Source organism: Niveispirillum sp. (genome assembly GCF_052437035.1).
Lineage (GTDB): Bacteria > Pseudomonadota > Alphaproteobacteria > Azospirillales > Azospirillaceae > Niveispirillum.
In genome coordinates this window covers 574,466-685,002 of record NZ_JBQVOH010000002.1, presented here as the reverse complement: position 1 = coordinate 685,002, position 110,537 = coordinate 574,466, and the positions used below count along the sequence as shown (strand labels likewise).

The window sequence follows — 110,537 nt, the reverse complement described above, 5'->3', positions numbered from 1 at the left end:
AAGGTGATAAAAGGCTGAGCGTGGTGGAGGTGATGGCGCTCGACGCGCGCCGCCGGCTGGTGCTGGTGCGGCGCGACGGGGTGGAACATCTGCTGCTGCTGGGCATCGGGGAGGACCGGGTGGTGGAGACGGGGATCATTCCGCCGGGGGATTTCAAGGCGGCGCTGAACCGCCAGGAACAGGCGGGGTCCGCACCATGATGGCGCCTATGCTGTTGCTTTGCCGCCGCCTTGCGCTGCCGTTGCTGGGCCTGATGCTGCTGTCGGCGGGGCCGGCAGCGGCGCAAAGCCTGTCATTGGACCTCGGTGACCAGGGGGCCAGCGGCACGGGCCGTATCATCCAGTTCGTGATGCTGCTGACGGTGCTGTCGCTGGCGCCCAGCATCCTGATCATGATGACCTGCTTTGTCCGCATCACCATCGTGCTCAGCTTCCTGCGGTCAGCACTGGGCACCATGCAGGTGCCGCCCAATCAGGTGCTGGTCAGCCTGGCGATGTTCCTGACCTTCTTCATCATGGCGCCGACGCTCCAGGCCTCTTACGACCGGGGCCTGCGCCCGCTGATCAATGAAGAGATCGACGAGATCACGGCCTTCAAGCGGGCGGTGGAGCCGTTTCATGCCTTCATGACCCGGCATGTGCGCGAACGCGATTTGCAGCTGTTCATGGATATGTCGAAGACGGCACCCGTGGCCAAGCCGGAAGATGTGCCGATCCACGTCCTGATCCCGGCCTTCATGCTGTCGGAACTGAAGCGCAGCTTTGAGATCGGGTTCCTGGTTTTCGTGCCGTTCCTGGTTATCGACATGGTGGTGTCATCGGTGCTGATGGCGATGGGCATGATGATGCTACCACCAGCGATGATCTCACTGCCGTTCAAACTGATCTTCTTCGTGCTGATTGACGGCTGGTACCTGATTGTCGGATCGCTGGTCCAGAGCTTCGGGGAGCTGTAGCGCTCCCCCCCGCCCTCAGCCGTTGTTCCGCCGCGCCAGGAAGGCCAGACGTTCGAACAGGTGGACATCCTGTTCGTTCTTCAGCAACGCGCCGTGCAGCGGCGGGATCAGCTTCTTCGGGTCGCGCTGACGCAGCGTTTCCGGCGACACATCCTCCACCAGCAGCAGGCGGATCCAGTCCAGCAGTTCTGACGTGCTGGGCTTCTTTTTCAGGCCGGGCACATCGCGCACCTCATAGAACAGGGTCAGCGCGTCGCGCAGCAGTTCGGCCTTCAGGTCAGGAAAATGCACCTCCACGATGCGGGCCATCGTGTCGGCATCGGGGAAGCGGATATAATGGAAGAAGCAGCGGCGCAGGAACGCATCGGGCAGTTCCTTCTCGTTGTTGGACGTGATGATAACCACGGGCCGCTTGGCCGCCTTGATGGTCTCCCCCGTCTCGTAAACGAAGAATTCCATACGGTCGAGTTCCTGGAGAAGATCGTTCGGGAACTCGATATCGGCCTTGTCGATCTCATCGATCAGCAGGACGGGCGGCTCGTCAGCCTCGAACGCGGTCCACAGGGGACCTTTGCGGATATAGTTCTTGATGTCCTTGACGCGCGGGTCGCCCAGTTGGCTGTCGCGCAACCTGCTGACCGCGTCATATTCGTAAAGGCCCTGCTGCGCCTTGGTCGTGGATTTGACATGCCAGGACAGAAGCGGTCGGCCAAGCGCCTTTGCCACCTCCTGCGCCAGCACCGTCTTGCCGGTGCCGGGTTCGCCCTTCACCAGCAGCGGACGCTGCAACGTGATGGCGGCATTCACGGCGACGCGAAGGTCATCGGTGGCGACGTAATTCTGGGTGCCTTGGAAACGGGTCATGGTCTCTGCTGCGCTCGGGCCATTGGGTTAGCGCGGCATCATTGCCGGAACGGCCCGGAATGGCTACCCTGAAAACATCGTCACGCGGAGGCCCCGGACATGCGGCAGGTTCTGAACGACGTCACGCCCGAACAATTATCAGAGATTTTCCAACGGCTGGGCATCGTGCCGGGCCAACGCCTGCGCATAACGCTGGAGACGCTGGACGAGGATGTAACCCTGCCGGGCGATGAGGAAGAAGAGGCGGCGGCCTTTGACTGGGCGCTGGAAGAGGTGGAACGGGCTTAAGGTCAGGCCGCCACAGGCCAAGGCACAAGCGGGGCAGATTAAGGTGGGGCGTCATCAATCGCCCCACCTTAATTCGACAAACTCTACCCCCGCTTCCAGGTCGTTCCCTTCGGCCCGTCCTCCAGAATGACGCCCTGGGCGGCCAGATCGTTGCGGATGCGGTCAGCCTCGGCAAAGTTCTTGGCCTTGCGGGCGGCCAGACGGGAGGATATGGCCTGTTCAATGGCGGCATCATCCAGGCCGCACGCGCCCGCCGGCTGCCACTTGAACCAGGCTTCCGGGGCTTGCGTCAGGAAACCCAACAGGTTGGTAGCAGCCTTCAGTGCGGACGCGGCGGCCACACGCCCGGCATCGTCACCCGCCTTGTGATAGGCATTGGCCAGTTCATGCAGGACGGAAATAGCCAGCGGCGTGTTCAGATCGTCCATCAGGGCGGACATGAATTCCGCCGGAATATCCCCCGCCGGCACATCGCCCGCCGTGCGCAGCACACCGTACCAGCGATCCAGCGTATGACGGGCCTGGGCCACCTTCTCCTTGGTGAAATCCAGCGGCTGCCGGTAATGGGCCGACAGGATGGCCAGACGCAGCGCCTCACCCGGAAACTCGTCCAGCAGCTCGCGCACCGTGTAGAAGTTGCCCAGGGACTTGGACATCTTGTCGCCGGCGATGGTCAAAAAGCCGGAATGCAGCCAGACATTGGCCATCACGGCGGTGCCATGGGCGCAACGGCTCTGCGCGATCTCGTTCTCATGGTGCGGGAAGATCAGGTCCAGCCCGCCGCCATGGATATCGAACACATCGCCAAAATGCGCCGCCGTCATGGCCGAGCATTCGATATGCCAGCCGGGGCGACCCTTGCCCCAGGGGCTGTCCCAGCCGGGTTCGCCATCTTTGGCCGGCTTCCACAGTACGAAATCGGCGGGCGACTTCTTGTAGGGAGCCACCTCCACCCGCGCGCCGGCGATCAGCTCATCCTGGCTGCGGCGTGACAGTTGGCCATAATCGGACATGGAAGGCACATGGAACAGGGCGTGACCTTCGGCGGCATAGGCAAAGCCCTTGGCGATCAGCGCCTCGATCATGGCGATCATGTCACCGATATGCCGCGTGGCACGCGGTTCGATATCGGGGCGCAGGAGGCCCAGATCATCCATATCGGCATGGAACTGCGCCGTGGTCCGCGCCGTCACGCTATCGATGGGCTCGCCCGACTGGTTCGACCGTTCAATGATCTTGTCATCCACGTCCGTGATGTTCCGGGCGTAGGTGACCTTCGGGTACAGGTGCTTCAGCAGGCGTGCCAGCAGGTCAAAGGCGCTGAAAGTCCTGGCATTGCCGATATGGGCATAGTCGTAAACGGTGGGGCCGCAGACATAGAGCTTCACATGAGCCGGGTCGATGGGCGCGAACGCTTCCTTGGTCCGCAGCAGCGTGTTGTAAAGCGACAGGGTCATGGGAGCAGGCTTTCCGTCAGCAGAAAGGTCATGGTTAGAGATAGCGGGCAAGCGTCAGGCCGTACAGCCCGACAGCCGCGCCAGGGCGCGGTCCCGCCCGATCAGCGGCAGCAGGGTCTTCAGCTCCGGCCCATGATCATGGGCGGTCAGCGCCCGGCGCAGCGGCAGGAACAGGGCCTTGCCCTTGGCCCCCGTGGCCGCCGCAACGGCCTTGGTCCACACACCCCAGGTCGTATCATCCCAGGCACCCTCGGGCAGCAGTTCGGCGGCCTTGGCCAGAAACGCGGCATCATCGACCAGCGGCGTCACCGCCTGCTTGGTCACGGCCCACCATTCCTTCGCGTCCGACAGGCGGGACAGGTTGGGCCGCACGGCCAACCAGAACGCCTCATCCACACCCTCCATACCCAGCGCGACCAGACGGTTGGCGACGGCACTGAATGGGGCGGCATGCAGGACCTGGGCGTTCAGCCGCATCAGCTCATCAGCGTCGAACTTCGGCGTTCCGCGCCCGAACTTGGCGAAGTCGAAACCTTCGGCCAGTTCGGACAGGCTGCCGGCAGCGGCGATGGCGTCAGACGTGCCCAGCCGTGCGAGATAGGCGGTCAGGGCCAGCGGTTCCACCCCCTCTTCGGTGCGCAGCGACCGCACGGACAGGGAGCCCAAGCGCTTGGACAGCCCCTCCCCCTCCGACCCTGCGACCAGGGGCAGGTGGGCGAAACTGGGGACAGACCCCTTGCCCTCGACGCCGATCATGGCCTCGAACAGCTGCACCTGCACCGCCGTGTTGGTGACATGGTCCTCACCGCGCACGATATGGGTGATGGCGAAATCCAGATCATCGACGACGGAGGTCAGGGTATAGAGCGGGCGGCCATCCTCCCGGATCAGCACGGGGTCCGACAGGTCGGCACCCCGGAAATGCTTGTGCCCCTGCACCAGATCGTCCCAGATGATATCGGCATGGTTCAGCTTGAACCGCCAATGCGGACGCCGTCCTTCGCCTTCCAGCCGCGCGCGGTCAGCCTCGCTCAGGCGCAGGGCGGAGCGGTCATAGATGGGCGGGCGATGTTGCGCCAGCATGGCCTTGCGCTTCAGGCCCAGTTCCTCCGGCGTCTCATAGCAGGGGTAAAGACGCCCGGCGGCCTTCAACGCTTCCGCCGCCTCAGCATAGCGACCATACCGGTCGGACTCGCGGGCAAAGCGGTCCCAGGTAAGGCCCAGCCAGGTCAGATCCTCGGCAATCGCATCGGCGAAGGCCTGGGTGGACCGTTCCTCGTCGGTATCATCCAGACGGAACATGAAGCTGCCGCCATGCCGGGCCGCGAACAGCCAGTTCATGATGGCGGTGCGGACATTGCCGATATGCAGATGGCCGGTCGGGCTGGGCGCGAAGCGGACGGCGACGTTCATGGCTCGGGATCAGGCTGGTCAGGGGAAAAGATGGGCGTGCAGCGATAGCATGGGCGCCATCAACAGGGCACGAAAATCTCTTCCGGCTGATCCAATCCCCGCACCTCATGCACGCCGACCGACCGCATCGTGCGACCGGAGCATCCGGCAAAGGCGGTGGAGACCACGAAATGGCTGTCCAGTTCCTTTGCCACCTCCAGCAGACGGCTGGCAAGATTGACGGCGGGGCCGACAACCGTGAAATCCAGCCGGCGCTTGCCGCCGATATTGCCAAAGGCGACATGGCCCAGATGCAGCGACAGGCCATAATCGATCCGGGTCTGCCCATTGGGGCAGGCCTCATTCCAGGCGGTGACAGCATTATCCAGGGTCGCGGCGGCGGCCAGCGCGTGGCCGCATGCTTCCCGCGGGTTCATCATGTCGGCGGGAAAGATGGCCAGCATGCCATCGCCCATGAATTTCAGCACCTCGCCGCCATGCGCCTCCACCGCGTCCACGGACAGATCGAACCAGTGGTTCAGCCGTTCCAGGACGGTGGTGGACAGGTTATCAGCGGTGAAGCGGGTGAAGCCGCGCAGGTCAGCGAACAGGATGGCGGCAAAGATATGGTCGGCATCGCCGCGCGAAATCTGCCCCGCATAGACCCGGTCACCGGCCCCGGCCCCCAGATATGTGGCCAGCAGGTCGCGCGCGATATTGCGCACCACGCGGGCCTCCAGAATGGGCGACACGGCGGCCACAATATGGGTCAGGTCGATGATATCCTGATCGCTGAAGGCTACGCGCTTAGCGGCAAACGACATGGCCGCCGACCGGTGCTTGTCCTGCACCTGGATGGGCGCGATGAAATAATCCTGGAACCCTTCCCGCTTTAACCGGGCCAGCAGCGGCAACGCCGTCTCTTCCAGTGCAAGGCGGACACGATACGGCTCCCCCGTTTCATCCACGCGGTGGACGGGAGAGTTCAGATATTCCGACATGTCGGTATCGACACGGTTCAGCCGGTGCGTGCCAGTTGCCTGACCACACAGCCAGACACGCCCCTCCCCCACCACTTCGGGGTGGAGAAGCTCCAGGTTCAACGAAACGCGACCGATGGGAATGCCGGACGTGGCAATCCGGTCGACCAGTTGTGCGAACAGCAGGTCGATGTCGAACAGCTGGTTGCCTTCAAGCAGCAACCAGTCGGCGATGGAACGGACGCGGTCGGACAGGAAGGCGTTCAAGGGGCGGGCTCTCTGGCATCGGGCGCCCTAAGATTGGGGCGGCAACCCATTCGGCGCAAGTACCGGTTAACGCAGGCGTGGCCTGACCAAATCAGATGTAACCCGCCCGATACACACGGAAATTCCGCACCCGCAGATGGCTCTGCGTCGTGCGCAGTGCGAAATGGCCGCTGGCCAGCGGGGCCGGGTCCTCAAAATCAAACAGCAGCCGGTCATCCCGCCAATAAAGGATGCGCGACCCGACGGCGGCCAGGGTCACCGTCTGCCAGACATTGCCGACCAGCATATCCGCCGGCAGCCGACGGTCATTCTCCGGCAGCAGGGGCCGATCACCCGCCCGCCCCGTATAACGGCGAAAGCGCGTGGTGCTGTTGGAATTGCCGCCCTGGCCCACATAATAAAGGACCAGATCGTCATAATCTTCGAACTTGCCCGTTCGGTCCTTGGCCATCGCATCGCCATCCGGTACCACAGGATCGTTGGCCATCCAGAAGGCGTTCAGGTCCGACAACCGGTCATTAGGGCCCCCTTCCGCCACCATCAACGCCTCATACCGGATGGCGATGGGCCCGGACAGGCGGGGCTTGAACCACAGCGACGTTCCCGCCGGCACATCGATATCCAGGACACCATCGGCAGCGGTTACGGTGCCGGGCCGGTGGGCCTGCAACAGCCACTGGCCCAGACCGTCACGGAAGTCATCTTCATGCAGGACCTCCCCCAGCGACAGGCCGGAGGGTGCAGCGATGGCCGGGCGCAGGGCGGACAGGGCGGCGGCGGAAAGGAGGAAGGTGCGGCGGTGCATCAGATCAATCACCCGCTACCACCGATGCCACCATCTCCGGCGATTTCTCAATAACCTGTAACAGAATGCGGGCCGCCGGATCGGGCTTTCGGCGCCCCTGTTCCCAATTGTTCATCGTGGCCGCAGGGATTCCGAAACGCCGCTCGAACTCGCGTGTGGATTTGGCGACCGCATGGCGGATCGCGCGCACCCGCTCCGGTGGCATGGCATCAACGTCAACAACCTCAAGCGCCATCTCGCCTTTCTTCCAGGCTACAACCTCGGCCAAACTCTCCAGCAGAGCCTCGCCGAATCCCTGCTTTTCCGCTGTCATCGCTTCAACTCCTGCAAAAGCGCCAGGGCCATGCGGCGCTGATCCTCGGTCAAATCGGTCTGGCTGGCCTTTTCATAAGCGAAAAGCATGACGGCCAGTTCATCCGTAACCATGAGGAAGTAAATGGCGCGGCCACCGCCCCGCTTACCCTTGTTGCCCAGTCTGAAACGCACCTTACGGATGCCGCCCAGGCCGGGAATGACATCGCCAACTGTCGGGTTGGATGCCACCATCAGTTCCAGCCGATCAATATGGCCTGGGTCGCACCAATCCGTTTGAGATCGCGCTGATAGCGCTGGGTTCTTACGATCTTCACAAGGGGACACTAGCATAAATTGCGCCAATGGCGCAATCACCCCCCACCCTTCTCCGCCCGGAGCCGCGCCCAGTAATCCTGGCGTTTCTTGATCTCCCGCTCGAACCCACGTTCGACGGGGCGATAGAATTCGCGCCGTCCCATCTCGTCTGGGAAATAGTTCTGGCCGCTGAACCCCTCTGCCGTGTCATGGTCGTAATTGTAGCCGTGACCATAGCCCAATTGCTTCATCAGCTTGGTCGGTGCGTTCAGGATATGTTTGGGCGGGGACAGGCTGCCTGTCTCCTTGGCCGCCCGCACGGCATCCTTATAGGCGGTATAGGCGGCGTTGGATTTGGGCGCCGTACCCAGATAGATGACAAGCTGCGCGATGGCCAGCTCACCCTCCGGGCTGCCTAGCCGTTCATAGGCTTCCCACGCCGCCGTCGCCTGGGTCAGGGCTGCCGGGTCGGCCATGCCGATATCCTCGACCGCAAAGCGGGTCAGGCGCCGCGCGATGTAGCGCGGGTCCTCGCCCCCGGCCAGCATGCGGGCGTACCAGTACAAGGCCGCATCCGTGTCCGACCCGCGCAGGGATTTATGCAGGGCGGAGATCAGGTTGTAATGCCCCTCCTGCGCCTTGTCATAAAGCGGCATGCGCCGCTGCACCGCCGCAGCCAGGGCGTTGGTGTCCAGAACTTTGTCTGCCGGAAGGGCGAACAGTTCCTCGCACAGGTTCAGGCAATAACGCCCGTCACCATCGGCCAGCGCCTTGACCGACGCCCTTGCATCCGCGTCCAGCGGCAGGGGCCGCCCCTCCTCCGCCTCCGCCCGGGCCAACAGATTTTCCAGGGCGGCATCGTCCAGACGGTTCAGGACGAATACCTGTGCCCGCGACAGCAAGGCGGCGTTCAGTTCGAAACTAGGATTCTCCGTCGTGGCCCCCACCAGCGTGACGGTCCCATCCTCCACATAAGGCAGGAACCCGTCCTGCTGCGACCGGTTGAACCGGTGGATTTCGTCGATGAACAGCAGGGTGCCCTGGCCCGCCTGCCGGCGCGACTTCGCCGCCTCGAACACTTTGCGCAGGTCGGCCACACCGCTGAAAATCGCCGATAGCGGTTCGAAATGCAGGTCCGTGGTCTGGGCCAGCAGGCGGGCCAGCGTGGTCTTGCCGCATCCGGGTGGCCCCCAGAGGATCATGGAAACCAGCCGGCGCGCGCAGATCATGCGGCCAATGGGGCCGTCAGGGCGCAACAGGTGATCCTGCCCCACCATCTGATCCAGGCTTTGTGGCCGCAACCGGTCGGCCAGCGGCCTTGGTGCCTGTGCTTCAAACAAACCCGACACGTGGCAAATCCCTGATCAGCCGATCCCGCTATGGCCCCACTATTTCAGATGGGCGGCGGCAGAAGCAATGTCCATGGGTTTACGATGGCGGCGTCGCCGGTGGTGTGGCCGGGGCCGCCGCTGGCGGCGGGGTGGCGGCTTCCTGGCGCACGGTGCGATAATTGTCAAGGAAGCTGCGGAACAGGTCGATTTCGGTGATGCGCTGGCGGATGGTATTGGCATCGGCCAGACCCGCCGATTCCTCCGGCCTGGTCAGCAGGCGGAAGAAGGTCGCGTCCTTCGACTTTTCCATGGCCGGCCCGAAATCACGGCGGAGAGCGTCCAGCCCGGCATTGTCGCCGGCCAGCGACAGGGCCGTGGCCCGGTTGACGACAAGGCTGGAGACTTGCGGGTCCAGGGTGGCACCGGCGGCGGGCGGCGGGCCGATGACATCGGCCAGGGCCTGGGCAGCCGCCTTCCACTGCTTGTCGCGCATGGCGATGTCGATACGCAGCAGATTGGCATTGTGCGACTGGTCGGCGGCCAGCAGCTGAACCGCCTCCGTGCCCTTGTTGATCTGCGACAGGGCACGGGCGCGCAGCAGCTTGCGTTCCTCCGCCAGCTCCGGCGTGATCTCCGGCACCTCGCTCTTGTCCAGTGCCGCCACCGCCAGTTCCGGCGTGCCATCCAGGAGACGGATGCCGGCCAGCCGCGTGCCGACCTGCGCCTTTTCCAGGCCCTGCAACCGATACTGCACCTGATGGTCCAGCAGTTGGCCGGCACGGTCCAGAAGGTCGATCTCGACCAGCCGTTCGGCCAGCTTGCGGATGATGCGGTCACCATCGGGGCCGGGGGGCGTCAGCTCGCGGTATTGCTCATAAAGCCCCATCGCCTCCAGCGGCGACATCTTCGCAGCCCCGTCCGTGGCGAACAGGTCCGTGAAGGTCCGGGTCATGTCCGCCGCAATCTCCTTGGCCTCCGGCGTGTCCGGGAAGGCGGAGATGGTGTGGCGCATGCTGTCGAAGGCCTGGGGATAGTTGCCGGCAATGGCATGCACCTCCCCTATACGGCGCAGGTTGGACAGTTCCAGCGCATCGCCACGCCAGGCAAAGCGCATCTCCTCCATCTTCTTGGCCGCCTCCTTGGGCGGCATCTTGCCGGCGGCAAGGGCCGTGTCGATATAGTCGCGCTTGGCCCGCATGGAATAAAGCCGGTCACGCCCGCCCTGCGCCTGCTTGAAATAGGACAGGGCCTTGTCATTGTCGCCCAGGGCGCGGAACACGGCACCGCGGAAATACTGTACCGCGGGTGCCTGGTCGCCGCTTTCGCCGCCACGCTTGGCGACACGGTCCATGATCAGGGCCGCCGCTTCCGGCTGTCCGGCGCGCAAGGATGCATCGGCGGCAGAAAGGGCCAGACCGGTGTAGAAAGGTTCCGGATAGCGGTCCAGCAGGTCCTTGGAGGCCTGGAAGGCGGCATGCGCCCCGGCATAATCGCCCTGCCCCGCCAGAGCCGCCGCCCGCCACAGGGCCGCGTCGGGTTCATTGGCCAGCTGCCGGTTCGACAGGTCGGCCATGCCGCCCGCAAAATCACCGGTCAACACCCGGCCAATACCGCGCACGGCCAGGAATTCAGGCCGGCGGTCCACATCGGGCTGCAAGGATTGCACGCGGCTCAGCATGCCCAGCGCCTCATACCCCATGCCATTGGCCAGATAGAAGCGGGCGATATCCAGGCGGCCACGCGTCTTTTCCGCATCCGGCAGGGCCGTCAGACGGTCCCATTTCGCCTGCCGCGTCTTGTTGTAATCGCGCGCCGCCACCTGGCCCCAGCGCTTGAAATCGAATAGCTTATCCTGCTCCACGGGTGGCGGGGGCGGCGGAATGGCAACCTGGACATCTGCTGGCGGCGACAGACGCAGGCCGCCCGGCACCGTCACCTCCACCCCCTCACGCACTGGCTGTACCGCCAGCCGGTCATCCAGGGGGCGCATGACAAGGCCCTGCAGGGTGGGCAGGAACTGCACCTCGGTATAACGCAGCGGCGCGTCCACATGCTGGCCCGGCAGCGGCAGCGGCACCACGGACAGGGTGTCGCCCACCACAGGGTCCTTGAAGGCGATGACCTTTTCCGCCTCTGCCGCCGGCACAACCAGCCGGGGCCCCAGCGCGAAATCCGGGTCCGGTCGGGGTATGATGGAACTGTTGGTGGCCTTGACGCCCGTGGCCGGTGCCAGGGTCACCTGCCAGACGGTGCCGTCACGCCCGACGGATGCCTGCATCAGAGCCGGCATGGACAGGCGGAAGCCGGCCCCGCCCTGAACGGCCACCGGTTCGATGACCGATTGCAGACCGGCAGGCACCGGCGGCGCCGTCTCGGGCGGCACCGTATCATCGAACAGAATATAGAGATAGCCGGCCCGTTCGAAAATCGCTGCCGCCCGCGCCGCCTTGGGATCAAAGGGCAGGGTCACGGGCGCAATGGCAATCTCCCCTGCCGGCGCGTCTGACGTGCTGGCAGCAGGCGTGGCCGCCGGAGGCGGCGCTGCTGCCGTCGATGCGGGGGGCGGTGGCGGCGCAACCGCCGTGGGTGCCGCCGTGGCTGTCACGGCTGGGGCCGGCGTCGGCGCAGGCGCAGCGGCGGCAGGGGCCGGATTGGTCGCCGCAGGCGGTGGTGGCGGGCTGACGGTCAGCGGGGTCGGGGCACCGGATGCGGTGGCGGCGCCATTGGGTGCGGCATTGCCACGTAACTGATAAAGCGGTGCCCCCTCACGCGGTGCGCGGGGATCGGCGGGACGGGGTGTCGCCTGTGCGGTGGCCGTCTGGGCGGGCGTTGCTGGCGCCGGGGTGGGCGCCGCCGCTGCCTGCTGCTGCTGCGCTGCCGGGGGTGGTGGCGGACTGGCGGGGGCGGGGGTGCTGCCGGGCGGCGGCTTGTCCAGCACATCGACGATAATGCGGGCGCCGGCCCGGCTATGCTTGATGCCGGCCCCGGCGGGAATATCGAACCGCACCGTCACTGACCCGTCCGCCGCCGCCTGGGTCAGGCCGTTGATGCGCGAGGGCCGGGCGCGCAGAACACCGGCCAGATCGACCTGTGCCGCGACGGGAAAGCGGATGCTGACCCCTGCCCCGTTCTGTTCAACGGTATAGGGAACCTCGCGCGGCCAGTCGAAGACCAGACGGCTGTAATCGGGATGCACGCCGCTGCGCACCGGCACACGCGGTGCCGTATTGCTGCTGGCGGCGGCAGGGGCCGGTGGCTGCTGTGCACGGACGGGGGCCGGCAGCAACGCGGTGGCGGCCACCGACAGGGCCAGGGTCCCGGCCAGGATGCGGGCCGCCCTCATGGCGTCACCCCATGTTCACGCACCACCAGGTCGACGCGGCGCGCATCGGTCTTCACCTCGCCCCCCGATTGACCATCGCCATGGCCACGCACGGTGATGTCCCGCAAATATCCCGCCTCCCGCAGGGCATGCGCCACCGCCTGCGCACGGGCCAGCGACAATTCCCAATTGCTGGGCCAACGGCGGCCCGTGGGTGAGGCATCGGCATGGCCCACGACATCCACAGCATTGCCGATATTGGCCGCCACGCCACCCATCACGAACAGGGCCTTCTTGCCCCCCTCCGACAGGGTGGCGTCACCGGGAGAGAACAGCAGGTCGGACGGCAGCGACAGGATCAAGGTGCCGTCGATACGGTTGATACGCACATCGGCCAGTTCCGGGTTGCGCGCCATCTGGCTTTCGAACACCCGGCCCAGATAACCAAGGTCAATGGCCTTGCCCCGGTCCAGGCTGGCGGCGGAAAAGGCGGCTTCGGGCCGTTCTTCGCCCACTTGGACGGGTTTCGCCCCCGGCACACCCGCCGCCAGCGCCTTGTAACGGGCAGGATCGGGATCGGACATGGCATAGAGCATGACGAAAAAGGTCAGCAGCAGGCAGATCAGGTCGGTGAAGGTGACCAGCCAGGCTTTGCCCGCCGGCGTATCCGGCTTTGCGAAGCTGAAGGGGGAGAAATGGGCCTGCGGGCGCATCAGGCACCCTCCTCATGCACGCGGAACAGCAGGCGCAGTTGCCCCGCCTCCGCCCCCTTTTCCAGCCCGACCGACAGCCAGGCCGGATTGGCACCCAGCGCCGATACGGCACGGGCCAGGGCACCGGCACGCGCCACCAGCGGCGCCGTATCCTCCACACCCTTCGTGGCGAACAGAAACTCCGCCCGTACCGAGACGCCGCGCGGCCGGTTCTCCAGCGCGCGGGCGATGCGGTCCATCATTCCCTGCTGGCTGGGCCGGATCGCCAGACCATCGCCCGCAAACAGGTTGGAGGCCGGCATGGTGACGTGCAGGGTACCCGTCTCGGTTCCCGCCTCCACCTTGGCCAGCGGCAGTTCGGCGCGGATCAGATCGCCCAGATCCTGGACGGCACGCGCCGCCTCGCGCCGGGCCTGCTGCCGGTCGCCGGGGGAGCCTGTCAGCAGCGCCTGGGTGGAAAAGGCGTCATCCACGCTACGGATGACGGCGCCCACCTTCTCGTCATGAAAATGAGAGATGCTGTTCAACAGGATGAAAAAGGCCAGCAGCAGGATGAAGACGCCGAGATAAAGAAGCGTCGCCCCTTCCCCGCCCTCGCCACGGTCACCGGACGCGCCGAACCGCAGGGGAACCGCCATATCAGGTTCGGTGCTGCCGGATGTGTGCGTCTCGGGCATTCAACCTCAATCAAACAGGCTGTCGATGAAGGCCTGGTCGATGCCGGCGCCCGGCATCGACGGACCGTTCAGCAGCTTGGCATCAGACGGCGCCTCGGGGGCGGCTTTCTCCATGGTGGGATGGCGGCGCTGCACTTCCTCACCCAGGGCGACCAGCAGGACTTCCACCTTCTGTTCGATATGTTTCAGGGCGCGGACCACCTTGGTGATGCGCTGGCCGGTAATGTCCTGGAAGTTGCAGGCCTCATAGATGCCGGTGGTGATGTCCATAAGCTTGTTGGACACTTCCGCCGGCACGTCACCGGCCAGGGCCATCATCTGGTCACAGGCATCCATGATGCGGTTCGTGGCATCTTCCGTGGCGCCGACAACGGCGTCCAACTCGTCGGTAGCCAGCGGAATATGCTCTGAATGGATGTCCGCCGGCTGAATGCTGGCGATTTCCTTCTTGGCGTTATTGATGAACCGGGCCAGCCCCTCCAGTTCTGCATAGAGATGCAGGTCATGCTGGCCCATGTCGCCGCCCATGGAGGACAGGACGGATGCGACGATGGTCGCCACTTCTTCGCGCGACAGCGGCTGCCGCGCCTCAGCGCGGGCATTATCCAGCCGTTCCTGGAGCACGGGATCGGCGGCGGTGGCGGTGCGGAACATCAGGACACCTTCAAAGCGCGAGTACTTCGGGGCCGGCAAGGGCCGGGGTCAGACGGGGGATGGGCTCCCCTGGGGGCCTTCATACAATCATTCGGGCACTGTTGGCAGCCTCTTCCGTGCAGCCAGAAGGATGGTGACCTCTTGCGCCCGTTTCTCGTCCATGGCGGCGAATACAGGGGCAACCTTGGCTTCCTTCATGCGGCTGATCACGTTCAACAGCACGTCGTTTTCCAGATTGTTGAAAATCTTGGCGGCGTCGGCGGGCTTCATCGTCTCGTAAATCTTCACAAGACTGTCCAGCTGCGCCTGCTGTTCGGCGTTGGCCTGGGTCAGAAGACCCTGGATTTCCTTCTTCAGGTTCTGAAGCTCGGTGATTTTCTGGTCGAATCGCGTCTCGGCGGCGGTCAGCATCGCCTCGCGCTGATCCAGTTCCCGTCCACGGCTATCCAGTTGCTCCCGCCGTTCCTGCAGCCGTTGCAGGATTTCAACCTCGGTGGGGGTGAAGCCCTGGCCGGGCGCGCCGGACGGGGCCGGGCTGTTGGGATCGGCGGCGGGCGCTGTGGCGGGGGTCTTCTGGGCATGATCACCCGCCGCTGCCGGCTGCGCATGTTCCCCCCCGGCGGCGGGCGGGGTCTGGGCCTGCTGCTGCTCCGCCTCCGCCACTTGAACCGGTGCTGCCGGCCCCCCTGCGGGGGCGACAGCGGGCTTGGCGGGTGCCACAGCGACGGCATTGGCCTGCTTGGTTTCCGGCAAACCCTGTGGTGCTGCCTCTTCTGCAATCGAAGTGGGGATCAGCGACAGGCCCTTGCCCGTCGTTACCGTCAGCCAGATATCCCCAACCTTGAAGCCCAGAACCAGCGTCGCAACAAAGATCGTGGCCGGCAGCAGACCGGGCCGCATCAGGGCGCGGCGCGCCTTGGGCGGCTTGGGTGCCGGCTTGCCCCGTGCGGCGGGGCGCGCGCCGGGTTTCGCAGCGGGCTTGGCACCGGCCTTCACGGCTTGTTTGGCCGCCGGTTTGGCGGGGCCGGGGGCGGCCCCGGCGGCTGGCGTGGGAGCGTCGGTCATTGCCGCAGATTCTCCAGCGCCTGCAACAATTCCTTCTCCGCCCGCGACCGGGGCTCAGCGCCACCGGGGGTCGGGGCCGCAGCCTGCTGCTGGGGCGGCGGTGCTGCTGCGGGTGCGGGGCGCGGCGATGGGGCGGCAGCCGGGCGCGGGGCGGCGGGTGATGCGGTCAGGGGGGCACCCCCGCCCTGGCCCGGCATCACGGCGGCACGCGCCTTGCCCGACGCGGCTTCCAGCCGGTTGGCCAACCCATCGGCGGCCTGCACGATCAACTCCATCTCCTCTTTCAGGGTCTGGGCGCGGTTGATCAGGTTGGAAAGGGTTTCGCCAGACTCATGCGCTGCCCTGCGCATGCCCTTCACGGAACTGTCGGCCTGGGCCGTGGCCTCGGCGAAGCCCTTGACCAGTTCCTCCAGCTCCGCGCGGCTTTCCTTGACCGCCGACAGCTGCTTGTTCAGGCGCAGGGCGTAAATGATGGTGGCCACCAGCAGGCCGACAATGGCCACGTCCAGCAACAGGGACAGGATGGAGGCGATCATGGCTGCGACTCCGGCTTGGGGGCTTCCTTGTCGATACGCACCGCGATATTGCCGCCCTTGCGGCCCATGCGGCCCAGGAACATCGGCACGTCGCCGCACCGAAGCTCAATCGTTTCATCCGGCGCGACATTCAGCAGAACACGGCTGCCCACGCGCCAGGAAAGGACCTCGTTCAGCGGCAGGACAATCTCGTCCAACACCGCCGACAGATGCACATCCGTCTGCCACAGCTCCGACGCCAGGTGGGTTTCCCAGATACTGTCGCGACCGAACTTTTCACCCATGAACATCTGCAACAGCAGTTCGCGCACAGGTTCCAGGGTGGCGTAGGGGATCAGCAGTTCCAGGCGCCCGCCACGGTCTTCCATGTCGATGCGCAGCTTGACCAGCACGGCGGCATTGGCCTGGCGCGCTATGGTGGCAAAACGCGGATTTGTTTCCAGACGGTCGAAGCGGAAGGTCACGGGCGACAGCGGATCGAACGCCGCCGACAGGTCCGACAGGACCACATGCACCATACGTTCCACGAGGTTGCGTTCGATGGTCGTATAGGGGCGGCCTTCGATACGCATGGCCGCCGTACCACGGCGGCCACCCAGCAGCACGTCCACGATGGAGTAGATCAGCGCCGAATCGATGACCATCAGGCCGTAATTGTCCCATTCCTCCGCCTTGAACACGGCCAGCATGGCGGGCAGCGGGATGGAGTTCAGGTAATCACCGAACCGGACCGAGCTGATCTGATCCAGCGAGACTTCGACGTTGTCGGAGGTGAAGTTACGCAACGATGTCGACATCATGCGGACGAGGCGGTCAAACACCACCTCCAGCATCGGCAGACGTTCGTAATTAACCAGCGCCGAGTTCACCAGCGCCATAACGCCGGTATTGTCGCCGTCGCCGGCCCCGTCCTTGTCGAAGCCCAGCAGGCTGTCGATTTCGTCCTGGTTCAGAACGCGCGTGGCACCGCCGCCACCGCCGCCGCCCATGTCGCCAAAGGCGTCGCCAGCCCCTTCATCCGCCATGGCGGCCCATTCGGCCGCCATGCGTTCTTCTTCACTAAGCTCCTCGGGCCCGGCCATCACGCATCCTCTCGCATCATTGCTGGACCAGGAATTCCTTGATCAACACGTCCTTCACCTTCACCGGTGCCGCCGCGGCATTCACCCGCATCAGCAATTCCTCCCGCAGGCGATACATGCCCGCCGACCCGCGCAGGTCATCGACCTTCAATTCGCGCAGGTAAACCTGGAACGCGTCCGTGATGCGGGGCATGGCCTGATCGATGGCCGGCACCTCCTGCGGGTGCCCGATCTCCAGCGTGATGCCCAGCTTCAAAAGCGTCGCCCGCCGCTCACCCGTATTCAGGTTGACCAGCATGTCGGGCATGTCCTTGAAAATCGGCGGCCCCTTATATTCGGGCAGTTCGGGCTCCTTATGCTCTTCCTCCACATGCTCCTCGCCCTCGGCCGGAGGCTTCTTGCCCAAAAGCCCGTCAAGAGCGCCCATGAAGTATGCGCCCGCCGCACCCGCCACGATCAGAAGGATGGGCAGAACAATGAACAGCACGATTTTCTTGCCGCTCAGTTTCTTGCGCGGCAAATCGGCTTCGGTCGAACCGCCGCCATCGGTCTCCATCGACGTCATACTGTACCACCCCTGACCCCGGCCAGCATCCGGCCCCAAGCCCCCCGGGCACACCCAAGGGATTCCGGCATCGCTGTCGAACCGGAATGATACCAAGCCGATTCAACGCTTTCCACGCATTTACGGTGGTTCAGGAAGAAATTGCGTATAATTCGATGCATCGCCGCCGCTCTGGCCCTCGCGCCCCGCATCCATTGCCGGACATGCCTTGTCCTTTTCCGTCCGTTCCTGGTCCGGCGCGTGCCTTTCGGCTACACTGACAGCCACGTATTGTGCCGGTCATCGCAACCCGGAACCGGAGCATGAAATGTCCGCCCGTGATACTGCCCTGCTGGTCATCGATGTACAGGAAAGCTTCCGTCAGCGCCCCTACTGGCAGGAAGCGGAGGCAGCCCCCTTCTTTGACCGTGTGCAGTCCCTGATCGATGGTGCCAGGGCCGCCGGCATCCCCATCGCCCAGATTTTCCACGTCGATCCCGATGGCCCGTTTTCCAAGGCGTCCGGCCATGTGAAGTTGCTGGCGCCGGTGCGGATCACCCCCGACGCGGTGTTCGAAAAGCCGCGCCACAGCGCCCTGGTGGGCAGCGGGCTGGATGTCTGGCTGGTGGCAAAGGGCGTGCGCCGGGTCATCATCTGCGGCATCCGTACCGAACAATGCTGTGAGACGACGACGCGCCACGCATCCGACCTGGGGTACGAGGTCGATTACGTGACGGAGGCCACCCTGACCTTCGCCATGACCGACACCAAGGGCCGCACATGGTCCGCCGATGACATCCGGGCACGCACCGAACTGGTGCTGGCGGGTCGTTTCGCGACCATCACCAGCGTGGAACAGGCGCTGGCCCGCGCTTTGGATGATACCGGGAAACGGGAGGCGGCCTGACCATGAACGAGGGGGCGAACCAGAACCGGCAGATCATTCCCGTTCATGTCGTGCTGCCGCCGCGCGCCATGCTGCTGGACGTGGCCGGCCCGACAGAGGTACTGCGCCGCGCCGGGGTGGAGCAGGACCGGCTGCGGTTCGAGTTGAACTTCGTCGGTCCCGACCCGGAAATGTCCAGTTCGGTTGGCCTCGTCCTCTCCCACATCGCGCCCCTGCCCGACCGGTTGCCCGACGACGCCATCATCATGCTATCGGGCAATATCGATCCGCTGCCGGGACAGGATGTACGGGCCGATAATGTGCAGGAACAGGTGATCGTCGATTGGTTGCGCCGTATGGTGCGGCCCGGCCATCTGATCCTGTGCATCTGTTCAGGTGCCGTGCTTGCCGCCCGCGCCGGTCTGATGGAGGGCCGGGCCTGCACCACACATCATAGTTCGTATGAGGAGCTGCGGCAGGCGGCACCCAGTTGCCGCGTCATGGAAAACCGGCTGTTCGTGGAGGATGGCAATTGCTGGAGCAGTGCCGGCATCACCGCAGGCATTGATCTGGCCCTGCATTTCATCGGGCAGCGCTGCGGCCCCGGCGTGGCGGCGGCGGTCGCCCGTTATCTGGTCGTCTATATGCGCCGCGCCGGGGCCGATCCGCAGCTTTCACCCTGGCTGGAGGGGCGCAACCATCTACATCCCGCCATCCACCGGGTTCAGGATGCCATTTCCGCCGATCCGGCGCGGGAATGGTCGCTGGCCACCCTGGCCGACATCGCCCATGCCAGCCCCCGACACCTGTCCCGCCTGTTCCGCGAACATGCCGGCATGACGGTGCCGGATTATGTGAACCGGCTGCGTGTCGGCCTGGCCCGCCGCATGATCGAGAATTCGCGCCTGGATATGGAGGCGGTGGCCGAACGGGCAGGCTTTGGCTCCACCCGACAGCTGCGCCGCGCCTGGGGCCGCCTGCATGACGCCCCACCCAGCGCGGCACGGCGGATAGGGTAAGGGGTTGCCATCGGGCACCCGCCCGCTTCACCATGGTGGCAACCCGCAACAGGACGCCACCATCATGACGCATCTGGGAAATTCCGCCGGCAGCCGTGACATCGCCTATCACCTGCACCCCTATACCAACCTGAAGGCCCATGAAACGACGGGGCCGCTGGTGATCGCGTCGGGCAAGGGCGTGACCGTTACGGATGAGGCGGGCAAGGAATATATCGAGGGCGTGGCCGGCCTCTGGTGCACCAGCCTGGGCTTTGACGAACCGCGCCTTGTCGACGCCGCCATCCGCCAGATGCGCACCCTGCCCTTCTACCATGCCTTCGCTCATAAATCGCATGAACCGGCGATTGATCTTGCCGAACGGCTGATTGCCCTGGCTCCTGTGCCGATGAGCAAGGTGTTCTTCGCCTGCTCCGGGTCAGAGGCCAATGACACGGCGGTAAAGCTGGTCTGGTACTATAACAACGCCCTGGGCCGGCCCCAGAAAAAGAAGATCATCGCGCGACAGAAGGCCTATCACGGCGTCACCGTTGCGGCGGCCAGCCTGACGGGCCTGCCGAACTGCCACCGCGATTTCGACCTGCCGATCCAGGGCATCCTGCATACCGACTGCCCGCATTACTACCGTTTCGGGCAGGAGGGGGAGAGCGAGACGGATTTCGCCACCCGGCTGGCCGACAATCTGGAGGCGCTGATCCTGCGCGAAGGACCCGACACGGTGGCCGCCTTCTTCGCCGAACCCGTCATGGGGGCCGGCGGCGTCATCCTGCCGCCCGCCACATATTTTGAGAAAATCCAGGCCGTCCTCAAAAAGTATGACGTGCTGCTGGTCGCGGATGAGGTGATCTGTGGTTATGGCCGCACCGGCAACATGTGGGGCAGCCAGACCTATGGCATGAAGCCGGATATCCTGACCTCGGCCAAGGCGCTGACCTCGGCCTATCTGCCCCTGTCCGCCGTGCTGGTGTCGGACGCCATCTACCAGGCCTGCGTGGCCGAAAGCGCCAAGATCGGGACCTTCGGCCATGGCTACACCTATTCCGGCCACCCGGTCAGCTGTGCCGTGGCCCTGGAAACCCTCAAGATTTATGAAGAGCGGGACATAATCGGCCATGTCCGCGCCATGGCGCCGCGGCTGCAACAGGGGCTGCGCGCCTTCCGCGACCACCCGCTGGTGGGGGAGGTGCGGGGCATCGGCCTGATCGGCGGCGTGGAACTGGTGGCCGACAAGGCCACGAAGCGACCCTTCGATCCAGCCCTGGCCGTGGGTGCCAAACTCGTCTCTTTCAGCCACCAACACGGGGCCATCCTGCGCCCCATCGGCGACAGCATCGGCTTTTCTCCGCCCCTGATCATCAATCAGGAAGAGATCGAAACGCTGCTGTTCAGGTTTGAAAAGTCGCTGGCGGATACGGCGGACTGGCTGGTGCGGGAGGGGGTGAGGCTGGGATAAGGGCGGCGGCATGATCATCGCCGGACGTCCGGCATTGCCCGTCATTGCTGACTTTCTGCCCAGCTCGTGTTACATTTTCGTCCATTAGCGCACCTCTATATCCACCCGAATTCGCCGCTTTCGGCTTTCGAAGAGGGATCGCCGCGAACTCTGAAACATAGGCGTATTTTGTGTTTCACAGCGTTGCGCAGGACGGCGCGCCGGTGGATGTGAGAGAGGCACGACTTCTGAAACATCGGCCCGTTCCGTGTTTCACAGCGTTACGCAGGGCAGCATGCCTGTCGGATCGACTTAGCTCGCCCTGCGCCTGCGGCAAGCCGTCATATCCAGTTTACCACGTCGCGCATCAGCACCCGAGCCATGCGCAGAAAGCCTCTTGGACAGAATGATGAATTGACCGAAATCAAAGCGGAGATGTCCAATCGCGACCATGCTGCGGGCCTGTCGCCCGTCCGCATTGTCGGGAGCCGGCGCGACAAGCCGTCGCGCGGGGTTTTGCTGGCGATACCTTTGCAGTAATAAACAAGGGTAGACAAAAGGCACGGTCGGCGTGACATTCCTTTAAGTGGTGCAGACGGGACAGCGGCCCATGGATTACGAGAATTTTTTCAAGAGCCAGATTGACGGTCTGAAGCGTGAAGGCCGTTACCGCGTGTTTGCCGATCTGGAACGCCGCGTGGGCGAATTCCCGACCGCCACGTTCCATGGGGAAGATGCGCCGCCCAAGGATGTCACCGTCTGGTGCTCCAACGATTATCTGGGAATGGGGCAGCATCCCGTCGTCATCGGCTCCATGGTCGACAGCCTGCACAAGTGCGGGGCCGGCGCCGGCGGGACCCGCAACATCTCCGGCACCAATCACTATCATGTGATGCTGGAGAAGGAGCTGGCCGACCTGCACGGTAAGGAAGCGTCCTTGCTCTTCACCTCAGGCTATATCAGCAACGAGGCCACGCTTTCGACCCTGCCGCGCATCCTGCCCAACTGCGTCGTCTTCTCCGACGCGCTGAACCACAATTCGATGATTGAGGGCATCCGTCACTCCGGCGCTGAAAAGCATATTTTCCGCCATAATGACGTGGCCCACCTGGACGCCCTGCTGTCCCGCTATCCGAAGAACCAGCCCAAGCTGGTGGCGTTTGAAAGCGTCTATTCCATGGATGGCGACATCGCCCCGATCAAGGAACTGTGCGACGTCGCCGACAAGCATGGCGCCATGACCTATCTGGACGAAGTGCATGCCGTCGGTATGTACGGCGTGCGCGGTGCCGGCGTGGCGGAACGCGAAGGCGTGATGGACCGCCTGACCGTGATCGAAGGCACGCTGGGCAAGGCCTTCGGTGTCATGGGTGGCTATATCACCGGCTCCACGGCCCTGGTCGATTGCGTGCGCAGCTTCGCGCCGTCCTTCATCTTCACCACCTCGCTGGCCCCGGTGCTGGCCGCCGGTGCCCTGGCGTCGGTCATGTTCCTGAAGGAACATAACGAAATCCGCATCCGCCATCAGGAGCGTGCGGCGACGCTGAAGCGCCGGCTGGCCCAGGCCAGCCTGCCCGTCATGCCGTCAGTCAGCCATATCGTGCCGCTGTTGGTGGGCGACGCGCATCTGTGCAAGCAGGCCAGCGACGACCTGCTGCGCTATCACGACATCTATGTACAGCCGATCAACTACCCGACCGTGCCGCGCGGTACCGAACGGCTGCGTCTGACCCCCACCCCCTTCCATGATGACCGCAAGATGGACCATCTGGTCGATGCCCTGCTGTCGGTCTGGAAGAACCTGGAACTGAAGCGCGCGGCCTGATCCGGTCGTTTGGCACCGTCGTTTCATGAAGGCCCGGATGCAGCCCGCATCCGGGCCTTCGGCTTTTCCGGCATGGCGGCTGTAACCCATCGGTTACCCCGCCGCACTTGATGCGGACAGGCCCGACAGGGTACAGGGATATGTCTTGCGGATAGAAGGAATAACAGGATGGCCGAAGTCGATATGGATGAGTTGCTTGAGCAGCTCAAGTCAGAGTTCAGCGACTATATCAGCGACCGGTTGTCCTCCATCTACGCCACGCTGGATCAGGCGAAAACAGGCGAGGTCAAGGGCGGTGACGCGCTGCGCGAACTGCGCCGCGAAATCCACTCGCTGAAGGGCTCCGGCTCCACCTTCGGCTATCCCATCGTCTCCCTGATCGCACAGCGTCTGGAGACCTATTGCTCCGATCTGAAGGATCTGGACGAGAAGCAGATTGCCGCCATCCAGACCTTCGCCGACCGCATCGCGGAGATGGCGGAGCTGGAAGAACAGCCGGACATCGCGGCGACCAATCAGATCATCCGCCGCCTGCCCACCCGATTTGAATTCGACATCACCGATGTCGAGGTGCGCGACGTCGAAATCATGCTGGTCACACCCAATAAGCTGGTGGCACGCAAGGCAGCGGGCGAGCTGGCGGCCTGTGGCTTCCGCGTGAACATCGTGTCTGACCCGATTGAGGCCATTTCCATCGCGGTACGCATGCCGCCCGATATGATCATCGCATCTGCCGTCATGGACGGTCTGGGCGGCATCGACCTGATCCGCGGTCTGCGCGCCATGTCGGTGACAAGCCATGTGCCCGCCGCCCTGATGACCAGCATGGGTGCCGATCAGTTGAAGGGCGTGCCCGCCGATGCCGGCGTCATCCGACTGGGCGCGACATTTGGTGACGACATTGCTGCGACGATTACCCGTTTCAATCTGGGATGAAGAACCCCATATCCCGCGTTGGTATGATGAAGGGGACATTGCGATGCAATGCCTCTTCATATTCCGGTAACCCGCGCGGGGTATAGAGGGCCGGCGGACAGGCTGTTCCGTCGGCATAAAGGTTGATCCGTGGATACACAATTGCCGCCCGAACCCGATGGTCTGGAACAGGTCAGCCGCTTTCAGAACGCAGGTCCCGACAAGCCGGAACCGAAGCGCACGACGGATGTGCTTCTTGAAACAATTGAAAAGGTTGAGGGCGAGCGGGTCAGCATCGGTCAGTTGATCGACGGCCTGGGGGAACGCGCCTATGGCATCCTGATGCTGTTGTTCGCCCTGCCCACCATCCTGCCGGCCCCGCCCGGCATGTCGGCTGTGACCGGCATGCCCATCGTCGTCTTCTCCATGCAATTGATGATCGGGCACCCGCATCCCTGGCTGCCGGCCTTCCTGCGCCGCCGCAGCATTCTGCGCACCGACCTGATGGCCGTCCTGACCAAGGCCGAACCCTGGCTGCGCCGGGTGGAGCGGGTGACGCGACCGCGCCTGACCCATCTGGTCGACGGACAGATGGAGCGGCTGGCCGGTGTCGTGGTCTTCTTCCTGTCCATCGTGCTGATCCTACCCATCTTCATGGGCAATATCTTTCCCTCCATCGCCATCGCCCTGATCGCGTTGGCGCTGATGGAGCGGGACGGTGTGGCGCTGATTGCCGGCTACATTTCCGCCGTGGCCAGCACGGTCATCGCCTTCGGCTTCATCGTATTGACATTCAAGATCATGCTGTACGCCATCCATCAGTTCCTGGGGCTGTAGGCCGCAGGGGTTACTGTTGCCGCCAGGGGCCGGGCGGGCGTAGCATCGGCGCGTCCTTATCCGAACAGGTCAGACGATGCAGAACTTCCCCCGCACCCGCCCGCGCCGCAACCGTGTCGATGGCTGGACCCGCCGGCTGGTGGCGGAAAACCATCTGACGGTCAATGACCTGATCTGGCCGATCTTCGCGGTTGAGGGGGAGAACCAGCGCCAGCCCATCGCCAGCATGCCGGGGGTGGAGCGTCTGTCGCTGGATCTGTTGGTCCCCGCCGTCGCGGCGGCGCGCGATCTGGGCATCCCCTGCGTCGCCCTGTTCCCCGTCCTGCCCTTTGACAAGAAGGACCCGGAGGGGCGCCTGTCTGGCAATCCCGACAATCTGATGTGTCGCGCCATCCGCGCCATCAAGCGGGAGGTGCCGGATATCGGCATCCTGGGCGATGTCGCGCTCGACCCTTATACCAGCCACGGCCATGACGGCATCGTGAAGGATGGCTATGTCCTGAATGAGGAGACGGTGCAGGCGCTGGTCTGCCAGGCGCTGGTCCAGGCCGATGCCGGCTGCGATATCGTGGCCCCGTCGGACATGATGGATGGCCGCATCGGCGCCATCCGCGACGCGCTGGAGGAACGGGGCCATACGCTGACCCGCATCTGTTCCTACGCCGCCAAATACGCGTCTGCCTTCTACGGTCCCTTCCGCGATGCCGTGCAGACGGGTGGCCTGCTGAAGGGTGACAAGAAGACCTATCAGATGGACCCGGCCAACAGCGACGAGGCCCTGCGCGAGGTCGGCATGGACATTGCCGAAGGTGCGGACATGGTGATGGTGAAGCCGGGCCTGCCCTATCTGGACATCATCCGCCGCGTGAAGGATCAGTTCAGCGTGCCCACCTTCGCCTATCATGTCAGCGGGGAGTACGCGATGCTGAAGGCGGCGGCGGCCAATGGCTGGCTGAACTATGACGCGGCCTTGCTGGAAACCCTGCTGGGCTTCAAGCGCGCGGGCACCGATGCCATCCTGACCTATGGCGCTATCGATGCCGCCCGGCTGCTGCGGGAGCGGGGTTGAGCCTTATCCCGGCGGGCGCCAGGGCGGCACCGCCGCCGCTTCCTCCTGATCCAGGCGACCTGCACAGGTGATCTTGGGCGGGCCGTTGCCGAAGGCGTCGGCCTCGGGCACACGCAGGGTCACCTCCAGCAGGACCATGTTGGTCAGCATCTCTGCGAACGGTTCCGGCCTGCCCCCGCCGGGGCCGCGCGTGTCGGACCCGAAGATGCGCTGCAGGTACCAGCCCGCCGCCGACATGCCGCCCGGCGCCCCGGCCAGCAGGTGATCGCGCAGCAGCGTATAAAGCTCCCGACAACGCGGCAGGCTGCGTTCCCGCACCGTCATGGGCAATGAGAGATAGGCCAGGACACGGCGGTCGAAGGGGCGATAGAGGGTACCGACCTTCACCGGCCCATCCCGTCCATCCTTCAGGCCAAGCGCCGTCACCGCCTGCCGCACCTCCCGGTCCAGCCGCAGCATGCCCCAGTCCAGCAGCGTGACGGGCGTGGTGGAGAGCCAGCCGGTCAGTGCCGGGTCCACCGGCTTCTCCTGGGCGTTCGCCAAGGGAGCAGCCGACAGCAGGCAGCACAGCAGCAAGGCCCGCGATACTTGCATCCGATCCCCCTCTCCGCGTTGGGCGGACAGGGTAGCGGCGGCGCATGACAAACGCGTTACAGCCTGTCCAGAAACAGGCCCAGGCACAGGTCCGACCAGACGCCGCCCACCCCGTGGAAGCCGACATGGCCGCCCGTCCGGCTGATCGCCGGGGACAGCCAGGGATTGGCGCTCCACGGGAAATCCTGATAGGCGGCGGACGGTATCCAGGGATCGTCCAGGGCATGGACAACCAGGGTCGGGACCCTGATCCGGGGCAGAAAGGACAGGGCCGAATTGACCCGGTAATATTCCGGCGCGTCGGCCCAGCCATTCCAGGGCGCCACGACCTTGTCGTCGAAATCCCACAGGTCATGAGCGGCAAGTGCCGCGTCGGCCCAGCGGTTACCGACCAGAGCCCGGTTGGCCTGCATATCCGCCTTCATCTGACCCAGCAGGCGGCGATGGTAAAGCCGGTTGGGGGGCGAGCCGAACAGCCGGCTGCTGGCCGCAAGATCAATAGGCGCGGAGATGGCGGCACCGGCGATCACGGGCACGGGGAAATCCCCCTCGCCCAGGAACTTCAAGGTGCAGTTCCCGCCCAGCGACCAGCCCACCACGATGACGCCATTGGCCGCCAGATCGGCTGGCAGGGCCGCCAGCACGGCCCGGACATCGCCCGTGCGCCCGGCATGATAGCGACGCGAACAGGTCGCCGCCGACGGCCCCGCCCCGCGCAGGTTCAGGCGCAGGACGGGATGGCCCCGGTCCAGCAGCAGGCGGGTGGTGGCGCGGACGTAAAAGCTGTCTTCACTGCCCGTCAGGCCGTGCATCAGCAAGGCCAGAGGCTTCGCGGCATCAGCCGGCAGGTTGAGGCGGCCCCGCAGCACGTCACCACTGCCATCGGGCATGGCAAACCGCATCTCCTGCCCCGGCGGCAGGGGATAGGCGGGCTTCACGATGGTATTGCGGATGGTCTGCAGGTGCCGGCCCCACCAGGGAAAGCGGGGCCGGAAGGGGGGCGGCGTGAACGACGGCGCACCGTCAGCCATGGGCCAGGAAATCCCGCACCGCCGCCACCTGATCCGCCGCCATCAGGGCCGGGGCATGACCGGCATCGGGCACGGTATAGAGGCTGGCGCGGGGGCCTTCCTTCGTCATCCGATCCGCCGTATCGGCCAGCAGCAAGTCCGACTGCGCGCCACGCACGACCAGCACCGCCTGGCGGATCAGGGACCAGAGCGGCCACATATCCAGATCATCGATGGCGCTGGTCTTGAAGATACGGGAGATGCCGGGATCAAAGGCCAGACGATAACCACCATCGCGCGCATCAGCACTGGTTTCCGCCATATGCCGCCATTGGGCATCAGTCAGGGCGCCGAAACCGGCATAGCGACGCCGCAGATAGGCCTCAACAGCGTCCAGATCGGCGAAGAATGGGTCCAGCCCGACATAATCGCCGATCCGCTCCAGCGCCGCCTTCGGGATAAAGGGACCGACATCATTGATGACCAGTCGGCGGATGGGGCTGTTCGGCTGTGCCGCCACCATCATGCCGATCAGGCCACCCATGGAGGTGCCGACCCAATCCACCTGCGGCACATCCAGGCGAGCCAGCAATACCGCCATGTCGGCCAGATATTGCGCATAGCTGTAATTGTCGGGATTGGCCAGCCGGCCCGACCGGCCACGGCCCACGACGTCCGGACAGATCACTCGCGCCTTCAGGCTCTCGGCCAGATCGGCGGCCAGGACATCGAAATCCCGACCATTGCGCGTCAGCCCATGCACACAGACGATGGCGCGGTCACCCGTACCCCATTCCCGGTAGGCGATACGGTGGAACCCGGTCGCCGACAGGCCCTGGCAGGATTTCTCGACAAAGCTGGACATGGGAAACGCACTCCGGCGGGCTGACGGGTCTGTATGTTACTGAAACATGAATCAGGTTTCAACCCCGACCATCATTCAGCGTGGCGTAGCCACCCCGGTAATAGAGCAGCGGCGCGCCGGGCTGGCTTGCAAAGCCCAGTACGCGGCCGACCAGGATCGTGTGGTCCCCGCCTTCATGGATGGCATGACGGGTACAGTCCAGCACGGCCAACGCGCCCTGGATCAGGGGCGCGCCCCCCTGCCCGATCACTGCGGCCACACCATCCCAGCGCGCGGCATGCGGGGCGCGGGCGAAGGTGTTGGACAAGCCCTGCTGTTCGGCGGACAGGATGGACAGGGCGAAGCCCGGCGCCTCCAGAAAGGCCGACAGGCTTTCCGACCGGTTATCCAGGCAGAACAGAACCAGGGGCGGATCAAGCGACACCGAGGTGAAGGAATTCACCGTCAGGCCCACGGGCCTGCCATCGGCCCCGGTCGCCGACGCAATACAGACACCGGTGGCGAAGCAGCCCAGGGTGTCACGAAAGGCACGATGGTCGAAACTCATACCGGGCAAGCTCCTGTCCTTACATAAATAGGGGTTAACCCGAGGTAGGGCATGCGCGCAAGGCCGCAAGGGCCGTGACCCACGCCAAACAGCTTGCTACACTGCACCATCGATCAGCGTACCGGGATGGCATCGTGGCAGGCGGCGAAGAAAAGGCCCCCATTGTTATCAAGAAGATCAACAAGGGCGGCGAAGGGCATCATGGCGGTGCCTGGAAGGTGGCCTATGCCGACTTCGTGACCGCGATGATGGCCTTCTTCCTGCTGCTGTGGCTTCTGAACGTGACCACAGCCGAACAGAAGATGGGCATCGCCGATTATTTCAGCCCAGCCAGCGCGTCGAAACAGACAAGCGGGTCCGGCGGCATTCTGGGCGGCCAGACCATCCGCGTGGATGGCGCCATGGTCAATGCCAGCAGCCCGCCCGGCGTCACCGTCCCCACCCCCACCATGCCCGCCGCCGCCAATTCGGATGAGCAGACGGACGACATGCAGGAAAGCTCCAGCGGGCGTCCGACGGAGAAGGACTCCACCGGCAAGGGGGCCGGCGACAAGGAAGGTGGCTGGACCCGTGGCGATGTCGTGAACGGTCTGGCCGTCCTGGAACGCGCCGGGGAGAAGGATGCCGCCGACAAGAACAAGGACGGTCAGGTAGACGAGCAGGAACTGAAAGAAGCCCTGGCCAAGCATGAGGACGCACAGTTCGCCAAGGCCGAAGCAGAGCTGCGCCAAGCCATCCAGCAGATCCCCGAACTGCGCAACCTGGCCCAGAACCTGATCATCGACAAGACGCCGGAAGGCCTGCGTATCCAGTTGGTCGATCAGGAAGGCTATTCCATGTTCCCGTCGGGCAGCGCCAAGATGCAGCCACAGACGGCCCAGCTTATGTCTCAGGTGGCGCAGGCGGTTTCCAGCCTGCCCAACAAATTGTCCATCAGCGGCCATACCGACAGTATCCCGTTCGGGGCCGGCGCCTCCTACACCAACTGGGAACTTTCCTCCGACCGGGCCAATGCCACTCGCCGCGCGCTGGAAGCCATGGGCATCAGCGACACCAGAATCGAGACCGTGGTGGGACGCGGGGACCGCGATCACCTTTTCAAGGATGATCCCAACTCTCCCCGTAACCGCCGCATCTCCATCGTGCTGCTGCGCGACAGCCTGATGGCGGGCAACCGCCCTGCCAACGCGCCGACGCCGGCCCCCGACGGCGCCGGCAGCACCAACCCGCCCGCCGCCGCCGCCCCACGTGCAGCGGTACAGCCGGCACCGGCAGTCGTGGGGACGTCGCGGTAAGCAGTCCTGTTTTGCGACATCCTACGCAACCGAGTGAAACACGAACGTGATCCGTGTTTCATAGTTCAAAGATGACACTTCCGAACGACAATCCGGTCAGCCTGACCTATGGCTGCTTCGCACGCAACCAAGTGAAACACAAAAACGATGTTGGTTTCACAGTCCGTGGCTCACCCGCGCCGCAAGCCGGTGGCTGCGGATGTACGGACGTAGGTGTGGCGTTGATAGGGTGATGATAGCGCAAAGGGGACGGGAAGTCAGCAATCCCGCTATGGGGCCAGCCCCCATCCCCACCCGGTCAGGCCCAACCCGGTCAGGCGTTGTAGTCCAGGCCCCAGGGTTCGTACTGGTCGCGTTCTTCGGCCCAGTTTTCCCGCAGCTTCACGAACAGCATCAGGTGAACGGGGCGGCCCAGGAATTCGGCCATCTCGACACGGGCAGCCGTGCTGATCTGTTTGATACGGGCGCCACCCTTGCCCAGGATGATGGCCTTCTGCGTGTCACGCTGGACATAGATGACCTGACCGATGCGGACGGAGCCGTTCTCAAACTCCTCCCACGTCTCGGTCTCCACCGATGTCGCGTAGGGCACTTCCTGATGCAGTTGCAAGAACAGCTTCTCACGCGTGATTTCGGCGGCCAGCAGGCGTTCGGGCATGTCCGACAACTGATCGGGCGGATAGAGCCAGGGGCCTTCCGGCACGGACGCGGCGAAGAACTTCAACAGCCCTTCCAGACCGTCGCCGGTCAGGGCGGAAACCATGAAGGTCTCCGTGAACACGTCGAATTCGGCAAATTCCGCAGCGAGCGCCAGCAGGCGTTCCCGCTTGATCAGGTCGATCTTGTTCAAGACCAGCACGGCCTTGCGACCCGCTTCCTTAAGCCGTTCCACGATGCCGCGCGTATCGTCATCGATGCGCTTCTGCGCGGCGTCGAACAGCACGGCCACCTGATCGGCATCGGTCGCACCCTGCCAGGCGGCGGCGACCATGGCGCGTTCCAGACGCTTTTTCGGCGTGAAGATGCCGGGCGTGTCGACATAGAGGATCTGGCTGTCGCCGGCCATGCCGATGCCCAGCACACGGCTCCGCGTGGTCTGGACCTTAGGGCTGACGATGGAAATCTTGGACCCGACAAGCGCGTTCAGCAGGGTGGATTTGCCCGCATTGGGCGCCCCCACCAAGGCCACGAAGCCGCAGCGCGGATGGGTGGGGGCCGGCCGGGCCGGCGCGTCGCCACTGGCATCCTGGCCAGAAAGAAAACGGGAAACGATATCGTCGCTGTCGGTCATTTACGTCCTGATCCGGGAAAGCAGTGCTTCGGCGGCGATCTTTTCCGCCGCGCGTTTTGAGGGGCCGGTTGCCACCACCGGTTCAAACCCCTCCACAGTCACAGAGACCTGGAAAATGGGGGCATGGTCCGGGCCGGTACGACCGATATCCGTATAAAGCGGCAGTTTACGCCCGCGCGCCAGCGCCCATTCCTGAAGGCCGGTCTTCGGGTCCTGCGGGGGTGCCGCCTTCGCCCCCTCCAATGCCGCATCCCAATGCCGGCGGATGAAGCCAGCCGCCGCCGGCAGACCGCCATCCAGATACAGCGCGCCGATCACCGCCTCGCACGCATCGGCCAGGATCGCCGGCTTCACATCGCCCGCCTGTTCACCGGGCGCCAGGCGCAGATACTGCCCCAACCCGATGCGACCGGCCACGACCACCAGGGCCTCGGCCCGGACCAGCGCCGTCAGGCGGCGGGCCAGGGCGCCTTCCTGTTCCTTGGGGAACCGTTCCAGCAGCCATTCGGCCACGACCAGACCCAGGACGCGGTCGCCCAGGAATTCCAGCCGTTCATAGCCTTTACCCACCTTGGCCCGGTTGACCCCGCCCACCGACGGATGGGTCAAGGCCTCGTTCAGGCGGGAGACATCCTTGAAACGATGGCCCAGGACCTCCTGCAACGCATCCAGTTCCATCAATCAACCCTTTCCCAGAACCGTTCGGTGCGGATGGCCGAACCCCAGCGCCAGAAGCGCCAGAGGCTTTCCTCCTCCTTCACCGACAGGAAGATAGTGGTGGCACGGCCCACCAAATTCTCGACAGGGATGAAGCCCACCACCTCTGGCACGCGGCTGTCCTGTGAGTTATCGCGGCTGTCGCCCATGCCGAAGATATAGCCGGGCGGGACCGTGAAGACGGGCGTGTCATCCAGCAGTCCCTGGTCGCCCGACATCTCGATCACCGGATGCTGACGCCCGCCGGGCAGGGTCTCGATATATTGCGGGGCCGTGAAGGCGCCACCGAACCCTTCATGCAGCACGAAATCCGGCACCCGGATGCGGGCCGCCATCTCCCCGTTCACATAGAGGGCGCCGCCGATCATCTGCAACCGGTCGCAGGGCAGGCCCACGATGCGCTTGATATAATCGACGCTAGTATCCTTGGGCAGCTTGAACACGGCCACGTCGCCGCGCTCGGGCAGGCTGCCGAACAGGCGGCCAGGGGCGGCCTTGCAATCCTTGGTCACCGGCGGGGCCGCATCACCGAAACGCAGGAAACCCGGCAGCGAAAAGCGGCTGTAGCCGTAAGAGGCCTTGTTCACGAACAGATAGTCGCCCACCAGCAGGGTGGGGACCATCGATCCGCTGGGGATGTTGAACGCCTCAAATGTCAGGGTCCGAACGCCCACGACCACCAGGATAGTGGCCAGGATGATGCGCAGAGTCTCGCCCCAGCCGCTGCTGATATGGTGCGGATGCGTTTCCACCAGCGGGGGCAGCGGGTCGGGGGCAGGACGGGACGGAGGCGGCTGCCGGCGTGGATTCATGCGTCACATCCCCGCCGGTTGGGCCGAAATGACGACGAAGGCCTGGGCATAGGGCAGTTCATCCGTCATCGACAGATCGATGCGGGGCACCATGCCGGCAGGAACCATGGCGTGAAGGCGATCCAGCGCGCCGCCGGACAGGCTCAGGATCGGGCGGGCCTTACCGTTGGACAGGACCTCGATATCCTTGAAATGCACGCCGTCGGCATAGCCGGTACCCAGCGCCTTGGTCGCCGCCTCCTTGGCCGCGAAACGCTTGGCATAGGTGGCGGCGCGGACAGTGGCATTTCCCGCACCATCGGCACGGGCGCGTTCGGCCTCGGTAAAGACACGGGCAGCAAAACGGTCGCCGAAACGATCCAGGCTGGCCTGGATGCGGCGGATATCGACCAGATCGCTGCCGATGCCAAGGATCATGCAGCCCCCGCGCGGCGGCCCGCATCCATCCGGGCGCGCATTTCAGCGATGGTGGCTGGCAGGCCGATGAACATCGCCTCGCCCATCATGAAATGCCCGATATTCAGCTCCACGACCGATTGGATGGCGGCGACGGGAGCGACATTGTCAAAGGTCAGGCCATGGCCAGCATGGCATTCAAGGCCGATGGCGGCGGCATGCGCCGCGCCCTTGACCAGACGGGCCAGTTCGCCGTCACGGGCCGGGCCCTTGGCGGCGTCGGCATAGGCGCCCGTATGCAGTTCGACCACGGGGGCACCCAGGTCACGCGCGGCATCCAGCTGATTCACATCCGCCCCGATGAAGATGGAGACGCGGATGCCGGCATCGGCCAGACGCGCGATATAGGGCTTCAGATGCGCGCGGTTGCCGATGACATCCAGCCCGCCCTCCGTCGTGCGCTCCTCCCGCTTTTCGGGAACCAGGCAGACGGCGTGGGGACGGTGGCGCAGGGCGATGGCCAGCATCTCTTCCGTCGCGGCCATTTCCAGGTTCAACGGCTTGTACAACTCGGCCATCAGCCGGTCGATATCCTCGTCCCTTATATGGCGGCGGTCCTCGCGCAGATGGGCGGTGATGCCGTCGGCACCGGCATGGACGGCCAGAAGGGCAGCGCGCACCGGACAGGGGTTGTCCCCGCCGCGCGCATTCCGCACGGTGGCCACATGGTCGATATTCACGCCCAGACGCAACGGCTTGGCACCCATCATTCCACCCTCAAATACCCTTGCCCACAAGCACACGACCGGCCCGACGCCGATCCCGCCGCTTTTCCTGATAGAACCGGATCAGGGGCTTGGCAATCACGTATGCGATGATGCCCGCCGCGACCCCCATCACGGCGCCACCGGCCAGCATGGGCGCGAACACCTGCCAGGGATGGTCGATCAGGAAGGCCAGGGTCAGGCGCGCCTGATCCTCATGCCCCGGCGCCATGCCCAGCAACGAACAGCCCAGCCGGTAGCTCGAATACCAGATTGCCGGAAAGGTCCAGGGGTTGGCTGTGATGGTGCCCACCATGGCGCCCATGATGGAGGCGCGGGTGACCCAGGCCAGCAGGAAGGCGATGGGGAAATGCAGACCCAGCAGCGGCGTCATGGCCAGCGCCACGCCCAACGCGATCCCCAGTGCGATGGCATGCGGCGACCCCTGAATGCGGGCGATCCGATAGGCCACATAGCGCCCGGACCGCACCAGCCCCATGGAGGGCCAGAGCAGCCGCCGCAAGCGCCCCGCCGGGGTCAACGGTTCACGCCGCCTGAACATGATACCCTATGGTTCCTTCCCGGTCCCCAGATGGACAGTCAGCGGCCACGTTCGACCGAATGGATCACCGGAGTGGCCCGCAACGCCGCCATGATGTTGGTCAGATGCTTGACGTCCTTCACGTCCACATCGATCAGCATCTCGAAATAGTCGTTCGTGCGGTTGGTTATCTTCAGGTTGGTGATGTTGCCGCCATTCTTGCCGATGACCGTGGACAAGGTGCCCAACGCCCCCGTCTCATTCGCCACCACCACTGACAGGCGCCCCACCAGATCGTTGGGCGTGTCGGCATCCGGGTCCCAGGAGACGTCGATCCAGCGTTCCGGGCTGTCGTGAAAGCTTTCCAGGGTCTCACAGTCGATTGTATGGATGGTCACGCCCTTGCCCGTGGTGACGATACCGACGATGCGGTCACCCACGATCGGGTGACAGCAGCGGGCATAATGAACCGCCATACCGGGGATCAGCCCCCGGATGGCCAGCGGCGTGGTGCCCTTGCCCCTCGTGGCCGGCTTCGGCTTGGTGGCGATGGCCACCACCTTCTCGTCCGCCACAACGGGATTGACGTTGCGGTGACCGGGGAAGATGGAGTTGAAGACATCTCGCTGGCCCTCGGTACCGGCACCGATGGCGGCCAGCAGGTCATCCACACTGGGCTGCTGATAAATCTTCAGAACGCCGTCGAAGGCCTTTTCCGAATATTCATAGCCTTCCTGCTTGAACAGCCGCTCCATCAGGCCGCGGCCAAGCTTGATATGCTCGCCCCGCTGCTGGGTGCGGATGAAGCGGCGGATGCGGGCGCGGGCCTTGCCGGTGATGACGAAGTTTTCCCAGTCCGGCGAGGGCGAGGAATTCTTTGAGGTCAGCACCTCCACCTGGTCGCCATTCTGCAAATGGCTGCGCAGCGGCTGCATGCGGCCATTGATCTTGGCACCGACACAGGTGTCGCCCACCTGGCTGTGGACGGCATAGGCGAAATCGACGGGCGTGGCCCCACGCGGCAGGGCGATCAGGTCGCCCTTGGGCGTAAAGCAGAAGACCTGATCCTGGAACAGCTCCAGCTTGGTATGTTCCAGGAACTCTTCCGGCCGCGTCGCATGCTCCAGAATGTCGAGCAGTTCACGCAGCCAGCGATATTGCCGCCCCTCGGTCTTGGGCTGCGCCGCCTCGGGCGCGCCCTGCTTGTAGGACCAGTGGGCGGCGACGCCCATATCGGCCACTTCATGCATGTCGCGGGTGCGGATCTGCACCTCGATGCGCTGCTTTTCCGGGCCGATGACGGTGGTGTGGATCGACTGATAGCCGTTGGGCTTGGGCGTGGAGATGTAATCCTTGAACCGCCCCGGCACGACCGGGTAGCGAGCATGGATGATGCCCAGTGCCTGATAGCATTCGCCCAGCGTGTCGACCACGATGCGGAAGGCCATCACGTCGGAAAGCTGTTCGAACGCCACATTCTTGGCGTGCATCTTGCGCCAGATCGAATAGGGCGATTTCAGGCGCCCATAGATCTCGGCATTGGCGACCGCCGATTCGTTGTTGAAACGGACAGTCTTGTCCAACTCCTCGATGATGCGATCAACGCGGGCCTTGCCCGTGGATTGCAGATCATCCAGGCGGATGCGGATGCTGTCATAGGCGTCCGGGTTCAATTCCTTGAACGCCAGATCCTCCAACTCGTCCTTCCAGCGCTGGATACCGATGCGTTCGGCCAGCGGGACATAGATTTCCAGCGTCTCGCGCGCGATGCGGCGGCGCTTCTCCGGCTTCAGGAACTGAATCGTCCCCATATTGTGCAGCCGGTCGGCCAGCTTCACCAGAAGGACGCGGATATCCTCCGACATGGCCAGCACCAGCTTGCGGAAATTCTCCGCCTGCTTGGTGCTTTCGCTCTGCTCACCGATATTCTGCAGCTCGATACGCGACAGCTTGGTGACGCCATCGACCAGACGCGCGACCTCCGGCCCGAACAGACGCTGGATTTCCTCCAGCGTCGTCAGGGTGTCTTCGACCGTGTCGTGCAGCAGTGCGGTGATAATGCTGTTGGCGTCGAGCTTCAGCTCGGTCAACAGCCAAGCCACCCAGATCGGGTGGACATAATAGGGATCGCCACTGGCCCGCGTCTGCGAGCCATGCGCCTTCATCGTGAAGACGTAGGCGCGGTTGAGCGCGTCTTCATCGGCGTTGGGGTCGTACCCCATCACGCGCTCAACCAGCTCGTACTGGCGGATGATCTTGGTCTGGCGGCTCATGCTACACCGCCAATCCGGGTCTTATCGCGCCAACACGGGCCTTCCATTTGCACGATCCCGTTGGCTTTACATGTCCTCGTCGGCCAGATCGGCCGAGCCGACATCACCTTCGGAGAAGTCCATCTCCCCGCCCAGCTCGTCCTCGGCCTCGGCACGGGCGGCATCGGCACCCCAGGCGGTCTCGCCGGCCATCAGCTCGACAATCTCTTCCTCGGGCTCATCCTGCTCCGGCACGCGCTGGTGACCCTTGATCAGGCTGTTCTTCAGGTGATCCAGCACCACCGTCTCATCCGCGATTTCGCGCAAAGCGACGACGGGGTTCTTGTCATTGTCCCGGTCGATCGACAGCGGCGAACCGGAAGCGATATCACGGGCGCGCTGGGCAGCCATCATCACCAGTTCGAAACGGTTCGGAATCTTCAGGACGCAATCTTCAACGGTAACGCGGGCCATATCCAGATACTCTCCAGCGACGGATAAGCTTTGATTTATAGGGGGCTGTATTCCGCATTGCAAGGACGCCCGCCCTTCGCGGAAATCATTCCAGCCCCGACAGCGGGCGGATGGCCTGATCCGGGGGCAAGGCGGCGATCAGATCACCGATGCCGCGACCGTCGGCGGGATGGGTCCAGTCTGGCGCCACATCAGCCAGGGGTAGAAGGACAAAGGCGCGATCCGCCATACGCGGGTGCGGCAGAATGGGCGGGCCGGCATCAACCATACGCTTGTAATCGATCAGATCGAGATCCAGAACCCGCGCCTCGTTCCGCTCGCGCCGCACCCGCCCGAATTCCTGTTCCACCTGATGCAGGCGATCCAGCAGGGCGGCGGCGTCCAGATCACACTCGACCCGCGCCACGGCATTCACGAACCAGGGCTGGTCAGAAACCGGCACAGGTGCGGTTTCGTAGAACCGCGAGAGGGTGGCAACGGTGATTCCCATGGAGTCGAGCCGGGCCAAGGCCTTTCGGCAGATATCCAGGGGTTTGCCCAGACCGGGAACATGGAGATTGGAGCCGACGGCAATGAAAATCACGGGTGTTTTCCTGGAAATCGCAAGGGCCACACCCTATCTCGATAGATGCAGTGTTACGGCGCTTGCTGCCAACCATGTGATGGCATACCGTGCCGGAAATCATCCGTCACCTGCCGTGTGGTCCAGGCACCTTAGATTGGTGCAATGGCGTCACGGTACCCGGCTTGCCCTTCCCGGTGGGGCGTCCGGTGCAAATATTCCGGGGTAAACCATTTTTGACAACGTGATTAGAGGAAGCAATGGCACGCAAGATATTTTACCAGCAAGAACGGCTGGCAATGTTCATCGATGGCGCCAATCTGTATGCAGCGGCGCGATCCCTGGGTTTCGACATCGATTACAAGCGATTGCTGGAACTTTTCGCGGCTGAGGGCCGGCTAATCCGCGCCTTCTACTACACCGCCTTGGTCGAAGATCAGGAATATTCGCCGATCCGTCCGCTGGTCGACTGGCTGGACTATAACGGCTACACCATGGTCACCAAGCCGACCAAGGAATTCACCGACGCGTCGGGCCGGCGCAAGATCAAAGGCAACATGGATATCGAACTCGCCATCGACGTGATGGAGATGGCGGACCATGTCGACCATATCCTGCTGTTCTCCGGCGATGGCGATTTCCGCAGGCTGGTGGAAGCGGTGCAGCGCAAGGGCGTGCGCGTCACGGTGATCAGCACGGTGCGGTCCACCCCGCCGATGGTTGCCGACGAGTTGCGCCGTCAAGCCGACAATTTCCTGGAACTCCAGGATCTGGCCAACTCCATCCAGCGCAGCCATTCCAACCGGTACCAGCAGCCCCCGCTGGCCCATGAACATTCCGGCACCGACGATCACGCGGTGCAGCCTGACCATCATACGGAACAGGGCGAGTAAACAACGCCCCCGTCCGACATTGACAAAGGCCGCAGCGGTTGTCCGCTGCGGCCTTTTTTCATGGCATTGAGCACCGGTCAGGCGGCATCAGGCGATGATGTCGGGCACCATCTGGCTTTCCAGACGGGCAATCATGTCCTTGAGCAGAAGCTTGCGCTTCTTCAGACGCTGGATCTGAAGCTGGTCAACGGGGAACTGCTCCGTCAGCCGCTGGATGATATCATCCATGTCGCGATGCTCTGTCTTCAGAGCCGCGAGTTTTTCTTTCAAAACGAGCTGGTCGGTCATTGGGTTCCGCGTCGCACACCTTGTCCCAGGCGCTGCAACGCCCGGCGCATCCATACCACAAATCGCATCCCCTGTGGGGCACGCAATTTTCGTAAACGTGGGTTGGTCAGCGAATGGTACCGGGCTTGGCCAGTAGATTGGTGGTGTCCGGCTTGCGGATGCCCAGCAGTTCAACCGTGAACAACAGGGTCGCATTGGGCGGGATGCCGCCATCGGGCTGCCCGCGCAGGCCATAGCCCAGATTGCCAGGCACGGCCAGTTCCCACTGCTCCCCCACCCGCATCATGACCAACGCTTCCTGCCAGCCGCGCACCAGCCGGTTCACGGGGAAGGTAGCGGGACGGCCCCGACCGTAGGAACTGTCGAATTCCTTGCCGTCGATCAGCACGCCCCGGTAATTCACCGTCACCTCGTCCGACAGAAGCGGGCGCGGCGGATTGCCGGCCACACGGCGGACGACGCGATATTGCAGGCCGGACGGCGTAACCTGCCAGCCGGGCTTCTTCTGATTTTCCACCAGATACTGCAATTGCGGATCGACACGCGGCATCGACAGCACATCATTGACGCCCCCCGCCGGCGGCGCTGCCGGCGCCTGCTGCGCACCGGCCGGGGCGGCCAGCGCCAGGGTCAGGGCGATCAGAGAGGCGGCATTCTTCAGGCGGCCGGTCATGTCAACGCTCCGCATTGCACAGGATAAGGGAGAGACAGCGGGTTACCATGGATCGGGCTGCGGGTCACGCAATGCGTGCCCCTGCCCGCCCTATAATCCGCTGCTGAGCTTGGGCTTCACAAAACCCAACACCTCGATCGTGAAGAACAGGTTGGCATTGGCCGGCACCTTGCCACTGGCAGAACCGGACGGGCCATAGCCGGCGCTGGCCGGGATAGCCAATTCCCAGACATCGCCCTTGCGCATCAGCGGCAGCACCTGCTTCCAACCGGGAATGGCGCGGGTCAGCATCAGCTGCGCCGGCTGCCCCATCTCGCGCGTATCCTCAAACACCTTCCCGCTTTCCAGCCGGCCCTGATAATGCAGGGTGGCGGTGGAGACCAGCGGGACCAGCGGCCCGGTGGCCGGACCCGATTTCACGATGCGATAGCGCGTGGGGCCATTGGTCACGGCCTGCCAGTCAGGACCCAGTTTTGCCAGGAACGCCTGTTCAGCGCTGCTCAACACCTGTGCCCGCGCGGTGGTGGGCAGCAGGATGGCCGGCAGTGCGGCCAGCAACAGCTCGCGACGTTTCATTTCGGCGCCCTTTCCTTCGCCGCCTTCTCCTTGTCGGCCTGGAAGGCGGGCGGCATGCGACCTTCCATCGGGTCCAGCGTCATGACCGAGAGGCCGGCGGGCGGCGTGAACAGGGCCGGGTCCTGGGGCCCACGCCGGATATCCGTCAGGGTCATGGCGATGCTGGCCGCCCCCTCCCCGCCGGTCCTTCCCTCCATCTTTACATAGATGCCGTCGCGGGTGGCCCAGACGCGGCCATCGAATCCGGCGCCATCGGGCGTGATGTCCTGCACCCGGTAACGGGTCACAGTCTCGCCGGACAGGGTTTCGTTGCCCTCCCTGGTACCCGACAGCTGCGCAATGCTGCTGGCCACCATCCCGACCTCCGGATCGGTCAAAGGCAGCTTCATGCCCATGTTGCTTTCGGGTTGCACCACCAGCGCCTCACCCTGATCGGGACGGATGATCAGCAGGTTGTTCAGGCCATCCACCCGGCTTTCCCGGCGTTCCAGCCCCTTATCATGGAAGATGCGGGCCGACAGGGCCACGCCATCCACGGTCAGATTCTGGGAAGCGGAGAAGGCGGCAGCGGGGACCGGCAGCTTTTCCGCCCAGGCCGGCATGGCGGTGAGCAACAGGCCGAGCCCTAGCAGGGCCGAACGGGAAAGGGCCATCATCAGGCTCCACAAGGATTCGTTGGCGGCACGTTACGGATGCCGGGACAGCGCCGCAAGCCGGGAGAAGCAAGGCCGCCATGCCCACACCGCCACCGGAGGGCGGCTTGACCCCTTATACTCAGCAAGAGCATATGAAGAGCGAACCACGCCGCATCCAGGCAGAAGTTCCGGCAGGACAAGGTATCATGACCGATCAATTGACCATCGCGCTGGCCCAGATCAACCCCACCGTGGGTTCCCTGGACCATAATGCTGCCCTGATCCGCGCCGCCCGTGCCGAGGCCGCCACCGCCGGTGCCGACCTTGTCGTCTATCCCGAACTTTCCATCTGCGGCTATCCGCCCGAAGATCTGGTGCTGAAGCCCTTCTTCCTGGACAAGGTCGAGGATGCAGTGCGCGCGCTGGCGTTGGAAACCGCCGATGGCGGCCCAGCCCTGCTGGTTGGCGCCCCCTGGCGTGTTGATGGGCACCGGCACAATGCCGCCCTGCTGCTGGATGGTGGCGCCATCGCGGCGGTGCGGTTGAAGCATGACCTGCCCAATTACGGCCCCTTCGATGAAAAGCGGGTTTTCACCGCAGGCCCCCTGCCCGGCCCTGTCAATTTCCGGGGCGTACGGCTGGGTGTGCTGATCTGTGAGGATATGTGGAAGCCCGACGTGGCCGAGACCTTGGCAGAGACGGGCGCCGAACTGCTTGTCGTTCCCAATGGCAGCCCGTTTGAGATCGACAAGGCCGACCGCCGTCTGGAACTGGCCGTATCGCGCGTGGTGGAGACGGGTCTGCCCTTGATCTACCTGAATCAGGTCGGCGGTCAGGATGAGCTGGTTTTTGACGGCGCGTCCTTCGTGCTGAACCGCGACCGGTCGCTGGTGGCGCAATTGCCGGCCTTTGCCAGCCGCGTCGCCATCACGCGCTGGGTACGCGGTGCCGATGGCTGGACGGGGGCGTCGGACGAAAAGGTGGCGCCGCCGGATGCGCTGGGCGCGCTGTACGGTGCCATGGTGCTGGGCCTGCGTGACTATGTGGGCAAGAACCGGTTTCCAGGCGTCATTCTGGGCATGTCGGGCGGCATCGATTCGGCCATTTCCGCCGCCGTGGCCGTCGATGCGCTGGGAGCCGACAAGGTCCATTGCGTGATGATGCCCAGCCCCTATACCAGCCAGGATAGCCTGGATGATGCCGCTGAATGTGCCGGCCTGCTGGGTTGCCGCATCGACACCATCTCCATCCGTCCGGCCATGGATGCGTTCGCAGAGATGCTGGCCCCGTCCTTCGCAGATACCAAGCCCGACATTACGGAAGAGAATCTGCAAAGCCGGTCGCGCGGCCTGACCCTGATGGCCCTGTCGAACAAGTTTGGCAGCATGGTCCTGTCCACGGGCAACAAGTCGGAAATGTCCGTTGGCTATGCCACGCTGTATGGCGACATGTGCGGCGGGTACAATGTGCTGAAGGATGTCTACAAGACGACCGTCTACAAGCTGTCGCACTGGCGCAATCAGAACCACCCGGAGGGGGTGATGGGGCCGGCAGGCCGGGTGATTCCCGAACGGATCATCACCAAGGCCCCGACGGCAGAGCTTAAGCCCGATCAGAAGGACCAGGACACGCTGCCTGAATATCCAGTGCTGGACGACATCCTGGAATGCCTGGTCGAGCGCGACCTTTCGTTGCACGACATCGTGGCGCGCGGGCATGACGCAGAAACGGTGAACCGGGTCTGGCGCATGCTGGACCGGGCCGAATATAAGCGCCGTCAGGCGCCGCCGGGCGTGAAGATCACCTCGCGCAGCTTTGGCCGCGACCGCCGCTATCCCATCACCAGCGGGCTTCTGTCCCTGGTTCGTGGTGCATAAGCATAGATTGCCGGGGGTCATGGCTTGACAAGCCAGGGACTGCCTACCAAAGTGCGGCGCTGTAACCCGGAGCGGGGTGAACTTGATTGGCTTGCGAGGCCGGATCGGGTAACCTGAAAGGGTAGTCGGCGCCCGTTATGGACGCCGGGCAAATATTCGGTAGATTTCCTTTGGTGCAACACGTTCAGGTGGGGGTTCCGCAGTGTCCTTGAACATTCAGGTGCTGGTTGTCGACGATTACGCGACGATGCGGCGTATCATCAGGAACCTGCTCACCCAGATCGGGTTCACGAAGATCGATGAAGCCGCCGATGGTGCGGAAGCGCTGTCAAAGCTGCGTTCTGCAGCCTTTGGTCTGGTGATTTCCGACTGGAACATGGAGCCGATGACCGGCCTGCAGCTTCTGAAGGAAGTGCGCGCCGATGTCCGTCTGAAGGCCACGCCTTTCATCATGGTGACCGCCGAATCGAAGACGGAAAACGTCATCGCGGCCAAGGAAGCCGGCGTGAATAACTACATCGTCAAGCCCTTCAACGCTGATACGCTGAAGAAGAAGATCGAAAGCGTTCTGGGCGCTCTGGGCTGATCCGCCGTGTCCGAACCGATCTTCGATCTGTCCGATCAGGATTACGACGAGATCGAGGACGCGTTGATGTCCAGTCCGCGCGGTCGCGCCTTTCTGCGCGCCCGCGACCGGCGTAATCGGGTGGTGGCGGTGGACGATGTCCGCCGCCTTATCCGCGATCAGCGTGATCACCCGGAAGTTGACCCGAAATCACACATCAAGGTTCTGCGGCGTGAGCTGCAGGACCTTTCTTCGCATATAGCGGAGACGCGGCGTGAAATCGCCGCTCTGAAGCCCGACGACCCGTCAGCCGACCGCATCATGCGCGCGACGGAGGAGTTGGACGCCATCCTGCAATCCACCGAGCACGCGACGACCGAAATTCTGAACGGGTCGGAACGTATCCAGTCGGTGGCCGACCGGTTGCGCAAAGATCGCCCTGACCTTGCCCAAACCCTGGACAATGAAGTCACGGAGATCATGACGGCCTGTTCGTTCCAGGACATCACGGGCCAGCGCATGACCAAGGTGGTGAATACCTTGCGTTATATTGAGCGTCGCGTGCATGCCATGATCCAGATCTGGGGTCTGGAGAATCTGGACGCGGACGAGATGGCGGCGGCCCTTGCCGATGAACCCAAGGATACACGCCCCGACGCCCATCTGATGAACGGGCCTTCCCTGAAAGGCGCCATCAATCAGGATGCGGTCGACATGTTGCTGACCGGCGCTGCGGCGGCACGCGCCGCCGGCGCCGACCCGCTGGCGCCGCAGCCGGTTGCTGCCACCTCGGCGGCTGTCCCGGCTTCCCCACCCCCTCCCCCGGCGGCAAAGCCCGCTGCGAAGGCGGTGGAGGATGAACCGGCCAGCAGCGGCCCTGCCCTGTCGCAGTCTGCTGTGGACGATTTGTTCCCGTAACCGACGGGATCAGCAGTTTTCCCCCCGATCCAGGCTTTTGCGCCAGCGTGCCCGCAATGTTGCGGGGCGTTCCGGATAGCGTTCGCCCGTGAATTCCGCCCTGACCACGCGGTCGGTGCGGAAATGCCGGAAGTCGGCCCGCATCTCGCACCAGGCGGCCAGCGTGCGGGCATTGTCGAAATAGGCGATCAGGACGGGCCAGACCGACCGTACCGTTTCCCGCCCCTGCTCATCGCGGTAGGTGAGATAGAGCCGGTGCCCGGCATGGATGGCGGCGCGCAGGGCCACCATGTCAATCGTATCCTCAACGGCGCGCAGGCGCGGTGGGGCAACACTGGCCGGGCGCTGCACCACGGGGCGCAGATCCTCTGGCACCGCCGCCTCGATCTTGGCCATCAGATCGGCGGCGGCCCGCGCCAGGACGGGATCGCCATGGCGCGACACCCATTGCGCGCCCAGCATCGCCACTTCGATCTCGTCCGGTGTCAGCATCAGGGGCGGCATATCGAACCCGCCCTCCAGCATATAGCCGACCCCGGCCTCCCCCCGGATGGGCACACGCTGCCCGATCAGGGTGGCGATGTCGCGGTAGATGGAGCGTTTAGAGGTTTCCAGTTCCGCCGCGATGGCATCCGCCGTGATCGGGCGCGGGGCGCGGCGCAGAATCTGGATGATCTGAAACAACCGATCCGCACGCCGCATTATGTCATCTCCCTCAGTCGCCGGGCGGGCGCATCCGCGCCCTTGGCTCACGGCGCATGAGCGCCGGGCTGGCAGTCGCCAGCCTCCAAACCGTCAAGGGTAAACCCTTGACGGTTTGGCAATCTCTGCCCTTCTGTCAGGATGCTGACAGTAGGGTGGCAGCAGGGGTGCTGTAAACCATCCCCATCACAGCAACCGACGCGACGATGGAGCACCCCGATGATCAAGCTGCATGCTTTCGGCCCCGCCTTCAGCCTTCCCGAACCCAGCCCCTATGTCACCAAGACGGAAGTGCAACTGCGCATGGCGGGGCTGGCTTTCGAGAAGGTGAAGGGCGATCTGGAGAATACGCCCAAGCACAAGCTGCCGATCATCGAGGATAATGGCGTGATCGTTGCCGACAGCACCTTCATCCGCGCTCATATCGAACGCACGCGCGGCATCGACCTGGACGAAGGCCTGACGGTGCGGCAGCGGGCGGAAGCCTGGGCCATCGAGCGCATGCTGGAGGATCATTTCTGCTGGACGCTGGTTCATGAGCGCTGGATGGATGAGGGCAATTTCCAGAAGGGCCCCGCCCAGTTCTTTCAGGCCGCCCCCGAACATCTGCGCGCCAGCATCATCAAGGATGTGCGGGCGCGGGTGGCCGCCAACATGCATGCCCACGGCATCGGCCGGCACAGCGATGCCGAACGGCTGGAACTGGCCAACCGGTCATTAGCGGCGCTGGCGGCCCTGCTGGGGGACAAGCCCTTCCTGATGGGCGACCGTCCCACCGGTGTCGATGCCTTTGCCTTCGCAGTCCTTGCCGGTGCACTGGCGCCGCTGTTCGACACGCCGCTGCGCAGCGCTGTGGAAGCGCATGGCGCCTTCACCCCCTATGTGCAGCGCATGGCGGCGCGGTTCTATCCTGACCATGCCTGGTGGTGGAGGCAGGTCCGGCAGGCGGCGTGATCAATCCCCATCCCGCACCCGCCGCCATTTCACGACGTTGCGGTTATGCTCTTCCAGCGTTTCCGCAAAGGCGTGCCCGCCGGTGCCGTCGGCCACAAAGTAGAGATATTTGTGCGTTTCCGGTTTCAGCACGGCCTGCAAGGACAGCAGGCCGGGATTGGCGATGGGGCCGGGAGGCAGGCCCGGAACGACATAGGTGTTGTAAGGGCTTTCCAGCTTCCAGTCGGCGCGGGTCAGGTCACGGTCGATCTGTCCACGCCGGTCCGACAGGGCATAGATGATGGTCGGGTCGGATTGCAGGCGCATGCCGATGCGCAGGCGGTTCACGAACACGCCCGCCACACGGGGCCGCTCGGACGCCACACCCGTCTCCTTCTCCACGATGGAGGCCAGGATCACGGCCTCCTGCTTGGATTTGAGCGGCAGGTTGGGGTCGCGGTCGGCCCAGAGCCGGTCCAGCGCCTTTTCCATATCATCCGACATGCGCGACAGGATGTCGGCGCGGGCATCGTCGCGCAGATATTGATAGGTTTCGGGCAGAAGGGTGCCATCGGCGGGTATGTCGGTGACATCACCCGACAGCGCCTGTTCGTTGCGCAGCCGTTCAACGATCTGCCAGCTGGTCAGGCCTTCCGGCACTGTCACGCGGTGGACGATGACCTTGCCGGAGATGATCAGGTCCAGCGCATCCTTCACGCTGATCCCAGCAGGGAAGAGATATTCCCCCGCCCGCAGTCTGGCCCCATCACCGCGCAGGCGTGAGGCGATGACGAGTTCCAGAGGGTGCCCCACCACGCCGGCATCGACGAGACGCTGGGCAATGCCCTGCACGCCCGTGCCGCGCGGAATGACCACGGGAGTATCGGCGGTCAGCGGACCCGGCCCCACATAGCGCTGCCAGCCCAGCCAGGCGCCACCGGCACAAGCCGCCACAATGACAAAAAGCGACGCCGCCGTCGGCAGGAGCCAACGGCGGCGCGGTTTCGTCTGGTTTTCCGGCGTCTCGCTCACGCTGGTGATCAGGACACAGCCTTGAACACCAGCGAGGCGTTGGTGCCGCCAAAGCCGAAGCTGTTGGACAGGGCGGCGCGGACCTTGCGTTCCTTTGCCACCTTCGGCACCAGATCGGCGCCTGCCGTGCCTTCGTCCGGGTTATCCAGGTTCAGGGTCGGGGGAACGATCTGATCGCGGATCGACAGGACGGAATAGATGGCTTCCACCGCACCGGCGGCCCCCAGCAGGTGACCGATGGCCGATTTGGTCGAGGACATGGAGGCACCGGCCAGATCGTTGCCGAACAGACGCTTCACAGCCCCCAGTTCGATCATGTCGCCCAGCGGCGTGGAGGTGCCGTGCGCGTTGATATAGTCGATATCGCCGGGGTTCAGGCCCGCCCGCTTCATGGCCATGCGCATGGAACGGAAGCCACCATTGCCATCTTCCGACGGCGAGGTGATGTGATAGGCATCGCCCGACAGGCCATAACCGATCACTTCGGCGTAAATCTTGGCCCCACGCTTCTTGGCGTGTTCCAACTCCTCCAGAACCACGACGCCGGCCCCTTCGCCCATGACGAAACCGTCGCGGTCCTTGTCATAGGGGCGGCTGCCGCGTTCGGGCGTGTCGTTGAAGCCGGTGGACAGCGCGCGGGCGGCGGCAAAGCCGGCAATGCCCAGACGCGAACAGGCCCCTTCGGCACCACCGGCAACCATGACGTCGGCATCGTCCAGCGCGATCATGCGCGCGGCATCGCCGATGGAATGGGCACCCGTGGAGCAGGCCGTGACCACAGCGTGGTTCGGGCCCTTGTAGCCATGGTTGATGGAGATATGGCCCGACGCCAGATTGATCAGGCAGGAGGGGATGAAGAAGGGCGAAACGCGGCGGGGACCCTTTTCGGCCAGCACCAGCGACGTTTCATAAATGCCGGGCAGGCCACCGATACCGGAGCCCACGGACACGCCCGTGCGTTCGAATTCCTCGTCATTGGACGGCTTCCAGCCGCTGTCCTTGATGGCTTCCTCTGCCGCCGCGATGGCGAACATGATGAAGTCATCCATCTTCTTCTGTTCCTTGGGCGGAATGAAGAGATCGAGGTTCAGCGTGCCGTCGCTGCCGTCACCGCGCGGCACCTGGCCCGCGATGCGACAGGGAAGATCGGAGACATCGAAGCCCTGGATGGTGCGAATGCCCGACTGACCTTTGATCAGCCGATCCCAGTTGGTTTGCACCCCGACCCCGAGCGGAGTCACGAGACCCATACCGGTGATAACGACGCGGCGCATGTATCCGACCTTAAGAAGTGAAGACGATAACCGGAACGGCCAAGGCCGCTGCCCGGGTAAACATGGTGCAGAGCAAGGAGGATTGCCAGGACCAGGGGCGGCCACGCATGGCCGCCCCCCGCCCTTGTCCCACCTTCGCTATCAGTCCTTGGCGGAGCTGATGAAGGAAATGGCGTCCTTGACGGTCAGGATCTTCTCAGCGGCGTCGTCCGGGATCTCGATGCCGAACTCTTCCTCGAAGGCCATGACCAGCTCGACGGTGTCCAGGCTGTCGGCGCCCAGATCGTCGATGAAGCTGGCTTCGTCGGTGACCTTGGCCTCGTCGACGCCCAGGTGCTCGACAACGATCTTCTTCACGCGTTCAGCAACATCGCTCATTTATTTGACCTTTCAGGATCTTCCGGTGGGACCGGCCGGAGCCGGTTGTTAAGGGCCATCGCGGGAAACGAACAAGCAGTCTCCTTGCCCGGCCCGCGACGCCGGTCAGGAAAGAGCCGTCATCTAACATGAACAGCGGCCCCTGACCAGCATTCGCAGCAAGTGGTGCCGAGGGAGCCTTTTCGAAAGCCCCCGAACGGCACCGCCCGCATCAGATCATCGCCATGCCGCCATTCACATGCAGCGTCTGACCCGTCACATAAGCAGCCTCACTGGAGGCCAGATACAGCACGGCGGCGGCGATATCATCAGGAGTGCCCAGACGGCCAGCCGGAATACGGCTGTTCATCGCTTCCTTCTGGGCGTCGTTCAGCACGTCGGTCATGGCGGTGGCGATCATGCCGGGCGCCACCGTATTCACGGTGATGCCGCGCGTCGCCACTTCCTGGGCCAGCGCCTTGGACATGCCGATCATGCCGGCCTTGGAGGCGGCATAGTTGACTTGCCCCGGATTGCCGGTAACACCGACCACCGAGGTGATGCCGATGATGCGGCCCCAGCGGCGCTTCATCATGCCCTTCACGGCGGCGCGCGACAGCCGGAAACCGGCGGTCAGGTTGACATTAATGACGCTGTCCCAGTCATCATCCTTCATGCGCAGGATCAGGCCATCGCGCGTCAGGCCGGCATTGTTGACCAGGATATCGACGGCACCGCCCAGGGCGGCCTCGGCCTTCTTGAACAGTTCCTCCACCTGCGCCGGATCGGACAGGTTGGCGGGCACCACGACGGCATTATCCCCCAGTTCAGCGGCCAGCGCGTCCAGCGCCTCTACCTTGGTGCCGTGCAGGGCGACCTTGGCGCCCTTGGCATGCAGGGTGCGGGCGATGGCAGCACCAATGCCGCCCGATGCACCCGTGACCAGGGCCGTCTTGCCGCTCAGGTCGAACATGGAAAACCTCCAGAGATAAAAAGCGGATCAGGCCAGGGAGAATGCGTCGATATCGGCGGGCAGACCGACGGAACTGGCGACCAGTTCCTTGTCGATGCGCTTCACCAGGCCGGCCAGAACCTTGCCGGCGCCCAGTTCCACCAGTTCCGTCACGCCCTGTTCCTTCATGAACAGCACGCTTTCACGCCAGCGCACAGCACCCGTGACCTGTTCCACCAGCAGACGGCGGATGGTTTCCGGGTCGGTGATGGCCGACGCGGTGACATTGGCGACCAGCGGGGCCACCGGCGACACGATGGCAGTACCGGCCAGCGCCTCTGCCATGGTGTCGGCGGCGGGCTGCATCAGCGGGCAATGGAAGGGGGCGGACACGGGCAGCAGCATGGCACGCTTGAAACCGCGTTCCGCCGCGATCTTGATGGCCCGCTCCACGGCTTGCCTGTGCCCCGACACCACCACCTGACCGGGGGCATTGTCGTTGGCGGCGGTGCAGACCTGGCCCTGGGCTGCCTCTGCCGCGATCTCACGCGCCGCATCCAGATCGGCACCCAGGATGGCGGCCATGGCGCCCACACCCACCGGCACAGCCTTCTGCATCGACTGTCCGCGCAGCTTCAGCAGGCGGGCCGTGTCGCCCAGGGTGATGGCGCCGGCGGCACACAAGGCCGAATATTCACCCAGGCTGTGCCCTGCCACAAAGGCGGCCTTGGACAGGTCCAGGCCCTTCTCGGCCTGCAACACGCGGGTAACGGCAACCGACACCGCCATCAAGGCAGGCTGGGCATTCTCTGTGAGGGTCAGGTCATCACCGGGCCCGTCAAACATCAGGGCCGAGAGCTTCTGGCCCAGGGCCTCATCCACTTCGGCAAAGGTATCGCGGGCGATGGCGAACCGCTCGGCCAGCTCACGGCCCATGCCGACGGCCTGGCTGCCCTGACCGGGAAAGACGAATGCGCGGGTCATAGATAGGTCCTGCAATAAATCATGTGCGGCCTTGATACAGCGGCAAATGGCCCTGTCAAGCCATCCGGTCCCGCAGAACAAGCGCAGAAGCCCGTGACGATTACGGAAGGTGACACTAAGCCGATGGAAATACTGACAGCGCCGGACCTCATCCACTTCGCCCTGCAGTTTGCATCATTGGCCCCTTCCCTACGCTGGAATGCGGTTCTGGATGGTACCGCTCGACTCCGTTGAGTGTCCTTTGCGGCGAGGGGCAATGGGCTTACACTGCTTGCCAACCACAAGTCGGGACCCGCCCCATGGCAAGCCCGCGTCGCCACCCGGTCCTGTTGCTGCCCATCCTGGCGCTGTCGCTGGCCCTGGCCTGTGTCTGGGCGCCCGCAAAGGCGCTGGATGAGGAGATCGGGCCGGAAGGGGCGCCGCGCATTACCCTGATGGTGCCGCTGACACCGCTTCTGGTGGACGAATATCAACAATTGCTGCCGGCGGTGCGCCGCTGGCTGGCCCATGTCGCGGACCGCAGCGGAATGCGGATGCGCATGCAGCCCGGCAGTTTCAACCGGCGCCTGGCGGAGATCACCCGATATCCCGACAGTTGCACCCTGGGCATGGCGCGCCTTCCGGAGCGGGAAAAGCTTACAAACTGGTTGAGCGTGATCCGCCGTGACCGGGTGATCTTCATCGCGCAGAGCGGTGATCCGTTCCAGGGCGGGATGGCCGACCTGCTGCGGGAGGCCGACAACCGCATCGCCGCACCATCCGGTCTTTACCGCCCCATTCTGGAAAATCAGGGTGTGCGTTACGCGCCGGTGGACGATCAGCGCGCGCTGGCCCGGATGGTGGCGCTGGGCCGCATCCGGTTTGGCATCGTCCTGGCCGGCACATTGGAGTCGCCCGACATCCGACCGTTAGGGCTGCGCACCGTCGCGGAAATGGAGCCGCTGGAATATTGGTTCACCTGCAGCCGCGAACTGCCGGCCAGCCTGACCCTGCGCCTTGCCCAGGTGCTGCGGGGGACGGAGGCGGAGGCGCTGCGCCGGGTGGCCCTTGGTGACGCACAGCAGCCCAGCCAAGAGGCACCGTTCAACAATGACGGACCGCCCACACAGTAGCCCCGGCGCTGTGACAAGCGGTCTTTGCCGGTAACCGCAGGTGACGTATAGTGGCGCCTGTCGTTCAACGGGGTGCTGCATGGCGACCCTTAACCGCATCGTCCGGTTCCTGTGCGTCGGCATCGTCGTGCTGATGGCGCCCATGTGTGCGGCGGCAGGTGAAATTGCCAGTTATGGCGCCGCCGACGATCCTCCGGTGTCGGTAATGATCTCCATCGCGCCAACCACCGTCGACGCAATGGGCACACCCCGTCCCGCCCTGGGCCGCTGGCTGGCCCATATCGCGGAGAAGGCGCGAATCCATCTGTCGCTGCGGGCACTGACCAATGACCAGCGGCTGGACGAGGTGATGCGGCAGCCTGACGGATGCTCGCTTGGCTATGCCCGGCTGCCCGCCCGGGAAAAGGATGTGCATTGGTTGATGGAGGTGAAGCGGGACCGGATGGTGTTCGTGGGACGGCAGGATGACCTGTTCGGCGGCAACCTGTCTGACTTTCTGCGGCTGGCCGATGGCAAGCTGGGCGCGCCCAGCGGCATCTACCGCACCGTCCTGGAGAACCGGAACATCCGGCATATTGCCGTGGACGACCAGCGGCAGCTGGCCCATATGGTGGTGGATGGCACGCTGCGTTTCGGGCTGCTGATCGGTGGTTCGATGAACACGCCGGAGATCAAGGCCCTGCCCCTGCGTATCGTGGCCGAACTGCCGGAACTGGGCTTCTGGTTCGCCTGTTCACAGGCGATGCCGCAGCCCGTGGTGACCCGCATCGCGCAGACGCTGAAGACACCGGCGTCGCAGCAGCTTCACCGCGAGGCGTTGAGCAATCTGCTGCCGGGCATCGCGGCAAGCCTTTAGGAGCCCCATGCGGCAGGGTCACCCCGCCCATGCCGGGCCAGAGCCGCACCGGGCCTTGCGTGTACCCGCCCATTCTGTATAGTGCGCGCCTTCCGAAACCCCGCCGGTGCTTTGCCAAGGCGCCGGCTAGGACCGTGCGGCTGATCCAGAACCCGTTCTGGCCACAGCGGCGGACCATCAATAGCCATGGGGAGTTATATGGCACTGTATGAAACCATCCTGATTTTCCGTCAGGACATCTCCTCGACTCAGGTTGAAACCCTGACCGAGACCTTCAGCAACATCCTGAAGGAACAAGGCGGCTCCGTCGTCAAGACCGAGCAGTGGGGTCTGAAGACCCTGACCTACCGGATCAAGAAGAACCGCAAGGGTCATTACGTCTATCTCGGCCTGGACGCCTCTGCGGCGGCCGTTGCCGAAATGGAGCGTAACCTGTCGATCAACGAAGACGTGCTGCGCGTCATGACCGTCAAGGTCGAGAAGATCGAAGAAGGCCAGACCGCCATGCTCGCCAACAAGGGCGAGCGCGCGGAGCGTGGCCCCCGCGGTGGCTTCGGCGACCGTGGCCCGCGTCGTGAATTCGGCGACCGTGGTCCGCGCGAGGGCGGCTTCAGCCGTGGCCCGCGTCGTGACGCCGCCGTTGAAGGTGAAGGAGATCGCGCATGACCACCGAACGTCCCCAGGGCGCTCCCACGGGTGGCGCTCCCCGCTCCGGCGGTGGCCGTCGTCCGTTCTTCCGTCGCCGGAAGACCTGCCCGTTCTCCGGCCCGAACGCGCCGGTGATCGATTATAAGGACATCAAGCTGCTGTCCCGGTTCATCTCCGAGCGTGGCAAGATCGTCCCGTCCCGTATCACCGCCGTTTCGGCGAAGAAGCAGCGTGAGCTGGCCCGTGCTATCAAGCGCGCCCGCTTCCTGGCTCTTCTGCCCTACGTCGTCAAGTAAGCCAGGAGAAAAGACATGGACGTCATTCTGCTGGAACGCGTCGAAAAGCTGGGTCAGCTCGGTCAGGTGGTCAAGGTGAAGCCGGGCTATGCCCGTAACTTCCTGCTGCCGAAGAAGAAGGCCCTCCGTGCAACCAAGGAAAACCTCGCCTATTTCGAAGGCCAGAAGGCGCAGATCGAAGCGCGCAATCTGGAACTGAAGAAAGAAGCCGAGGTTGTGGCCAAGAAGGTCGATGGCGTTGCCGTCGTCGTCGTTCGTCAGGCTGCCGAGTCCGGCGTGCTGTACGGTTCGGTCACCTCGCGCGATATCGCCGAGGCCGTGACCGCAACCGGCACCACGATCGCTCGCGCTCAGGTCGCCATTGCCGATCCGATCAAGACCCTGGGCCTGTTCAAGGTCAAGGTTGTTCTGCACCCGGAAGTGGCCGTGAGCGTCACCGTGAACGTGGCTCGTTCGGTCGAAGAAGCCGCCGTCCAGGCCGCCCGTGGCGGTATGGTCGTCGGTAACGACCAGGACGACGAGGACGAGACGGTTGAAGAGACCGAAGCCACCGAGGAGACCGAGGCCTGATCAAGGCCCCGGACGCCGCATGGAAACATCCGGCACCTCAGGTAGCGATAAAGGGCGGTTCCTTTCGGGGGACCGCCCTTTTTCTTTTGGCCATCTTTGCGGCGATCCGCAGCGTGACTACATCTCCAAGACGTATCAGCGGCTTGGGGTATACCGACATGCTGTTGTTCCGTTTTCTTCGCTCCATCATCCGCCAGGGCAGCCTGACCGTCGTCGACGCGCGCGGCCAGCCCCATCATTTCGGTTCGGAAACCGATGGTATAAGGCCTGTCAGGATACGGCTGACCGATCCTGCCCTGGAATGGAAGCTGGGCCTGCATCCCGGCCTTTATGCCGGCGAGGCCTATATGGATGGCACGCTGCAGATGGTGGATGGCAGTCTGTACGACTTCATCGAGTTGGTGACCCGCAATGCCGGGTTCGGTCATATGGGTCCCGCCGGCGCCTTTGCACAGCGGATCGGGGCGAGGATGCAGCGCTTCATCCAGCAGCGCAACCCGCTGGACCGGTCCCGGCGGAACGTGGCCCATCATTACGATCTGTCGCGGCAATTCTACGATCTGTTCCTGGATGCCGACCGCCAATATTCCTGCGCCTACTTCCCCCGACCGGGCATGAGCCTGGATCAGGCGCAGGAGGCCAAGAAGCGGCATATCGCGGCCAAGCTGCTGCTGAAACCCGGCCTTCGCGTCCTGGATATCGGCTGCGGCTGGGGCGGCATGGCCCTGACACTGGCAAAGCTGGCCGATATACAGGTCACGGGCATAACCCTGTCCAAGGAACAACTGGCCGTGGCGCGGGAACGGGCGGACGCGGCGGGCCTGTCGGACCGGGTGCGGTTCGAACTGTGTGATTACCGTGAACTGCCGGGGCGGTTCGACCGGATCGTCAGCGTCGGCATGTTCGAACATGTCGGCGTCCCGCAATATCCCACCTTCTTCGCGCGGGTGCACGACCTGTTGACCGATGACGGGGTGGCCCTACTGCATGCCATCGGGCGGTCAGAGGGGCCGGGCACCACCAATCCCTGGATTCGCAAATATATCTTCCCCGGCGGTTACTCTCCCGCCCTGTCGGAGGTGACGCCGGCGGTAGAGAGGGCGGGCCTGTGGCTGACCGACATGGAAATCTGGCGCCTGCATTATGCCGAAACCCTGCGGCACTGGCGTGAACGGTTCCTGGCGCGGCGGGAGCAGGCGAAAGCGCTCTATGACGAACGCTTCTGCCGCATGTGGGAGTTTTATCTGGTGGGGGCGGAATGTGCCTTCCGTTACCAGGGTCATATGGTGTTCCAGATGCAGTTGGCCCGCGATATCGGGGCAGTGCCGCTGGCCCGTGATTATATGTTGGTCGATGAAAAGCGGAATGCCCATAACCAGACACGGGCGGCCTGAGCGCATGCCGGTGGACCGTCATGCCGGTTGGAGAAATGTTCCATGCCGCTAAATCCGCCTGTATCAGCCATCGGCCCCCTCTATCTCTGCACCATCGTCCGCGACGAAGAAGACGGTCTGGCGGAATGGATCGCCTATCACCACCTGATCGGCGTCGACCATTTCGTCATCTATTACAATGGTAGCACGGACGGTACGGCCACCCTCTTGGACCGGTTTGCCGCTGCCGGCATCGTCACACGGATCGACTGGCCCGACCGTCCGCCGCCCCAGTGGCTGACCTATGGCGGCATGCTGCGGCTGCTGGATGCGGTTCCTGATCCGCGCACGGCGTCATGGGACAGCCTTGGCGCGCTCGGCCCCCAAATCAGCGCCTATAATGACGCCTTGTCCCGGTTTGGTGACCGGACGGCCTGGATGCTGTTCATCGATGCCGATGAATTCCTGCTGCTGCCCGAAGATGGTCACCTCAACCGTTTTGTGGATCGCTTCCCCAGCCCGGATATCGGGGCCATCGGTCTCCACTGGCGCTATTTCGGGTCAGCGGGGCAGATTGAGCCGGATGGACGGCTGGTGGTTGAACGTTTTACCCGCTGCGCTGAAGCGGCGTTTCCCGGTCATGCCCATATCAAGACCTTGGCACGCCCGGTCGCCCTGGACCGGATGGCTGTTCATGCCGAAATGTTACGGCCTGGGTACAGCTACGTGAATGGTTGCGGGATTGCGTTCACCCCCCGGCACTTGGCCTTCAACGACCCGATCTCCCATCGATACAGTCAGCTAAACCACTATTCAGTAAAGTCCCGGGCCGAGTTTGAGCGTAAGCGCGCCAAGGGCAACGCAACGCTGGGCAGTCGCCATCCCCAGGGGGCGATTGAAGCCGAGTATTTCAAGCACCAAGACCTGAATGACGCTGAGGATCGGCGATTGGCCATGTGGGCGGCGACCGTGCGCGATCATGCGGCCCGGCTGCTCTCCGGCCCACCCTGAAGATACCCACAGCTTATCCACAGGTTTCATCCCCTGCCATTCTGGACCCGTACCCGCCTGATCAGGTGACGCCGACAAAACAGGCCGCTAGAATGCCGCCGCCATGGATACCAAGCTGATCGACCCGTCCGGCTTTGCCGGTGCCGCCCCCGTTGCCTACCGCACGCCGCCGCACAATGAGGAGGCGGAGCAGACGGTGCTGGGCGCCATCCTTGTGAACAACAAGGCCTTTGAAAAGGTTGGCGAATTCCTGCGGCCTGAGCATTTCTTCGACCCGGCCAACCAGAAAATCTATCAGGCCGTCCTGAAGATGATCGACCGGGGCCAGGTGGCGAACCCGATCACCCTGAAGGCCTATTTCGAACAGGACCGCGACCTGTCGGAAATTGGCGGGCCGGAATATCTGGCGCGCCTGGCTGCCGCCATCGTCACCGTCCATAATCTGGAGGATTACGGGCGGATTATCCACGACGCCTATCTGCGTCGGCAGTTGATCGAAGTCGGCGAGGATATGGTCAATCAGGCCTACAAGCACGATATCGACATCGTGGCCAACGACCAGATCGAGGATGCGGAAAAGAAGCTGTTCGAACTGGCGGCGACAGGCGACATCAAGGGCGATTTCATCCCCTTTGACCGGGCGCTGACCGCCGCCATTGCCAGTGCCGAGGCCGCCTTCCGCCGCTCCAGCCATGTCACGGGCGTCACCTCGGGCTTGCGCGATCTGGACGCCAAGCTGGGCGGGTTGCATCCCAGCGATCTGCTGATCCTGGCTGGACGCCCCTCCATGGGTAAGACGGCGTTGGCCACCAACATCGCCTTCAATGCAGCCAAGGCCTATATGCTGTCGGGCGGCAAGGAAGGGGCACCGGTCGGCTTCTTCTCCCTGGAAATGTCGGCAGAACAGCTGGCGCTGCGTATCCTGGCCGATCAGGCGGAAGTGTCGGGCGATAAGATCCGCCGTGGCGAGATCACGGCCACCGATTTCCCGAAATTCGTGGAGGCCAGCCAGTATCTGGCGCGCGTGCCCTTCTTCGTGGACGACACACCGGCCCTGACCATCACCGCCGTCCGCACCCGCGCCCGCCGGCTGAAGCGCACCCATGGGCTTGGCCTTTTGGTGGTCGATTATTTGCAGCTGCTGCGCGGCGGCGGGTCGAGCCGGGGCGAGCAGAACCGTGTGCAGGAAATCTCCGAGATCACGCGCGGCCTGAAGGCCATCGCCAAGGAACTGCACCTGCCCGTCATCGCCCTGTCGCAGTTGTCGCGTTCGGTGGAAAACCGCGAGGACAAACGCCCGCAGCTGTCGGACCTGCGTGAATCCGGCTCGATCGAGCAGGATTCCGACGTCGTGATGTTCGTGTTCCGTGAACAATATTATCTGGAACGTGCGGAGCCCGGCCGCCGCCCCGACGAGTCGGAAGACAAGTATAATGACCGTTACGCGCAGTGGCAGGACCGGCTGGCCCAGGTCCACAACACCGCCGACGTGATTATCGGCAAGCAGCGTCACGGTCCCGTTGGCACCGTGCGCCTGTATTTCGACGGCAATTACACCCGCTTCGGCGATCTCGACACGCAGCATGGCGGCGGATCGTATGACGAGTGATCTGACGGGGCTGTTGAACAGCCCCGAGGCGGCGCGTGTTGGCGCCGTGCTGGTCATTGATCTGGCCGCCCTGGTCGCCAATTGGCGTGCCATGGCGGCCCGGGCACCGGGGGCGGAATGCGCCGCCGTGGTCAAGGCCAATGGCTATGGTCTTGGTGACGTCGCCGTGGCATCGGCCCTTTGGCAAGCGGGCGCCCGCAGCTTCTTCGTGGCGGATATCGAAGCCGGGGTGCGGGTGAAGACCGCCCTGCCCCAGTCCCGCACCCTGGTCCTGCATGGTGTGCCGGCCGGGACGGAGTTGGAACTGTCGGCGCGCGGTCTGGTGCCGGTGCTCAGCAGCCTGTGCGAGATTGAACGCTGGGGCGCCCATGCCCGCAAGCTGGGGCGCAAACTGCCCGCCTTTATTCATATCGACACCGGAATGAACCGGTTGGGCCTGCCCCCCACTGAATTGGATCGGTTATGCAATGATCCAACTGGACTGCTGGATGGCATCGATTTGCAGGCCTGGATGAGCCATCTGGCCTGCGCCGATGATCCGTCCAATCCCTTCACGGCGGAACAGTTGCGGCGGGTGCGGGCGGCGCTGGCCCGGTTGCCCAAGGCGCCGGTCAGCCTGTCGAACTCTGCCGGTATCTTCCACGGGCCCGACTATCATTTCGATTTGGTGCGACCCGGTATCGGGCTTTACGGCCCCAACCCCGCCCCTTGGGCGCCCAATCCGATGCGGCCCGTCATCCGGCTGCTGGCCCGTATCCTGCAAATTCGCGATGTTACCCCGCCCGACACGGTCGGATATGACGCGACACACCGCGTGGCGGCACCGGGTAAGGTGGCCGCCCTGGGCATGGGGTATGCCGATGGCTATCCCTGGTCGCTGGCCGGCAAGGGTGTTGCCATGGTTGCAGGCCATGCCGCCCCCCTGATCGGGCGGGTGTCGATGGACCTGCTGACTGCCGATGTCACGGGGGTACCCGACGGGCTGTTGCAGGTCGGCGGCTGGGCCGAGATCATCGGTCCGCACCGCGATGTCGATCAGGTCGCCAAAGAGGCCGGCACCATCGGGTATGAGGTGCTGACGCGATTGGGATCTCGGTACCACCGGCTTTACATCAACGGCTGATCACGCTGTGATCGACACGAACGATTCCGTTGTCTGGATCGCGATGGTCAGTGTCTCGGTATAGGTGCTGGTGTAGGTGACATCCATCATGGTCCCGGCGCTGGTGCTGGCGGCGTCCGCCGCCCCGCCGGGGTCGATGGTTTCCAGGGTGCCGTTCAGCCGTTCCAGGGTTTCTCCTGCCGCCGCCAGATCATCGCGCGACGCTTTCAGGCTTTCCTCGAACTTCTGCTTCTCCTCCTCGCTCATCCACAGGGTGTTGCCCTTGTTGGCTTCTGCCTGGGTCAGCAGGGTGCGGGCGCGACCCGCAAAATCACGGACTTCCTGTACATAGGCGCGGGCATAGGAGACGGGAACACCACCGGCGGTCATGCCGGGCTGCGGCTCCACCGGCTTGGCCGGATCGGGTTCGCCGCGCGCGATGGCGGCAGCGCGTTCAGCGGGATCGACATTGCGTCCCTCCACCAAGCTCTTAGCCTCTTCGGCCAGCTTGCGGGTCATGCCGGTGGCTTCGCGCGCAATCTGTGCCAGCTTGCGGGCATCGCCGCGCGCAGCGGCCTGACGCGCCTCCTGCTCCAGCTCGCCCATGCGGCGCTTGGACTGGGTCAATTTCTCATTGGCGGCCTTGCGGTCAATCTCCGACCGGGCCTGATCCATGTATTTGCCCAGTTCCTCGACGCGCGCAGCGCTTTTGGCGGCTTCCTCGAACCCGCCACCGGTGACGCCGATTTCCATCAGGCGCTTATAGATATCTTGCTGCGACCGGCCCTGATATTGCGGGTCGCTGGTCTTTTTGAATCTTTCCTCGACCGCCTTATCGACATGGCGGTCGATAGCCGTCTTCATCGCCATGGAATTCGTGGCGCTGAAGAGCGGACTCGCGTTTAGCGAGATCATGGGCTCCCCCAAAGGCGATCATTTTGATCCACCCAAAGGGTAAGACACTCGCGTGATAGGAGCAAGTCCGTAAAATTGTATCTTTAGTGATAGTCGCCAAAACGGAAACCGCCCGGCGGATTGCTCCACCGGGCGGCATCAGCATAACTAAGCTTCTGAAAAACTTAGTTCTTGGACTTGTCCACCAACTTGTTGGCGGAGATCCAGGGCATCATGGCGCGCAGCTTTGCGCCCACTTCCTCGATCGGATGCTCGGCCTCGATGCGGCGGGTGGCCTTGAAGGACGGGGTGCCAGCCTTGTTTTCCAGCATCCAGTCGCGCACGAAGCGGCCCGACTGAATGTCGGTCAGAACGCGCTTCATCTCGGCCTTGGTCTCGTCCGTCACGATGCGCGGACCGGTGACATAGTCACCATATTCGGCCGTGTTGGAGATGGAGTAGCGCATGTTGGCGATGCCGCCTTCGTAGATCAGGTCCACGATCAGCTTCACTTCGTGCAGGCACTCGAAATAAGCCATTTCCGGGGCATAGCCAGCCTCGGTCAGGGTCTCGAAACCAGCCTGGATCAGCTTGGTCAGGCCGCCGCACAGGACAGCCTGCTCACCGAACAGGTCGGTTTCGCACTCTTCCTTGAAGGTGGTTTCGATGATGCCCGAACGGCCACCACCAACAGCGGAGGCATAGGACAGGGCGACATCGAAGGCATTGCCGGACGCGTTCTGGTGAACGGCGACCAAGCAGGGAACGCCGCCGCCCTTCTTATATTCACCGCGCACGGTGTGGCCAGGACCCTTCGGGGCGATCATGAACACGTCCGTGTCGGGACGCGGCTCGATCAGGCGGAAATGCACGTTCAGGCCGTGGGCGAACGCGATGGCGGAACCCTGCTTCAGGTTCGGGCCGATCTCGTTGTTGTACAGCTCGGCCTGATGCTCGTCCGGCGTCAGGATCATGATCACGTCGGCGGTGGCCGCAGCCTCCGCCGGGGTGACGCACTTAAAGCCGGCGGCTTCGGCCTTGGCGCGGGTCGGCGAATTAGCCTTCAGCGCGATGATCACGTCGGTTACGCCGCTGTCGCGCAGATTCTGGGCGTGGGCATGGCCCTGGCTACCATAGCCGACGATGGCCACCTTCTTGCCCTTGATCAGGTTGACGTCGGCGTCGCGATCGTAATAGACGCGCATGGGAATGTTCCTTCGTTCTGCTCTGCTGTGGTCAGGTCCGGCCCCCGGTGCGGGAGCCGGCATTGGGGTAAACTCGAACTGATCTTACAGGGTCGAAGTGCCGCGCGACAGGGCGGCAGCGCCTGTCCGGCTGATATCGACCTCGCCCAGTTGCTGCATCAGGTCGATGAAGCGGTTCAGGTCCTCGGCTGTGCCGGTGATTTCGAACACGAAACTGTTGATGGTGGCGTCCACGACGCGGGCCTTGAACACATCACCGATGCGCAAGGACTCCACCCGCTTCTCGCCATTGGCCACGACCTTGACCAGGGCCATCTCCCGCTCGATAAACGGGCCTTCCAGGGTCAGGTCCTTGACCTTGTGGACAGGGACCAGACGGTCCAACTGCACCTTAATCTGTTCGATGATCATGGGCGTGCCGGAGGTGACGACGGTGATGCGGGACAGGCTGTCACCGGCATCGATCTCCGCCACGGTCAGGCTTTCGATATTATAGCCACGGCCAGAGAACAGGCCGATAACGCGCGCCAGCACGCCCGGCTCGTTATCGACGAGCACGGAAATGGTGTGGCGACGGATGCTGGTATCTTGGGTCACGGGGCGAGGCTCCGGGAAATCTGGTCTTTATCGGGCGAAAGGGATGGGACGGCTGGCTTACACCAGCACCATCCCCTCCTCCGGCGTGGCTTCGGAAACCTTATCCGCCGGACCCAGCAGCATTTCATTATGTGCCTTGCCACCGGGGATCATGGGGAAGCAGTTTTCCTTCTGGTCCACGCACATATCGACGATGACGGCGCGCGGGGTGGCGATCATCTCGGCGATAACGTCGTCCACTTCCGACACTTTGGTGGCGCGCAGGCCCACGCCGCCGAAGGCGTCCGCCAGCTTCACGAAGTCGGGCAGCGCCTCCGAATAGCTTTCGGAATAGCGTGAACCGTGCAGCAGTTCCTGCCACTGACGGACCATGCCCATCCACTGATTGTTCAGGATGAAGACCTTGACCGGCAGACGGTACTGCAGGGCCGTCGACATTTCCTGGATGTTCATCTGGATCGACGCTTCACCGGCGACATCGATACAGAGCGCGCCAGGATTGGCGATCTGCGCACCGATGGCGGCGGGCAGGCCATAGCCCATGGTGCCGAGGCCACCCGAGGTCAGCCAACGGTTCGGCTTGTTGAAGGGCAGGAACTGTGCGGCCCACATCTGATGCTGGCCCACCTCGGTGGAGATGAACACATCGTCGCGGCCCTGGATGGCGGCGCGCAGACGCTCCAGCGCGTATTGCGGCTTGATGACCTTGTCGGTCTTCTCGTACTTCAGGCAGTCCTTGGACCGCCAGACGGCGATCTGGTCCCACCAGGACTTCAAGGCGGCCTGATCGGCGCGCTTGTTGCGGGCCTTCCAGATGCGGATCATGTCTTCCAAGACATAGGCCGCGTCGCCGACGATGGGCAGATCAACGCGAACATTCTTGTTGATGTTCGACGGGTCGATATCGATGTGGATCTTCTTGGAATTCGGGCTGAATTCGCTGACCTTGCCCGTCACACGGTCATCGAACCGGGCGCCGACGCAGACCATCAGGTCGCAGCCATGCATGGCCAGATTGGCCTCGTAGGTCCCGTGCATGCCCAGCATGCCCAGCCACTGCTGATCATGGGCCGGATAGGCGCCCAGGCCCATCAGGGTGGTGGTGCAGGGATAGCCGGTCATGCGCACCAGCTGCGTCAGCAACTGGCTGGCCACCGGGCCGGCATTGATGACGCCGCCGCCGACATAGAAGATGGGACGCTTGGCATTGGCCAGCATCTCCACCGCCTCCTCAACCTTGTTCAGGTCGGGCTTCACCTGCGGGCGATAGCTCTTGGGCTGGCTTTCGCCCGGCGTGCGATAGACGCCGTCGGCGAACTGCACATCCTTGGGGATGTCGATGACGACGGGGCCGGGACGGCCATTCTTGGCCACATAGAACGCTTCATGCAGCGTGCGGGCCAGATTGTTGACGTCCTTGACCAGATAATTGTGCTTGGTCGCGGGCCGGGTGATGCCGGTCGTGTCGCATTCCTGGAACGCGTCATTACCGATCAGGTGCGTCGGCACCTGCCCCGTCAGGCAGACGATCGGAATGCTGTCCATCAGCGCATCGACCAGGCCAGTGACGGCATTGGTGGCGCCGGGGCCGGAGGTGACCAGAACGACACCGACCTTGCCGGACGAACGGGCATAGCCCTCTGCGGCATGGACGGCGGCCTGTTCGTGGCGGACCAGGATGTGCTTGATCTGGTTCTGCTTGAACAGCGCGTCATAGATGGGTAGTACCGCCCCACCCGGATAGCCGAAGATCGTATCTACACCTTGGTCCCGAAGGGCCTTGATGACGATTTCCGCACCGGAGAGGATGGTTCCCGAAGACATGGCAGACGCTTTCAAACAGTTCCAACAGGGTTGAAAAACGCCGCATCTCGCATGGGCGAAAGGCGACGTGGCGGCACCCTAGACGGAACCGGAAAGATGGTCAACCGGTTTTGGCAATGATCTTAGTCATGCCTGTCATGATACGGTCATAAAATTTCGCGAACGCCACCTCGGATGCAAGTTCCGTCGAATCCAACCGCACTGCGGCAGGCATCTGGTTACGAAACCATGTCAATTGCCGCTTGGCATAATTGCGGGTCAACTGCTGTGCCCTGGCAATCGCCGTTTCCCGGTCCAGCGTGCCGGACAGGATGGCGGCGATTTCGGGCACGCCCAGCGCCTTGCATGCCGGCAGGGCCGGGTCGAGGCCCTGGGCCATCAGGGCCGCCACTTCTTCCTCCGCCCCCTGTTCCAGCATGGTCAGAAAGCGCTTGTCGCATTGCGCATAAAGGCGCGGGCGCGGCGGCTCCACGACCAGGGTGGTGAAGGACAGGTGTGTGGGCACATCGGTGGGCGGAGCCGCCTGCCAGTCGCTGATCGACCGGCCCGTGGTCTGGATCACCTCCCAGGCGCGGATCAGGCGCTGACTGTCGGTCGGGTGAAGACGGGCGGCGGTGGCGGGATCGATTTCCGCCAGACGGGCATGCAGGGCGGGGCTGCCGATCTCCGCCTGCAAATCCATCGCGGCCTGACGGATGTCCGCCGGGATGTCGGGAATGTCGGACAGGCCCTGCATCAGGGATCGCAGATAGAGCCCGGTGCCGCCAACCACGATGGGCAGACGCCCCTGCCCGTGCGCCCGGTCAATCTCCGCCAGCGCCAGTTCGCGCCAACGCGCCGCGCTCATCCGCACCGAGGCGGGCACGATACCATATAGTATATGTGGGGCTTCCGCCTCATCCGCCTCTGATGGGCGGGCCGTGACGATCGCCAAGTCAGCATAGACCTGCATGCTGTCCGCATTGATCACCACCCCGCCGGCCCGCTTTGCAAGGGCGAGAGCCAAACCGGACTTTCCCGAGGCGGTGGGGCCGCCAATGACGAGGACTGGGCGCGGTTCGGCCATGAGGACGGGAAATGAATTCATTGGTTGGTGTTAACCCCCGCCCCGGGATTTCGCAAGCAGGCCTTCAGCGTGGCATCGTGCTGACGCCCAACCCTGTAAGCCGCTGCAACTCACCAGCTCGGAACTGCTCCACACGCCGGGCCAATTCATCGCGGTTTTCCGCTTCAGTAAGCAAAGACCGGCTCTCATGCACCAGGCGCTGCCCATTGTCACACAGCCGGGTCCACGCCAAATCCACGGGATCGATTCCACGTTCCAGAGCGCCGAGGATAGTGACATTCAGCCAATCAGTGAGAATACCGCTGCCGAGCAGCGGCGAGGCCCAATAGAGATTACATCCCATAACCGGCTCGTTAAACAGCGCCTCGTTAAGGGCTGACGCCCGAACCCGGCGGACATCGTAACCCTCATCCGGCAGGCAAAGCGAAGCCTGTTCAGTGGCAACGAGGACAACAAGCATGTGCATCAGGCTGGTCGCGCCAAATTTGCTGCAATTTGTATCCTCAATCAGGTCCAAGAGCCTAGTCGGGCCCTTGGCCATGCGCTGTAGTACAGGCCCGTAAAGCTCCAAGGGCAGCTGCGCTTTCCCGTTCAATGTATCCAGGTTGGAGATGAAAGAGTCCGGAGTGATGGTAAGCGCAAAGCGATAGTTGGACAAAATCTGTGCCCGGCGCGCGACGCTGAGTTTTCGAGGACCACGCACAAAAATGTCGCGCCGAAATCCCTGGCTAACCATAATGTCGCGCAGGCTTTCTTTACGATTTGGGTCCTTGATCTTGTTCAACAATGCCAGTTGTTCATTGGATAGATTAACCTGGTCAACATGGTCCCTTAGATATGCCGATGCCGCAAAGCTGAGCTTGACGCTCCAGAGTTCCTCGGCCATGTCGGCGAAGTAGGACGGGTGCCATTCCTGCCCAAGAAATTCATGGACGATATAGCCTAGGGCCTTCTGGTCCATGGCCTTGATCTGACCTACCGCCCCAGGGACATGCTTGAAATAATGCGCATTGGTTTCAATCAATTCCCTTGCAAGCGCCAACGCCTGGCTGACCTGCTCCTGCCGCCCTCCCGCTGATGCCTCTGCATGCTCTTGAATGAGTTTTCGCAATGGCGCCAATGGCAGCCAACCAACAGAACAGTTATATGAAATATAAACAATTCCACCGGAACGCAGCTTTCTCTTAATGAAGTTTAATATAAAATTTCTATTCTCAAACGAAACCCAACTGTGAATTCCATGGAGACTTATAATATCATATTCAGGCAAGTCCGATTCGTCCAGGAATTCCTGAAAACTACGCTCATGAAAACGAATATTATGCAATCCGGCGGACTCAGCTGCTGCTCTCGCCGCAACGATCTGGCTAGGATTGAAATCAACAGCATCAAAAGTAATGTGCGGATAGGCCATAGCCATGATGTTGGCCGTCACCCCATACCCGCACCCAAGTTCGCAGTAGCGCAGGGGCTGGTTGGCATCGGGTGCTTCGAAGCCTTTGAGGGTCATGCAGAATTGCAATGAATGGGGCAAAAGCTCCCCATAGAAATTATTCGTGTAGTTAATGTCGGCAATATAGCCGTCAGTCCAATTCTCCGGCATCACGCGTCACCCAACTTATGAGTTTGAAGCGGTACCATGGTAAGCGCAAGATTGTCCAGACGCAGTCCAGCTACGGAGGGCTGGACTTGCAACAGGGTATTCGAAATCTCTATTTCGTTCTCCGGGGTATATTCAATATGTTGCTGGCGGGGTGATATGTATGTATCGCGGTCGAACCGGGGCGTGATCCTGCCCGTTGCTGCGTACAGTTTCCTTCCCTTCGTGGCGACTTGATATTTCTGGATGGCTTCCCCCACAGACGATTGATTGCCAGCGGTTCCATAGGGGGCGATAAGGGCGGCAATCGACCACCCAATCTGGACGGGATATAAGATGCTGCGCCAAGTCTTGACCCTGATCGCCGATCCGGCTGCCTTCACGCTGGATGATGCCGTCGCCAAGCTGGCCCGTGCCGCCCTGGCCGATCTGGGGGCGCAGACGGCGCCGGCGGACTGGCTGGTGCCGGGGATCGCCTGCGATATCGGCTTTGACGGGCTGAATGACGATCAGGCGCAGGCCGCCGTGGCCAAGGCGCTGGCCGGCAAGCCGGTGGACATCGTAGCGCAGGGCGTGGAAGGCCGGCGCAAGTCGGTTCTGGTGGCCGATATGGAATCGACCATCATCCAGCAGGAGATGCTGGACGAACTGGGTGATCTGGTGGGGGCCCGCGACCGCATTGCCGCCATCACCCACCGCGCCATGAATGGCGAGATCGACTTCAAGGGCGCGCTGCGGGAGCGGGTGGCGCTGCTGGCGGGACTGGATGCCGGCGTGCTGACCCAGATGATCGGGCGCATCACCTATATGCCGGGGGCATCCACCCTGATCGCCACCTTGAAGAAGCATGGCGTCTATTGCGCCCTGGTGTCGGGCGGGTTCAAGACCTTCACGGCCCATGTGCGCGGAGAGCTGGGCTTTGACGAGGATCAGGCCAATGACCTGATTGTGGAGGGGGGCAAGCTGGCCGGGACGGTGTTCGAGCCGATCCTGGACAAGGATGCCAAGCATCAGGCCCTGATCCGCATCACGTCCGCCCACCGCGTGCCGGTGGCGGCCAGCATCACCGTGGGTGACGGGGCCAACGATTTGCCCATGCTGATGGCTGCCGGGATGGGTGTCGCCTATCACGCCAAGCCCAGCGTGGCGGCCCAGGCCCGCGCCCGCATCGACCATGGCGACCTGACGGCCCTTCTCTATATTCAGGGATACAGGGCTGAAGAAATCGTGGTGGCGTGAGGGCGCCACCACCGGCAGCATGGGCCTATCCACGGTGATGGAGTGCCCTGCCCATGCCTGCCTTCCCCATCGAAACATTGTTGCTGTTCATGGCCGCGGCCCTGGCGCTGAACCTGACGCCGGGACCCGACATGCTGTTCTGCCTGGGCAGTGGGGCACATCGCGGGCCAAAGGCCGGGGTGGCGGCGTCGCTGGGCGTGGCCTGCGGGGCCATGGTGCATACGGCGGCGGCGGCCTTCGGGCTGGCGGGGCTGCTGATGGCGTCGCCCCTGCTGTTTGAAATCGTGCGCTGGACGGGGGCGGCCTATCTGGTCTGGCTGGCCTGGAACACCTTCCGCGCGACACCGCCGGTGGCCGATAGCACGAAGGTGACGCAGAAGGATATCAGCCGTATCTTCCTGCGCGGTGCCGTCACCAACATGCTGAACCCCAAGGTGGCCATCTTCTTCCTGGCCTTCCTGCCGCAATTCATCGATCCCGCGCGCGGCAGCGTCGTGGTGCAAGCCCTGATCCTTGGCACGCTAATGAACATCTCCGGTACCATCGTGAATGCCGCCGTGGGCGCCGGTGCCGGTGGCCTGGGCCGGCATCTGGCCCGCAACCCGGTGGCAGCCAAGGTGCTGAACTACCTGTCCGGTACCGTGTTCCTGGGCCTTGCCGTCCGTCTGGGTTTCATGAGCAGGGTATAATCACGGGATGGCCAGGACGCCCGCCATCCCGGCGCGGATGGCGGCACGGTCCTGCTCATCCTTGTTCTGGGACAGCTTGGCCTTGGCTTCCAACCGGTCCACATGCAGCACGATGCCGACGATGCCACGCAGCATGGCGGCGATGTAATCATCGGGCGCGTCACCAACCTGCCATGCCCGTTCCCGCCCCGCCTCATGCCGATTGGTCAGACGGGTGACGATATCCAGCAGACCAGCCGCATCCTCCACCACCTCCAGCCGCCCATGGGCCTGAACGCTGACATAGTTCCAGGTGGGAACGACCTTGCCCGTCTTCTGCTTTTCCGCATACCAGGCGGGGGTGACATAGCCGTCCCCACCTTGGAAAATGGCCAGCGACGGCACAGCGGGGGCAAACCGCTTCCAATGCGGGTTGGCGCGGGCGACATGGCCGATCAGGCGGACGCCATCACCGGAACGGTCCAGCAGCAGGGGCAGCGGGGTGGACAGCAATCCACCCTCCCCCAGGCTGACCAGCGTGGCGAAAGACAGGGTTTCGATGAGGGCGAGGGCGTCGCTCTCTTCCATCTTGAAATGCGTGGGCGTGTACATCGGGCATATCCAGGGTTCTGCCCCTTCTTACTGACGCAAGTGCAGTGCCTGCGCATTCATTGTCTTGTCATAAGGACAAGGTTGCATCCGCGCCGTCGCGCCCGCAGCATTCGCCAGCGTGAATGAAGGGAGATCAGGATGCCCGGTTTCGGGGAGGCGTTGCGGTTCTGGTTGTGGCTCGGCTGTGTCAGTTTCGGTGGGCCGGCGGGGCAGATCGCCCTGATGCAGCAGGAACTGGTGGATAAGCGGCGCTGGATCGACAGTACGCGGTTCCTGCACGGGCTGAACTTTGCCATGCTGCTGCCGGGGCCGGAGGCACAGCAGCTGGCCACCTATGTCGGCTGGCGCTTGCATGGGGTGTGGGGCGGGCTGGTGGCTGGCGGCCTGTTCGTGCTGCCGGGGGCGCTGGTGCTGCTGGCCCTGTCCTGGCTAGCCGCGGAACATGGGGATCTGGCCTGGGTGGCGGCCCTGTTCGACGGGGTCAAACCGGTGGTCATCGCCATCATCGCGGCATCCGTCTGGCGCCTTGGCCGGCGGACATTGAAGGGACCGGCACCGCTGCTGCTGGCGTTCGCTGCCTTTCTGGGGCTGTATCTGGGCCATGTGCCGTTTCCGGTGGTGATCGCGGCGGCGGCGCTGGTCGGCTATCTGTCGGCAAAGGCCGGGCGGCCGCTTTTCGCACCAGCGGGCCATGGGGTGGGCAATGATTTCGTCCCCGATGATCAGCCAGTAGATCGGAGTGCGAAGCGTCTTCTACGTATGGCTGTCCTTTTCGCCCTGCTGCTGCTGGTGCCGGTGGTCGGCACGGTACTGCTGCTGGGGCGCAACCCCTGGGCCGATATCGCCGACCTGTTCACGACGGCGGCCTTCGTCACCTTTGGCGGTGCCTATGCGGTGTTGCCCTTCATCGCCGAGCGCGCGGTGGAGAATTACCAGTGGCTGACGCCCGCTGACATGGTGAATGGGCTGGCGCTGGCCGAAAGCACGCCGGGGCCGCTGATCCTGGTCACGCAATATGTCGGCTTCTTCGCGGGCTGGAACCATCCGGGCAGCCTGTCGCCGCTGGCGGCGGGGATCACGGGGGCCGCACTCACCACCTATGTCACCTTCCTGCCCTGCTTCTTCTTCATCTTCGCCGGCGCCCCCTATGTGGAGGCGTTGATCCATAACCGGGCCGCAGCGGGGGCCCTGGCCGCCATCACCGCGGCGGTGGTCGGCGTGATCTTGAACCTGGGTGTGGTTCTGGGCGAGGCGGTGCTGCTGCCCCGCGGGTCTGTCGATTGGGTTGCCGTGGTGGTCGCTGCTATCGCCCTGGCCGCCATGCTGCGCCTCAAGCTGGCGGTGCATTGGCTGGTGCTGGCCGGGGCGGGGTTCGGGCTGCTACGGATGGCGCTGGGGTGAGGAGCAATGAAAAAGGCGCCCTGCGGGGCGCCCTTTCCGTGAAGACCGTTAGTCTTCGGTGTCCTCGTCGTCCTCGTCCTTCGACTCCGGACCGACATCCACATCAATCGGCACGCCGGGGGCGTATTTGGACTGGCGGATGGCCAGGGCCGATTTCACGTGGCTGACATTGGGTGCCGCCGTCAGCTTGGTGGTCAGGAAGCGCTGATAGCTGTCCCAGTCGACGGCGACAACCTTCAGCAGGAAGTCAGTCTCACCGGCCAGCATGTTGCATTCCCGAACCTCCGGCCAGGAATTGACCAGCGATTCGAAACGCTTCAGATCGCTTTCCGCCTGGGACGACAGGCCGACCTGTGCGAAAACCGTGACATGGAAGCCCATGGATTCCGGATTGATGTCGGCATGGTAGCCCCGGATATAGCCCGCCTCTTCCAGCGCGCGCACGCGCCGCAGGCAGGGGGGAGCCGAAATACCGGCACGCCGGGCCAATTCAACATTGGTCATCCGGCCGTCCGCCTGCAGGTCGCGCAGGATGCGCCGATCAATTCGGTCGAGTTTGACCCGCCGCATGGTGATTTTTTAACTCCAGGAGTTCTTGATTTGAGCAAGGATATTACACGGGACGGCCCAACCTGCAAGGGCGACCCGATTTGCGACACAAAATTTCCTGGGGACAAGTCTTCGCATACGTATGCAGACAACAAAATCCCTACTTGCTGGGTCGTGTCTGATGGGCGGGCAGGAATCGAGAACCCCTGTCTGGGGCTGGCGGAGGCGCTGGGCCTGTCACCGATCGTGAAACGCGTGAAACTGCGCAGCCCCTGGCGGCAAACGACACCCTATCTGCCCTTACCCGGTATCCGCCTGGCGTTGGACCCATCATCCGACCGGCTGGACCCACCCTGGCCCGATCTGCTGATCAGTTCGGGGCGGCAGGCGGTGGCCCTGTCGATGGCGGTGGCGCGACGGTCACCCCGGACGGTGCGCGTGCATATCCAGAATCCGGGCGTGCCGTTTAGCCGCTTCGATCTGGTGTCCCTGCCCCGCCATGATGGCAAAAGCGGCGCCAATCTTGTGGAAAGCGTGGGGGCCATCCACCGCGTGACAGCGGAAAAGCTGTCAGCGGCAGCCCTGGAATGGGGGCATCTGGCCGATGGCCGGGGCCGCCCCCTGGTCAGTGTGATGATCGGCGGTTCCAACCGCTTCTGCCAATTGACGCCACAGACGATGACGGGCGTGGCGGAGCAGCTGGCCACCCTGGTTCGGGACCAGGGCGTAGGCATGCTGATCACCACATCGCGACGCACAGGCGCGGAGAATGAAGCGATTCTGAAGCAGGCGCTGTCGGGCCTGCCGGTATTCCTGTGGGATGGAACAGGCCCCAACCCTTATTTCGGGATGCTGGCCCTGGCCGATGCGTTGATCGTCACCTCTGACAGTGTGGCGATGGTGTCGGAGGCAGCCAGCACGGGCAAGCCCGTGCATGTCATCGACCTGCCCGGCAACGCACCGAAATTCACCCGATTCCATGACGCAATACGGGCGGAGGGAATCACCCGTCCTTTCCAGGGACGTCTGGAAAGCTGGACCTATCAGCCGCTGGACGATACCGCCCGGCTGGCCGCACGCGTGCGGGATCTGATGGCATCGCGATGAGGTGTATGTGGGCCAGAAAAGCCAAAGGGCCGGCCCCTGGTGGGTGCCGGCCCTTTCGGTTTGGAACGGATGGTGGGCGCGACAGGGATTGAACCTGTGACCCCTACCATGTCAAGGTAGTGCTCTCCCGCTGAGCTACGCGCCCATCCGTCCTTGCCCCTCTGCCCTGTCGTCGTTGGCTTCGTTTCCGTCGCCGTCGTCGGCAGCGCCGTCGGGGTGGGCGTGCTTATAACCACCTGATCCGGGCATTGCAACACCCTCTTTTCAGAAAATTGTCGTTTTTTTTCGAAGGCGGCCTGTTCGGGTGGCGGGGCATCTCACAATTCGATACATCTTTCAGCCATGAGCAGCACCAACACATCCCTGGGCAGCATGAAGCCGACCAGCCGTCCCCTGGACGCGGGATACGGGGGCAATGTGTTCCGCGTGCTGCGTCCGGCGCAGGTGCAGCACCCCATCGTCCTGGCCTCCCCCCATAGCGGGCGCGACTATCCGGAAAGCTTCGTGGCGCATTCACGGCTGGACGGAATGGCACTGCGCCGGTCGGAGGATTGCTTCGTCGACGAGATTTTCACCCCCGCCGTTGATCTGGGCGTGCCACTGCTGCTGGCTTTGTTCCCACGCGCCTATCTGGACCCCAATCGGGAACCGTTCGAATTCGACCCGACCATGTTCGAAGGCGCCCTGCCCTCCTATGTCAACAGCCGCAGCCCGCGTGTGGCGGCGGGGCTGGGCACCATCCCGCGCGTGGTGGCCAGCGGGGAGGAGATTTATGCCAGGCGCCTGCGATTCGCCGAGGCCGTGGATCGGGTCGACCGTTGCTATTATCCTTATCATGCCGCCCTGCGCGGCCTGATTGACCAGACGCGCGCGGCTTTTGGCTATTGCATCCTGGTGGACTGCCATTCCATGCCCTCCATCGGCCTGCCGCCGGAGGCCGCGGCCAGCGGGTCGCTGGACATGGTGCTGGGCGATTGCTTCGGCAGCGCCTGCCACGCTGCCGTGACGGGAGCGGCGGAAGATGCACTGACGGACCTTGGCTATATTGTGGGCCGTAACGCACCCTATGCCGGTGGATACACTACCCGCCATTATGGCCGGCCCGGTGATGGAGTGCATGCGCTGCAGATTGAACTGAACCGCTCCCTCTATATGGATGAGGTCGCCTTGGCACGCCGTTCCTATCTTCCCACCCTCGCGGCCCATATGTGCCAGTTGGTGACCCGTCTGGCGGCGGTTCCCGCCGACAAGCTGCGGCCCAAGGCGCGTTAGCCTGAACGGGACGAAATAGAGATGCACATCCGCACCGCAACGGCTGCCGACGCCGCCGCCATCGCCGCCATCTATGCCCCGCATGTCAGCGAGGGCACGGCCAGCTATGAGAGCGTTCCGCCGGATACCGGCGAAATGGCCATGCGTATGGCCGCCATTCAGGCCCAGGGTTTCCCCTATCTGGTGGCGGAACGGTTCGGGCAGGTGCTGGGCTATGCCTATGGCAGTCCGTTCCGGTCCCGCCCCGGCTATCGCTTCACGGTGGAGAATTCCATCTATGTGGCGCCGGAAGCGCAGGGGGCTGGTGTCGGGCGTGCCCTGCTCAAGGCATTGATCGATCAATGTACCCGCGCCGGATATCGCCGCATGGTGGCCGTGATCGGCGATGGCAGCAATGAAGGCTCCGTCGGGCTACATCGTGCGCTTGGCTTTGAACTGGCCGGGTCCATTCCCGGTCTGGGCGTCAAACATGGGCGCTGGCTGGACTGGGTCATGATGGTCCGACCGCTGGGTGATCCGCAAGCCCCGCCCCCCGGCCCGGATGAACATCCTGGCCTGCCACCGGCTCTATTATAAACCGGGTTTCCGTTCCGGATTTCCATTCTGACCAAAAGGATAGGTTGGCGATGGCGGTCACGCGGCCCCATGCCTGATAGGTTGTTCTCGGGGGCGAGGACCGGCGCGATGGCGCCGGGCACGAAGGGGAACCTGTCCGGCATGGGTAAGGAACGTACGTGGATACGTTGGGTTCTGGCGGCGCTCGCCGTATTGCTGACCGCCGGCCTGTGGTTCCAATTCCGGACCCCTGTGCCGCAGCAGCATCTGAGCGTCGCGGAAAGCCGGCAGATGATGTCGGCCCTGATCTTCGTGGCCCAGGCCGAAGGTTATTTCGCCGATGAGGGGCTGACGGTGCAGATGGTTCCCGCCGCCAATGGCAAGGTGGCGATGGAAACGCTGCTGGACGGCAAGGCGGACCTGGCCCTGTCGTCCGACGTGCCGGCCTCCAACGCCATGATCGCCAGTCGGCCCATCCGCATCATCTCTACGGTCCAGACCTCGGACCGCGATGTGGTGGTGGCCTCGCCCATGGGCAGCGGGCTGACCCGACCGGAGGCACTGGCCGGCAAGCGCATCGGATATTCGCCCGACACCAACTCCCAGTATTTTCTGGATCTCTTGCTGCTGCAGGCCGGGGTGCGCGATCAGGTGACGCTGGTTCCGTTTGAAAGCGGAGAGATCATGGCGGCCATGGCGCGCGGAGAGATCGATGCCGCCTCCGTCTGGACCACGGTCCGCGTCGCCGCCGCCCGCTTGTTTCCACAAGGTATGGAGATCCTGACGGCGCCGGGTCTTTATACCGGTAGCTGGGTATTGTCGGCACGCGGAGATGTAGTGGACGCAAAGCATGATGCGCTTGTGCGTTTCGTGCGCGCCTTGCTGGCTGCGGAATGGTCGATCCTGCGCGACCGGGAGAAGGCCATCCCCGTAGTCGCCGCCGCCACCGGCATTGACGAATCCCTGGTCCGGCGACATTGGGAAAACTATGGTTTCACCCTGAGACTGGATCAGGCATTACTGCTGTCCATCGAAGGCCATGTCCGCCGCGCTGGCGGCAATCCGGGACCGGAAATGCTGGGATATCTGCAAAGCGACATTCTGCGGGCTGTGGATCCCACGCGGGTCACGGTTCTGGACTGAGCAAATGAGCATCCGGCGGCGGATCACCACGACCCTGGTCTTCGCAGCGCTGGCCGTCAGCGTTTCCACAGCGTCGGCCATCTGGTCCTGGAAATGGATGGGCATCTACACGGCACGGGTGACCGAGGCCCAGACCGTGGTGCGCAGCGTGTTCGAATTGAGCCTGCTGGTCCATGATTTCGGTGACAAGGGCAGCGAGCGCGCCCTGTTCCAATGGCAGCGCCAGCATGAACGACTGACCAGTGAACTGGCACGCATGCTGGGCGAACTGACCGATCCGGCCGATCAGGCATTGCTGCGCCGCCTGTCCGCCGACAATGCCCTGATGCTCGACGGGATGACCCGGCTGGCTCAGGCACGTCTCAACCCCGACGCGGCCCGTATCGCGCAGGATACGCTCCAGTTGCGATACAATGTGATGGCGTCGGACGCGGACCGTTTGGCGGCGCAGGCCAATGAACGGGTCTATGCGCGTGGCCGCCTGCTGCTGGTGTTGCAGGTGCTGCCGCTGCTGCTGCTGGCCATGACTGTCGCCGCCGCGATGGCGGCCAGCCAGCGCGTGATCCGGGGCCTGAACCGCATCGCGGACGGTATGGCCACCATTGGCCAGGGCCGGTTCGATCACCGCCTGGATGTGGCGGGCAAGGACGAGTTTGCGGTGCTGTCATCGGGCGTCAACCACATGGCCGAACAGCTTCAGACCCTTTACGCCGATATTGCGGGCAAGGTGGAGGCGTTGTCCGTCGCCAAGGTGCAGGCCGAGGCGGCGGAGCGTGCCAAAAGTGCCTTCCTGGCCAATATGAGCCATGAGATCCGCACGCCCCTTAACGCCATCATCGGCTTTGCCGATCTGCTGCGTGATGAACAGGCGCCGGTGGCGGAGCGCGAGAAATGGCTGTCCTTGCAGATGGAGGCCTCACGCGCCCTGGTCGCCATCGTTGACGATATCCTGGATCTGTCAAAGATCGAGGCGGGCCGGCTTGAGCTGGAGATGGGGTCGCTGGACCCTGCGGCATTGGCCGAAAGCTGTGTCGCCCTGCTGACGCCGCGCGCCGCCGACAAGGGCCTGGTGATACGGACGGAGATTTCCGACGATCTGCCGCAATGGGTGCTGGGTGACGCGGCGCGGCTGCGGCAGGTGCTGCTGAACCTTCTGTCCAATGCCGTGAAATTCACCGCGAACGGCCAGGTCGTCATGTCGGTGACGCGGACCGGTGTGCAGATGCGGTTCACGGTGACCGATACCGGGATGGGTATTCCAGCCGACCGCCGGCAGCATCTGTTCATGCCCTTCACACAGCTGGACGCGTCGGTTACCCGCCGGTTCGGCGGAACCGGCCTCGGCCTTGCCATCACCCGGCGTCTGGTGGAAGCGATGCAGGGCCAGATCACGGTGGAAAGCCAGCCCGGCGCCGGCAGCCGGTTCGAGGTCACCCTGCCCCTGGCCATCGCCATGCCCCCACCGCCGGAGCCGGGCCCGGCCGCCGCCCTGGCGGCCCTGCCCTCCTACCGGCCCTTGTCGATCCTGCTGGTCGAAGATGTCTTCGCCAACCAGATGCTGGTCCGCACCATTCTGGAGAAGGCGGGACACAAGGTCACGGTGGTGGAGAACGGGGCGGAGGCGGTGCGAAGCGTGGCGCAGGCGGATAACGTCTACGATCTGGTCCTGATGGATGTGCAGATGCCGATCATGGACGGGATGGAGGCAACGCGGCGCATCCGGCAGGCGGGCCACACCTTACCCATCCTGGCCCTGACCGCCAATGTCCTGCGGGAAGAGCGGGAGGCTTGCCTGGACGCCGGGATGAACGGCCATATCGCCAAGCCCGTCACCCCGCAGGCCCTCAATCAGGCCATCGCCGACATTGCGGGCTTCCGCCTGACGGAGATGGAGCCGGCACCTGTACCACCCACCCCCGCGACGCAGGAGGATACAGAGCCGGCGTTGGATCGGTCGATCCTGGATAATCTACTGCTGGTCGTGGGTGACGATATCGGGGTGCAGCTGCTGAACGATGCGCTGACATCCTTCCGGGCGCGGGTGGACACGATCATGGCGGCAGGTGACGACCTGCACCGGATTGAACGGGAAGCCCATTCCCTGGTTTCGGCGGCGGGCAATCTGGGTTTCATGCCGCTGTCACGGCATTGCCGGGCCCTGATGATCGCTGCTGATGCCGGCGAAAGGGCGGAAGTCGCGCGCCTGACCGCCCCCCTGCCCGGCCTGTGCGACGCGGTAATTGTGCAGGGAAAGCGGGTGGTGGAACAGTTGGCAGCCGGTCAGACCGACGCCTGACCCCCACTATCGCCGGAAATCGGCCAGCGACCGCCGGGCCGCATGTTCCGGTACCTCGACCCAATCGCCGATCAGGTCGCCGGACAGGAAATTGATCCCCGCATCCTCACAGAGCCGTTCCATGGCCAGACTGTCGACGCCTTCAACCGAGGTGGACAGCCGGTTCTTGGCGGCCACCGCACCAAAGCGCAGCAATTCGGCGCGGGCCCGTTCCGCCGACAGACCCGGCGGCAGAAGCACGGATGCCACCCGCGCGCCGGCAGCCACAAGGGTGGGGAGATCGTTGCTGAACGGGTCCACCACTACCATGGTGGTGCGGCCATAGGGACGCAGCGTTCCCACCATCTCCGCCAGACGCCCCGTGGGCACACCCGGCGGCACGCCATAAAGATGGTAGGTCATGAAGGCGCGCATATGGGCCGGGATGGCCTGCAAAGTCGCTACCATTTCCCGCCGCCGGCCCAGCACGGCCAGACTTTCGAAATGCACCGGGACCGACAGGAAAAAGCGGAAGCGGTTCTCATACAGTTCCAGTGCGGTTTCAACCGCGTCGCGGATCAGATGCAGATCCATGGCCAGGATCTGCTGCGGATCTTCCGGGTCCTCCAGGCAATCATAGGCCCAGAGCGGGCTGCGGCCTGGCCGGGTGCGGCAGGTGCGGGCGATGAAGACGGAGACGACCTGCCGCTGCACGTCCCAGACAGGGCGATAGCGGACCTCCAGCGGCCCCGGCTTCTCCACCATACCGGGACGATCCCCAACGTTGCGGTCGAAGGCGGCATTGCCGATCATGTCGGCCTTCGCCAGACTTGCCGCCGCATCATCCAGCATCTCCTTGAGGCTGGCCGGTACCAGCATGACATCAGACCCGATCTCATGCACGGCGGTGCGAACCGTGATGGAGGCGGTATCCGCCTCCCCCAGCAGCAGAACCTGCAGCTCCTCTACCACCTTGGCGCAAATCAGACGGGCCTGTTCGGGTCCCAGCTTTGCGAACACTACGACATAGGCTTCTGCTCCATGGCGAAACCAAGTGTCCTGGGGCGCCAGATACTGGTCCAGCAGGCGGGAGGTAAGGAGGTGCACCCGGTCAGCCACCGGTTCCCAGCGGCCACCCAGCCGGTCGCGCAGGCTTTCCAGCCCCATCAGATGGATGCTGCCCGCCTGCGTCGGATCACGCCGGGCAAATATCCGGCGCAGGGCGGCGGCGGCATTGTCATCTGCCAGCGGCGGCGCGTCGCCATCCTTTTGTTTACAAGAGGAAACCGCGTGAACGGGCCTGTCGGTGCGGGATGTGGCGCGCGTTGCGCCTTCGCCGCGAATAGAATCCCACATCCTCCCAACCAGCCTGAGCATGGGAAGCCGCCTTTCCGTGTATGAGGATGTGCTGATCCTACACGCGGCTGGTTGCCATCGGGAAACGCAAAGGGTTATATGGCGAACTTTTAGTCCGATAAACCACCGCGTAGATTGACGCCCTGACGCACGAAATCGGTACGGGACCGGCGGACGACATGTTCGGGCACATCCACCCAGCCGCCGATCAGATCACCCGACAGGAAACGGACACCGGCTTCCTCGCACTGATCCTCCATGGCCAGACTGTCCACCCCCTCCACCGCTGGCATCAGACGGTGGCGCGCGGCCTGCGTGGCGAAGCGCACGACCTCGGGTGCCCATCGTTCAACCGATGCGCCGGGCGGCAGGGTCAGGTTGACGACGCGAATGCCCGCCGCCTCTGCCACCGACACATCAGATGTGGGGCTTGCCACCTCCATCATCACGGTTCGGCCAAACGGCTTCAGCGCGGATACCAGTTCCGACAGACGCCCCGTCGGCACCCCATCCGGCACCGCCCACAGATGATAGGTGATGAAGGGCAACAGGTTGCGGGGAATGGTGCGCAGCACCGCCATCACCTCCTGCCGGCGGGCGGTAACGGCCAGACTTTCGAAATGCAGGGGCAAGGACAGGAAGAAGCGGAACCGGTTCTCATACAGTTCCAGGGACGTCTCGATCGCTTCGCGCGCCACATGCAGGTCCAGCGCCAGAATGCCGGCCATATCCTCCGGATCATCCAGGCAATCATAGCCCCACAGCGGAGTGCGGCCTGGCCGTTCGCGGCAACAACGCGCCATGTAAAGGGACAGAACCTGCTTCTGCACATCCCAGACGGGCCGGTAGCGAACCTGTGACGGGCCAGCCCGCGCCAACAGGGATGCCCTGAAACCCTCCGACCGCACCGCGATGGGGCCCGCCAGGGCAGCATCGGCAACCGCCTCTTTGCGTACGGCGGACAACATGTCCTTCAGACTGGTCGGCACCAGAAGCACATCCGACCCGATCTCCCGCATGGCGGTATGGACACGGATGTTTTCCGTGTCGGCATGGCCCAGAAGGACGAGCTGCAATTCCTCCATCACCTTGGCACAAATCAGGCGGGCCTGTTCGGCGCCCAGCTGTGCGAAGACGACGACATAAGCCTCTTCCCCGTGACGGAACCAGGCATCGTGCGGTGTCAGATGTTGGTCCAGCAGTTTGGCCGTCAGTTGATGCACACGCGCCGCCACGGCGGGCCAGCGGGAACCCAGCTGTTCATGCAGGCTGCCCAGGCCCAAAAGATGGATGCTGCCCGCCTGTGTGGGGTCGCGGCGGTCGAAGATACGGCGCAGCTTGGCCGACAGTTCGGGATCATGGCCATCGGCCATGTCGGGCGGCGGCGGGGGCAAGGCATCCGCCGCCGGTTCGGTCGGGGCCAGCGGCATGGAGGGGCGCGGACGTTGATATCGTGGGCGTGGCTGCACCACGGTTTCAGGCGTCTGCCCACCGCCACCGAACAGGCCCTTGAAGATGGAAGCCATGAAATTGCGCATTGGCCGTCACCTCGCCCGGACATGATGTCCGTATCTTCCATGTTCGCCTTATCCGCGAACGGGTCAAGCTGACCTTCCGATTGTCCGAAAGGGATACGAATCCTGATTTGGATCAATGCGGCCAACCAACCATTCAGGCATGTAAGGGCCAGGAAGAACGCATTCCGTCGCATCGAAAAGGATGGAAACGCCATGATAGACGCCGACGCGGCACCGGGCCGCACCCGGCCCAGCCTGACGGGTATCGCGCGCCCGTTCCAGGATGACGAGATCATCGTCACCAAGACCGACAAGGGCGGGCGCATCACCTATGCCAACCGCACCTTCCTGCGCGTGGCCGCCCTGTCGGAGGATCAGGCCCTGGGCAAGCCCCACAACCTGATTCGCCATCCGGACATGCCGCGTGTGGTGTTCAAGCTGCTGTGGGACACGCTGGGTGCGGGGAATGAAATATTCGCCTATGTGCTGAACCGGGCCGTGAATGGCGACCATTACTGGGTCTTCGCCCATGTCACGCCATCACGCGACACCGGCGGCAACATCATCGGCTATCATTCCAGCCGCCGGACCGCCGACCAGCGGATCGTCAACGACATTATCAGCCCCCTCTACAAACAGCTTCTGGCCGAAGAGGCCAAGCATAGCCGCATCCGTGAAGGCATGGCGGCCAGTGAAGCGATGTTGATGGGCCTACTGCGGGACCGGGGTGTGAGCTATGAGCAACTCATCTTCTCTCTTTAAGGCCCGTCTGACGGGTATCGCGGTCCTGATCGGATCGGTCGTCGATCTGGCTGGCAATGCCATGGGCTGGCATGCCATTGCCATGGGCGGCGGGGTCATCACCCTGCTGGCGGCCCTGGCCAGCTTCTATTATCTGGCGCGGGTGGACCGGGTGTTGGATGGGGCGGGCCAGGTTCTGGAACGGCTGGCACGCGGTGATTATGAGGCGCGGGTCATCGGCATCAAGGAGGGCGGTCCGCTGGGTGAACTGCTGCACCGGATCAATGATGTCACCGACCGGGCCGATGCCTTTGTGCGGGAGGCCACGGCCTCACTTCAAGCCATCACCAACCAGAACTATCATCGCCGCGTCGTGGAAAAAGGCATGCTGGGCACCTTCCTGGTGGGCAGCCGCGCCATCAACGAAGCCAACAACGCCATGACGGACAAGGTCACGGGCTTCCGCCGCATTGCCGATGCATTCGAGAACACGGTGAAGTCCGTGGCCGATGATCTTTCGGCATCGGCCCGCGAGATGCAGGGTGCCGCCAACACCATGACCCATGCGGCGGAAGGCACCAACCATGAGAGCATGGCGGTGGCCAGCGCCGCCGAACAGGCCAGTTCCAATGTGCAGACGGTCGCCGCCGCCGCCGAGGAGCTGAGTGCCGCCATCCGGTCCATCACGGAACAGGTGGACCGGTCGCGCGACATCACCAATGCCGCCGTGGGCCGGGCACGGGCCGCCAATGACCGCGTCGCCACCCTGTCCGCCGCCGCCATCCGCATCGGGGAAGTGGTGGGTCTGATCCAGGAGATCGCGGCGCAGACCAACCTGCTGGCGCTCAACGCCACCATCGAGGCAGCGCGGGCGGGAGAGGCCGGCAAGGGCTTTGCCGTGGTCGCGTCGGAGGTCAAGAACCTAGCCGGACAGACGGCGCGCGCGACGGAGGATATCCAGACCCAGGTCGCCGATATCCAGGCCGCCACGCAATCCGCCGTGGACAGCATCAACGAGATCACTCAGGTCATCGCCGATGTGAACGGCACGACGGTCAATATCGCCGGTGCCGTTGATGAACAGGGCGCCGCCACCGCGGAGATCGCCCGCAATGTTGAACAGGCGGCGGTGGGCACGCGGTCGGTGTCGGAACGCATCGCACAGGTGACGCGCGCCGCGTCGGAAACGGGTGCCGCCTCCACCCAGGTGCTTGGTTCGGCGGAACGTCTTTCGCATCGGTCGGAGCAGTTGGGAGAGGCCATGGGCGATTTTCTGACGGCCCTGCGCAAGGTGATCTGAGGAAACCTTCATTCGCCCGGAAAATCATGCGGTTTCCGGGCGAATGGGGTTTGATCTTTTCCGTATGCGACACCAGATCAAGGCGACCTGCATGAACGGGAGGTCTGCCATGTCACTTCGTCTTACCCGCCGCACATTCCTGAACAGCACCGCCGCCGTCGCCGGCGCCGGGATTGTGGCCCCGCTTTTGTCGCTGCCCGCCTTCGCGGCACCCACCGTGGGACAGGCCGCACCCGCCTTCACGGGCACGAATGTGGATGGCAAGGCCATCTCCCTGGCCGATTACAAGGGCAAGCTGGTGATCCTGGAATGGACCAACCATGGCTGTCCTTTCGTCCGCAAACATTATGATTCCGGCAACATGCAGGCCATCCAGGCAGAGGCGACGAAGGCTGGCGCCGTCTGGCTGACCATCATCAGTTCCGCCCCTGGTGAGCAGGGCCATGTCAGTCCGGCTGACGCCAAGGCCCGTGCCGCGTCGGAGAAATGGGCGGCCAGCACCACCATCCTGGACCCCGGCGGGGCCATTGGCCGCGCCTATGCCGCCAAGACCACGCCGCACATGTTCATCATCGGTACCGACGGCACCCTGCTCTATGACGGCGCCATTGATGACAAGCCGACGGCGGACAAGGCCGACATCCCCGGTTCGCAGAATTATGTGCGTTCCGCCCTGGCAGAGATCGCGGCGGGCAAACCCGTCAGCACGACATCGACCCGCGCCTATGGCTGTGCGGTGAAATACGCCAAGACCAGCGCCTGAAACGACGAAGCCGCCAACGCTTGTTAGGCGGCTTCCTAATCAGTCTACCATACAGGTAATTTCGCTACATTCTGGGCAGAAAAAAAGGCCGTGGCATTGCCACGGCCTGAGTTTAGGGAGGAAACGCCCAAGAAGTGCGTTACGACAGAGGGCATAGGGCCGTGTCGCGAGACAGACTATGCGCGCCTGAAATCTATTGTGCAAGTGCAAAATCGTACGGGCGCCATGCGGATACGTTCTATCGCCACCAAGGGAAACAGCGACTTATCCGACACCCGACCAAAGTCGAACCCTGTTGCAGCGCAACACGAACGACCCTTCATGTCGAAAAGGGCACGATCGGCCTATTTTTTGGGCTGAATGAACGGAGAGCGGGCAAGCGAAATGGTTGCCGGACAGAACGACTTGTAATGACGATACCAACGCACGAGCGCGCTATAGCCCAAAAATGGAAAGGGGCGCCGACTCATAGCCGGCGCCCCTCAAACATTGTTCGTGATTTGACAGATCAGTGCGCGGTCTCGCCACCTGTCTGGACGATGACCCCGTACCAACCAAGGCCGCGATAGGTCTCGTATCCCGGTGTCAGGGCAAAACCGACCAGCCGCCCGAACCTGTCCACATAATGGCCCATGGGGCGCCCTTGGGTTTCCAGGGGGAAGGTTTCGGTCAATTGGCCGCGCCCGTCAGAGGACGCGATGATGCGACCGGAGGCATCGACCAGCAGGCACCGGGTGCTGGCCTCCTCACTGCGGTCCAGACGCACGCCGGCGGTGACGGCACGGGCCTGCGGCTCCCAATCGAAGAAGATGCCCATGGCGCCAATCACTTCCCCGTCCACAGCCCCGTCGCGGCGCACAGCGGTAGAGTATGTGGCGACCGTTCGGCCATCCAGAGCACCATTGGTGGTGACATCAACGACCGCGAAGTCGGACCCGTCGCGGGTATTCAGCGCCTGACGGAACCAGGGCTCATTGGCGACGTTGGTACCGATGGCCTGTGGAAAGCGGCGCGGACGACCCGTGGCGATGACCCGTCCGTTTCGGTCGGCCACCCAGAGGTCGAGATAGACCGTATAGCTGTCCAGGATCACGCCCAGACGGGATGAGGCGAAGGACGTTGCCTCTGCCGACGGCACAGCCAGGCAATCCACAACGGCCTTGTCGGTTGCCCACCAGCGCACGTCGCAGGAACGCTCATACAGATTGCGATCGATGATCTCGATCATGTTCAGGGCCAGATCGGCCAGCCGCTGCCCCCGGAAGCGGACCATTAGATCCTCGCCCACGGTCGCCATGCGATCCACGAGTTGCCCAATTTCTGTGCGTAGTTCACTGGCAACGACGCTGACCTGTCGGGAAATGGAGTTCACTTCATTGGCCACCACCGCGAATCCGCGGCCCGCATCGCCCGCGCGCCCCGCCTCGATCAAGGCGTTGAAGGCGAGCATCTTGGTTGTGCGGTTGATGTCTTCAATGGCGGAAACCTTCTGGCTCGCCACGTCCAGCACATTGCGGGTGAGGTCGATCAGGCTGTTATCCATGGGGTCTGCCTTTGTCATGCGCTAACAATCCACATGATAAAAAGCAATTTGCGTGCCCTTCCCTTAGGGAAACCTAAGCCTTTGAGATGTCAAAGAAGTTATCTTACGGCGATACGGTACGATTGTTTCAAATGCCTATATATTGGGCATTTCAGCAGAAAATGCCGTAGCCGGTGGCGGTTACAATTGAAACAAATGCGTTTCTGTCCGTCAAAACGGCATTTTTGAAATTTGCCAGTCCGGAAACAAAACTGAAACCTGTTATGCCCGAAATGCATATCCCGATACGGATAAGGCATAAGACCCATCGCGGTCTGGTCAGGGCGGCTTCTTGGCGGCCCGGAGAAGGCCCCGGAGAAGGCAATGTGACGGGTCGGCCAGGAGACCAAGGGGCGATAAGGTCCCCCGACCGGCCCGTCACCCAGCATGTCCGCCTTGGGGCAGCCGGACTGCTGGCGCCTTAGCCGTCGATGCTGGATGGGGCACGGCATCAACGGTATCAGGTTCGGAAGGACCCAGGGGACGGCAGGGAACCGCCCCCTGGGTGCTTTGTCCGGGACCGAAGACAGGGGCGATGCTCCGGCCTCGAACGAGTCCAGTAATCCTGAAACAGCGAGTTTATGTCAAGCGATTTTGTAATGAGCGAGTTTGAAATTTTGCCGCTTGCCCATGCGGAGCGGAAATGCGACTTTCTGGACAGGAAGTCTGGAGTATCCGTTTATGGCCGCAGCCGCGACCCCGCGCGCCAAACCGCGTGGCGAGGAAAGTGAAAAGACGAAGCTGACCCGGCAGATGCGCCGGGACGCCGGTCGCTGGCTCAGCGCACAGCGCGAGAAGGCTGGTGTGACCCAGGCGCAGGTTGCCGATCATGTCGGCTATCGCTATTACACCTTCGTCAGTCAGGTCGAAGGCGGCCATGGCCGCGTCCCTTCCGAACATTTCGAACTGTGGGCCCAGGCGATCAGCGTGGACCCGCAGGCGTTTGCGAAGAAGCTCCTGGGTTTCTATGAACCGGAAATCCACCGCCTGTTGTTTCCGATTGCAGAGTAAACAGAATCAAAGGGCTTGAGGCGGGTGTCAGGGCTTGGGGCCAATGGCACCGTTAATCAAGGGGGGCACATTTGGGCGACGTGCTGCGGTTCATACGGGCCGTGACGCAAACCGGCTACTGGACCAACCAGGAGAAGGCGGAGCTTTTCCGCCTGGCAGAGGATCTGTCTGCCCATGGTGCGGGGATCGAAACGGCAACCGGCATCAGCGACACCGGCGACCCCTGGTTCATTGTCTATGAGGCGGAAACCGGCGACGTGCTGGTGCATGTCGCGCGTATCGCCGGCAAATTCGTCGTCCATGACATGTCGGGCGATCTGCTGCTGGAAGGCGATGATCTGCGCCGTCTGGTCAACCGCACCTCCGGCGTGGAAGCGGCAGAGGCAGCGAACGGCAATTACAACAATGTGGTCGTTCTGGCGGCCTTGGCCCTGGTCGTCGATTTCTTCCTGAACACGGAAAAGGCGCAGGCCGCACCGCAGGAAGAGCCGGAAATGCCGCTGGCTTTGGCGGCGGCGGCCATTGCGGTGCATACCCATATCGACCTGCCCCCGCCCGAGCCGGCAACCGCAGACAAGGCGGCAGCCGACAGGTCGCATGGACAGGGACAATGGTCCGCCCTGCCCGTGGTTGGCGAAAGCATGATCCTGACGGCCGCGGACCGGGCCAGACTTAGCACCACGGACAGCCTGTCCCGCCAACCCTCCGCCACCAGGACGGAGGGGGGGGCGCATCTGGCCGCCCTGCCCTTCCCATCGCCGGATACCACACCGGTATCACTGACCGGGACGGATGGGGACGATGTGATGACCGGCGGGGCGGGCAATGACACGCTGGTTGGCGGGGCCGGCAATGACCTGCTGATTGGCGGTGCCGGAAATGATCTGCTGCTCGGCGGCGCCGGCAACGACACACTGGTCGGCGGCAATGGCCATGACACACTGAAAGGTGGCGACGGTAACGATACGCTGGTGGTTGACAGCCAGGACGTCGCCGAAGGCGGTGCGGGCGCCGACCGCTTCACCATCACCGACAATCTGGTCGGCCACTGGGTCGCGCTGAAACAGGCCGGTCAGGCCGTGCCTTTCATCAACAGCATTCAGGATTTCAAGCTGATAGAAGGCGACAGCCTGAACTTCGCGGCGGGGCACTGGCAGGTATCGGTTCAGGTCCTGGCGCCGGGTGGCGGACAAAAGCCGGACCCCGCACCAGATCCCGAGATCAAGGGCGGTGACAACAAAGGCGTCATCGACAATGGTCAGGATGGCGATGGCGGCAACCGCATCGTTGATACCGGCCCTGCACATCCAACAGTCCCGACGGAGAATGACAGCGGCACTGAAGGTGCTGGCGGTGGCGGTGACTTCGGAATCACGTCCGGCGGCGATGGCCATACCAGCTTCGTCCCCCCCGGCAACAGTCTGCTGCCCAGCGGCAATGGCGGGGATGGCGGTTTCACCGAGATTGAGCTGGATACGGACGGCGACGGTGTGATCGACATGATCCTGCGGGTGCGAGCCACGATGTCGGATGACCGCGCGGACAACACCGGCGATCTCACCTCCGCCGACCATATGACCATCACCGGTATCGAACCGGGTGTCGATAGCGGCTATTGGGGTTGAACGCCCGCGCCGTCAGTCAATGATACCAACCGGTTGCGGCGGGCCGGGTTCGTCCCATTCTGACCAATGGGTCGTATATGCCCGGCCCGCCGCCCGGCCGTCATCCGTGGATCAGACGTCGTGACGGCCGGACCCTTCCCATGATGCGACCGACCATCAGGTCATGCCGCACCATCGGATCAGATCCAGCCGGCGTTGAAGCCGTCCAGCAGGGCGCCGGTCAGCGTCGACGGATCAACCATCAGACGGCCGCCTTCGATACCTTCCACCGACACCGGCTCCGTGACGCCCAGCGACAGTTCGAAAATCGACCCGTCAAGCAGCGTCAGGCTGACGACACCGTCCAGAACGCTGAAAGACTGGAAGCCGAAGCCGGCCAGCTGCACGAACTCTTCCGGCAGCAGCGCGTTCCAGTCCAGGGCACCGAAGTTGAACTCACCAAGGGTGATGGAGCTGACGGCGCTGAAGTCGAAATCGACCGGCAGGATGTTGAAAACGCCATCGCCCGGCATCGGGAACGGCAGAATGGTGAAGACGCCGTCATCCGTGGGCAGCGGATAGGGCAGGATCGTCATCTGACCATCCTCAACCGGCATGATGGTGACCACACCATCATCACCCGGCATGGGGAACGGCAGAATCTTTACCTCACCGCCGATGACCGGCAGGGAGGTGATGGTCACTTCACCAGCGGGCGGCAGACCCGCATTATCAGCAACAAACATCTCTTTTTCTCCTGAGGAATGCGAAGCACCACATCGGCGGGAAGGGTCCCGTCCGCGGCCGTCGCGATGTACAGTAATCTTGAAACTTGAATTTACAGTCAAGCATTTTTGAAACTATGTTATTTGAAATTCAATCTTGCGCATACAACAGGCTTGTGTCAGCGTTGACGGCAGTGGAGCGTGGAGGCGGTGATGATCACGGAACCCGAACAGCGGACGAAAACCCGCCCGGCGGACAATCCGAAAGCCAAGCAGACCAAGGAGATGCGCAAGCAGGCCGGCAAATGGCTGTCGGCACGGCGCGAGGCGGCGGGCATCACCCAGGCGCAGTTGGCCGAACAGGTTGGCTATCGCTACTACACCTTCGTCAGCCAGGTGGAGGGCGGCCATGGCCGCGTTCCGTCCGAGCATTTTCAGCAATGGGCCGACTGTATCGGCGTTCCGCGGCAGGATTTCGCCAAAATGCTGCTGCGCTTTTATGAACCCGATGTTTTCCGCCTGCTGTTTCCAAGCGATGTGACGGGCCGGGCCTAAAAGCGGTCGGTCAAAAGGGGGAGGAACCCTTGGGGGATGTGCTGAGTTTCATCCGGGCCGTGGCACGCACCGGACAATGGACGAGCCAGGAAAAGGCCGAGCTGTTCCGGCTGTCCGATGCATTGTCGGCGGAAAATGTGGAGATCGAGACTGCCTCCGGCATCAGCGACGCCGGTGATCCCTGGTTCGTGATCTATCACGCTGGGACAGGCGACATTCTGGTGCATGTGGCCCGGATCGCGGGCAAGTTCATCGTACATGAAATGTCGCGCGACCTGCTGGTCGAAGGCGATGATCTGCGCCGCCTGCTGACCCGCGCCACAGGCCGTGGCGAGGATTCCTTGGGTCAGGCGCAGAATGTGGTGGTGCTGGCCGCCCTGGCGATGGTCGTGGACTTCTATCTGTCCACCGAACCGGCCAGCGCGGCGGAAATGGCAGACGACCTTCATGTCATCGCCCCTGCCCTGCCCGCCCTGGCATTTCTGGCCGACCCCGGCAATGATACGCCGCCTGGCAGCATCATATCCCATGAAGGGGATAAGGATCGCTCACACGTGGTCCCACTGCCACTGCTGATCAATAGCGGCACTCCAGAATCGGTTTCAAAGGAAGAGACGGCTTCTGCCATCGTGCAACCGGTGCCGGTGCCCATCCATCAGCCGGTTCAGATCATGCCAGCCGATCCGGTGCGGATCATCCAGACGGCTGACCTGACCCTTATCGGCGGTGCCGGCAATGATGTGCTGCGCGGTGGCGCCGGCCATGACCTGCTGGTTGGCGGCGATGGCGATGATCTGCTGCTGGGCGGGGCCGGAAATGACACGCTGATCGGTGGGGCGGGCCGGGACACGCTGGTTGGTGGCGATGGTGATGACACCCTGATCCTGGACCGCGATGACATCGCCATCGGCGGCGCCGGTGCCGACAATTTCGTCATCACCGACGATGTCGTCGGCTCCTGGGTCAGCCTGTCGAATAACGGACAGCGCATCAATCTGGCCAACCAGATCCTGGATTTCCGGGCCGTGGAGGGCGACCGTCTGTCCTTCCAGACCGCGGACTGGATCGTGACGGTCATCAGCGGGGGCGAAAACATCGCCCTGCCGGAAGATGATGGCCGGATCAGCGGCACCAATGTGGAGATCGATCTGGACGGCGACGGCCAGATCGACAGCGTGCTGAATGTTCTGCCCGGCAGCAGCGTCAATGTTTCGACAGCCAGCAGCAGTGCCATTGGCCTGTTCAATCTGCCGCTTTCCAGTCTGATGGCCATCACGGCACAGACATCGGCACCCGCTGGCGCCACCGATACCGGCTTCTGGGGTTAATCAGCCCCACCCCGTTAGCCGGGAAAGCAAAGGCCCCGTCGCCAGGCGGGGCCTTTGTGCATTTCGGACCGTTTAAATGCAAAACGGCGGGGGATCGCTCCCCCGCCGTTGCATGGATCATGCCGTGAGGCGGATCAGTAATGGATGGCGCGGCCATAAGCGGCCAGGACCGACTCATGCATCATTTCCGACAGGGTCGGGTGCGGGAAGACGGTGTGCATGAACTCGGCTTCAGTCAGTTCCGCCGTCTTGCCGATGGTATAGCCCTGGATCAGCTCGGTCACTTCCGCGCCGATCATGTGGGCGCCCAGCAGTTCCCCGGTCTTGGCGTCGAACACGGTCTTGACCAGACCTTCCGGCTCACCCAGCGCGATGGCCTTGCCATTGCCGATGAACGGGAAGCGACCGACCTTGATCTCATACCCGGCAGCCTTGGCCTTGGCTTCCGTCAGGCCGACGCTGGCAACCTGCGGGAAGGAATAGGTGCAGCCGGGGATGTTGGACTTGTCCATGGTGTGGACATGCGGCAAGCCTGCGATCTTCTCCACGCAGATGATGCCTTCATGGCTGGCCTTGTGCGCCAGCCAGGGAGCACCGGCCACGTCGCCGATGGCATAGACGCCGGGTTCATCGGTGCGGCCATAGCCGTCATTGACGATGTGGCCGCGATCCAGCTTGACCTTGGTATTTTCCAGGCCCAGCCCTTCGGTATTGGCGACGATGCCAACGGCGGAGATGATGCGGTCAACGGTGACCGTCTCGACCTTGCCGCCCACATCGATATGGGCCGTCACGCTGTCGGCATGGCGGTCCAGCTTCACCACCTTGGCACCGGTCTTGATCTTGATGCCTTGCTTGGTGAAGGCCTTGGCGGCAAAGGCGCTGATTTCCTCATCTTCGACCGGCAGGATGCGGTCCACGACCTCAACCAGGGTCACATCAACGCCCATGGCCTTGTAGAAGCAGGCAAATTCCACGCCGATAGCGCCCGTACCGATGACCAGCATCGACTTCGGCGTGGCCGTCGGCACCATGGCTTCCTTATAGGTCCAGACCAGCTTGCCATCCGGCTCCAGGCCCGGCAGCACACGGGCGCGGGCACCGGTGGCGATGATGATGTGCTTGGCCGCTGCGTCGGTCACCTTGCCATCCTTGGCGGTGACGGCGATCTTACCGCCGCCCAGCAGCTTGGCGGAACCGTCCAGGACGGTGACCTTGTTCTTCTTCAACAGGCCCTTGACGCCGGCCGAAAGCTGGTTGGCCACACCGCGCGAGCGCTTGACGATGGCTTCAACGTCCAGCGTCACCTTGCCCTCGACCTTGATGCCGTAGGCCTGGGAATGCTGGATGTAATGGGCAATCTCGGCAGAGCGCAGCAGGGCCTTGGTCGGGATGCAGCCCCAGTTCAGGCAGATGCCGCCCAGATGCTCCCGCTCCACCACGGCGGTCTTCATGCCCAACTGGGCAGCGCGGATAGCGGCGACATAGCCGCCGGGGCCGGCGCCGATGACGATGAGGTCGAAATTCTCGGCCATGATTTTGGTCCTTCCTGTCAGGGGCGCCGGCGGTCAGTGATGGGAGGCTTCGCGCCTCGACCATCGCCACTTTGCCCCACCGTCATCCCGGCGATAGGCCGGGACCCAGGGGCCGCAAGCCCAACGTTTCAGCAGCTTTTGAGGTGCAAACCCTACCGTGGTGCCCTTGGCCCCTGGGTCCCGGCTTATCGCCGGGATGACGGTAGGGGGAGGATGAGAGGGGTCCGAATCCCACCGGAATTCGAACCCCATTTTCATCACAGCATCAGGGTGATCGGGTCTTCGATCAGGCCCTTCAGCAGCTTCAGGAACTCTGCACCCACAGCACCGTCCACCGAGCGATGGTCGACGGTCAGGGTCAGGGACATGACGGTGGCGATGGCCAGCGCGTCGCCCTTGACCACGGGGCGCTTTTCACCCGCACCGACCGACAGGATGCAGCTCTGCGGCGGGTTGATGATGGAGGTGAAGCTCTTGATGCCGAACATGCCCAGGTTGGACACAGAGAAGGTGCCACCCTGGAACTCTTCCGGCTTCAGCTTGCCTTCCTTGGCCTTCTTCGCCAGTTCCTTGACCTCGGCGGAGATGGTGGCCAGGCCCTTGCGGTCGGCATTCTTCACGATCGGGGTGATCAGACCGCCATCGGTGGAAACGGCGACGGAGACGTCGACATTCTCATACTGAAGAATGCCATCCTCGTGCCAGGACACATTGGCCGCCGGGTACTTGGCCAGCGCAATGGCCACCGCCTTCACCACGAAGTCGTTGACGGAGATCTTCTCCCCCGACTTCGCGTTCAGTTCGGCGCGCAGCTTCAACAGATTGTCGATCTCGCAATCAACAGCCAGACCAAAGTGCGGGATGGTCTGCCAGGCTTCGGTCAGGCGCTTGGCGATGGTCTTGCGCATGCCGCTGTTGGGCAGAACCTTGTACTTCATGCCCAGCTTGTCGGCGAGTGCCTTGGCGTCCACACCCTTCGGCGCAGCGGCCACCGGCGCCGGGGCGACGGCGGGAGCAGCGGCAGCGGGGGCAGCAGCCGGTGCAGCAGCGGCGGCCTTGGGCGCACCACCCTTCAAGGCGGCTTCCACATCGGCCTTCACCACGCGGCCATGCGGACCGGTGCCGGCAACGCCCGACAGGTCCAGACCGCTCTGCGCCGCCATGCGGCGGGCCAGCGGGCTGGCGAACACGCGGTCACCATGGGCTGCGGCGGCAGGTGCCGCTGCAACCGGGGCCGGGACCGTAGCAACCGCCGGGGCGGAGGCAGCAGCCGGGGCAGCGGCGGGAGCCGGTGCCGCAGCTTCCTTGGGCGCGCCGGACAGGGCGGATGCATCCTCCCCATCTTCCAGGATGATGGCGATGCGGGTATTCACCGCCACGCCCTCGGTCCCTTCGGCCACCAGGATCTTGCCCAGCGTACCTTCGTCAACGGCCTCCACTTCCATGGTGGCTTTGTCGGTTTCGATCTCGGCCAGCACATCGCCGGACTTGACCTTATCGCCTTCCTTTTTCACCCACTTCGCCAGCTTGCCTTCCGTCATGGTCGGCGACAGCGCGGGCATCAGGATATCAACGGGCATCTTAAGAGCCTCCCTTTGCCTTATTTGCGGTAGGTGACGGATTTGACGGCGGCCACGACATCGTCGGGCTGCGGCAGGGCCAGCTTTTCCAGGTTGGCCGCATAGGGCAGCGGCACATCCTTGGCGCAAACGCGGACCACCGGCGCATCCAGATAATCGAAGGCGTGTTCCATCATGACCGCGGCCATTTCGGAACCGATACCAGCGAAGGGCCAGCTTTCCTCGACCGAGACCAGACGGTTGGTCTTCTTCACGCTCTCGACAATGGTGTCGATATCCAGCGGACGAATGGAGCGCAGGTTGATGACCTCCGCACTGATCCCCTCGGCGGCCAGCTTCTCGGCGGCAGCCAGGGCATGGCCGACACAGATGGAGTAGGCGACGATGGTCACGTCCGTACCGGCGCGTTCGATCTTCGCCTTGCCAATGGGCAGGATGAAGTCGGGATCGGTCGGAACCTCGAAGCTGTGGCCATAGAGAATCTCATTCTCCAGGAACACGACCGGGTTCGGATCGCGGATGGCAGCGCGCATCAGGCCCTTGGCGTCGGCGGCGCTGTAAGGCGCCAGAACCTTCAGGCCCGGTACGTGGGCGTACCAGGAGGCGTAGCACTGGCTGTGCTGCGCGCCCACGCGGGCGGCGGCGCCGTTGGGGCCACGGAACACGATGGGGCAGCCCATCTGACCGCCCGACATGTACAGCGTCTTGGCGGCAGAGTTGATGATATGGTCGATAGCCTGCATCGAGAAGTTCATGGTCATGAACTCCACAATGGGACGCAAGCCCCCGAACGCGGCACCCACGGCCAGACCGGCAAAGCCATGTTCGGTGATCGGCGTGTCGATGACGCGCTTTTCACCGAATTCCTGCAAAAGGCCCTGGGAGATCTTGTAGGCGCCCTGGTATTCGGCGACCTCTTCACCCATCAGCAACACGGTCTCGTCGCGGCGCATTTCGGCGGCCATGCCCTCGCGCAGGGCCTCGCGCACCGTCATGGTCTGCGTCGACTTGTACCAGTGATCCTCATCCGACGCGGCGGGGACCGCCTTCGGCGCCGGGGCAGCCGCAACCGGGGCAGCGGCCACGGGGGCCGGAGCCGGTGCAGCGGCGGCGGGTGCAGCCGCCGGGGCCGCCGCCTCATCCTCGCCACGAATGCTGGCGATGGGGGTGTTCACGGCGACATTCTCGGTACCCTCGGGCACCAGGATCTCGGTCAGCGTACCCTCATCGACGGCTTCCACTTCCATGGTGGCCTTGTCGGTCTCAATCTCGGCCAGCACTTCACCGCTCTTCACGGTGTCGCCTACCTTCTTCAGCCACTTGGCCAGCTTGCCTTCCGTCATGGTCGGCGACAGGGCCGGCATCAGAACCTGTACCATCTCTCAAATCCTCCGCTGCGGCCTGATCAGGCTTCGACCAGAACGTCCGTCCACAGTTCGGACGGATCGGGCTCGGGGCTGGTGGTGGCGAATTCGGCCGCGTCGGTGACGATATCCTTCACCTCGCGGTCGATCACCTTCAAGGCTTCCTCGTCGGTGATGCCCTGGTCCAGCAGCAGCTTCTTCAGATTGTCGATCGGATCGCTTTCCGACCGCATCTTGTTGACCTCTTCCTTGGTCCGGTACTTGGCCGGATCGGACATGGAATGGCCGCGATAGCGGTAGGTCTTCATTTCCAGGATGACAGGGCCATTGCCGGCGCGGATATGGGCGATGGCCTTGTCAGCCGCCGCCTTCACCTCCAGCACGTCCATGCCGTTCACCTGATAGCCCGGAATGCCATAGGCGCTGCCGCGCTCAAACAGCTCACCGGCAGACGCGCGGGCCTGGGCGGTGCCCATGGCGTACTTGTTGTTCTCGATGACGAACAGGGTCGGCAGCTTCCAGAGTGCGGCCATATTGAACGTCTCGTACACCTGTCCTTGGTTGATGGCGCCGTCGCCCATGTAGCAGGCGTTCAGGCCGCCATCGCCCAGATACTTGTGCGCAAAGCCCAGGCCGGCGCCGATCGGCACCTGTGCGGCGACGATGCCATGGCCGCCGTAGAAACGCTTCTCACGGCTGAACATGTGCATCGAGCCGCCCTTGCCCTTGGAATAGCCACCGGCGCGGCCCGTCAGTTCGGCCATGACACCCCGGCTTTCCATGCCGCAGGCCAGCATATGGCCGTGATCGCGGTAGGAGGTGATGACGCTGTCGCCTTCACGCATCGCGGCCTGGATACCGACGACGACGGCTTCCTGACCGATATAGAGGTGGCAGAAACCACCGATCAGGCCCATGCCGTACAGTTGCCCCGCCTTTTCTTCAAAACGGCGGATCAACAGCATTTCGCGGTAATAGCGGATAAGCTCGTCCTTGCTCGGCAAGGCCGGGGCCGCGGGGGCCGCTGTACGGGTGCTGCGGCGCTTGGTGACTGCCACGGGCTCCTCCCAGGGATGGGGGTTGCGGAATAGCGTGATCGCTGTGCGATGCGATAAGAGGTATCGCCACTATCCGCGGAGCGCAAGGAGTGTGCAGTGCAAAAGATTGTTTTACTTGAGAAAATCAGCGTTAACCTGATTTAGGCTAATCGCCTTGTTTTCAGCAACTTACCGACCTTGGTCGGGATTGCCCTGCGTGGACTGCGTGGCAGAGCGTCGCGGAAGGAGGATTACCATATCGTCAGGGTGCGACTGGTTCAGGACGGCGCGCGCCCGTTCCTCCAGAAGGTCGGGGTCCAGATTGTCGGGGCGCAGCAGGCTGGCCCGGCGCTCCATCTCCTCCCTCTCCCCGCGCACCTGATCCAGGGTGGATTGTGCGCGCGCAACCTCGCTTTGTAGGTGCGTCAGGGCCACAAGGCCGCGATCGCCATGCACCGTGTGATAGGCGAAATAAGCCACCACGGACACGCCGATCATCGGCCCGACAACCTGTCGGACAGTGCGGCCAAGGGCGGAGCGGAGGGTGCGGATCGTCGTCATGGGCGGATGGAATCACAGCCCGAGTCGCGTGGTCAATGACAAAGGTGGAAACGCGACGAAAAATCACGCTGAATCAGATGGGTATGCCCGAAAGGGATAAACCTTGCCCGCCGGAAAACAAAAAAGGGCGGCCCCATGGGACCGCCCTTTCGCAACTCTGCAACCGACTATCGATCAGCCGCGCTTCAGCGCCGAACGGCCCGGATAGACGGATGCTACGCCCAGGCCTTCCTCGATGCGGATCAGCTGGTTGTACTTGGCAATCCGGTCCGAACGGGACAGGGAGCCGGTCTTGATCTGACCGCAGTTGGTGGCGACGGCCAGGTCGGCGATGGTGCTGTCCTCGGTCTCGCCCGAACGGTGCGACAGGACGGCGGTGTAGCCGGCATTTTGTGCAATGCGCACGGCTTCCAGCGTCTCCGTCAGCGTGCCGATCTGATTGACCTTCACCAGGATGGAGTTGCCCACACCCTTCTTGATACCATCGGACAGGCGAACCGGGTTGGTGACGAACAGGTCGTCGCCCACCAACTGCACCTTGCCGCCGATGGCGTCGGTCAGCAGCTTCCAGCCTTCCCAATCATCCTCAGCCATGCCGTCTTCGATGGACACGATCGGGTACTTCGACACCAGATCGGCCCAGTAGGCGACCATTTCGGCGGGCGTCAGGCTCTTGCCCTCGCCTTCCAGCTCATACTTGCCGTTCTTGAAGAACTCGGTCGAGGCGGCGTCCAGCGCCAGCAGCACATTCTCACCGGCCTTGTACCCGGCATCGGCGATGGCGGCGACGATGAAGTCCAGCGCCTCGGTGGTGGAGGACAGGTTGGGGGCAAAGCCGCCCTCGTCGCCCACAGCGGTGTTATGGCCGGCGGCCTTCAACTTCTTCTTCAGGGCGTGGAAAATCTCCGCACCCACGCGGATGGCCTCGGCGCAGGTTTCCGCACCGACAGGCATCACCATGAATTCCTGGATGTCGATGGGGTTATCGGCATGGGCACCGCCATTGATGATGTTCATCATCGGCACCGGCAGGATGCGGGCATTGGCACCACCGACATAGCGGTAGAGCGGCAGGTCCAGTTCATCGGCAGAGGCTTTGGCCACAGCCATCGACACGCCCAGGATGGCGTTGGCGCCCAGGCGGCCCTTGTTCGGCGTGCCGTCCAGATCAATCATGGCCTGATCGATGGCAACCTGATCGGTGCTTTCCAGACCGACCAGCGTGTCGGCGATCTCGCCATTCACGGCCTCAACGGCCTTCAGCACACCCTTGCCCAGGTAACGGGACTTGTCACCATCGCGCAGTTCGACGGCTTCATGCGCGCCGGTGGAGGCGCCCGACGGAACGGCGGCCCGGCCAAAGGCGCCGGATTCCAGACGAACCTCAACCTCAACGGTCGGGTTGCCGCGGCTGTCGAGGATTTCGCGCGCGTGAATGTCGATGATGGCGGACATGGGGCCTCTCTCTTCCGTGGGCGTGGATGCCGTGAACCCGAAAAGGGTAAATACGGGATGAAGGGCATAACGCCAGATGCCGCCCCTCGACAAGGGACGGTTTCGCTACCCCGCCGTGCCCGCCGGCCCCGCCGACCGCGTCCCACTGATTGGGATGGTCATGGGAAGCTGCCGCTTGGCTCCCTGCACCCCTGCATAGAAGGCGGAAAGCAAGGCGAAATCAGCCTCCAGGCTCTCCGTCGTCTCCAACGGTTCGCCGATACGGATCGTGCGCGTCGCATAATCCAGCGCGACAGGTATGATCGGAACGCCGGCCTGTCGCGCAATTTGCCAGAAGCCCGTCTTCCATCCGGCCCCCGGTTTGGGGTTGCGCGTCCCCTCCGGCGCGACGCCGACCACCATCTTCTCCGCCGCGTCAATGGCGGCCACGCAATCACCCACCACCCCATGCGCCGACCGGCGATCCACCGGCAGCACATCGCACCAGCGCATGATGGGACCCAGCGGACCCCAGAACAGGGTGTGCTTGCCCAGGATATGGATGCGCAGGTCGGTGGCCAGGATGGTGGCCATGGCGACGAAGAAATCATAGTTGGACGTGTGGGGCGCCCCGATCACCACGAACTTTTCCAAATTCGGAAAGGCGCCCGCGATACGCCAGCCCAGCAGGCGCAGACCCATACGACCGATAAAACGGGAAATCGGGCCGCCCCGCCGGTCATTGCGGGGGCCCAGGGACGGAACGGACATGGATTGCGTCTTCCTCACACCACCGACGGGGTTGCAGGCCCCGCCTTTCGTTATAAGCCGATGGTGGGCAAAGGCCGGTACTTTGTCAAAGGTGCGGAAGGTCAGATGCGGACCGGGTTGGCCTTGGCAATGCGGTCAAAGGCGAGAAGCGTGGACAGTACACCTTCCATCTGGGAGAGCGGCACCATGTTGGGACCGTCACTGGGGGCGCAATCCGGGTTCTCATGCGTCTCCATGAAAACCGCCGCCACACCGATGGCGATGGCCGCACGAGCCAGGACGGGCACGAATTCGCGCTGACCACCGCTGCTGCTGCCCTGCCCGCCCGGCTGCTGTACCGAGTGGGTGGCGTCATAGACAACGGGGTAACCGGTCTGCGCCATGATCGGCAGGGAGCGCATGTCGCTGACCAGCGTGTTGTAGCCGAAGCTGGCCCCGCGTTCGCACAGCAGGATGTTGTGGTTGCCGGTCGACGCGATCTTGGCGGCGACATTCTTCATGTCCCAGGGCGCCAGGAACTGCCCCTTCTTCACATTGATGGGCTTGCCCGTCTCACCGGCGGCCAGCAACAGGTCCGTCTGCCGGCACAGGAAAGCGGGGATCTGCAATACGTCCACGACCTCTGCCACCGGCGCGCATTGGTCGGCCGTGTGAATGTCGGTCAGGACGGGGCAGCCGAACGTATCGCGGATATCGGCCAGGATGGGCAGCGACTGGTCCATGCCCAGGCCGCGCTGCGCGCTGACCGAGGTGCGGTTGGCCTTGTCGAAGCTGGTCTTGTAGATCAGGCCGATACCCAGCTTGGCAGTCAGTTCCGATAGTGCCCCCGCCATGGCAAAGGCATGGTCGCGGCTTTCCAGCTGACACGGGCCGGCAATGAGGGTGAAGGGCCGGTCATTGGCAATAGACAGCGGGCCGACATTAACGGTGCGGGTCATGGCATGCTCCTTTACGCCGCCATATGGGCAGGCGCGGGCCTGAAATAAAGAAGGCCGGGGAAGGTTAGCACCTGCCCCGGCCTTTCACGTCCTATCCGATCAAACCAGCCGGCTCTGTGCAATGGCGGCGCCGATGAAGCTGGTGAACAGCGGGTGCGGGTCAAACGGCTTGGACTTCAGTTCCGGATGGAACTGCACGCCCACGAACCAGGGATGGTCCGGCAGCTCCACAATTTCCGGCAGGATGCCGTCGGGCGACAGGCCGGAGAATTTCAGGCCCACCTTTTCCAGCGCTTCCTTGAAGTTGATGTTCACTTCATAGCGGTGACGGTGACGCTCGACGATATCCTCGCTGCCATAGATATCGGCAACGCGGGTGCCAGCCAGCAGGTGGCAGTTATAGGAGCCCAGGCGCATGGTGCCGCCCAGATCGCCGCCTTCCTGCCGCTGAACAAGCTGATTGCCCTGGGTCCATTCCGTCATCAGACCGACAACGGCGGGGTCGGGTTTGCCGAATTCGGTGGAGCCGGCATATTTCAGCCCGGCCAGGTGACGCGCGCTTTCGATCACCGCCATCTGCATGCCGAAGCAGATGCCGAAATAGGGAATCTTGTGCTCGCGCGCAAACTGCACCGCGCGGATCTTGCCCTCAGTCCCGCGCTCACCAAAACCGCCGGGCACCAGGATACCATGCACATGCTCCAGCTGTTCCAGGGCCTCGCCGCTTTCGAAAATCTCGGCGTCGATCCAGTCCAGCTTGACCTTCACATTGTTGGCGATACCGCCATGGGTCAGCGCCTCGCCCAGCGACTTATAGGCGTCCAGAAGGCTGGTATACTTGCCGACCACCGCGATGGTGACGGTGCCTTCGGGGTTGCGCACGCGGCGAACGATCTCTTCCCAGCGCGACAGGTCGGGGGCGCCGTCGGCAGCCATCCCAAAGTACTTCAGCACTTCGGTGTCGAAGCCCTGCTCGTGATAGGAGATCGGCACCTGATAGATGGTGTCGACATCCAGGGCGGCGATCACGCATTCCTTTTTGATGTTGCAGAACTGCGCGATCTTGCGGCGCTCATTCTCCGGAATGTCGCGGTCGGCGCGGCACAGCAGCATCTGCGGCTGAATACCGACCGACAACAGCTCCTTCACCGAATGCTGGGTCGGCTTGGTCTTCAGCTCACCAGCGGCGGGGATATAGGGGACCAGGGTGACGTGGCAGAACAGCACGTTCTCCGACCCGCGATCATTGCCGAACTGGCGGATGGCCTCCAGGAAAGGCAGCGATTCGATGTCGCCGACGGTGCCACCAACCTCACACAGAACGAAATCCTCGCCATCCAGATCGGCGGCGATGAAGTCCTTGATGGCATCGGTGATGTGCGGGATGACCTGGACCGTAGCGCCCAGATAGTCGCCCCGACGTTCCTTGGCCAGCACGTTGGAATAGATGCGACCCGTCGTGATGTTGTCCGACTTGGTGGCATGCACACCCGTGAAACGCTCGTAATGGCCCAGATCCAGATCGGTTTCGGCACCGTCGTCTGTGACGAACACCTCACCATGCTGGTATGGGCTCATCGTGCCGGGATCGACATTCAGATAGGGGTCCAGCTTGCGCAGGCGGACCTTGTAGCCGCGCGCCTGCAACAGCGCGCCAAGGGCGGCAGAAGCCAGACCCTTGCCCAGCGACGAAACCACACCACCGGTGATGAAGATGAAGCGCGTCATGGAACCCTAACCTTCGCCAAGCATGCCAACAGGTTGGGTCCATCCGGCCCAATCCTTGTCGAGATTTCACATCGGGGCACGGATGCCCATTCCACCATATTCACGCCCTAACGGAAAGAGGCGGCATGTCTGCCGCCTCTCGCCATATTACGGGCCTGTCGCCGAAGTGCCTTACTGGCCGACGGGGACCGTCGGCTTGGCCGGCTCGGCGGGCGCCGCCGGAGCCTCGGTGCCGGGAGCCGGCACCTTGTCGAAAATGCTCTTCTGGCTGCTGCCCGTGCCGGCCAGGATGGCCAGGATCAGGCTGGTGCAGAAGAACAGGGCCGCCAGGATGGCGGTGGTCCGGGTCAACAGGTTGGCGCTGCCGCGGGCGGTCATGAAACCACCCATGGTGCCGCCACCGACACCCAGGCCGCCGCCTTCCGACTTCTGCACCAGAACCACGCCGATCAACGCCAGCGTGATCAGCAGATGCACGACCAGGACTACCTCTTGCATCCCAACAATCCCTGCAACCAATTGGAACGGACCTTCGGGAACCCGCGGCCCTTGACCAGTAGCAAATGGCGCATCACGCGCCCAAACGCAAGGCCGCCCGCTTCCCGTTTCAGGGGGAAGCGGGAAGCACCCGCGTCATGTAACCGTCACGCTTATTAACCGGTCGTGCGGCTGGGCGCCATAGCGAAGTCTCAAGGGCAGGCTTGCGCGATGGCCCAGAAATCATCCGCCTTCAGGCTGGCACCCCCGACCAGGGCGCCATCAACATCGGCAAGCCCAAGGATTTCAGCGGCATTGGACGGCTTCACCGAGCCGCCATACAGGATGCGGACCGCACCGGGATCGGTGACCAGACCCGACAGCTTTTCGCGGATCATGCCGTGCATGGCTGCAATGTCGGCCAGGGTCGGGGTGCGTCCGGTACCGATGGCCCAGACGGGCTCATAGGCGATGACGCTGTTGGACGCGGTCGCACCATCGGGAATCGAACCTGTCAGCTGCTCGGCAACCACAGACTCCGCCTGACCTGCGTCACGCTGTGCCTCCGTCTCGCCCACACAGATGATGGCGGTCAGGCCGGCGCGCAGGGCGGCGGCGGCCTTCCCCTTGATGGTGGCGCTGCTCTCACCATGGTTGGTGCGGCGTTCGGAATGGCCGACAATGACAAAGGCCGCACCGGCATCGGCCAGCATTTCCGCCGCGATATCGCCGGTATGGGCACCCTGAACCTGGGCATGGCAATCCTGCCCACCAACGGCAACGGCGCTGCCGCTAACGGCCTGTGACACAGGACTGATGATGGTGGCGGGCGGACAGACCAGAAGGTCGAATCGCGGATCGGCGGTGGGGCCGACGCGGGCAGCCAGATCGGCGGCCAGCGCAGCACCATCACTTTGCCGGCAATGCATTTTCCAATTGCCGGCGATCAGATAACGGCGAGCGGTCATTTCATCCTCTACTCTTCTTTTCACGGGGCCTTGTCTGCCGGGTTGTCCCCGGTCCGCCGGCCTTATGTGTAAGGAAACATTATGCGGGCCTGCCCCCGCTGTCCAAAAGGTCAGCGTTGTCATGGGCCGATGCACAAGACATGGCCCCTGCCCGCCCCCCGGACTTGCTCCCAGGGTGCCGCTTCCCTATGATGCCGCGCTTTCCGGGTTGTGGCCCGGCGGTGCCGTTCGCATTCCGGCGGGCGGCGCTGCACCAATTCGATGGAACCGCAAGCGTCCCCATGCTCCAGATCATCCGCAGCACCGCCGGCTCCTGGGTCGTCAAGATCCTGTTCGTGGCCCTGATCATCAGCTTCGCTGTCTGGGGCATCGGTGATGTCACCAAGGGGGTGCAGACCGGCGTCGCCAAGGTCGGCGACCGCAGCATCACGCCCGTGGAACTGGATCAGGCCTACCGCGCCGAATTCAACCGCATGAAGCAGATGGTCGGCCCGGAATTCACCGAGGAGCAGGCCCGTCAGTTCGGCCTGCGCGACCGCGCGCTGGAACAGTTGATCCAGAAGGAACTGCTGGCGCTGGCCGCCGAAGACCTTGGTCTGCGCATTGCAGATGACACCGTGCGCGCAGAAGTGCTGAAGGTTCCAGCTTTCAAGGACAGTTTCGGCAATTTCGACGCCAACCTGATGCGCGCCCTGTTGCAGCAGAACGGCTTGACGGAAGCAGGCTTTGTTGAGGATGTGCGGTCCGACATGGCCCGCAGCGATCTGATCGGCGCCGTCACTGCTGGCGCCAGCGCCTCCAAGACGCTGGCCGAAGCGCTGTTCCGGTACCGTTTCGAAGGCCGCACCTTTGAGGCCGTGACCATCCCGTTCAACGCCATGCCCGCCGCCCCGTCGCCCGATCAGGCGACGCTGGAAGCGTTCCACAAGGACAAAGCCGTACGCTATACCGCGCCCGAATACCGCACCTTGAACGTGGCACTGCTGGAAACAGCCGCCCTGACCAAGGATGTCGAGGTCACGGACGAGGCGCTGCGCGAATATTACGACGCCCATGCCGGTGACTATATCACCCCGGAAAAGCGCTCCATTGCGCAGGCCGTGTTCCCCAGCAAGGAAGCCGCCGACAAGGCCCTGGCCGCTGTGAATGGTGGCAAGAAGATTGAGGACGTGGCCAAGGAAGCGGGCGTCGAGGCGGTGACCTTGGACGATGTCCAGAAGGATGGCCTGCCCGCCGAACTGTCCGAACCCGCCTTCGCCGCCGCATCGGGCACGTCGGGCGGCCCCGTGGAAAGCGCCTTCGGCTTTCACATCTTCACCGTCACCAAGGTTCAGGCTGGTGGTGAACGCAAGCTGGAAGAGGTGAAGGACGAGGTTGCACAGAAGGTCCGCCAGGACAAGGCCCTGGAAAAGCTGTTCGAGCTGTCGACCAAGCTGGAAGACGAGTTGGCCGGCGGCACGCCCCTGGCCGAGGCTGCCCAGACCGTGGGTGCGCGGATCGTGAAGCTGGAGAAGGTCGACAGCCGTGGCGCCAATGCCGCCGGCGTTGCCCAGGGTGCTGACCTGCCTGCTATCGACAAGATCATCGCCTCGGGCTTCACCGTCGCGTCCGGCCAGACCGGCAGCGTGGAAGAGGCCGGGTCCGACGCCTTCTTTGCGGTGCAGGCCGAAGCCGTGTTCCCCGCCGCCCTGAAGCCACTGGACGAGGTCAAGTCGCTTGTTCTGGGTGATTGGCAGGCCGAGCAGAAGCAGATTGCCGCCCGTAAGAAGGCCGAGGAAGTTGCGACCAAGCTGAAGGCCGGCACGCAGGCCAAGGAAGCCGCATCCGGCATCCCCAGTGCCCTGGTTCAGAATGTCGATCCGCTGATGCGCGCCGGCGCCCCCAGCGCCATCGTGCCCGCCGCCGCCCAGCAGACGCTGTTCAGTGGTGCTGTCGGCGATGTCGCCACGGGTGAAAAGCCGACGGGCGTGGTGGTGGTCAAGCTGACCGGCATCATCCCCGCCGACCCGGCCAACCCGATGGCAGCGGCACAGGTGACGCAGTTGGCCAATGCCACGGGCCAGGCCATACAGGATGAACTGGTTCTCCAGTACCTGGCGGCCCTGCGCGCCCATTATGGCGTGACCATCAACCAGACCCTGATCAACCAGCTTTACCGCACCACGCAGGAGTAAGTCCCGTGCGCACCCTTCCGGACGACAGCACCTTCATCCGCACCTATGACAGCGGAGCGGCGCAGGTGCTCTGGACCCGGCTGGTCAGCGATCTGGACACCCCCGTTTCCGCCATGCTGAAGCTGGTGCGCGGGCGTCCCAACGCTTTCCTGCTGGAATCGGTCACCGGTGGTTCAGTGCGCGGGCGTTACTCCATCATCGGCCTGAAGCCCGACCTGATCTGGCGCTGCCGGGGCACGAGGGCGGAGATCAACCGCAACGCGGCGGTTGACCCCGACAGCTTCGTCCCTTGCGCCGAAGACCCGTTGAAGGCCCTGACGGCGCTGCTGGACGAAAGCCGCATCGATCTGCCGGCGGAGCTGCCGCCCATGTCGGCGGGCCTGTTCGGTTATTTGGGCTATGACATGGTCCGGTTGATGGAGAAGCTGCCCGACAGCAACCCCAACAACCTGGATATCGAAGACAGCATCATGATCCGGCCGACCGTCATGGCGGTTTTTGACGGGATCGAAAATGTCGTGACGGTCATCACGCCGGTCCGCCCGCAGGCCGGTGTGTCGGCGGATCAGGCGTTGGACGAGGCCAAAGCCCGGTTGGCGGAATCGGTAGCCGATCTGCAAGGACCGGTGCCCGCCGCCTATGAAACGACCCTGGACCTGACGGCCCTTCCGGCACCGGAGTCGAATACGGCGCGGCAGGAATATTATGGGATCGTGGAGAAGGCGAAGGAGTATATCCGCGCCGGCGATATCTTCCAGGTGGTGCCCAGCCAGCGTTTCTCCGTGCCCTTCACCCTGCCGCCCTTCGCGCTGTATCGCGCGCTGCGTCGCCTGAACCCATCGCCCTTCCTGTTCTTCCTGGATTTCGGCGGCCTGTCGGTTGTCGGGTCAAGCCCGGAAATCCTGGTGCGCCTGCGTGACGACACCGTCACCATCCGCCCCATCGCCGGCACACGCCGCCGTGGCAAGGATGCGGCGGAGGATAAGGAACTGGCGGCAGACCTGCTGTCCGATCCAAAGGAACTGGCAGAGCATCTGATGCTGCTGGATCTGGGCCGCAATGATGTGGGCCGGGTATCGCGCACAGGAACCGTTACGGTAACGGAAAAGTTCACGATCGAGTATTACTCCCACGTCATGCATATCGTTTCGAACGTGGAAGGAAAGCTGAACCCCAAGTTCACGCCAATCGAGGCGCTGGTCGCCGGCTTCCCCGCCGGCACCGTATCGGGCGCGCCCAAGGTGCGGGCCATGGAGATCATTGACGAGTTGGAGAAGACAAGGCGTGGCATCTATGGCGGCTGCATCGGCTATTTCGCGGCCAATGGCACGATGGATACCTGCATCGCCCTGCGCACCGCCGTCCTGAAGGATGGTGTCATGCATGTGCAGGCCGGTGGCGGTGTGGTCGCCGACAGCGATCCGGAAGCCGAGTATCAGGAGACCGTGAACAAGGCCAAGGCTCTGTTCAAGGCTGCTGAGGAGGCTGTCCGCTTCGCGCAGGAAAGCCGTGGCTGACGATTGGAGCCTTGCCGCCGCCGTGCCGGATCGTTTGATCCTGGCCACGGCGGCGGCACTGGCCCCTGCGCTGGCCCCGTTGCTGCCGGGTGCCACGATTGTCACCAGCCTTGAGCAACTGCAAACAGAGCTGGTCCGGCACCATGGATTTAGCGTCCGGTTGGTGAGTGCCGGTTTCGCCAAACGGGTACCCGCATCGCTGCTGTCAGCATGCCGCGCGGGGGCCGTGAATTTCCATGCAGCCCCACCCGACTATCCCGGTTCGGCGGCAAACCATCTGGCACTTTATGAGGGTGCGGGGCGTTTCGGCGTCACTGCCCATGTCATGGTACCGGCCTTGGATGCCGGCCCCATATTGGCCTTTGAGGCATTTCCCATCCCCGCCGTCATCGGCCATCGCAGCCTGGATGAGTTGACATGGCCAGCCTTGCTGCGGCTGGTGCAGCGCCTTGGCCCCTGCCTGCGGGGTACGGCACCCTGGCCGCCGGCACTGGGCCTTTCCTGGCGCGGGACGGCCCGAACCCGGGCCAGCGTGCTGGCCCTGGCCCGGGTCACTGCGGTAATGGACGCAGAGGAACGACAGCGCCGCTGGCGGGCCTTTCATGAAGGGCCGGACAGTATCCTGACCTTCGAACAGGATGATGGCGACCTCATCTACAAACCCGGCGGGCGAATCCGTGGATGGGTTGATGGTATCGTCAATGATGCCATCCATGGCTGGGCCTATGATCCGGGCCGAGGTCCTGTCATCCTCCGGGTGGAAGTGGATGGTCGGCCCTTGGGTGATCTGCCGGCCAATGGCTTTCGCGGCGATGTGGCCGCCGCCGGCCATGGCGATGGGTATTGCGGCTTCAGCATCCCCCTGGCGGCCTTTCCCAAAGATGCCACCCGTATCGAATTCCTGCTGCCCTCCGATGAATGGTGCCGGCTGCCGGGTAGTCCGGTGATGCTTATTCCACCCGGCGCTTGAAGCCAGCCATCATCCGACAATGGCGACATGGTCAGGCGGGATGACATTGGTGCCAAGTTCCGGGTGGAGCGTTGCATCCACGAATATTCCAAATCCGCAGTCGAAACTGTAAACTTACAGAATCTGACCCAGTTTCTCTTTTCATAGGCGGCGTTGCGTGCTTTCGCGGATGAACAGGATGCTGGCTTTGGCCCTGGCCATCGCCTGCTGGATCGGGTCCGCCACCGCTGCGGACCCGACGATCCTGCGCATGGCCGAAAGCCGCGAAGGCAGCCACCTGTTCTTCCATGATGTGCTGAAGGCCGCATTTCAGGCCGAGAATTACCCCATCGAATTGCAAGGCATCGCCGGACCGGGCAAGGAACGGTACAAGATGATGCTGCGTAACGGTGATCTGGACGTCATGTGGATGGTGCGGGCGGCGGAGCGCGACCGGCAGTATGTACCCGTCGATTTCCCCCTGACCGGTGGCCTGATCGGGCAGCGTGTCCTGCTGATCAGACCGGGAGACCAAGCAGCCTTTGATCAAATCCGCCGGCTGGAGGATTTCGCACGATTAGGTCTGGTCGCCGGAATGGGCAAAGATTGGCTGGATGTCGATATCTGGCGCCAGAATAGCCTTCCTGTGTCCGGTGACATTACGGATTGGCGGCTTCTGTTCAAGATGCTGGCGGCAGGCAACCGCGCCATTGATTATATGCCGCGCGGCGTATCGGAAGTGATGGCCGATGCCCAGGCCCACCCCGAACTGGTGATCGAAAAGAGATTGCTGCTGCGTTACCGGCGCGACAGCATCTTTTATCTGGCACCGCCGGTTGCCCATCTGGCACCCGTGCTGCTGCGCGGCCTGCGGAAGGTCCGTGACAATGGGACGTATGATAGGCTGGTGCAAAAGCATTACGGGCACCTGAAGACCGAACTTGCCCTGGACCAGCGTCTCATCCTTGATCTGGTCGATCAGGATGACCGCGCGGCAATCCGGTGACCGGAGCGATGGTATTGACGATCCCCTCCTCCCGTCCGCGATCTGGAACAAAGACCATATGGTCGGGGCTGGCCCTTCTCGCTGTGGCGATGCTTTTCGCGATCCTGACCGCACAGGCGGCACCAACACGCATCACCGCACCGCAGAGCCTGAACGGCACCCATGTCTATTTCCATGAGGTACTGACCCGTGCGTTCGCGGCGGTCGGGCACGAGGTGGAAATCGAGGGCATCGCCGATCCTGCGCGCCCGCGTATGAAGAAAATGCTGAAAAGCGGTGAACTGACCATCATGTGGCTGATTCAAAGCCCGCAGAATGATCAGGATTTCGTTTCAGTCGATTTTCCCCTGGTGGACGGTCTGGCCTCGCGGCGTATCCTGTTGATCCGGCCACAGGATCAGGCCCGGTTTGATGGGATCAAGAGCCTGGAAGACCTGCGCCGCTCCGGTCTTGTTGCCGGTATGGGGCCGGACTGGGTGGACCTGGCGCTATGGCATGCCAACAGCCTGCCCACCAACACACCCGTGTCGGACCCTCGCCGTCTTTATGACATGCTGCGGGTCGGGAACCGGGGCGTGGACTATATCCCGCGTGCGGCCATGGGCATCCTGGCCGACGCGTCTGTCAATCCCGGCCTTGTCCCCGAACAGCGCCTGCTGCTGCGGTACGAACGCGAGGGCCGATTCTACCTCTCGCCCCAGGCCGCCGATCTGCGGCCTGCCCTGGAAAAGGGGTTACGGATTTTGCGCGACAACGGAACATTGACGCGACTGAAGGAGAAGCATTTCGGCTCCATCAGCCGCACTTTGCAACTGGACCGGCGCCTTGTCCTCTCCCTGCGGGATGATGAAAAACTGAATTGACGGTGCTTTATCAAACCGCCGCAGGCAGACTTTGGCCCAGCCGCCCGCCAATCCGCACGGGTTCGGCCCGCTTGGCAAGGCCGGTACGGTCATCGGTCTCCACGAACACGCCACAGACGCTGACGGTTGCGTCGTTTTCACCCGGCGAATAGCGTTCGCCCGGCGTCTTGCGCAGCATCTTGTGGATGGCGGCATCCTTCTTCATGCCGATGACGGTGTCATAGTCACCGCACATGCCGGCATCGGTCTGATAGGCCGTACCGCCGTTCAGGATCTGTAGATCGGCGGTGGGGACATGGCAATGCGTGCCGACCACCAAACTGACGCGGCCATCCAGGACATGGCCCATGATCATCTTCTCGCTGCTGGCCTCGGCATGCATGTCCATGATGATGGCATCCACACCCGCCGGCCCCATGCGGGCACCGCCCAGGCGGTGGATATTCAGCACCTTCTCCACCGGCGGGAACGGGTCATCCAGCGGGTCCATGAAGACGCGGCCCATGGCATTGATCACCATCACTTTATGCCGCCCGTTCTTGGTCGGCAGGATGGTGAAGCCGCGACCCGGCGTGCCGTCCGGGTAGTTTATGGGGCGCACCAGTTGCGGCAGGCGGCCAATCTGGCCCAGCAATTCCTTCTGATCCCAGGCATGGTTGCCAAGGGTCACGCAATCCACCCCGGCATCGAACAGTTCCTGCGCGATCTTTTCGGTGATGCCGAAGCCGCCGGCGGCGTTTTCCCCGTTCACGACGATAAAGTCGGGCTTCAGCCTGGCCTTCAGGTCCGGCAGATGGCGCAACACGCCCTCCCGCCCGCTGCGCCCCACAATATCGCCCAGGAAAAGCAACCGCATCTGATACCCCGAAGAATTTACGCCGGGCGCCAGGCGCCCTGTTCCGTGACGATCCAGTCAAGCTTTTGATCGTAGGCGTCGATGGGCAGCTTATCCACCCCCTGCCCCGCATAGCCGATGCCCACGGCGATGGTCGGCGCTTCTGCCCGCAGCACTTCCAGCGTGCGGTCATAGAAGCCGCCGCCATAGCCCAGACGATAACCCGCCCGGTCAAAGGCCAGCAGCGGCACCAGCACAATGTCGGGCTGTGCCAGCGGCGCATCGCCCATCGGTTCCATGATGCGGAAGGCACCGGGCACCAGCGGATGGCCGGGCCGCCACAGCCGGAAGACCAGCGGCCAGGCGCGGCCCATCACCACAGGCAAGGCGGTAGTATGGCCGGCGGCGGCAAGTCCCGACAGGCCGGGCAACACATCCACCTCATCCCCCTTGGGATGATAGCCCGCAATGGTCAGGGGACCGGGGCGCAGGCCCGGCAGCAGCGGCAGGAGATGGGTGGCGATGGCAGCCGCCGCAGCGGTACCAGCCGCCGCATGGGCGCGGGCGCGGGCTTCACGCGCCTGGACGCGGGCGGCCTGCTTGGCCTGGGCGATTGGATCGACGTCCAGGTCTGGCATCGTAAAACCGGCGATCTGGTGGAAAACAATACCATCGGTCGGATGTCGACCGATAATACGGCGGCGACTGCCGCCCCGCGGCCCGTGCCGCGTAAGCCCAAGCCGCCGGATGGCGGCGCCCGGCGCGTGAGGGAACAAAAAAGCGGAAGATGGCCGCCTTGGCCGTTGGTGAATGCTATCCCTCGTGACCTGTGCAAACAGGTGGGAGCCATATGCCGGCACCACGGCGCCGGTAGGGACAGCCCCCTCGAGGAATGATTATCGGCCCCGGGGATAAAGCGACCTGACGCACCAGGCAGCCACCTTCCTGTATCCTATTTAGGCGCGTTCAAGCCGCGCTGCAATGTCTTCGATGCGTTTTGCCAGCGTATCGACGGCGGCGACCACTTTTGCCTCATCCGCCGGGGCTGTTGCCGGGGCCGGTTGGTGCACAATGGGGGCCGGGGCATGGCCGGCGCGCAGCGACTTGACCTCGGCCCGTGCCTCCATCAACTCATCCGCCAGCACAATGCAGGTGGCGATCAGGTTCTGCACCTCATGACCCGCCGCACCGCCCGTCAGTTCCTGCATACGGGCATCGACATAGGCGGCCAGTTCCAGCAGGCGCTGTTCCTGCCCATCCTCGCAGCTCAGCGAGTGGTTGCGGCCATTCAGGGTGAAATCGACGCGACGCATGATCAACCTTCCTCAAGCACGCCCTGCAGGCGTGAAATCGCCGCGTCCAGGCGAACCTTCATGACGCGGGCCTGTTCCTGTGCCTGACGTTCGCCATGGCGTGCGGCCGCCAGTTCCG

General features: G+C 63.5%; 112 protein-coding genes, 1 tRNA gene and 1 other RNA gene (2 of these 114 running past the window's edge). 46 read left to right on the top strand and 68 right to left on the bottom strand.

Annotated elements, in window-relative coordinates; genetic code table 11:
* Positions 1-200, top strand: the 3' portion of a protein-coding gene (locus tag ACT6Q8_RS08295; protein ID WP_444733167.1) for a flagellar biosynthetic protein FliO. The gene continues 121 nt to the left of window position 1, outside the view; only the last 200 of its 321 coding nucleotides appear in the window; its start codon lies off the left edge, out of view; the stop codon is at positions 198-200.
* On the top strand, positions 197-955 hold the full coding sequence (fliP, locus tag ACT6Q8_RS08290; protein ID WP_054169567.1) for a flagellar type III secretion system pore protein FliP: 759 nt from the start codon (positions 197-199) through the stop codon (positions 953-955). Before ACT6Q8_RS08295 ends, fliP begins: the two co-directional genes overlap by 4 nt.
* A gap of 15 nt (positions 956-970) precedes the next feature.
* Here fliP and ACT6Q8_RS08285 read toward each other — a convergent pair whose 3' ends face one another.
* Positions 971-1,819, bottom strand: coding sequence for an AAA family ATPase (locus ACT6Q8_RS08285; RefSeq protein ID WP_054169568.1), 849 nt, complete (start codon positions 1,817-1,819; stop codon positions 971-973).
* Between the two features lie 99 nt (positions 1,820-1,918).
* On the opposite strand from ACT6Q8_RS08285, the gene ACT6Q8_RS08280 reads away from it, so the two are divergent.
* Positions 1,919-2,107 (top strand): hypothetical protein, encoded by a 189-nt coding sequence (locus ACT6Q8_RS08280; RefSeq protein WP_054169569.1) that lies wholly within the window; start codon positions 1,919-1,921, stop codon positions 2,105-2,107.
* 83 nt (positions 2,108-2,190) lie between these two features.
* On the opposite strand, the gene cysS is transcribed toward ACT6Q8_RS08280, so the two are convergent.
* The 15 genes from cysS to ACT6Q8_RS08205 all read right to left on the bottom strand — a co-directional run bounded on the left by cysS (position 2,191) and on the right by ACT6Q8_RS08205 (position 17,562).
* Positions 2,191-3,564 carry a cysteine--tRNA ligase gene (gene cysS / locus ACT6Q8_RS08275; RefSeq protein WP_444733166.1) on the bottom strand — a complete coding sequence of 458 codons (1,374 nt, stop codon included), beginning with the start codon at positions 3,562-3,564 and terminating at the stop codon, positions 2,191-2,193.
* A gap of 54 nt (positions 3,565-3,618) precedes the next feature.
* Positions 3,619-4,977 (bottom strand): glutamate--tRNA ligase, encoded by a 1,359-nt coding sequence (gene gltX / locus ACT6Q8_RS08270; RefSeq protein WP_444733165.1) that lies wholly within the window; start codon positions 4,975-4,977, stop codon positions 3,619-3,621.
* A gap of 59 nt (positions 4,978-5,036) precedes the next feature.
* The gene (locus ACT6Q8_RS08265; protein ID WP_444733164.1) at positions 5,037-6,203 is read right to left on the bottom strand and encodes an adenylate/guanylate cyclase domain-containing protein; all 1,167 of its coding nucleotides are present in this window, start codon (positions 6,201-6,203) and stop codon (positions 5,037-5,039) included.
* Positions 6,204-6,294: 91 nt separating this feature from the next.
* Complete coding sequence (locus ACT6Q8_RS08260; protein ID WP_444739366.1) at positions 6,295-7,020, bottom strand: DUF6250 domain-containing protein; 726 nt, start codon at positions 7,018-7,020, stop codon at positions 6,295-6,297.
* A complete protein-coding gene (locus tag ACT6Q8_RS08255; protein WP_054169573.1) occupies positions 7,013-7,321 on the bottom strand; it encodes a helix-turn-helix domain-containing protein in 309 nt (102 codons plus the stop codon). The genes ACT6Q8_RS08260 and ACT6Q8_RS08255 overlap by 8 nt, the downstream gene beginning before the upstream one ends.
* Complete coding sequence (locus tag ACT6Q8_RS08250; protein ID WP_444733162.1) at positions 7,318-7,554, bottom strand: hypothetical protein; 237 nt, start codon at positions 7,552-7,554, stop codon at positions 7,318-7,320. Before ACT6Q8_RS08250 ends, ACT6Q8_RS08255 begins: the two co-directional genes overlap by 4 nt.
* 119 nt (positions 7,555-7,673) lie before the next feature.
* Positions 7,674-8,966: a replication-associated recombination protein A gene (locus ACT6Q8_RS08245; protein ID WP_444733161.1), complete on the bottom strand. Its 1,293-nt coding sequence runs from the start codon at positions 8,964-8,966 to the stop codon at positions 7,674-7,676.
* A 79-nt stretch (positions 8,967-9,045) separates the two neighbouring features.
* On the bottom strand, positions 9,046-12,291 hold the full coding sequence (locus ACT6Q8_RS08240; protein WP_444733160.1) for a tetratricopeptide repeat protein: 3,246 nt from the start codon (positions 12,289-12,291) through the stop codon (positions 9,046-9,048).
* Complete coding sequence (locus ACT6Q8_RS08235; protein WP_444733159.1) at positions 12,288-12,983, bottom strand: OmpA/MotB family protein; 696 nt, start codon at positions 12,981-12,983, stop codon at positions 12,288-12,290. The genes ACT6Q8_RS08240 and ACT6Q8_RS08235 overlap by 4 nt, the downstream gene beginning before the upstream one ends.
* Positions 12,983-13,660 (bottom strand): hypothetical protein, encoded by a 678-nt coding sequence (locus ACT6Q8_RS08230; RefSeq protein WP_444733158.1) that lies wholly within the window; start codon positions 13,658-13,660, stop codon positions 12,983-12,985. The genes ACT6Q8_RS08235 and ACT6Q8_RS08230 overlap by 1 nt, the downstream gene beginning before the upstream one ends.
* A 6-nt stretch (positions 13,661-13,666) precedes the next feature.
* Positions 13,667-14,314, bottom strand: a complete 648-nt coding sequence (locus tag ACT6Q8_RS08225; protein ID WP_054169579.1) for a protein phosphatase CheZ — start codon at positions 14,312-14,314, stop codon at positions 13,667-13,669.
* Between the two features lie 87 nt (positions 14,315-14,401).
* A complete protein-coding gene (locus tag ACT6Q8_RS08220; RefSeq protein WP_444733157.1) occupies positions 14,402-15,379 on the bottom strand; it encodes a MotE family protein in 978 nt (325 codons plus the stop codon).
* Positions 15,376-15,915, bottom strand: a complete 540-nt coding sequence (locus ACT6Q8_RS08215; protein ID WP_054169581.1) for a DUF6468 domain-containing protein — start codon at positions 15,913-15,915, stop codon at positions 15,376-15,378. Before ACT6Q8_RS08215 ends, ACT6Q8_RS08220 begins: the two co-directional genes overlap by 4 nt.
* On the bottom strand, positions 15,912-16,997 hold the full coding sequence (fliM, locus tag ACT6Q8_RS08210) for a flagellar motor switch protein FliM (RefSeq protein ID WP_054169582.1): 1,086 nt from the start codon (positions 16,995-16,997) through the stop codon (positions 15,912-15,914). Before fliM ends, ACT6Q8_RS08215 begins: the two co-directional genes overlap by 4 nt.
* A gap of 16 nt (positions 16,998-17,013) precedes the next feature.
* The gene (locus ACT6Q8_RS08205) at positions 17,014-17,562 is read right to left on the bottom strand and encodes a flagellar basal body-associated FliL family protein (protein WP_054169583.1); all 549 of its coding nucleotides are present in this window, start codon (positions 17,560-17,562) and stop codon (positions 17,014-17,016) included.
* Positions 17,563-17,869: 307 nt separating this feature from the next.
* On the opposite strand from ACT6Q8_RS08205, the gene ACT6Q8_RS08200 reads away from it, so the two are divergent.
* The 8 genes from ACT6Q8_RS08200 to hemB all read left to right on the top strand — a co-directional run bounded on the left by ACT6Q8_RS08200 (position 17,870) and on the right by hemB (position 25,524).
* Positions 17,870-18,448, top strand: a complete 579-nt coding sequence (locus tag ACT6Q8_RS08200) for an isochorismatase family protein (protein WP_444733156.1) — start codon at positions 17,870-17,872, stop codon at positions 18,446-18,448.
* Between the two features lie 2 nt (positions 18,449-18,450).
* Positions 18,451-19,446 carry a GlxA family transcriptional regulator gene (locus tag ACT6Q8_RS08195; RefSeq protein WP_054169585.1) on the top strand — a complete coding sequence of 332 codons (996 nt, stop codon included), beginning with the start codon at positions 18,451-18,453 and terminating at the stop codon, positions 19,444-19,446.
* Positions 19,447-19,510: 64 nt separating this feature from the next.
* Positions 19,511-20,899: an aspartate aminotransferase family protein gene (locus ACT6Q8_RS08190; RefSeq protein WP_444733155.1), complete on the top strand. Its 1,389-nt coding sequence runs from the start codon at positions 19,511-19,513 to the stop codon at positions 20,897-20,899.
* Between the two features lie 393 nt (positions 20,900-21,292).
* Positions 21,293-21,418 (top strand): hypothetical protein, encoded by a 126-nt coding sequence (locus tag ACT6Q8_RS08185; RefSeq protein WP_444733154.1) that lies wholly within the window; start codon positions 21,293-21,295, stop codon positions 21,416-21,418.
* A gap of 70 nt (positions 21,419-21,488) precedes the next feature.
* On the top strand, positions 21,489-22,703 hold the full coding sequence (hemA, locus tag ACT6Q8_RS08180) for a 5-aminolevulinate synthase (RefSeq protein ID WP_444733153.1): 1,215 nt from the start codon (positions 21,489-21,491) through the stop codon (positions 22,701-22,703).
* A 168-nt stretch (positions 22,704-22,871) separates the two neighbouring features.
* Positions 22,872-23,639 (top strand): Hpt domain-containing protein, encoded by a 768-nt coding sequence (locus ACT6Q8_RS08175; protein ID WP_054169588.1) that lies wholly within the window; start codon positions 22,872-22,874, stop codon positions 23,637-23,639.
* Positions 23,640-23,768: 129 nt separating this feature from the next.
* Positions 23,769-24,455, top strand: coding sequence for an exopolysaccharide biosynthesis protein (locus ACT6Q8_RS08170; RefSeq protein ID WP_082372563.1), 687 nt, complete (start codon positions 23,769-23,771; stop codon positions 24,453-24,455).
* Positions 24,456-24,531: 76 nt separating this feature from the next.
* On the top strand, positions 24,532-25,524 hold the full coding sequence (hemB, locus tag ACT6Q8_RS08165; protein ID WP_054169590.1) for a porphobilinogen synthase: 993 nt from the start codon (positions 24,532-24,534) through the stop codon (positions 25,522-25,524).
* A gap of 3 nt (positions 25,525-25,527) precedes the next feature.
* On the opposite strand, the gene ACT6Q8_RS08160 is transcribed toward hemB, so the two are convergent.
* From ACT6Q8_RS08160 to ACT6Q8_RS08145, 4 genes are read right to left on the bottom strand one after another with little or no spacing between them, the layout of a single operon-like run.
* The gene (locus ACT6Q8_RS08160; protein WP_156344777.1) at positions 25,528-26,118 is read right to left on the bottom strand and encodes a hypothetical protein; all 591 of its coding nucleotides are present in this window, start codon (positions 26,116-26,118) and stop codon (positions 25,528-25,530) included.
* Between the two features lie 56 nt (positions 26,119-26,174).
* Positions 26,175-27,149, bottom strand: a complete 975-nt coding sequence (locus ACT6Q8_RS08155) for a YheT family hydrolase (protein ID WP_444733152.1) — start codon at positions 27,147-27,149, stop codon at positions 26,175-26,177.
* Complete coding sequence (locus ACT6Q8_RS08150; RefSeq protein ID WP_444733151.1) at positions 27,142-27,993, bottom strand: alpha/beta fold hydrolase; 852 nt, start codon at positions 27,991-27,993, stop codon at positions 27,142-27,144. The genes ACT6Q8_RS08155 and ACT6Q8_RS08150 overlap by 8 nt, the downstream gene beginning before the upstream one ends.
* 58 nt (positions 27,994-28,051) lie before the next feature.
* Positions 28,052-28,540: a flavin reductase family protein gene (locus ACT6Q8_RS08145; protein WP_444733150.1), complete on the bottom strand. Its 489-nt coding sequence runs from the start codon at positions 28,538-28,540 to the stop codon at positions 28,052-28,054.
* Positions 28,541-28,674: 134 nt separating this feature from the next.
* On the opposite strand from ACT6Q8_RS08145, the gene ACT6Q8_RS08140 reads away from it, so the two are divergent.
* Positions 28,675-29,835 (top strand): flagellar motor protein MotB, encoded by a 1,161-nt coding sequence (locus ACT6Q8_RS08140; protein ID WP_444733149.1) that lies wholly within the window; start codon positions 28,675-28,677, stop codon positions 29,833-29,835.
* Positions 29,836-30,148: 313 nt separating this feature from the next.
* Here the strand turns inward: ACT6Q8_RS08140 and era are convergent, their stop codons facing one another.
* The 9 genes from era to folK all read right to left on the bottom strand — a co-directional run bounded on the left by era (position 30,149) and on the right by folK (position 37,665).
* On the bottom strand, positions 30,149-31,126 hold the full coding sequence (era, locus tag ACT6Q8_RS08135; protein ID WP_421897496.1) for a GTPase Era: 978 nt from the start codon (positions 31,124-31,126) through the stop codon (positions 30,149-30,151).
* Positions 31,127-31,804 (bottom strand): ribonuclease III, encoded by a 678-nt coding sequence (gene rnc, locus ACT6Q8_RS08130; RefSeq protein ID WP_054169595.1) that lies wholly within the window; start codon positions 31,802-31,804, stop codon positions 31,127-31,129. It abuts the gene before it with no gap.
* On the bottom strand, positions 31,804-32,655 hold the full coding sequence (gene lepB, locus ACT6Q8_RS08125) for a signal peptidase I (protein ID WP_444733148.1): 852 nt from the start codon (positions 32,653-32,655) through the stop codon (positions 31,804-31,806). Before lepB ends, rnc begins: the two co-directional genes overlap by 1 nt.
* A gap of 3 nt (positions 32,656-32,658) precedes the next feature.
* Positions 32,659-33,072 carry a holo-ACP synthase gene (gene acpS / locus ACT6Q8_RS08120; RefSeq protein WP_054169596.1) on the bottom strand — a complete coding sequence of 138 codons (414 nt, stop codon included), beginning with the start codon at positions 33,070-33,072 and terminating at the stop codon, positions 32,659-32,661.
* The gene (locus tag ACT6Q8_RS08115) at positions 33,069-33,818 is read right to left on the bottom strand and encodes a pyridoxine 5'-phosphate synthase (RefSeq protein WP_444733295.1); all 750 of its coding nucleotides are present in this window, start codon (positions 33,816-33,818) and stop codon (positions 33,069-33,071) included. Before ACT6Q8_RS08115 ends, acpS begins: the two co-directional genes overlap by 4 nt.
* 10 nt (positions 33,819-33,828) lie before the next feature.
* Positions 33,829-34,377, bottom strand: coding sequence for a DUF2062 domain-containing protein (locus ACT6Q8_RS08110; RefSeq protein ID WP_082372566.1), 549 nt, complete (start codon positions 34,375-34,377; stop codon positions 33,829-33,831).
* A gap of 38 nt (positions 34,378-34,415) precedes the next feature.
* On the bottom strand, positions 34,416-36,629 hold the full coding sequence (locus ACT6Q8_RS08105; RefSeq protein ID WP_444733147.1) for a RelA/SpoT family protein: 2,214 nt from the start codon (positions 36,627-36,629) through the stop codon (positions 34,416-34,418).
* 66 nt (positions 36,630-36,695) lie between these two features.
* A complete protein-coding gene (gene rpoZ / locus ACT6Q8_RS08100; RefSeq protein WP_054169598.1) occupies positions 36,696-37,082 on the bottom strand; it encodes a DNA-directed RNA polymerase subunit omega in 387 nt (128 codons plus the stop codon).
* Between the two features lie 85 nt (positions 37,083-37,167).
* The gene (folK, locus tag ACT6Q8_RS08095) at positions 37,168-37,665 is read right to left on the bottom strand and encodes a 2-amino-4-hydroxy-6-hydroxymethyldihydropteridine diphosphokinase (protein ID WP_054169599.1); all 498 of its coding nucleotides are present in this window, start codon (positions 37,663-37,665) and stop codon (positions 37,168-37,170) included.
* 239 nt (positions 37,666-37,904) lie between these two features.
* Here folK and ACT6Q8_RS08090 point away from each other — a divergent pair, with 239 nt between their 5' ends.
* The gene (locus ACT6Q8_RS08090) at positions 37,905-38,537 is read left to right on the top strand and encodes a LabA-like NYN domain-containing protein (RefSeq protein ID WP_054169600.1); all 633 of its coding nucleotides are present in this window, start codon (positions 37,905-37,907) and stop codon (positions 38,535-38,537) included.
* An 87-nt stretch (positions 38,538-38,624) separates the two neighbouring features.
* Here the strand turns inward: ACT6Q8_RS08090 and ACT6Q8_RS08085 are convergent, their stop codons facing one another.
* From ACT6Q8_RS08085 to ACT6Q8_RS08070, 4 genes are all read right to left on the bottom strand, one after another.
* Complete coding sequence (locus ACT6Q8_RS08085) at positions 38,625-38,825, bottom strand: YdcH family protein (protein ID WP_054169601.1); 201 nt, start codon at positions 38,823-38,825, stop codon at positions 38,625-38,627.
* Positions 38,826-38,931: 106 nt separating this feature from the next.
* Positions 38,932-39,498 (bottom strand): FKBP-type peptidyl-prolyl cis-trans isomerase, encoded by a 567-nt coding sequence (locus tag ACT6Q8_RS08080; RefSeq protein WP_054169602.1) that lies wholly within the window; start codon positions 39,496-39,498, stop codon positions 38,932-38,934.
* Positions 39,499-39,588: 90 nt separating this feature from the next.
* Entirely contained in the window at positions 39,589-40,074 is a 486-nt protein-coding gene (locus ACT6Q8_RS08075; RefSeq protein WP_444733146.1) for an FKBP-type peptidyl-prolyl cis-trans isomerase, read from the bottom strand.
* Positions 40,071-40,730, bottom strand: a complete 660-nt coding sequence (locus tag ACT6Q8_RS08070) for a hypothetical protein (RefSeq protein WP_054169604.1) — start codon at positions 40,728-40,730, stop codon at positions 40,071-40,073. Before ACT6Q8_RS08070 ends, ACT6Q8_RS08075 begins: the two co-directional genes overlap by 4 nt.
* A gap of 185 nt (positions 40,731-40,915) precedes the next feature.
* Between ACT6Q8_RS08070 and ACT6Q8_RS08065 the strand changes: the two genes are divergently transcribed.
* The 3 genes from ACT6Q8_RS08065 (at position 40,916) to ACT6Q8_RS08055 (ending at position 44,069) form a co-directional block, all read left to right on the top strand.
* Positions 40,916-42,586, top strand: coding sequence for an NAD+ synthase (locus ACT6Q8_RS08065; protein ID WP_444733145.1), 1,671 nt, complete (start codon positions 40,916-40,918; stop codon positions 42,584-42,586).
* 202 nt (positions 42,587-42,788) lie between these two features.
* Complete coding sequence (locus ACT6Q8_RS08060; RefSeq protein WP_281262358.1) at positions 42,789-43,172, top strand: chemotaxis response regulator CheY; 384 nt, start codon at positions 42,789-42,791, stop codon at positions 43,170-43,172.
* 6 nt (positions 43,173-43,178) lie between these two features.
* Complete coding sequence (locus ACT6Q8_RS08055) at positions 43,179-44,069, top strand: protein phosphatase CheZ (protein ID WP_444733144.1); 891 nt, start codon at positions 43,179-43,181, stop codon at positions 44,067-44,069.
* Between the two features lie 9 nt (positions 44,070-44,078).
* On the opposite strand, the gene ACT6Q8_RS08050 is transcribed toward ACT6Q8_RS08055, so the two are convergent.
* On the bottom strand, positions 44,079-44,771 hold the full coding sequence (locus ACT6Q8_RS08050) for a helix-turn-helix transcriptional regulator (protein ID WP_054169607.1): 693 nt from the start codon (positions 44,769-44,771) through the stop codon (positions 44,079-44,081).
* A 219-nt stretch (positions 44,772-44,990) separates the two neighbouring features.
* Between ACT6Q8_RS08050 and ACT6Q8_RS08045 the strand changes: the two genes are divergently transcribed.
* Positions 44,991-45,725 (top strand): glutathione S-transferase C-terminal domain-containing protein, encoded by a 735-nt coding sequence (locus ACT6Q8_RS08045; RefSeq protein WP_444733143.1) that lies wholly within the window; start codon positions 44,991-44,993, stop codon positions 45,723-45,725.
* On the opposite strand, the gene mltG is transcribed toward ACT6Q8_RS08045, so the two are convergent.
* The 5 genes from mltG to fabD form a co-directional block, all read right to left on the bottom strand.
* Complete coding sequence (gene mltG / locus ACT6Q8_RS08040; protein WP_444733142.1) at positions 45,726-46,736, bottom strand: endolytic transglycosylase MltG; 1,011 nt, start codon at positions 46,734-46,736, stop codon at positions 45,726-45,728.
* A gap of 8 nt (positions 46,737-46,744) precedes the next feature.
* Entirely contained in the window at positions 46,745-48,010 is a 1,266-nt protein-coding gene (gene fabF, locus ACT6Q8_RS08035) for a beta-ketoacyl-ACP synthase II (protein WP_054169609.1), read from the bottom strand.
* 141 nt (positions 48,011-48,151) lie between these two features.
* Positions 48,152-48,388, bottom strand: coding sequence for an acyl carrier protein (locus tag ACT6Q8_RS08030; RefSeq protein WP_054169610.1), 237 nt, complete (start codon positions 48,386-48,388; stop codon positions 48,152-48,154).
* Positions 48,389-48,599: 211 nt separating this feature from the next.
* Positions 48,600-49,340 (bottom strand): 3-oxoacyl-[acyl-carrier-protein] reductase, encoded by a 741-nt coding sequence (fabG, locus tag ACT6Q8_RS08025; protein ID WP_444733141.1) that lies wholly within the window; start codon positions 49,338-49,340, stop codon positions 48,600-48,602.
* A gap of 27 nt (positions 49,341-49,367) precedes the next feature.
* Complete coding sequence (gene fabD, locus ACT6Q8_RS08020; RefSeq protein WP_444733140.1) at positions 49,368-50,303, bottom strand: ACP S-malonyltransferase; 936 nt, start codon at positions 50,301-50,303, stop codon at positions 49,368-49,370.
* A 299-nt stretch (positions 50,304-50,602) separates the two neighbouring features.
* Between fabD and ACT6Q8_RS08015 the strand changes: the two genes are divergently transcribed.
* The 9 genes from ACT6Q8_RS08015 to alr all read left to right on the top strand — a co-directional run bounded on the left by ACT6Q8_RS08015 (position 50,603) and on the right by alr (position 58,901).
* Positions 50,603-51,415 carry a hypothetical protein gene (locus ACT6Q8_RS08015; RefSeq protein WP_444733139.1) on the top strand — a complete coding sequence of 271 codons (813 nt, stop codon included), beginning with the start codon at positions 50,603-50,605 and terminating at the stop codon, positions 51,413-51,415.
* Positions 51,416-51,494: 79 nt separating this feature from the next.
* Entirely contained in the window at positions 51,495-52,271 is a 777-nt protein-coding gene (locus tag ACT6Q8_RS08010) for a hypothetical protein (RefSeq protein WP_054169614.1), read from the top strand.
* Positions 52,272-52,469: 198 nt separating this feature from the next.
* The gene (gene rpsF / locus ACT6Q8_RS08005) at positions 52,470-52,937 is read left to right on the top strand and encodes a 30S ribosomal protein S6 (protein ID WP_054169615.1); all 468 of its coding nucleotides are present in this window, start codon (positions 52,470-52,472) and stop codon (positions 52,935-52,937) included.
* Positions 52,934-53,215, top strand: a complete 282-nt coding sequence (gene rpsR / locus ACT6Q8_RS08000; RefSeq protein ID WP_054169616.1) for a 30S ribosomal protein S18 — start codon at positions 52,934-52,936, stop codon at positions 53,213-53,215. The genes rpsF and rpsR overlap by 4 nt, the downstream gene beginning before the upstream one ends.
* A gap of 15 nt (positions 53,216-53,230) precedes the next feature.
* On the top strand, positions 53,231-53,785 hold the full coding sequence (gene rplI / locus ACT6Q8_RS07995) for a 50S ribosomal protein L9 (RefSeq protein ID WP_054169617.1): 555 nt from the start codon (positions 53,231-53,233) through the stop codon (positions 53,783-53,785).
* Between the two features lie 158 nt (positions 53,786-53,943).
* Positions 53,944-55,179, top strand: a complete 1,236-nt coding sequence (locus ACT6Q8_RS07990) for a class I SAM-dependent methyltransferase (RefSeq protein ID WP_444733138.1) — start codon at positions 53,944-53,946, stop codon at positions 55,177-55,179.
* A gap of 42 nt (positions 55,180-55,221) precedes the next feature.
* Positions 55,222-56,169: a glycosyltransferase family 92 protein gene (locus ACT6Q8_RS07985; protein WP_444733137.1), complete on the top strand. Its 948-nt coding sequence runs from the start codon at positions 55,222-55,224 to the stop codon at positions 56,167-56,169.
* Between the two features lie 103 nt (positions 56,170-56,272).
* The gene (locus ACT6Q8_RS07980; protein ID WP_054169620.1) at positions 56,273-57,778 is read left to right on the top strand and encodes a replicative DNA helicase; all 1,506 of its coding nucleotides are present in this window, start codon (positions 56,273-56,275) and stop codon (positions 57,776-57,778) included.
* A complete protein-coding gene (gene alr / locus ACT6Q8_RS07975) occupies positions 57,768-58,901 on the top strand; it encodes an alanine racemase (protein ID WP_444733136.1) in 1,134 nt (377 codons plus the stop codon). Before ACT6Q8_RS07980 ends, alr begins: the two co-directional genes overlap by 11 nt.
* Here the strand turns inward: alr and ACT6Q8_RS07970 are convergent, their stop codons facing one another.
* From ACT6Q8_RS07970 to ACT6Q8_RS07945, 6 genes are all read right to left on the bottom strand, one after another.
* Positions 58,902-59,795 (bottom strand): hypothetical protein, encoded by an 894-nt coding sequence (locus ACT6Q8_RS07970; protein WP_444739365.1) that lies wholly within the window; start codon positions 59,793-59,795, stop codon positions 58,902-58,904. It lies immediately after the preceding gene.
* A gap of 164 nt (positions 59,796-59,959) precedes the next feature.
* Positions 59,960-60,979 (bottom strand): ketol-acid reductoisomerase, encoded by a 1,020-nt coding sequence (ilvC, locus tag ACT6Q8_RS07965; RefSeq protein WP_054169623.1) that lies wholly within the window; start codon positions 60,977-60,979, stop codon positions 59,960-59,962.
* Positions 60,980-61,063: 84 nt separating this feature from the next.
* The gene (ilvN, locus tag ACT6Q8_RS07960; RefSeq protein ID WP_054169624.1) at positions 61,064-61,576 is read right to left on the bottom strand and encodes an acetolactate synthase small subunit; all 513 of its coding nucleotides are present in this window, start codon (positions 61,574-61,576) and stop codon (positions 61,064-61,066) included.
* Between the two features lie 57 nt (positions 61,577-61,633).
* On the bottom strand, positions 61,634-63,400 hold the full coding sequence (locus tag ACT6Q8_RS07955) for an acetolactate synthase 3 large subunit (RefSeq protein WP_054169625.1): 1,767 nt from the start codon (positions 63,398-63,400) through the stop codon (positions 61,634-61,636).
* Between the two features lie 100 nt (positions 63,401-63,500).
* Positions 63,501-64,466 carry a tRNA (adenosine(37)-N6)-dimethylallyltransferase MiaA gene (gene miaA / locus ACT6Q8_RS07950; protein ID WP_444733134.1) on the bottom strand — a complete coding sequence of 322 codons (966 nt, stop codon included), beginning with the start codon at positions 64,464-64,466 and terminating at the stop codon, positions 63,501-63,503.
* Between the two features lie 64 nt (positions 64,467-64,530).
* Positions 64,531-66,069, bottom strand: a complete 1,539-nt coding sequence (locus ACT6Q8_RS07945) for a class I SAM-dependent methyltransferase (RefSeq protein ID WP_444733133.1) — start codon at positions 66,067-66,069, stop codon at positions 64,531-64,533.
* Positions 66,070-66,405: 336 nt separating this feature from the next.
* Here ACT6Q8_RS07945 and serB point away from each other — a divergent pair, with 336 nt between their 5' ends.
* Together serB and ACT6Q8_RS07935 are read left to right on the top strand one after the other, a co-directional pair.
* Positions 66,406-67,305 (top strand): phosphoserine phosphatase SerB, encoded by a 900-nt coding sequence (serB, locus tag ACT6Q8_RS07940; RefSeq protein WP_156344798.1) that lies wholly within the window; start codon positions 66,406-66,408, stop codon positions 67,303-67,305.
* 53 nt (positions 67,306-67,358) lie between these two features.
* The gene (locus tag ACT6Q8_RS07935) at positions 67,359-67,994 is read left to right on the top strand and encodes a LysE family translocator (RefSeq protein WP_054169629.1); all 636 of its coding nucleotides are present in this window, start codon (positions 67,359-67,361) and stop codon (positions 67,992-67,994) included.
* Here the strand turns inward: ACT6Q8_RS07935 and ACT6Q8_RS07930 are convergent, their stop codons facing one another.
* The gene (locus ACT6Q8_RS07930) at positions 67,995-68,585 is read right to left on the bottom strand and encodes an FMN-binding negative transcriptional regulator (protein WP_444733132.1); all 591 of its coding nucleotides are present in this window, start codon (positions 68,583-68,585) and stop codon (positions 67,995-67,997) included. It abuts the gene before it with no gap.
* Positions 68,586-68,723: 138 nt separating this feature from the next.
* On the opposite strand from ACT6Q8_RS07930, the gene chrA reads away from it, so the two are divergent.
* Positions 68,724-69,986, top strand: coding sequence for a chromate efflux transporter (chrA, locus tag ACT6Q8_RS07925; protein WP_444733131.1), 1,263 nt, complete (start codon positions 68,724-68,726; stop codon positions 69,984-69,986).
* 48 nt (positions 69,987-70,034) lie between these two features.
* On the opposite strand, the gene ACT6Q8_RS07920 is transcribed toward chrA, so the two are convergent.
* Positions 70,035-70,556 carry an Lrp/AsnC family transcriptional regulator gene (locus ACT6Q8_RS07920; protein WP_054169632.1) on the bottom strand — a complete coding sequence of 174 codons (522 nt, stop codon included), beginning with the start codon at positions 70,554-70,556 and terminating at the stop codon, positions 70,035-70,037.
* Positions 70,557-70,709: 153 nt separating this feature from the next.
* Between ACT6Q8_RS07920 and ACT6Q8_RS07915 the strand changes: the two genes are divergently transcribed.
* Positions 70,710-71,642 (top strand): mitochondrial fission ELM1 family protein, encoded by a 933-nt coding sequence (locus ACT6Q8_RS07915; protein WP_054169633.1) that lies wholly within the window; start codon positions 70,710-70,712, stop codon positions 71,640-71,642.
* A 70-nt stretch (positions 71,643-71,712) separates the two neighbouring features.
* On the opposite strand, the gene ACT6Q8_RS07910 is transcribed toward ACT6Q8_RS07915, so the two are convergent.
* A tRNA-Val gene (locus ACT6Q8_RS07910) sits at positions 71,713-71,787 on the bottom strand.
* Between the two features lie 197 nt (positions 71,788-71,984).
* Between ACT6Q8_RS07910 and ACT6Q8_RS07905 the strand changes: the two genes are divergently transcribed.
* The 4 genes from ACT6Q8_RS07905 to ACT6Q8_RS07890 all read left to right on the top strand — a co-directional run bounded on the left by ACT6Q8_RS07905 (position 71,985) and on the right by ACT6Q8_RS07890 (position 76,908).
* Positions 71,985-72,914, top strand: coding sequence for an N-formylglutamate amidohydrolase (locus ACT6Q8_RS07905; protein WP_444733130.1), 930 nt, complete (start codon positions 71,985-71,987; stop codon positions 72,912-72,914).
* A 21-nt stretch (positions 72,915-72,935) separates the two neighbouring features.
* Positions 72,936-73,490 carry a GNAT family N-acetyltransferase gene (locus ACT6Q8_RS07900; RefSeq protein ID WP_054169634.1) on the top strand — a complete coding sequence of 185 codons (555 nt, stop codon included), beginning with the start codon at positions 72,936-72,938 and terminating at the stop codon, positions 73,488-73,490.
* Positions 73,491-73,598: 108 nt separating this feature from the next.
* Complete coding sequence (locus ACT6Q8_RS07895) at positions 73,599-74,612, top strand: ABC transporter substrate-binding protein (RefSeq protein WP_054169635.1); 1,014 nt, start codon at positions 73,599-73,601, stop codon at positions 74,610-74,612.
* 4 nt (positions 74,613-74,616) lie between these two features.
* Entirely contained in the window at positions 74,617-76,908 is a 2,292-nt protein-coding gene (locus ACT6Q8_RS07890; RefSeq protein WP_444733129.1) for an ATP-binding protein, read from the top strand.
* Between the two features lie 6 nt (positions 76,909-76,914).
* Here ACT6Q8_RS07890 and ACT6Q8_RS07885 read toward each other — a convergent pair whose 3' ends face one another.
* Both ACT6Q8_RS07885 and ACT6Q8_RS07880 read right to left on the bottom strand, forming a co-directional pair.
* Positions 76,915-78,243 (bottom strand): hypothetical protein, encoded by a 1,329-nt coding sequence (locus tag ACT6Q8_RS07885; protein ID WP_444733128.1) that lies wholly within the window; start codon positions 78,241-78,243, stop codon positions 76,915-76,917.
* A gap of 110 nt (positions 78,244-78,353) precedes the next feature.
* Positions 78,354-79,781, bottom strand: coding sequence for a hypothetical protein (locus ACT6Q8_RS07880; RefSeq protein ID WP_444733127.1), 1,428 nt, complete (start codon positions 79,779-79,781; stop codon positions 78,354-78,356).
* Between the two features lie 192 nt (positions 79,782-79,973).
* On the opposite strand from ACT6Q8_RS07880, the gene ACT6Q8_RS07875 reads away from it, so the two are divergent.
* From ACT6Q8_RS07875 to ACT6Q8_RS07865, 3 genes are all read left to right on the top strand, one after another.
* Entirely contained in the window at positions 79,974-80,522 is a 549-nt protein-coding gene (locus ACT6Q8_RS07875) for a PAS domain-containing protein (RefSeq protein ID WP_054169639.1), read from the top strand.
* Complete coding sequence (locus ACT6Q8_RS07870; protein WP_054169640.1) at positions 80,497-81,801, top strand: methyl-accepting chemotaxis protein; 1,305 nt, start codon at positions 80,497-80,499, stop codon at positions 81,799-81,801. The genes ACT6Q8_RS07875 and ACT6Q8_RS07870 overlap by 26 nt, the downstream gene beginning before the upstream one ends.
* Before the next feature lie 109 nt (positions 81,802-81,910).
* The gene (locus ACT6Q8_RS07865) at positions 81,911-82,564 is read left to right on the top strand and encodes a redoxin domain-containing protein (RefSeq protein ID WP_054169714.1); all 654 of its coding nucleotides are present in this window, start codon (positions 81,911-81,913) and stop codon (positions 82,562-82,564) included.
* A gap of 508 nt (positions 82,565-83,072) precedes the next feature.
* Here ACT6Q8_RS07865 and ACT6Q8_RS07860 read toward each other — a convergent pair.
* Positions 83,073-84,125, bottom strand: coding sequence for a methyl-accepting chemotaxis protein (locus ACT6Q8_RS07860; RefSeq protein WP_444733126.1), 1,053 nt, complete (start codon positions 84,123-84,125; stop codon positions 83,073-83,075).
* A 702-nt stretch (positions 84,126-84,827) separates the two neighbouring features.
* On the opposite strand from ACT6Q8_RS07860, the gene ACT6Q8_RS07855 reads away from it, so the two are divergent.
* Both ACT6Q8_RS07855 and ACT6Q8_RS07850 read left to right on the top strand, forming a co-directional pair.
* On the top strand, positions 84,828-85,157 hold the full coding sequence (locus ACT6Q8_RS07855) for a helix-turn-helix domain-containing protein (protein WP_444733125.1): 330 nt from the start codon (positions 84,828-84,830) through the stop codon (positions 85,155-85,157).
* A gap of 80 nt (positions 85,158-85,237) precedes the next feature.
* Positions 85,238-86,782, top strand: coding sequence for a calcium-binding protein (locus ACT6Q8_RS07850; protein ID WP_444733294.1), 1,545 nt, complete (start codon positions 85,238-85,240; stop codon positions 86,780-86,782).
* 179 nt (positions 86,783-86,961) lie between these two features.
* Here the strand turns inward: ACT6Q8_RS07850 and ACT6Q8_RS07845 are convergent, their stop codons facing one another.
* Positions 86,962-87,507 carry a hypothetical protein gene (locus ACT6Q8_RS07845; protein ID WP_054169644.1) on the bottom strand — a complete coding sequence of 182 codons (546 nt, stop codon included), beginning with the start codon at positions 87,505-87,507 and terminating at the stop codon, positions 86,962-86,964.
* A 192-nt stretch (positions 87,508-87,699) separates the two neighbouring features.
* Between ACT6Q8_RS07845 and ACT6Q8_RS07840 the strand changes: the two genes are divergently transcribed.
* A complete protein-coding gene (locus ACT6Q8_RS07840; RefSeq protein ID WP_054169645.1) occupies positions 87,700-88,041 on the top strand; it encodes a helix-turn-helix domain-containing protein in 342 nt (113 codons plus the stop codon).
* Positions 88,042-88,079: 38 nt separating this feature from the next.
* Positions 88,080-89,369 carry a hypothetical protein gene (locus ACT6Q8_RS07835; RefSeq protein ID WP_444733293.1) on the top strand — a complete coding sequence of 430 codons (1,290 nt, stop codon included), beginning with the start codon at positions 88,080-88,082 and terminating at the stop codon, positions 89,367-89,369.
* Between the two features lie 134 nt (positions 89,370-89,503).
* Here the strand turns inward: ACT6Q8_RS07835 and lpdA are convergent, their stop codons facing one another.
* From lpdA to tpiA, 11 genes are all read right to left on the bottom strand, one after another.
* Positions 89,504-90,904, bottom strand: coding sequence for a dihydrolipoyl dehydrogenase (lpdA, locus tag ACT6Q8_RS07830; protein ID WP_054169647.1), 1,401 nt, complete (start codon positions 90,902-90,904; stop codon positions 89,504-89,506).
* Positions 90,905-91,161: 257 nt separating this feature from the next.
* Positions 91,162-92,484 (bottom strand): pyruvate dehydrogenase complex dihydrolipoamide acetyltransferase, encoded by a 1,323-nt coding sequence (locus tag ACT6Q8_RS07825; RefSeq protein WP_054169648.1) that lies wholly within the window; start codon positions 92,482-92,484, stop codon positions 91,162-91,164.
* Between the two features lie 20 nt (positions 92,485-92,504).
* On the bottom strand, positions 92,505-93,863 hold the full coding sequence (locus ACT6Q8_RS07820; protein ID WP_444734814.1) for a pyruvate dehydrogenase complex E1 component subunit beta: 1,359 nt from the start codon (positions 93,861-93,863) through the stop codon (positions 92,505-92,507).
* Positions 93,864-93,889: 26 nt separating this feature from the next.
* Complete coding sequence (pdhA, locus tag ACT6Q8_RS07815) at positions 93,890-94,906, bottom strand: pyruvate dehydrogenase (acetyl-transferring) E1 component subunit alpha (RefSeq protein WP_054169650.1); 1,017 nt, start codon at positions 94,904-94,906, stop codon at positions 93,890-93,892.
* Between the two features lie 168 nt (positions 94,907-95,074).
* A complete protein-coding gene (locus ACT6Q8_RS07810) occupies positions 95,075-95,446 on the bottom strand; it encodes an FtsB family cell division protein (RefSeq protein ID WP_444734813.1) in 372 nt (123 codons plus the stop codon).
* Between the two features lie 174 nt (positions 95,447-95,620).
* Positions 95,621-96,901 carry a phosphopyruvate hydratase gene (gene eno / locus ACT6Q8_RS07805; protein ID WP_054169651.1) on the bottom strand — a complete coding sequence of 427 codons (1,281 nt, stop codon included), beginning with the start codon at positions 96,899-96,901 and terminating at the stop codon, positions 95,621-95,623.
* 105 nt (positions 96,902-97,006) lie between these two features.
* Complete coding sequence (locus ACT6Q8_RS07800) at positions 97,007-97,651, bottom strand: lysophospholipid acyltransferase family protein (RefSeq protein WP_444734812.1); 645 nt, start codon at positions 97,649-97,651, stop codon at positions 97,007-97,009.
* Between the two features lie 101 nt (positions 97,652-97,752).
* Entirely contained in the window at positions 97,753-98,589 is an 837-nt protein-coding gene (gene kdsA, locus ACT6Q8_RS07795; protein ID WP_444734811.1) for a 3-deoxy-8-phosphooctulonate synthase, read from the bottom strand.
* A 99-nt stretch (positions 98,590-98,688) separates the two neighbouring features.
* Positions 98,689-100,317, bottom strand: coding sequence for a CTP synthase (locus ACT6Q8_RS07790; RefSeq protein WP_054169654.1), 1,629 nt, complete (start codon positions 100,315-100,317; stop codon positions 98,689-98,691).
* Between the two features lie 171 nt (positions 100,318-100,488).
* Positions 100,489-100,815, bottom strand: a complete 327-nt coding sequence (gene secG, locus ACT6Q8_RS07785; protein ID WP_054169655.1) for a preprotein translocase subunit SecG — start codon at positions 100,813-100,815, stop codon at positions 100,489-100,491.
* A 191-nt stretch (positions 100,816-101,006) separates the two neighbouring features.
* Complete coding sequence (tpiA, locus tag ACT6Q8_RS07780; protein ID WP_444734810.1) at positions 101,007-101,762, bottom strand: triose-phosphate isomerase; 756 nt, start codon at positions 101,760-101,762, stop codon at positions 101,007-101,009.
* A gap of 281 nt (positions 101,763-102,043) precedes the next feature.
* Here tpiA and ACT6Q8_RS07775 point away from each other — a divergent pair, with 281 nt between their 5' ends.
* The 5 genes from ACT6Q8_RS07775 (at position 102,044) to ACT6Q8_RS07755 (ending at position 108,271) form a co-directional block, all read left to right on the top strand.
* Positions 102,044-103,936, top strand: a complete 1,893-nt coding sequence (locus tag ACT6Q8_RS07775; RefSeq protein WP_444734809.1) for a SurA N-terminal domain-containing protein — start codon at positions 102,044-102,046, stop codon at positions 103,934-103,936.
* Positions 103,937-103,941: 5 nt separating this feature from the next.
* Entirely contained in the window at positions 103,942-105,453 is a 1,512-nt protein-coding gene (gene trpE, locus ACT6Q8_RS07770) for an anthranilate synthase component I (protein WP_444734808.1), read from the top strand.
* Complete coding sequence (locus ACT6Q8_RS07765; protein WP_444734807.1) at positions 105,446-106,423, top strand: formyltransferase family protein; 978 nt, start codon at positions 105,446-105,448, stop codon at positions 106,421-106,423. The genes trpE and ACT6Q8_RS07765 overlap by 8 nt, the downstream gene beginning before the upstream one ends.
* A gap of 178 nt (positions 106,424-106,601) precedes the next feature.
* Positions 106,602-107,408, top strand: a complete 807-nt coding sequence (locus tag ACT6Q8_RS07760) for a hypothetical protein (protein WP_444734806.1) — start codon at positions 106,602-106,604, stop codon at positions 107,406-107,408.
* A gap of 89 nt (positions 107,409-107,497) precedes the next feature.
* Positions 107,498-108,271, top strand: coding sequence for a hypothetical protein (locus ACT6Q8_RS07755; RefSeq protein WP_054169661.1), 774 nt, complete (start codon positions 107,498-107,500; stop codon positions 108,269-108,271).
* 10 nt (positions 108,272-108,281) lie between these two features.
* On the opposite strand, the gene ACT6Q8_RS07750 is transcribed toward ACT6Q8_RS07755, so the two are convergent.
* From ACT6Q8_RS07750 to ACT6Q8_RS07730, 5 genes are all read right to left on the bottom strand, one after another.
* Complete coding sequence (locus ACT6Q8_RS07750; RefSeq protein WP_054169662.1) at positions 108,282-109,127, bottom strand: TIGR00282 family metallophosphoesterase; 846 nt, start codon at positions 109,125-109,127, stop codon at positions 108,282-108,284.
* A 17-nt stretch (positions 109,128-109,144) separates the two neighbouring features.
* Positions 109,145-109,744 (bottom strand): 5-formyltetrahydrofolate cyclo-ligase, encoded by a 600-nt coding sequence (locus tag ACT6Q8_RS07745; RefSeq protein WP_054169663.1) that lies wholly within the window; start codon positions 109,742-109,744, stop codon positions 109,145-109,147.
* A 146-nt stretch (positions 109,745-109,890) separates the two neighbouring features.
* Positions 109,891-110,049: non-coding RNA, 6S RNA (gene ssrS / locus ACT6Q8_RS07740), on the bottom strand.
* Positions 110,050-110,062: 13 nt separating this feature from the next.
* Positions 110,063-110,419 (bottom strand): cell division protein ZapA, encoded by a 357-nt coding sequence (locus ACT6Q8_RS07735; RefSeq protein WP_054169664.1) that lies wholly within the window; start codon positions 110,417-110,419, stop codon positions 110,063-110,065.
* 2 nt (positions 110,420-110,421) lie between these two features.
* A protein-coding gene (locus ACT6Q8_RS07730; RefSeq protein ID WP_156344781.1) for a hypothetical protein crosses the window boundary here: on the bottom strand, positions 110,422-110,537 show its 3' end. The gene runs 139 nt beyond the window's last position; only the last 116 of its 255 coding nucleotides appear in the window; the start codon falls outside the window, past its right edge; it ends in the stop codon at positions 110,422-110,424.

What these genes read in the sequence shown, in the direction of transcription:
- fliP (WP_054169567.1), top strand. Translation starts at nt 197, where the DNA reads ATGATGGCGCCTATGCTGTTGCTTTGCCGCCGCCTTGCGCTGCCGTTG.
- ACT6Q8_RS08285 (WP_054169568.1), bottom strand. Translation starts at nt 1,819, where the DNA reads ATGACCCGTTTCCAAGGCACCCAGAATTACGTCGCCACCGATGACCTT.
- ACT6Q8_RS08280 (WP_054169569.1), top strand. Translation starts at nt 1,919, where the DNA reads ATGCGGCAGGTTCTGAACGACGTCACGCCCGAACAATTATCAGAGATT.
- cysS (WP_444733166.1), bottom strand. Translation starts at nt 3,564, where the DNA reads ATGACCCTGTCGCTTTACAACACGCTGCTGCGGACCAAGGAAGCGTTC.
- gltX (WP_444733165.1), bottom strand. Translation starts at nt 4,977, where the DNA reads ATGAACGTCGCCGTCCGCTTCGCGCCCAGCCCGACCGGCCATCTGCAT.
- ACT6Q8_RS08255 (WP_054169573.1), bottom strand. Translation starts at nt 7,321, where the DNA reads ATGACAGCGGAAAAGCAGGGATTCGGCGAGGCTCTGCTGGAGAGTTTG.
- ACT6Q8_RS08250 (WP_444733162.1), bottom strand. Translation starts at nt 7,554, where the DNA reads ATGGTGGCATCCAACCCGACAGTTGGCGATGTCATTCCCGGCCTGGGC.
- ACT6Q8_RS08240 (WP_444733160.1), bottom strand. Translation starts at nt 12,291, where the DNA reads ATGAGGGCGGCCCGCATCCTGGCCGGGACCCTGGCCCTGTCGGTGGCC.
- ACT6Q8_RS08235 (WP_444733159.1), bottom strand. Translation starts at nt 12,983, where the DNA reads ATGCGCCCGCAGGCCCATTTCTCCCCCTTCAGCTTCGCAAAGCCGGAT.
- ACT6Q8_RS08230 (WP_444733158.1), bottom strand. Translation starts at nt 13,660, where the DNA reads ATGCCCGAGACGCACACATCCGGCAGCACCGAACCTGATATGGCGGTT.
- ACT6Q8_RS08225 (WP_054169579.1), bottom strand. Translation starts at nt 14,314, where the DNA reads ATGTTCCGCACCGCCACCGCCGCCGATCCCGTGCTCCAGGAACGGCTG.
- ACT6Q8_RS08220 (WP_444733157.1), bottom strand. Translation starts at nt 15,379, where the DNA reads ATGACCGACGCTCCCACGCCAGCCGCCGGGGCCGCCCCCGGCCCCGCC.
- ACT6Q8_RS08215 (WP_054169581.1), bottom strand. Translation starts at nt 15,915, where the DNA reads ATGATCGCCTCCATCCTGTCCCTGTTGCTGGACGTGGCCATTGTCGGC.
- fliM (WP_054169582.1), bottom strand. Translation starts at nt 16,997, where the DNA reads ATGGCCGGGCCCGAGGAGCTTAGTGAAGAAGAACGCATGGCGGCCGAA.
- ACT6Q8_RS08205 (WP_054169583.1), bottom strand. Translation starts at nt 17,562, where the DNA reads ATGACGTCGATGGAGACCGATGGCGGCGGTTCGACCGAAGCCGATTTG.
- ACT6Q8_RS08200 (WP_444733156.1), top strand. Translation starts at nt 17,870, where the DNA reads ATGTCCGCCCGTGATACTGCCCTGCTGGTCATCGATGTACAGGAAAGC.
- ACT6Q8_RS08195 (WP_054169585.1), top strand. Translation starts at nt 18,451, where the DNA reads ATGAACGAGGGGGCGAACCAGAACCGGCAGATCATTCCCGTTCATGTC.
- ACT6Q8_RS08190 (WP_444733155.1), top strand. Translation starts at nt 19,511, where the DNA reads ATGACGCATCTGGGAAATTCCGCCGGCAGCCGTGACATCGCCTATCAC.
- hemA (WP_444733153.1), top strand. Translation starts at nt 21,489, where the DNA reads ATGGATTACGAGAATTTTTTCAAGAGCCAGATTGACGGTCTGAAGCGT.
- ACT6Q8_RS08175 (WP_054169588.1), top strand. Translation starts at nt 22,872, where the DNA reads ATGGCCGAAGTCGATATGGATGAGTTGCTTGAGCAGCTCAAGTCAGAG.
- hemB (WP_054169590.1), top strand. Translation starts at nt 24,532, where the DNA reads ATGCAGAACTTCCCCCGCACCCGCCCGCGCCGCAACCGTGTCGATGGC.
- ACT6Q8_RS08160 (WP_156344777.1), bottom strand. Translation starts at nt 26,118, where the DNA reads ATGCAAGTATCGCGGGCCTTGCTGCTGTGCTGCCTGCTGTCGGCTGCT.
- ACT6Q8_RS08155 (WP_444733152.1), bottom strand. Translation starts at nt 27,149, where the DNA reads ATGGCTGACGGTGCGCCGTCGTTCACGCCGCCCCCCTTCCGGCCCCGC.
- ACT6Q8_RS08150 (WP_444733151.1), bottom strand. Translation starts at nt 27,993, where the DNA reads ATGTCCAGCTTTGTCGAGAAATCCTGCCAGGGCCTGTCGGCGACCGGG.
- ACT6Q8_RS08145 (WP_444733150.1), bottom strand. Translation starts at nt 28,540, where the DNA reads ATGAGTTTCGACCATCGTGCCTTTCGTGACACCCTGGGCTGCTTCGCC.
- era (WP_421897496.1), bottom strand. Translation starts at nt 31,126, where the DNA reads ATGACCGACAGCGACGATATCGTTTCCCGTTTTCTTTCTGGCCAGGAT.
- rnc (WP_054169595.1), bottom strand. Translation starts at nt 31,804, where the DNA reads ATGGAACTGGATGCGTTGCAGGAGGTCCTGGGCCATCGTTTCAAGGAT.
- lepB (WP_444733148.1), bottom strand. Translation starts at nt 32,655, where the DNA reads ATGAATCCACGCCGGCAGCCGCCTCCGTCCCGTCCTGCCCCCGACCCG.
- acpS (WP_054169596.1), bottom strand. Translation starts at nt 33,072, where the DNA reads ATGATCCTTGGCATCGGCAGCGATCTGGTCGATATCCGCCGCATCCAG.
- ACT6Q8_RS08115 (WP_444733295.1), bottom strand. Translation starts at nt 33,818, where the DNA reads ATGGGTGCCAAGCCGTTGCGTCTGGGCGTGAATATCGACCATGTGGCC.
- ACT6Q8_RS08110 (WP_082372566.1), bottom strand. Translation starts at nt 34,377, where the DNA reads ATGTTCAGGCGGCGTGAACCGTTGACCCCGGCGGGGCGCTTGCGGCGG.
- ACT6Q8_RS08105 (WP_444733147.1), bottom strand. Translation starts at nt 36,629, where the DNA reads ATGAGCCGCCAGACCAAGATCATCCGCCAGTACGAGCTGGTTGAGCGC.
- rpoZ (WP_054169598.1), bottom strand. Translation starts at nt 37,082, where the DNA reads ATGGCCCGCGTTACCGTTGAAGATTGCGTCCTGAAGATTCCGAACCGT.
- ACT6Q8_RS08090 (WP_054169600.1), top strand. Translation starts at nt 37,905, where the DNA reads ATGGCACGCAAGATATTTTACCAGCAAGAACGGCTGGCAATGTTCATC.
- ACT6Q8_RS08085 (WP_054169601.1), bottom strand. Translation starts at nt 38,825, where the DNA reads ATGACCGACCAGCTCGTTTTGAAAGAAAAACTCGCGGCTCTGAAGACA.
- ACT6Q8_RS08080 (WP_054169602.1), bottom strand. Translation starts at nt 39,498, where the DNA reads ATGACCGGCCGCCTGAAGAATGCCGCCTCTCTGATCGCCCTGACCCTG.
- ACT6Q8_RS08075 (WP_444733146.1), bottom strand. Translation starts at nt 40,074, where the DNA reads ATGAAACGTCGCGAGCTGTTGCTGGCCGCACTGCCGGCCATCCTGCTG.
- ACT6Q8_RS08070 (WP_054169604.1), bottom strand. Translation starts at nt 40,730, where the DNA reads ATGATGGCCCTTTCCCGTTCGGCCCTGCTAGGGCTCGGCCTGTTGCTC.
- ACT6Q8_RS08065 (WP_444733145.1), top strand. Translation starts at nt 40,916, where the DNA reads ATGACCGATCAATTGACCATCGCGCTGGCCCAGATCAACCCCACCGTG.
- ACT6Q8_RS08050 (WP_054169607.1), bottom strand. Translation starts at nt 44,771, where the DNA reads ATGCGGCGTGCGGATCGGTTGTTTCAGATCATCCAGATTCTGCGCCGC.
- ACT6Q8_RS08045 (WP_444733143.1), top strand. Translation starts at nt 44,991, where the DNA reads ATGATCAAGCTGCATGCTTTCGGCCCCGCCTTCAGCCTTCCCGAACCC.
- fabF (WP_054169609.1), bottom strand. Translation starts at nt 48,010, where the DNA reads ATGCGCCGCGTCGTTATCACCGGTATGGGTCTCGTGACTCCGCTCGGG.
- ACT6Q8_RS08030 (WP_054169610.1), bottom strand. Translation starts at nt 48,388, where the DNA reads ATGAGCGATGTTGCTGAACGCGTGAAGAAGATCGTTGTCGAGCACCTG.
- fabG (WP_444733141.1), bottom strand. Translation starts at nt 49,340, where the DNA reads ATGTTCGACCTGAGCGGCAAGACGGCCCTGGTCACGGGTGCATCGGGC.
- fabD (WP_444733140.1), bottom strand. Translation starts at nt 50,303, where the DNA reads ATGACCCGCGCATTCGTCTTTCCCGGTCAGGGCAGCCAGGCCGTCGGC.
- ACT6Q8_RS08015 (WP_444733139.1), top strand. Translation starts at nt 50,603, where the DNA reads ATGGCAAGCCCGCGTCGCCACCCGGTCCTGTTGCTGCCCATCCTGGCG.
- ACT6Q8_RS08010 (WP_054169614.1), top strand. Translation starts at nt 51,495, where the DNA reads ATGGCGACCCTTAACCGCATCGTCCGGTTCCTGTGCGTCGGCATCGTC.
- rpsF (WP_054169615.1), top strand. Translation starts at nt 52,470, where the DNA reads ATGGCACTGTATGAAACCATCCTGATTTTCCGTCAGGACATCTCCTCG.
- rpsR (WP_054169616.1), top strand. Translation starts at nt 52,934, where the DNA reads ATGACCACCGAACGTCCCCAGGGCGCTCCCACGGGTGGCGCTCCCCGC.
- rplI (WP_054169617.1), top strand. Translation starts at nt 53,231, where the DNA reads ATGGACGTCATTCTGCTGGAACGCGTCGAAAAGCTGGGTCAGCTCGGT.
- ACT6Q8_RS07990 (WP_444733138.1), top strand. Translation starts at nt 53,944, where the DNA reads ATGCTGTTGTTCCGTTTTCTTCGCTCCATCATCCGCCAGGGCAGCCTG.
- ACT6Q8_RS07985 (WP_444733137.1), top strand. Translation starts at nt 55,222, where the DNA reads ATGCCGCTAAATCCGCCTGTATCAGCCATCGGCCCCCTCTATCTCTGC.
- ACT6Q8_RS07980 (WP_054169620.1), top strand. Translation starts at nt 56,273, where the DNA reads ATGGATACCAAGCTGATCGACCCGTCCGGCTTTGCCGGTGCCGCCCCC.
- alr (WP_444733136.1), top strand. Translation starts at nt 57,768, where the DNA reads ATGACGAGTGATCTGACGGGGCTGTTGAACAGCCCCGAGGCGGCGCGT.
- ACT6Q8_RS07970 (WP_444739365.1), bottom strand. Translation starts at nt 59,795, where the DNA reads ATGATCTCGCTAAACGCGAGTCCGCTCTTCAGCGCCACGAATTCCATG.
- ilvC (WP_054169623.1), bottom strand. Translation starts at nt 60,979, where the DNA reads ATGCGCGTCTATTACGATCGCGACGCCGACGTCAACCTGATCAAGGGC.
- ACT6Q8_RS07955 (WP_054169625.1), bottom strand. Translation starts at nt 63,400, where the DNA reads ATGTCTTCGGGAACCATCCTCTCCGGTGCGGAAATCGTCATCAAGGCC.
- miaA (WP_444733134.1), bottom strand. Translation starts at nt 64,466, where the DNA reads ATGGCCGAACCGCGCCCAGTCCTCGTCATTGGCGGCCCCACCGCCTCG.
- ACT6Q8_RS07945 (WP_444733133.1), bottom strand. Translation starts at nt 66,069, where the DNA reads ATGCCGGAGAATTGGACTGACGGCTATATTGCCGACATTAACTACACG.
- ACT6Q8_RS07935 (WP_054169629.1), top strand. Translation starts at nt 67,359, where the DNA reads ATGCCTGCCTTCCCCATCGAAACATTGTTGCTGTTCATGGCCGCGGCC.
- ACT6Q8_RS07930 (WP_444733132.1), bottom strand. Translation starts at nt 68,585, where the DNA reads ATGTACACGCCCACGCATTTCAAGATGGAAGAGAGCGACGCCCTCGCC.
- chrA (WP_444733131.1), top strand. Translation starts at nt 68,724, where the DNA reads ATGCCCGGTTTCGGGGAGGCGTTGCGGTTCTGGTTGTGGCTCGGCTGT.
- ACT6Q8_RS07920 (WP_054169632.1), bottom strand. Translation starts at nt 70,556, where the DNA reads ATGCGGCGGGTCAAACTCGACCGAATTGATCGGCGCATCCTGCGCGAC.
- ACT6Q8_RS07905 (WP_444733130.1), top strand. Translation starts at nt 71,985, where the DNA reads ATGAGCAGCACCAACACATCCCTGGGCAGCATGAAGCCGACCAGCCGT.
- ACT6Q8_RS07900 (WP_054169634.1), top strand. Translation starts at nt 72,936, where the DNA reads ATGCACATCCGCACCGCAACGGCTGCCGACGCCGCCGCCATCGCCGCC.
- ACT6Q8_RS07895 (WP_054169635.1), top strand. Translation starts at nt 73,599, where the DNA reads ATGGCGCCGGGCACGAAGGGGAACCTGTCCGGCATGGGTAAGGAACGT.
- ACT6Q8_RS07890 (WP_444733129.1), top strand. Translation starts at nt 74,617, where the DNA reads ATGAGCATCCGGCGGCGGATCACCACGACCCTGGTCTTCGCAGCGCTG.
- ACT6Q8_RS07885 (WP_444733128.1), bottom strand. Translation starts at nt 78,243, where the DNA reads ATGTGGGATTCTATTCGCGGCGAAGGCGCAACGCGCGCCACATCCCGC.
- ACT6Q8_RS07880 (WP_444733127.1), bottom strand. Translation starts at nt 79,781, where the DNA reads ATGCGCAATTTCATGGCTTCCATCTTCAAGGGCCTGTTCGGTGGCGGT.
- ACT6Q8_RS07875 (WP_054169639.1), top strand. Translation starts at nt 79,974, where the DNA reads ATGATAGACGCCGACGCGGCACCGGGCCGCACCCGGCCCAGCCTGACG.
- ACT6Q8_RS07870 (WP_054169640.1), top strand. Translation starts at nt 80,497, where the DNA reads ATGAGCAACTCATCTTCTCTCTTTAAGGCCCGTCTGACGGGTATCGCG.
- ACT6Q8_RS07865 (WP_054169714.1), top strand. Translation starts at nt 81,911, where the DNA reads ATGTCACTTCGTCTTACCCGCCGCACATTCCTGAACAGCACCGCCGCC.
- ACT6Q8_RS07860 (WP_444733126.1), bottom strand. Translation starts at nt 84,125, where the DNA reads ATGACAAAGGCAGACCCCATGGATAACAGCCTGATCGACCTCACCCGC.
- ACT6Q8_RS07855 (WP_444733125.1), top strand. Translation starts at nt 84,828, where the DNA reads ATGGCCGCAGCCGCGACCCCGCGCGCCAAACCGCGTGGCGAGGAAAGT.
- ACT6Q8_RS07845 (WP_054169644.1), bottom strand. Translation starts at nt 87,507, where the DNA reads ATGTTTGTTGCTGATAATGCGGGTCTGCCGCCCGCTGGTGAAGTGACC.
- ACT6Q8_RS07840 (WP_054169645.1), top strand. Translation starts at nt 87,700, where the DNA reads ATGATCACGGAACCCGAACAGCGGACGAAAACCCGCCCGGCGGACAAT.
- lpdA (WP_054169647.1), bottom strand. Translation starts at nt 90,904, where the DNA reads ATGGCCGAGAATTTCGACCTCATCGTCATCGGCGCCGGCCCCGGCGGC.
- ACT6Q8_RS07825 (WP_054169648.1), bottom strand. Translation starts at nt 92,484, where the DNA reads ATGCCCGTTGATATCCTGATGCCCGCGCTGTCGCCGACCATGACGGAA.
- ACT6Q8_RS07820 (WP_444734814.1), bottom strand. Translation starts at nt 93,863, where the DNA reads ATGGTACAGGTTCTGATGCCGGCCCTGTCGCCGACCATGACGGAAGGC.
- ACT6Q8_RS07810 (WP_444734813.1), bottom strand. Translation starts at nt 95,446, where the DNA reads ATGACGACGATCCGCACCCTCCGCTCCGCCCTTGGCCGCACTGTCCGA.
- eno (WP_054169651.1), bottom strand. Translation starts at nt 96,901, where the DNA reads ATGTCCGCCATCATCGACATTCACGCGCGCGAAATCCTCGACAGCCGC.
- ACT6Q8_RS07800 (WP_444734812.1), bottom strand. Translation starts at nt 97,651, where the DNA reads ATGTCCGTTCCGTCCCTGGGCCCCCGCAATGACCGGCGGGGCGGCCCG.
- kdsA (WP_444734811.1), bottom strand. Translation starts at nt 98,589, where the DNA reads ATGACCCGCACCGTTAATGTCGGCCCGCTGTCTATTGCCAATGACCGG.
- ACT6Q8_RS07790 (WP_054169654.1), bottom strand. Translation starts at nt 100,317, where the DNA reads ATGACGCGCTTCATCTTCATCACCGGTGGTGTGGTTTCGTCGCTGGGC.
- secG (WP_054169655.1), bottom strand. Translation starts at nt 100,815, where the DNA reads ATGCAAGAGGTAGTCCTGGTCGTGCATCTGCTGATCACGCTGGCGTTG.
- tpiA (WP_444734810.1), bottom strand. Translation starts at nt 101,762, where the DNA reads ATGACCGCTCGCCGTTATCTGATCGCCGGCAATTGGAAAATGCATTGC.
- ACT6Q8_RS07775 (WP_444734809.1), top strand. Translation starts at nt 102,044, where the DNA reads ATGCTCCAGATCATCCGCAGCACCGCCGGCTCCTGGGTCGTCAAGATC.
- ACT6Q8_RS07760 (WP_444734806.1), top strand. Translation starts at nt 106,602, where the DNA reads ATGCTGGCTTTGGCCCTGGCCATCGCCTGCTGGATCGGGTCCGCCACC.
- ACT6Q8_RS07755 (WP_054169661.1), top strand. Translation starts at nt 107,498, where the DNA reads ATGCTTTTCGCGATCCTGACCGCACAGGCGGCACCAACACGCATCACC.
- ACT6Q8_RS07750 (WP_054169662.1), bottom strand. Translation starts at nt 109,127, where the DNA reads ATGCGGTTGCTTTTCCTGGGCGATATTGTGGGGCGCAGCGGGCGGGAG.
- ACT6Q8_RS07745 (WP_054169663.1), bottom strand. Translation starts at nt 109,744, where the DNA reads ATGCCAGACCTGGACGTCGATCCAATCGCCCAGGCCAAGCAGGCCGCC.
- ACT6Q8_RS07735 (WP_054169664.1), bottom strand. Translation starts at nt 110,419, where the DNA reads ATGCGTCGCGTCGATTTCACCCTGAATGGCCGCAACCACTCGCTGAGC.